Source organism: Dactylosporangium sp. NPDC049742, from assembly GCF_040674675.1.
GTDB classification, from domain to species: Bacteria; Actinomycetota; Actinomycetes; order Mycobacteriales; family Micromonosporaceae; genus Dactylosporangium; species Dactylosporangium maewongense.
On sequence record NZ_JBFANF010000024.1, the window covers coordinates 56,808 to 161,130 of the forward strand.

Below are 104,323 nucleotides of genomic sequence, written 5' to 3' on the forward strand. Positions count from 1 at the left end.
CCGGTACAGGCGCTGGAACGCCGCGGGCGGCAGGGTGCCGATGACCCACCACGATTGCAGGCTCGCCGCGTTGAAGATGACGTCGGGGCGCAGCGCGGCGATGGTCTCCGCGGTGGCGTCGACGTCGTCGAGGTCCACCCGGCGGCCGTCGACGACGGGCTGCCGGCCGACCTGCAGCGCGGCCAGCCGGGCGAGGTTGACCTTGCCGCGGACCTCGGCGTCACGACGGCCGCCGAGTGTGACGGCGACCGGCCGGAGGTCGCGGGCCAGCTGGTACAGGACCTGACCGGCGAGGTCGCCGGCACCGACGATCAGCAGGCGGGGCATCGGCTCCGTCACCGGGCACCTCCCGTCCCGGCGGGCGTGGAGACCAGTCGTGGCAGGTGCCGCATGTCGTCGAACGTCGGCACGCCTTCCGCGGCGAGCAGGTCCGCGTACGGCCCGTCCGCGTACCCGAGCGTGCGCATGCCGGCGGCGAGCCCGGCCCGCACACCGACGAGGCTGTCCTCGACCACCACGCACGCCGCGGGCGCCACCCCGAACGCCGCGGCCGTGTGCAGGAACAGGCCCGGGTCCGGTTTCCAGCTGCCCACCTCGTACGCGGAGAACGCCCGCCCGGCGAACCGCGCCCACAGCCCGGTGGCGCGCAGCCGCTGCTCGATGATCGCCGCCGGGCTGCTGGACGCGACGCACATCGGCAGGTCGATGCGTTCGAGCGCGTCGGCGACCCCGTCGACGGGGCGCATGCTCTCCCGGGTCAGCTCCTCGCAGCGCGCCCGCACCGCGGCCACGAACCCCTCCTCGACCGGGGCACCGATCAGGCCTTCGACGAAGGTGACGCAGTCGGCCATCTTCTTGCCCCGGAACTCGACCTCCGCCTCCTGGAGCGTCAGCGCCGCCCCGGCCCGGCACGCCAGCTCCCACAGCGCCTGCGACTCCGCGCCCTGGCTCTCCACGAGCACCCCGTCGAGGTCGAGGACGAGCAGCTCGGCGGCGGTCATGCCGCGTCCCGCAGGGTCGCGACGATCTCCCACCGGCGCAGCAGGTCCGCGTCGTGGTACGCCAGGAACTGCTCGAACATCCCGACGTAGTTGGCGCCGTCCTCGTCGCCCATCTCCGCGCGCAACGCCGCCTCCCGTTCGCGGAGCCGGCCGAGGTACGCCCGGAAGTACAGGCCGTCGATGTCGGTGCGGTCGGCGGTCGCGACGGTGAACCCGGCCTTCTCCAGGACGCCCTCCCAGTCGGCGTGGGGCAGGAACAGGCCCGGCTGGAGGTCCACCTCGCGGTCCCGGTCGGACCGGTCCGCGAGGATCCGGGTGAGCAGCAGCACGGCACTGCCGGAGTCGCGGAGGACCCGCCGCCACTGCGGCACCGCGGTCTCGGGGGCCGACCAGTACCCGGAGCCGAACGCCAGCACCGCGTCGAACTCGTCGCCGAACCCGCTCAGCTCGCCCAGGTCCCCGACGACGAACGTGGTCCGTGGGCCGCCCGGGTGCCCCGCGGCCCGTTCGGTGGCCACCTCGACCGCCGCCGGGCTCAGGTCGACGCCGACCACCTCGCAGCCGGTGGCCGCGGCCAGGGCGAGGCTGAGCCCGCCGGTGCCGCAGCCCGCGTCGAGCACGCGGGAGCCCGGCCCGAGCCCGAGGCGCTCCGCCAGGGCCCGCACGTAGTGCGGGGTGACGTTGCTGTGCTGCCCGACGAAGCCGGGCCCGAGCACGGCCGCCCGCGCCTCGTCCATGGCCCGCACGCGTTGCAGCCGGTCCCAGCCCGCGGCCACCTCCTCCAGCGTCTCGTCCCGCCCCGGGTCACGCAGCCGCACCTGCAGGTGGTCGCAGGCGGCGAGCAGGTTGGCCCGCAGCTCCTCGCGGTCGCCGGCCTGGGCGATGACGGTCGCGACCCGCTGGCTCATGAAGTCCTCGGGCGGGAGCTTCACCCGGTCGCCGGCGCCGAGCAGCACCGCGACCTGGACGACGCCGGGCACGGCGAGCGCGGCGCCGAAGCCGGTGACCTCGTCGATCTCACCCGCGGTCCGGGCGAAGGCGGACCGGACCCCGGCGACGATGCCGGTCGGGGTGCCGGCGGGGGCCATCGGAGTCCCCGTCGCGACGCGGACGATGTCGGCGCAGAAGTCCACGCCGGTGGCGAGCGGCACCAGGTGCGAGGCGATCATGCCGCCGCCGGCCCGCCCGGCGATCTCCACGAGGCGGGCGCGGCCCCGGCCGTCGACCTTGCACTCCAGGTGGAACGCGCAGTCGTCCATCCCGAACGCGGCCACGACCGCCCTGGTCAGCTCGCCGACCGCGGCCAGCGCGGCCGGGCCCAGCGCGCTGGGCTGCACGTGCTCGACCTCGATGTGGTGCGGCGCGGTCGTGACCTTGTCGGTGACCGCGACGAGGCGGACCTCCCCGTGCTGGACGAGGCCCTCGACGCTGTGCTCGGTGCCGTCGAGGCACTCCTCGTACAGCCAGCGGTGCTCGGTCCCGGCGAACATCGGGTCCCCCGACCCGGTGGTGTACCGCCGCAGGACGTCCCACGCCCGGCGGGCGCCGGCCTCGTCGGCGACCTCGAAGATGCCCTTGCTGCCGGATCCGGTCAGCGGTTTGAGCACCGCCGGGAAGCCGATGCGCGCGATGGCCCCGGCGAGACTCTCCTCACCGTCGACCAGCTCGAACGCGGGAATGAGGTCGGGCCGGTCCGCGAGGGCCTGCCGCCCGGCGTGCTTGTCCCGCACCAGGCGGGCCGCGCTGTCCCGCAACCCGGGCAGGCCGCGGTCCTCCGCGATCCGCGCGACCAGCCGCACGTCCCGGTCCGACCAGGTCACGACGCCGCGCACGGCCGCCCGCTGGACGAGCGCCGCGGCCGCCCGCCGGGCCGCCGGCACGTCGAACGTGTCCACCAGCTCGACGTCGTCGACCAGCGACAGCACCGTGCCCCGCGGGATCCGGTCGGCGAGCAGCGCCACTCGCAGCCCGGCCCGCCGGGCCGCGAGCAGCACCGCGTTCGCTTCGAGCTGGTACGGCCTGAGATTGACGAACATCACGCTGGATGTCACTGCGGGACCACCTTTGCATCGGATGGCGTCGGGGCGTCCGGGTAGCCGCCCAGGGAGGGGTTGTCCATCAGGAACCGCACGGCGGCCTCGGCCGGCGGGCGCAGGCCGGTGTACCGCTCCGGCCGCCAGCACGCCTCGCCGGCCGTGGTGTGGACGTCCGGGTCGCCGGCGAGCCCCAGCGCGGCCCAGAGCCGACCCGCCCAGCCCGGTGCCAGCGGCGCGGCGAGGACCGCGAGCGTCCACAGCTGCGCCCAGGCGGTGCCCGGGTCGTGCCGCCGCCCGTCGCCGCCGGCCGCCGCCAGCCGGTCGACCCAGTCGCCGAGCACGCCCACCGCCGCGGCCGGGTCGGTGACCGGCAGGCGCAGGCAACGGTCCTGGGCGGCGAGCGCCTCGACGGCACCCGGCGCCTCCGCGGGGGTCGCCGGAGGGCCCTCGACCAGCGCGGCCGAGCGGTCCGCCACGACCCGGTCGAGCCGCTCCGCCCACCCGGCGGCGAACCGGGCGAACGTGTCGCAGCGGAAGTCCTGGCTCTTCGTCAGCGGGCTGAGGCTCGCCAGGTACAGCCGGGCACAGTCGACGTCGAGCCCGGCCGCGACGTAGTCGCCGACCCAGATCGTGTGCCGCCGCGACGTGGAGAACTTCGCCCCGTGCAGGTCCAGGAACTGGTTGAACAGGAAGAAGTCGAACGGCCGGAAGTCCAGCCCGCGGGTCGTCAGGCCGAGCAGCACCAGCCACGGCATGACGGCGTCCAGCCCGCCGGCGGCCACCGTGATCACGTCGGAGCCCGCGGACATCGGATTCGCCACCCCGTGCCGACTGGCCGCGAAGTCACCGATCACCTTGCTCGCCGCGACGAGGCCGGTGCCGTAGCTGTAGTGCACGGACCCGTGATCCGGGCCGGCGAGGGGCCACGGCACGCCCCAGCCGATCGGGTACGTCAGCCGGATGCCGGCCGGGTTCCACCGCTGGTACTCCTCGACGATCGGCAGGTACGTGTCGACCTGGCCGATCCGCTCGGCGCACCGCTCCACCCGCATCCCGGCCGCCGGGGCGGCGAACGCGCTGGTGACGGTGACGGCCGAGAGCGTCCCGCCCGGCAGCGCGCCGGCCCCCTGGCCCGGCCTCAGGCCCGGCACCGCTCGCGGCGCCGGCTCGCGCAGGTCCGTCGGGCCGAACCAGGTCCCGCACTCCTCGCACGAGTTGCCGGTGGCCGGCGCCGCGCACTTCGGGCACTTCCCGCTCAGCCAGCAGCCGACGAGCGGGCGCCCGGCGGCGGCGTCGAACCACAGCCGCTCCGCCCGCAACCGCAGCCGTCCCTCGGCGTGCAGGGCATGGACCAGCGCGTCGCTGTAGCGTCGGTGCTCGGCACGGTGCGGCGCCGCGTGTACGTCGAGGTAGTCGTCCTGCACGACACCGAAGTCGGCCAGTGCCGCGGTGATGCGACCCTGGTAGTCGCCGGCCACGACCATCGGGTCGCGGCGTTCCTTCGCCGCGGTGAAGAGGATGTTCGACTCCCACGAGTCGGACGTGCCGATCGCGAGCGCCTCGTGGCCCCGCGAGCGCAGGTACCGCCGCAGCACGTCACCACGCAGGAACGGCCCCGCGATGTGCCCGAGGTGCAGCGGCCCGTTCGGCGTCGGATACCCGGCCAGCACCAGGTGCCGCGACCGGCTCGCGTACTGGCGGCGCAGCTCACCGAACATCCCGACCCCCCGCTCCGACGCCCGCCGCTTCGGTGCCCGCCGCTTCTGTGGCTGGCGGGGCGGGTGGCGGGATGGCGGTGGTCAGGGCGGCGACGACCCGGTCGGCGACGGCCGGGCCGAGGCGGATGCCCGAGCCGCCCATGCCGCGGGCGTCGACCACCCGGCCCGCCGCCGTGACCGTCACCATGGGTGCGCCGTCGTGCGGATAGGCGTCGTGGCCGACGTGGGCGCCGACGACCGCCGCGGCCAGCGCCGGGCTGCGCCTGGTGAGGGCGCGCCGGCCCTCGTCGAGGTCGGCGGCGGTGACTGTCGGGTCGAGCGGGGCGCCGGGGACCGCGAACGACTCCCGCCGGAAGCTCACCGTCAGCCCCGCGTCGCCGGGCAGGATGAACAGCTCGTCGTCGATGAAGTCGAGCATCGGCAGGCCGGCGCCGGGGTGGTCCACGGTGAGGGCGGCGATGCGCTTCACGGGCTGGGCCGGTGCCGCGCCGGGCCACACCGGGCACCAGCCACCCGCTGCCACGGCCACGGACCGGGCGTGCACGGCGTGCCCCGACGCCAGGACCACCCGCACCGCGCCCGGCTCCGGCGAGATGGCGACCACCTCGCACCCCTCCCACAGCGCCGAACCCGGCCCGCTCAGGTGGAGGTCGAGCAGCGCACGCGTCAGGCGGGCGGCGTCCACGGCGTAGCAGTCGCCGGAGGAGGCGAGCACCTCCTCGTCGGGGTCGACGCGCAGGTCGCCGGCGCGCTCGCGGACGGTGGCGACCCGCTCCGCGGCGACCGGCCGCAGCGGCCCGCCCTGCCACGCGTCGAGGAAGCCCGGCACGTTGTGGCGGCGCAGCACGAACCAGACCTCGAGCGGGCGCACGAGCCCCGCCTCCCGCCACCGGGCCGCGCCGGCGAAGTAGGCCTGGCCCGGGCCGACCAGCGGCGTCCTGCCCGGCACCCCGCCGAGCGGCACGCACACACCGGCCGACCGGCCGGTCGCCCCGGCCGCGGCCGTCGAACGGTCGAGGACCAGCACGGACGCGTCGGGGTGGATCCGCCGGTACCGCTCGAGCACCAGCGCTCCCGTCATGCCCGCACCGACGATCACCAGGTCCCGGTGGCCGCGCACCGCTCAGCCCCACCAGACGGAGTAGACGCTGAGCACCTCGGTGCCGTGGTTCTCGATGCGGTGTGCGGTGTCCGGCGGGATCCTCAGCACGTCTCCGCCGCGGACCTCGGCGGTCTCGCCGCCGCAGGTGAAGCGGCCCACGCCGGCGCTGACGAGCCAGATCTCGTGGGCGTCGTGCCGGTCCACCTGGGTCGCGCTGCCCGGGTTGACCGTCCACCAGGACGCCTGGAACGGCGCGGCGGGCAGGTCGGCGGCGGACGTCAGGTCGATGAGGTGCAGCTCGTCGCCCTCGTCGGTGCGCTCCGTCAGCTCCTTGGCCAGTGACACGATCAACGGTGCGTCCTTTCCGTCTGCGGATGAGCCCGCGGCACCGGCGGCCGGCCAGAGGGCGGACTCCGCGGCGCCGGTGCGGTAGACCTCGCGGCCCAGCAGGCTGTTGACGATGGTGGCGCTGCGCCACGGCCCCAGGCTGAGGTTGGGATCGGCGATGCCGTGCGTGTGCTCGGCCCCGTTCTGCAGGTAGATCGAGCCGAGCGCGGCGCCCTTCCAGCGCACGCTGTAGTCCAGGTTGGTCTTGACGTCGGCGAGGTCGTCGGCGCCGAGCAGCGGCCGCAGGAAGTCGGGCACCACGTGCCGGTAGCCCGTCGCCAGGACCACCAGGTCGGCGTCGAGGGTCTCGCGCTGCCGGGAGATCAGGTCGTCGAGCGTGACCCGCAGGCCCTGGCCCGTCCTGGTCAGCCCGACGAGCTCGGTCGAGGTGCGCAGGCGATACGCGACCCGTGCCGCGCTGAGGTAGTCGACCTCGTAGAGGCGGCGGTAGATGCGCTCCAGCAGCCCTTCGGAGATGCCGTTGCTGGCGGTGCGCTGCCGCTCCAGCAGCCGCCGGCGCACCTCGTCGGGCAGCTGGAAGTACTGGTGGACGAACTGGGGGTTGAACCACTCGTTGGCGAAGGCCGAGTCGTCCAGCGGCAGGAACCCGTGCTGGCGGGCGACCCACGTGATGTGTGCGGGCAGCTCGTCGCCGCGGCCCAGCAGGTGGTCGACGATCTCGGCGCCGCTCTGGCCACCGCCCACCACGACGACGCGCCGGCCCGCCGACGGCGGGTCGGCCGTGCCGAACTCGCTGGCGTGGATCACCTGCGGCCCGAGCCCGGTGGCGCACGCGGGCACGAACGGCTGGTGGCCGACGCCGACGACGAGGTTGCGGGCGCGGACCTGCCGCTGCTGGCCGACGCGCACGACGAAGCTGTCACCGTCGTGCTCGACCACGCCGACCCGCTGCCCGAACCGGACGAACGGCAGGCTCCGCGCCACCCAGGCGTAGTACTGCTGGAACTCCTCCCTGGTGACCGGTGCGTCGCGCCGGGCGATGAGGAAGCGGTACATGCGCTGGTGCTCGGCGAGGAAGTTCAGGAACGAGTAGCGACTGGTGGGGTCCACCGTCGTCACCAGATCCTTCAGGAACGACACCTGCAGCTGCGCACCGGGCAGCAGCATCCCGGGGTGCCAGGAGAATGACGGCCGGGCCTCGAGGAAAAGCTTTTCCACGTCGTCCAGCGGTGCGAGCAGCGCGGCCAGGCTCAGGTTCGAAGGACCGAGCCCGATGCCACAGAGATCTAATACATCACTATCGATAGACATCAATGCGTTATTGCCGAATCTTGGCATGCGGTCAGGCCCTTTCGCGCACGTGAATACACCGCGCCACCGCCCGCCATCAGGGCAGCAGTGAGCGGAACCTCGACACAGAGGGCAGGAGGTCGATCAAGAGATCACGGGACGCGGAAGCTCCACGGCGACGGCAGCGGCTTCTCGGCGCGCAACGTCAGCGCCGGCACAATGACCCGAAAAGTAGACACGCGATATCCCCCGATACTTTCGCTGGTGTCGAAGGCCATCCTCCTACCGTCACCGCCCGCCACCAACTGTCTCGGAGGGGTTTTCATATCTCGAACCACCAGCAGTGGGGCATTGACAGCTCCCACATGTGTGAGTAAGGCAGGTCAGCGGAAGGCGCGGCGGTACGCGGCCGGGGTGGTGTTCACGGCGCTGCGGAAACGGCGGCGGAGGTTGACCGCCGAGGACAGGCCGACGCGCTCGGCGATCGTCTCCACGGGCAGGTCGGTCTCCTCGAGCAGCGCGCGGGTGCTCGCGATGCGCCGGTCGAGCAGCCACCGGCCCGGTGAGATGCCGAGCTGCTCGTGGAAGTGCCGGTTGAGCGTACGGGCGGACATCCCCGACCTCGTGGCCATGTCGGCCAGGGTGAGCGGGCGGTCGAGGTTGGCGGCGATCCAGTCCAGCAGTGGCGCCAGGGAGTCGGGGACGGGGCCGGTCGTCGGCAGGGCCGGGAACTGCCGCTGGTGCCCCTCGCGCTGCGGGGCGGCGGCGAACTGGCGGCCGATGCGCATCGCCAGGGCCGCGCCGTGCTCGCGGCGGACCTGGTTGAGGCACAGGTCGAGCGTCGTGGCGGTGGCGCCGGCGGTCGCGACGTCGCCGTGGTCGACGTAGAGCACGGTGCCGTCGGCGCGGACCTTCGGGTAGTTGCGGGCGAGCCAGCCGGTGATCTCCCAGTGCGCCGCGGCGGTGCGGCCGTCGAGCAGGCCGAGGTGGGCCGGCAGCTTGATGCCGGAGCTCACCGCCACGATGCGGGCGCCTCGCGTATGGGCGGCCAGGACGGCGTCGCAGGTGGCGGGGGTGAGCGACGGGGATGGGCAGCCGGCGATGAGGATCGTCCCGGCGTCGTCCAGCGCCTCGAGGCCCCGCTCGACCACGATGTCGACGCCCATCGTGGTGCGGATCGGGCCGGGGTGCTCGGCGCACAGCTCGAACTCGTAGTGCCGCGGGATGTCGGGCCCGTGGTCGCCGAAGACGGCCGACGCGCAGGTCACCGGATACAGCTCCTGCCCCTGCCCGAGGAGGGCCACCACCCGCTGACGCATGGCACGAATGTACCCAATGATGTCGCGCCGGACGCCTGTGCACCCGTGGCGCCACGGCAAGAATGGGTGATCATGGAGTGCTACCGATGACCGCCGTCCTGGCGGAACCCGTTCTCGCGAAACCCCTTTGGAACAGGGACTTCACGTACTACTTCGGCGCGCGGGTGGTGTCGCTGCTGGGCGACGCGATGATGCCGGTCGCCGCCGCGCTCGCCGTCGGGGCGATCTACGGCGTGTCCGGTGTTGGGTACGTTCTTGCCGTCTGGACGGCGCCGTTCGTGCTCTTCGTGGTGTTCGGCGGCGTCTTCTCCGACCGGCTCGGCGCGCGGACGATGATGGTGGGCGCCGACGTGGTGCGCGTCGTCACGCAAGGTGTGGTCGCCATCGCGTTCTTCGCCGGTACGCCGCCCCTCTGGCTCCTGCTGGCGACCTCGGCCCTGGCCGGCCTGGCGGCCGCGATGTTCCAGCCCGGCGTCAACGGCATGGTCCCGCTCGTCGCGACGGACCCGCAGCGCGCCAACGGTACCCTCAAGATCGCCGACGCGGCGACGCAGCTCGGCGGCCCGGTCCTCGCGGGCGTGCTGATGACGCTGACCGGCCCCGGCGCGGTCTACGCGGTCGACGCCGCGACCTTCGTGATCAGCGGCGCGTGCCTGGCCCTGATCGGCCGGACGCCCACCGGCGCCGCCGGCGGGACCACCGGCTCGACCGTGCTGCACGACCTGCGCCGCGGCTGGACCGAGTTCCGCTCCCGCAGCTGGATGTGGTCGGTCATCGTGGTCTGGCTGTTCTTCGGCGTGTTCGTGTTCGGCCCGTACATCCCGCTCAGCTCCCGCCTGATCGGCGACCGCCTCGGCGACGCCGCCTACGGCTGGACGATGGCGGGCCTCGGCTGCGGCACCGTCCTCGGCGGCATCATCGCCATCCGCCTGCGCCCCGCCCGCCCGCTCGCCGCCGGCGCCGCCGGCCTGATCGGCTTCGCCTGCATCCCGCTGTCGGTCGCCCTGCAACCACCGCTGCCGCTCCTGATCGCGGGCCACCTCCTCGGCGGCGTCTCATGGGCCTTCTGGTCGGTGATGTGGTCCACCAGCGTGCAGACCCTCGTCGCCCCCGAGGTCCTCAACCGCGTCACCGCCTACGAGGTCGCCGGCTCCGTCTCCGGCGTGGCGGTCGGCCAGGCCCTGGTCGGCCCCGTCTCCACCGTCGTCCCCCCGCTGGACCTGCTGTACCTGTCGACCGCGGTGACCGTCTGCGTCTGCGCCGCCCTCCTCCTGATCCACCCGGTCCGCCGCCTCCACCGCGCCTGACCTCCCCCGGCCAACGAGAGCAGGCAGCCACACAGCTCCAGTCCGCGACGGCCCGGGCCGGATCGGGGATCCGACCCGGCCGCCGCTCAACACGGCCCTAGGCTCTGTTTCGCGGATCATGGCTGGCGGGGACGGCGCGTAGCCTTGTCACCGGTCACGGAGTCCGGGCGTTGGCGGGGGCGGCCACGACCGGCAGGTCGAGGGACCGACACCTGCTCCGCAGCGGTGCGAGCTGCCGGATGTCGGCTGCCTGGCCGGGCGTGATCCGGATGGCAAGCGAGCAGCCGCGTCCGTCGGACAGGGTATGGACCTGCGTGGTCAGCCCACCACGGGACCGCCCGACCCCTTGCCGTGCCCGTGACTCGTCACTGTCAAGCCCCCTGTACGGACACCGGCAGCGTGTTGGTGCACCCGCACAACCGTCGAGTCGATCTGCGCGCTCCAGTCGATGTCACCGTCCGCCTCGGCAAGGGCGACGACCCGCAGTTTCAGCATTGCCCGGGTGCCGTCGGCGACCCACCGCCGGAACCGCTGGTACGGCGTCTTCCACGACCCGTACCGTTCCGGCAGATCACGCCACGGCGAACCGGTCCGCGCCACACCGGGTACAACGAACCAACCCATGATCCGCGAGACAGGACCTAACTTGATCTTTAACCTGTGCGGCGTGGCCGGGGATTGGTCGACTTCTTCTTCCGGGTTTCGGTTTGCCGGGTTCGTTGCTGGTGACGGTGTGGACGTCGTGGCGGTGGGTGGGGTGGCGGTTCGGTTGGCCTGGTGGTCGTCCGGGTCCTGCCCGGGTGGGTTTTGGTGCGTTCGCGGGGCAGGTGCTTGTCGTGCGGAGGTGCCGAAAGTCGCGCCGGACGTGGGCTGGGGTGAGCCGTTCGGGTGGTGCGGGCTGTTCCCATGGGTGGCGCAGGTCCGCGGCGATGGGGCGGGCGAGTCGTAGCTGGGTGTGGGCGGCGATGATCAGCCAGGTCCACCGGTCGGCAGCTCGCGGGTCGCGGAGTTTCGGCACGGTCCAGCCGAGGGTCTGCTTGAACAGCCGGAACGTGTGCTCGATGTCGAACCGGCGCAGGAACGCCTGCCACAACAGATCGACCGTCGTGGCATCGGATGCCGCGTCCGGGGTTGCTGCCGGGTGGGGGCTGATGCTGGTGGAGCACCAGAGCCAGACCGGTTTCGCCGTAGCGCCGGAGGGCAGCCGGGTCACGTCGAGGCGGATCAGGGTGCCTTCCAGGATCGGCAGGTCGGGGCAGTCGGCCCAGGCGGCCCGGCGGGTCAGACGCGGGTGCAGCCGATGCCAGGCGCGGGCCGTGGCCGTGCCGTAGAGACGGGTCTCGGTCACCGTGGTCACGTCCGGTTCACCCCAGCTGGCCGGGTCACCGAAGATGAACTCTCCGCCGTGCCGGCGGGGCCGCCCCAGAACACCCGGCAGTTTGGGTGGGGTGGGCCGGCGCAGCACCCGGTCCGAGCGCAGCCGGGCCAGGACCCGCACCGGCAGATCCCGCAGCAGCCAGGCGAGGCGGGCCGCGTCGTAGCCAGCGTCCATCACGACCCAAGTCTGCGGGTCGCCGGGCCGCCAATGCCCCGCGGTGATCAGCCGGGCGAGCACGTCATGGATCTGCCCGGCGGTGACCGCGGCCAGGTCCGCGCCCGGCGCAAGGCGCACCGCGTCCAGCGGCGCGGTCCAGGAGCTGCGGCCGGTCTCCAACGCCACCACGAACGAGTACGGCCAACCCGGAACTCCGATGTGCTGATCCTTGGCCCGCCCGTACGTGTGACACAGGATCCGTTCCGGCACGGTGTTCGCCTCCGGGGCGAAGCCAGCAGGTGACGTCCACCGCGAGCACGATCCGGCCATCAGCCGCGCACGGCAACGGCACCGACGCCACCGCGGTCCGCAGCCGCTACACGTCCACCCGCCCGGCCGCGAGCGCGTCATACAGTGCGCCGTGACCACGCCGGTGCTCCGCGACCAGCGACAACGCCGGCAACGACCGCACCGGCCCGTCCGCACACAACACCGCGTCCGTCAACTCGAACAACGCATCAGCACGAGCCGTCAAACAGCGGTACAACTCCCCGCGGAACCAGCCCAGATCCCCACCCGCACCACCACGCCCACCATCAGGCACACTAATCCTCCGCAGCCTTTGATCGGATCTTCTTCCCTAGACAAGAGGAATGATCGATCAAAGGCTGCACCCATGATCAGCCGGGGTCGATGCCAACCGACCCAAGGTTAAAGATCAAGCTAAGCCGTGTTTGTAAAGTCGGGTCAGAGCCATTCGTTGATCGCGGCGATGGTGACGGTGGCCTGGTAGCGCACCGCCAACTTCTCGAAGCGGGTGGCCATGCCGCGGTTGCGCTTCAGCTGGTTGATGCCGCACTCCACCGCATGACGCTGCTTGTAGATCTCCGGATCGAAGGCCGGCAGACGGCCGCCCTTCGACCCGAGCTTGCGCCGGTTCGCGGCGTGGTCGGCCTTGATCGGGATCGTCGCCCGGATGCCGTTCCTGCGCAGACAGGCATGGTTGCCCTTGCCCGCGTACGCTTTGTCGGCCAGAACCCGATCGGGTCGCGTCCGTGGCCGGCCAGGGCCGAGGCGGGGCACCCGGACGCGTTGCAGGACCGGCACGAACTGCGGGCTGTCACCACGCTGGCCCGCGGTGAGCAGAGCGACAGCGCCTTGCGGTCCTGCTCACAGGCAAGGTGAACCTCGTGGTCCGTCCGCCGCGTGACCGGCCCAGCGCGTGATCGCCCGGCTCGGTGTCGACCCCACCCGGTGGCTCCTTCTGCACCCCACCATCACATGGCCAGGACCGCCCACTGCGCGTCGGTGAGATGGTGCCGCCTCATCACCGCTACGCCGGCCACGAGGTCTCCGGTATTCAGGTTTGCTTGGTCGCTGACCCACTTACCGGAGACCTCACTTCGTATCGATCACCACCACACCGACGATCGACCAGGACCCCACCACCTACCAACACGCCCTAAGCCGACCCTCCGGTGGTCGCAACGGGGCGCTGGAAGGAGAAGCCCTTCGGGGCGGTGGGGATGCGGATGGTGGTCGCCGGCGCCGGGGCCGGGTCCTCGGTGCGCAGCAGGGCGGACTCGGGGTAGCGGTCGGTGGCCTCGTGCCAGGCGATGATGCCGGACATCCAGTTCTGGAGCTGGACGACGTAGGTGTCGATGCCGGCGCGGGCGGTCTCGGGGAGGCGGAGGTGCTCGTAGAGGGCGGGCAGCTCGACCGCGACGATCCGCTCGAACTGCTGCATGCGGGCCGTCATCAGGTCGCGGACGACGAGCGCGGCCCGGTCGCGGGAGACGTCGAGGAAGTTCTCGACGACGAGGACCATGTTGTGCAGCTCGCCCTCGAACTCGATCTCCTTCTGGTACGAGAACAGGTCGTTGACGAAGCAGGCGTAGTCGCTGGCGGCGGCCTCGAGGTTCTGGATCGGGCGGGTGCCGTAGACGTCCGGCGGGACCTGGCGGCCCTGGCGGAAGCGGGCCAGGCTCATCGTCAGGTCGGAGCCGAACGTGCGCCGGCGCATCTCGATGTAGTCGACGGGGTCGGGGATGCGCCGCTCGTGCTGGTTCTGCAGCTCCCACACCCAGCTGTCCAGCATGACGTCCACGGCCGCGCGGAACTCCTCCCGGTGCGCGGCGCCCATCGGGCCTGCCGTCCGGGGCCACAGGTCGGCGAGGCCCCGTTCGAGCGGGCTCACCGGTACCGACGCCGAAACACAGTCCAGAGGCATGAGGGACTTCAGCCGGGCCACCATCGCGCGGGCCCCGGTCAGGTCGCCGGTGGGGCCGTAGATCTGCGGGAACCAGTCGTCGCCATACGTGCCCCAGCTGAGCCACTGGGTGCCCAGCTCCAGCTCCGCCGCGGTCCCGTCGGGGTTGAGCGCGCCGGCGCAGACCGCGAAGTCGTAGCCGGCCAGCTTCCGCTCCGTCCACACCGACGACGAGGAACCCGGCCGCGGCACCGCATCGAAGAAGCCCATCGCGCGGGACCAGTCGATGACGCTGCGACGGGCCGACTCCAGGTGACCGTTCTGCCGCGAGACGTACGGCATGTACAGCTCGGGCACCGGCAGCGGGCCGGTGGTGCGGGCCGGGCGGACGTCGTACTGGCGGGCCCGCGCGGACAGGCCCAGCCGCGCCGCGGACGTGCCGATCCCCATCGGCCCGCCCAGCGTGAACTGCCCCGCCGGCCGGACGTCGGCGTTCATGTACCGGCTGGAGCGCAGGTGCCACTCGTGCCCGCCCGCCTGCCAGTCCTGCAGCCCCTGGGCGTACTTGAGGACCCGCAGCCGCTCGACCGGGTCCAGCGCGTGCTCGGCGAAGAGCGGCTCCAGCTCGGTCAGCACCGTGTGCTCGAACTGCTGCAGGCGCGACGTCAGGATGCTGTTGACGGCGTCGGCGGCCTCCTGCGGCGCGTAGCCGAGGAAGCGCTCCAGGACCAGCACACAGTTGGCCAGCTCACCCTCCTGCTGCGTTTCGCGCTCGTACGAGAAGAGGTCGTTGCGCAGGTGCACCCCGTCGGCGAAGGTGTCCTTGAGGACCCGCAGCGGCCGGCTGTGCGCGACGCGCGCCGGGATCTCCGCGCCCGCGGCGAACTCGACGAGGTTCGCCGACCAGGGCGCGCCACCGACCTTGCGCCGCATCTCGATGTATTCGATGGGGTTGGAGACGCGGCCGGCGTTGATGTTCGCCAGCTCCCACAGCGACTCGTCGAGCAGGTTGCGGGTGCTGTGCACGAAACGCTCCCGCCAGTCGGCGGACATCGCCGGCACGGTGCGCTCCCACAGCTCCTTCAGCCCCTTCTCGACCGGGTTGGTGGGCGTTTCGACCACAGCGCCGTGCAGCGGCATGAAGGAGCGCAATCGCGAAAGGTAGGCCTCCGCACCGCGCATGTCCTGGGTGCGCTTGAAGACGTCGAGGAAGTGGTCGTCGAAGAAGAACACCCACACGTACCAGTCGGTGACCAGGTCGAGCGCGGCCGCGGACGCCTCCGGGTGCGTGTAGGCGCACAGCAGCGCGTAGTCGTGGTTGTCCAGGTCGCGCTCGGCCCAGATGCCGGAGCCCTCCACCATGCCCATCTCGCGCGCCCACGCCTTGGTGTGCGTGCGGGCGCCCTCCAGGTTCGGGTTCAGGCGGGCCGGGTACGGCTGGTAGAAGTCGGGAAGCGTAAACGGGCTCACTGTTGTCCTATCGTGCTGTGCCGTCGTCGACGACATCGGTGAACACGTCGACGGTGACGCTCTCGCCGCGCTGGAACGGGAACTCCAGCTCGTAGACCGCGAAGAGCATCAGCGCCGACATGGCGGCGAGCAGGGCGATGATCGTGAGGTACTCGCCGCTGCCCTTGACCCCGAACATCAGGGCGTTGGCGAGGGTGAGCACGTCGCCGACGATCAGGGCGAGCCACATGACCTTCGGCAGACCCGCGCCGGCGGCGGCGAGGCGGGCGTCCCGGTTGACGGTGAGGGCGCGCAGGTCGGCGCGGGCCTCGGACTGCCGGTTCGTGGCGGCTTCGGCGCCGTCGGGCAGCGGCGCGTCGACGCACTTCCAGAGCTTGGAGATCACGGCGCTGCCCGCCCTGCCGACCGGCTGCCCGCCCGCCATCGCCGGCCACTCCTGCTGCTCGACGACGCGGATGTACTCCCCGGTCAGCTCCCGCATCGCGGCGCCTTCGGCGGCCGGCAGCGTGTCGGCGTAGTGGTTGAGATCGACGACGGCGCGAGCCTCGGCGCGGCTGCTGTCCTGCGCGCCGTCGCCCGCCTCCCAGACGCTCACGATCACGAACGTCATGAGGATGGCGTACAGGACACCGATGATCGCGAATGCGATGCCGGCCACGTCGTTGTTCTCCTGCCGGTCCTCCACCGGCACGAACCGTTGCACCGCAAGGCCTGCGGCGAGCGCGACGGCCACCGCGACGACCGTGACGATCAGGCCGCCGATGAGGATCTCGGCGTTCACCGACCCCTCCCTCGGCTAGGGTGATTTTTGCGTTTCACGGCATTTGGGGAGAAGGTTGCGATGCGTCGTTTCCGCTGGTGTACAGCCGGCGCCGCGCTCCTGACGTGCTGGGCCGCACTGCCGGCGCCTCCGGCGGTCGGTGCGCCCGCGGCCGCGCTGCCCGAGGGGCTCGTGTGGGTGTCGCGGGGGCCCGGCGACGCCGGGTCGGCGCTGCACCGGGTCACCGCCGGCGGCACCGTGGCCCGCACGCCGCTCGGGTACGCGGTCAACGCCATCGGCTGCGCCGGCGACGGCACGCTCTTCGCCCTCGCCACGGCCCGCGCCGGGCGGAAGCTGCGGGCCGGCCCGCACGTGGTGCGCATCGGCGGCGACGGCCGCGTCACCGACCTGGGCGCGGTCCCCGGCACCCGGCGCGCGTCCGGATACCCGCTCGCCGACGCGTACGGCGGCACGGTCGTCGCCACCGGCGGTGGCGTCCGGCTGATGGTCGGGACGGCGTCCTCGGTGCGGACCGTGCAGGTCTCGCCGGGCGCGCCCCGGCTGCTGCCGTCGCGTCCGCTGCCGTCGCTGCCGTACACCGGGGACTGGGCGGTCGAGCCGTCCAGCGGTGACCTGCTCACGGTCGCGGCCCGCGGCGGCCGGGCGCAACTCGTGCGGGTGGGCTCGCGGGTGTCGTTCACGCCGCTGCCGGCGGTGCTGCCGGGCCGGTCCGCGTACGGCGGCGTGGCCCTGCACCCGGACGGCACGCTGACCGCGCTGTTCAACCAGGCGTCCGGCCCGGGCGCGGGGCCGGGGACGGGGCACGCGCCGGGTGGCAGCGCCCTGTTCCGGATCCCGCTGTCGGACCCGTCGCGGGCGGTGAAGCTGGCGGACCTCGGCTCGGTCGCGTCGTCGGACGCCACGGCGTGTCCGGTCGCGCCTCCCGTTGTCGCCGGCGAGCCGGATCCGGCGGTGCCGTCGCCCACGCCGACGCGCCGACCGGCGCCCTCGCCGTCCCCCGTGGTCGCGGAGGTGCCCGCCCCGGCGGTGACGACGGCGCCGCCGGCCGCGGTCGCGGAGGTGCCGGCGGTGACGACGCCGCCGGCTGCCCGGCCGCGGCCGCAGGTGCGCAAGGCGACGCCGGCTCCGCCCGCGTCCGTGCCCCCGCCGTCCAGCACGCCGGCCCACCGGTCCAACGTGCGCCCCGCCGAGCCCGTCGCCGTCCCGGCCTCGGCGTCGTCACCGGTCGGCAAGCGGTTCATCCCCGTCGCCGCCGGATTCATGATCGCCGCGGTGGCGATGACCCGACTGTTCCGCCGCCGCCGCTGACCCTGCCCCAGGTTCATGAGCGGACCGTCGACGGGAGGGAGAACTGCAGCCGCTCCACGGCGACGCGGCGCTCCTCGACGGTCAGCGGGCCGAGGGCGCGCAGGGCGGCGATGACCTCGTCGACCAGGTGCGGCGGGGCCGAGGCGCCCGCGGTCAGGCCGATGACGCGGGCCCCGGCCAGCCACGCCGGGTCGATCTCCGACGCGTCGTCGATGAGGTGGGCGGGCGGGCCGAGGCGGCGGGCCAGCTCGACCAGGCGCAGCGAGTTGGACGAGTTCGCAGAGCCGACGACCAGGACCAGGTCGGCGTCGCGGGCGACCGCCGCCACCGCCTCCTGCCGATTGGTCGTGGCGTAGCAGATGTCGTCGGATCCGGGCCCCCGCAAGGCCGGGAACCGTGCCCGCAGCGCGTCGACCACCTCGCCGACCTCGTCCGCGGCGAGCGTGGTCTGCGTCAGGTACGACACCCGCGACGGGTCCTCGACCCGCAGCCGCGCGACGTCGTCCGCGGACTCGACGAGGACCGTCCGCTCGGGGGCCTCGCCGAGGGTCCCGTCGACCTCCTCGTGGCCGGCGTGCCCGACGAGCACGACCGTGTCGCCCCGGGCGGCGAACCGGCGGGCCTCGGCGTGGACCTTCGTGACGAGCGGGCAGGTCGCGTCGACCACGCGCAGCGACCTGGCCTCGGCCTCGGCCCTGACCTGCGGGGCGACGCCGTGCGCGGAGAACACGACGGTCGCCCCGTCCGGCACCTCGTCGAGCTCCTCGACGAAGACGGCGCCCCGGGCTTCCAGATCGGCCACGACGTGACGGTTGTGGACGATCTGCTTCCGCACGTACACCGGACGATCGGCGGCGTCGAGGACCCGCTCCACAACCTCGATCGCCCGCTCGACGCCCGCGCAGAAGGACCTCGGGCCGGCCAGCAGGACCGTCCGTCGCATCGCCGCCACCGTCACCGGTCCCGCCGCGTCGCGAACCGGGCGAGCTCGCACAGCTCCGCCTCGACGAGCGGGTCGGCCTCGGCGGCGGCGAGGGCGTCGAGGGCACGGACGAGGAGCTGGTCGGCCTGCGCCTGGCTCCACATCCGCGCCCCGGCCGCCTCCACGAGGGTCGCGGCCCGGCCGACCTGGGGCTCCGGCAGCGCGCCGGCGCCGGTGTAGAACGCCGCGAGCTCCAGGCCGGCCGGGGTGCCGGAGGTCAGGGCAGCGACCACCGGCAGGGACTTCTTGCGGCTGCGGAGGTCCGAGTGGACCGGCTTCCCGGTCGTCGCCGGGTCGCCCCAGATGCCGAGCAGGTCGTCGGCGAACTGGAACGCCAGGCCCAGGTCCTCGCCGAACTGCGCCAGCCGCAGCACCTGCGCGGGCCGGCCGCCGCCGAGCAGGGCGCCGATCGCGCACGCCGAGCCCAGCAGCGCCCCGGTCTTCGCCTGCGCCATGGCCAGGCATGCCTCGACGTCGACGTCCGCGCGGCGCTCGAAGTCGAGGTCCGCGCTCTGGCCGTCGATGAGCCGCTGTACCGCGGCGCCGAGCATGCCGGTGGCCCTGGTCGCGGCCGGGTGCCCGCTCGCGACCAGCGTGTCCATCGCGAGGGTGAGCAGCGCGTCGCCGGCGAGGATCGCGGCGCTGGTGCCGAACACGCTCCACGCCGTCGGCCGGTGCCGGCGGGTGGCGTCGCCGTCCATGACGTCGTCGTGCAGGAGCGAGAAGTTGTGCACCAGCTCGACGGCGACGGCGCCCGGCACGGCCTGCCCGGCGCCGCCGACGGCGGCCGCGCCGAGCAGCACCAGCGCGGGCCGCAGCGCCTTGCCGGGGTCCGCGTCGACGGGCCGGCCGTGCTCGTCCCACCAGCCGAAGTGGTACCCCGCGACGTGCCGCATCGACGCCGGCAACGTGTCGACGGCGGCGCGCAACGCCGGTATGACGGCGTCCCGGCTCTGTGCGAGGACCGCGCCCGCGGATCTGGGCTGGATGGTGCTGGGACTGACGACGTGCGCGGCGACCATCTGGTCAGCCTCCGATCTCGACGTGTTCGAGGATGCCGAGCGCGTCCGGGACGAGCACGGCGGCGGAGTAGTACGTGCTGACGAGGTACGAGCTGACCGCGTGCTCGTCGATGCCCATGAACCGCACGTTGAGCCCCGGCTCGACCTCGTCCGGGATGCCGGTGCGGCGCAGCCCGATCACGCCCTGGTCGTCGGCGCCGGTCCGCAGGACCAGGATCGAGCTGGTCCCCCGGTCGCTGATCGGGATCTTGTCGCACGGCAGCAGCGGTACCCCGCGCCACGACTGGACCTGACGGTTCTCGAGGGCGATCGTCGGCGGGTACAGGCCGCGGCTGTTGCACTGCCGGCCGAACGCGGCGATCGCCTTCGGGTGGGCGAGCAGCAGCCGCGACTTGCGCCGCCTGGAGAGCAGCTCGTCGAGGTCGTCGGGGGTCGGCGGGCCGGTGCGGGTGGCGATGCGCTGCTTCAGGTCCGCGTTGTGGAGCAGCCCGAAGTCGCGGTTGTTGATCAGCTCGTGCTCCTGCCGTTCGCGCAGCGCCTCGATCGTCAGCCGCAGCTGCTGCTCGAACTGGTTCATCGGCTGGTTGTAGAGGTCCGCGACGCGCGTGTGCAGGCGCAGGATCGTCTGGGCGACACTGAGCTCGTACTCCCGCGGCGTGGTTTCGTAGTCGACGAAGGTGCCCGGCAGGACCGGCTCGCCCTCGTGCCCGGCCGCCATTTCGATCGCTGCTTCGCCGTGCTTGTTCTGCTTCTTGCCCGCTTTTTGCTGATATTTCGTGATGTGCGCGCCGATCGTGTCGGAGAACCGGTCGATCTCCTGCCGGCGCAGCGCGAGCAGCGTCGTCGGGGTGCTGGTGCGGATCGTGAAGCCCCAGCTGTGGTGCGTGCCCTCGAAGACGCCGTCGCCGAAGAAGTCGCCGTCGGTGAGCACGCCGAGGAGGGTCTCGTCGCCGTACTCGCCGGCGCCGAGCTGCCGGACCTTGCCCTTGACCAGCAGGTACACCCGGTCGGCGGGCTGCCCGGCGGTCACGACCGTCTCGTCGGGGCCGAGTTCCAGCTGCTCGAACCGCTCGGCCATCTGGTGCAGGACCGAGTCGTCCGGGAACTCCCGCAGCGCCGGCAGCTCGCGCAGTTCCTGCGGGATCACCTTCACGTCGGCGCCCTGGTTGGTGAACGTGACCCGGCCGTCGCCGACGGTGTAGGTGAGCCTGCGGTTGACGCGGTACGTGCCGCCCTCGGCCTCGACCCACGGGAGCATCCGCAGCAGCCAGCGGGGCGAGACGCCCTGCATCTGCGGGACGGATTTGGTCGTGGTCGCAATGGTGCGTGCGGCGCGGGTACTGAGACTCCTTGGTTGCTCCTGCGCGGTTTCAGTTCTCACGGCCGATTTCCACATTCTCGAGAATGCCGAGGGCGTCCGGCACCAACACCGCGGCGGAATAGTAGGCGCTCACCAGATACGAAATGATGGCCTGCTCGCTGATGCCCATGAAACGCACCGAAAGGCCGGGCTCGTACTCGTCGGGAATGCCGGTCTGGTGCAGGCCGACGACACCCTGCTGCTGCTCGCCGACGCGCATCAACATGATGGACGTGGTGCGGGTGTCGCTGACCTCGATCTTGTTGCTCGGGAAGATCGGCACGCCGCGCCACGCCGGGACCTGGTGCCCGCCGAAGTCGATGTTGCCTGGGTAGACGCCGCGGCGGCTGCACTCGCGGCCGAACGCGGCGATCGCGCGCGGGTGGGCGAGGAAGAACGTCGGCTCCTTCCACACCAGCGACAGCAGCTCGTCCATGTCGTCCGGGGTCGGCGGGCCGGTGCGGGTGTAGATGCGCTGGTCGTACGCCGCGTTGTGGAGCAGGCCGAAGTCGCGGTTGTTGACCAGCTCGTGCTCCTGCCGCTCGCGCAGCGCCTCGATCGTCAGCCGCAGCTGCTGCTCGACCTGGTCCATCGGCTTGTTGTAGAGGTCCGCCACGCGGGTGTGCACGCGCAGGACGGTCTGCGCGACGCTGAGCTCGTACTCCCTCGGCTTTGTTTCATAGTCGACGTACGTGCCCGGCAGGGCCGGCTCGCCCTCGTGCCCCGACGCCATCTCGATGGCGGCCTCGCCGTGCTTGTTCTGCGGCTTCTGCGGCTGGTCCCGCATCCGGCGGATGTGCTCGCGCAGCGCGTCGGCCTGCCCGTTGAGCTGCTGCATCGCCTGCCACGACAGCGCGAGCACGGTGCAGCTGGTCAGCGCCTTGGCGGTGAACTCCCAGTTCGTCGCGCCGCCGGTGAGGACCTCGGCGCCGAAGTAGTCGCCGTCGGCCATGACCCCGAGGACGGTCTCGTCGCCGTACTCCCCCGCGCCGATCTTGTTGATCTTCCCGTGTGCGATGAGGAACACCCGGTCCGCCGGCTGCCCCTTGGTGACGATCACGTCCCCGGGCGCGAACTCCTGCTGCACGAACCGGTCCGCGAGGCTCCGCAGCGCGTTGACGTCCTCGAACCCGCGAAGCGCCGGCAGCTCACCCAGCTCCTGCGGGATGACCTGCACCTGCGAGCCGGTGGAGACGAACGTGACCCGCCCGTCGCCGACCGCGTAGCTGAGCCGGCGGTTGACCCGGTACGCGCCGCCGCCCGCCTGCACCCAGGGCAGCATCTTCAGCAGCCACCGCGAGGTGATCTCCTGCATCTGCGGCACCGACTTGGTGGTCGTCGCGAGGTTCCGCGCCGCACCGGTGCTCAGGCTCAGCCTGCGCTGCTCCTGCTCGTCATTGCCTTGCGCATTCGATCCGATGGATTCCAGCAGCGTCATTTTGTTTGCTTCCAATCACGCATTCGGCGCCGATTGACACGGTTGAACCGCCACCCGACTGCATTCGGCGGCGGCGACGTTCAGAAAGGGGATTGATCGCAAGCGGGTCCGGCAACTCCGCCATCCTTGCGAACGGTTCAAGTATGCCGCCGCACCTGGCCGAACGGGAGATAAACCCAAAATGGTCAGCCAATTTTCGAGCAATACCGCTAGCGCCGTTCTTCTTTCCGTGCAGCGCTTTTCCCCACCAGCAACTGTCGGGTCCCCGACAGTTCACCGACCACTGACGAGCTCCACCTCAAACCCGTCCGCATCCTCGAGATACGCCGCGTAGTGTCCAGCCCCACCCGCGTACGGATGCCGCTCGGGAAACATCAACACCCACCCGTGCGCCCCCGCTTCGGCGACGATCGCCTCCACCCGCTCCCGCCCCTCCACCCACAACGCCAGATGGTTCACCCCAGGCCTGCACCGCTCATGCTTCTCCCCCGCCAACCCCGGCGACTGCTCGAAGACGATGTACGTCCGCTCGAACCGCCAACTCCGCCCAACCGCCCACTCCTGGTACACCTCCCACCCAAGCTCTTCCAGCAACCACCCCCAACTCCGCACCGCCCGCCCCAGATCCGGCACCCAAACCTCAACGTGATGCAACACCGCACACCCCTCCATTCCTTCGAACACCGCTCCCCCAACCAACAGCCCCTCACCCGCAGCACCCAAACCAGCCCCACAACCTCCCACCGACCGACCCCACTGCCAGGCCAACAACCTCTTACTCACAGCACCCACGAGCCAGGTCCACAACCCCTCCCCCACACCGCCTCATGCCAGACCCACAACTCATGCCAGACCCACAACCGCTAATCCAGCACCACCCGCAGCGCCGTGTCCTGCGCGAGGTCGCCGAGCGCGCGATCGCCCCTCAAACCCGCAGCACCCACGCCACGCCCCCAGCGCCAACCCGCGCACCCACGCCACGCTCGCAGCACCGACCCGCAGCACCCACGCAGCGCCAACCCGCAGCGCCCATCAGGCCCAGGCCCTCCCGGCCGCACCCACGCCACGTCCGCAGCACCCACGCCAGGGACGCAGGCCCCCACCCGGCCGCACCATGCCGAGCCCTCAACCCCCACCCGCAGAACCCCACGCCAGGGCCGCAACCCCAACCCCGCCGCACCATGCCGAGCCCGCACAGAGCCCCCATGCCAGGCCCGCAGCACCCGCTCGCTCGCCAGACAATCGCCCGGCCAGCCTCCAGTCGGCCGCCAACCACCGCGACCCACCCGCGACGGCCTGGATCGTCGGCGCCGACCCGCAGATCTCCGGCTCGACGCCCTCGCCCGCCGCGACCTACTCGAAGCGGCTTGGATCGCCGGCGCCCACTCGCAGGATCTCGGGCTCGTCGCCGGACAGGTCCACGACGGTCGTCGGCTCAACACCGCACTCGCCGTCGATGACCGCGTCGACCTGGTGGTCGAGCAGCTCCTTGATCTCCCATCCCTGCGTCATCGGCTCGTCCTGGTCCGGCAGCAGCAGCGTGCTGGACAGCAGCGGCTCGCCGAGCTCCGCCAGCAGCGCCTGCGTGACGGTGTGCTCCGGGATGCGCACCCCCACGGTCCGCTTCTTGGGGTGCAGCAACCGCCGCGGCACCTCGGGGCTCGCCGGCAGGATGAACGTGTAACTGCCCGGCGTCACCCCCTTCACCAGCCGGAACACCGAGTTGCTGATCTGCACGAACTGCCCCAGCTGCGCGAAGTCCCGGCACATCAGCGTGAAGTGGTGCCGGTCATCCAGCTTCCGGATGTCCCGGATCCGCTCCAACCCCGGCCGGCTGCCCAGCTGGCACCCCAGCGCAAAGCAGGAATCCGTCGGGTACGCGATCAACCCGTCATCCCGCAACACCGTGACAACCTGCTGCAGCAGCCGCGGCTGCGGATTGTCGGGATGCACGTCGAGGAATCTGGCCACGACCAGAGCGTACGCGGCCGAACCCCACCGCCACCTACAGCGCACCGGCACCGCGGACACCCGTAGACGGCTCGCCGCGACATCACCGCACCATCCCGGCATAACGCCCCAGCGGACCCCGACGAGCACAACGTCCCAGCGGACCTCGCCCGGGCACAAAGTCCCAGCGGACCTCGCCCGGGCACAACACTCCGGAGGACCTCGACCAGCGCTACGACCTACCGTCACCGCGACCCGACTCTCAGACCGCCGTCCCATCCCACACCGGACCCAACCGCAGGCCCTCGATCCCCTCCCCTTGCCCAGCCGACGCGGTGACTCGACCGCACCACCCCGCATCTCCCCCTCGACCTGGCACCCACCACGGGTGGACGCGGGTCGCGGCTCCGGCACAACAGTCACCTCGGACGCCTGACCAATGGACCTGTCCACCTCGGGCGCCTGGACAGTGGCCTTGTCTGCCTCGGAGCCTTGGGCGGCGGCCATGTCCAGCTCGGCGATCAGCCTGGCGTTGCGGAGCCGGGTGAGCTTGGTCGCGTGCCGGGCCGCCAGGCCGTGACGGCGGGCCTCCGCGAACTCCGCCCGGGCCCGGGCGCGCTCGTCCTGAGGCTGCCGCGGTTCAGCAAGAGCGAGAGCCGCAGCAGGCCGGGCGTGGCCCTTGGTGGGCCCGGCGACCACCGCGGCCGCCGATGACCGGTCGGCACTCGAAGTGGTTCGTGGAAAGGCGAAGCAGAGCTGTTGATGGCGCACACCCGACCCCGTCTCGGTGGCATGCCCCGCCCGAAAGCGGCTTGGACCCATCGTCGTGGGTGCACCGATCGACGTCCAGCCGCGAACGCCAGCATCTACGAAGAGGCATCGGGTCGCTACGCATCGTCGATTCCCGGTGATGAGCGGAGCGCGCCGCGCGGGGAAGGAGTAGGAAGATGGCATGACGGATCTGGAGGCTGTGACCGACTGGGTTTCGGGCTACGTCAGGGCCTGGAACAGCAACGATCCCGCTGAGATCGGCGGCCTGTTCGCCGAGGATGCCGCGTACTACCCGGCGCCGTTCGAGGAGCCGTGGCGGGGGCGGGAGACGATCGTGAAGCAGTGGCTGGCTCGCCGGGACCAGCCAGGCGAGACCACGTTCACGTGGCATCCGGTGACGGTCGGGCCCGAGTTGAGCGTTGTGCAGGGCGTGACCGTGTATCCAAAGCGGGTGTACAGCAACCTGTGGCTGATCCGGCTCGACACCGTGGGGCAGTGCCGGGAGTTCACCGAGTGGTGGATGCAGCAGCCAGCTCCCGCCTTATCGCGCCAACGAGGAAGACGATGAACGCGATTGGGGCGGCAGGAAGACCGACCAGCGCGGTGAGCACACCGGGGCGGGCCGGCCAGGCGGGTGCCGGGTGGCCGGGGCTGGTGTGCCCGGCAAGCAGGGCACGATCGGCGATGTCGATGGACAGGATCTGATCGGGCAGGACCATCAGCTCTTGAGCCTGCGTCGGGACGGCGGCCCGTGTCGAGGCCTGCGGCGACGCCGAAGCCGAAGCCTGACCCGGGAACTGCGACGGGATCGGAGGTGGGACCTGGGCCGCGGGCTGCGACAGAGGTAGAGCCTGCGACGAGGGTTGCGATGAGGCTGAGGCCTGGGGCGAGGCTTGGGCTGAAGGGTGCGGCGGGGACGTCGTCAAGGAGGGGGTGATGGCGAGGATCGACAGGCGTTGGACCAGGGCGTAGGCGGTTGGGGGGTAGTTGCGTTCGTCGTCCAGGGGGCCGAGGTCGGTCACGGGCTCAGGGCGGAAGGCGACGACGAGGGCGCGGTCGGCCCACCAGCCGATGAGGCGGAGGGTGGTCACGCCGTACAGGTGGATGGTGCCCGGAAGGGGGGAGCCGTTGGTTTCGGAGATGAAGGTGATGGTGGAGTCGCGGCCTGCGTCGGTGACGACGGCGAGGGAGTTGTTGGCGGGCGTGTAGGCGCCCTTGCCTGCGAGGCGCTGGCCGGCGGGGAGGGAGAAGCAGCCCCGCTTGACGCACACCGTGGTGTCGAGCTGGACGGCGAGATCGCCGTCGGAGGAGAAGGCGGCGGCGATCGGCGTCCGGGGCGTGACGACGAGGCCGGCGGGGAAGGGGAGGACGGTGAGGTACGTGCCGGTGTCGAGCGTGAGGACGCCGATGGAGGAGCCTTCGACGTACACGGCGAGGCGGTCCTGGTGCGGCGACCAGGCCAGCGGCGTGACGTGTCCGCCGGCCGGTGCGGGGACGGGGAGCCTGCGGATGTGGCCGTCGCCGAGTGTGCGCACCGCGATCGAGGAGTCCGGGGAGAAGGTCAGGGCGTCGTGGGGGTACGCGACCATGGTGCCGTCGGGGGACAGGAGCAGCGACTCGCCGGGGGTTGCGGCGCCCTCGGAGGCCACGTCGAGGATGCGCTGGCCGCCGCGGGCGTCGACGAACGACACGCTGCCCTCGGTGTCGGTCAGGATGTTGTGCAGGCCGGGCGTGCTGCCGCCGATCGCGACCGGCACCGCGGTGACGGGCGCCGAGTCGAGTGTCGGTGTCCACGGCCACGGTGCGTCGACCCGGGCGGGGAAGCCGTCCAGGGCGACCGCGGGCGGGTGGTGCCAGGTGGAGGCGACGCCCATGCCGTAGGTGAGGCCGAGCAGGCCCAGGTAGGCGGCGACGACGTACAGCAGCCAGCGAGCGACGGGAGTCACGAGGGGCTCGGGAAGAACGGGCGGAGGCGCCGGCGGACGACTGTGGTGTAGGCCAGCAGGAGGGCCGTCGTCAGGAGGTGGAAGGCGGCGAAGGCGAGCGCCGCGTGGGCGGCCGGCCAGGTGTGCGAGAGGTGGCCGTTCAGGATCGCGAGTGTCAGTGTCGGCACGAGCGCGACGCGCCATACGAGGATCGTCCAGTGGCGGAGGGCGGCGCGCCGGTCCAGGCCGAGACGGGTGGCGGTGGCGCCGGTGAGGAGGAGCCAGAGCAGGAAGCAGGCCAGGTACGCCCAGAGGCCGGTCCGCGCGAGCGACACGGCATCGGCGGCGGTACGGAAGGCGTCATCGAAGGGCGGGGTGGTTGCCGGGCCGTGGAGTGCCGCATCCGCGCGCCGGAGGGCCCGGATGGAGAATGCCTGTAGGGCGGCGTGCGCGAGACCGGCGGCGATGAATGCACCAGTGACGACCGGCCAGAGCGATCCGCCGCCAGCGACGGGCCGCCGCGAAGCACCGCCAGCGACCGGCGAAGCACCGCCGGCCAGCGGCCGAACGCCGACCGGAGAAGGAGAAGGCGAAGCGCCGCCAGCCAACGGCCCAGCCCCGCCAGGGACAGGCCCCAGCGAAGTGCCGGCGGCCTGACCCGGAGAAGGAGAAGGCCCGGAGGGAGAAGGTGGGGCGCCGCCGGCTACGGGGCGGGTGTCGCTGGAGGGGCGTGAAGCGCCGCCGAGGAAAGGGCTCAGTGAAGCGCCGCCGGGGAGAGGTTGGGTGCCGCCGGCGGTGACGAGGGACTCGACCGCTGCCGCGTCTGGGACGGCGCCGTGGGTGGCGCAGAGCAGCTCGGCGCCGGCGGGGTAGCCGGGCAGGTCGCAGCGCGCGCAGGGGGTCGGCACGGCGGTCACAAGTTCGGCAGCGTAGACGACGGGTGGGGGGTGTGCCGACCGCCGAACGTACCGGATGCGGAGTGCGACAGGCTGTCGTGATTGCGCCAATGCGCGCCCGCCGGGCGCCGGCTGTGCATACGGTTGATCAATGAACGACTCCCAGCAGCGCGCCGATCAGCTGGTCGACGTGCTCGTCACCGAGTTCGGTGAGCTGATGGCCCAGGACCCCGCCGCGTTCCGCCGGAAGTTCCGCAAGATGGCGGCGACGCCGTTCGCGTTCTACCGGGGCAGCGCCTGCGTCTACTACGCCGACCTCAACGGCGTCGCCGACCCGTTCCTCGACGAGCGGACCTCGTCGGTGTGGATCCACGGCGACCTGCACGCCGAGAACTTCGGCACGTACCTGAACTCCGAGGGCATCCTCGTGTTCAACGTCAACGACTTCGACGAGGCGTACGTCGGGCCGTTCATCTGGGACCTGAAGCGGTTCGCCGCCAGCATCGCGCTCATCGGCTACGCGAAGGCCCTGTCCGACGCGGTGATCAGCGACCTGGTCAAGCAGTACAGCCGCACGTACGTGTCGGAGCTGCGCGCGATCGCCGCCGGCGGCGAGGAGGCGATCGGCTCGCTGACCCTGGACACGACCGAGGGCGTGCTGCGCGACGTGCTGCAGCGGGCCCGGCTCAACACGCGGGTCGCGCTGCTCGACGAGCAGACGGTGATCGAGGACTACGACCGCCGGTTCGCGATGGGCGACGGCGTGTACGCGGTGGACGCCGACACCCGCGCGGAGGTCGAGGCGGCGTTCGCGGCGTACCTGCACACGCTGCCGTCGTGGGACGGGTCGCGGTCACCCAAGTACACGATCAAGGACGTCGTGATGCGCAAGGGCGTCGGGATCGGCTCGGCCGGCCTGCCGTCCTACAACGTGCTGCTCGAGGGCCACACCCAGGCGCTGGAGAACGACGTCATCATCTACATGAAGCAGGGCCAGACGCCGGCGGTGTCGCGGTGGATCACCGACCCGAAGGTCAAGGCGTACTTCAAGCACCAGGGCCACCGCACGAGCGAGTCGCAGCACGCCCTGCAGGCGCACGCGGACTCGTGGGCGGGCTACACGGAGCTGCGCGGCGTCGGGCAGGTCGTCGCGGAGGTGTCGCCGTACGCCGCGGACCTCGACTGGAGCGACGTCAACGAGCTCGCGGACCTCACCAGCGTGGTCGAGTACCTCGGCCGGGCGACGGCCAGGATGCACTCGGTCGCCGACGACGAGTCCAGCCACGATCTGGTGAACTTCTCCACCGAGGAGGCGATCGTCGCCGCGATCGACCGCGACGAGGAAGGGTTCGTCGCCTCGATCGCCGACTTCGCGCACGAGTACGGCGCCCGCGCCCGCGCCGACCACCAGATCTTCGTCGACCTCTTCCGCAACGGGAAGTTCCCGGGCCTGTAAAGATACGAGTATGGCCGCGCGAATCGAACGAATCGTCACCGAAGGCACGTTCTCGCTGGACGGCGAGACGTTCGACGTCGACAACAACGTGTGGATCGTCGGCGACGACGAGGAGGCGGTCGTCATCGACGCCGCCCACGACGCCGCCGCGATCCTGCACGCCGTCGGCTCCCGGCGGTTGCTGGCGATCGTCTGTACGCACGGCCACGACGACCACATCGACGCCGCCCCGGAGGTGGCGCTGCGCACCGGCGCGCCGATCCTGCTGCACCCCGAGGACCTGCCGCTGTGGCACATGCGCCACCCCGACCTCGAACCGTCCGCGACCCTGGCCGACGGTCAGGTCATCACGGTCGCCGGCACCGACCTGACGGTCCTGCACACGCCCGGCCACAGCCCCGGCGCCGTCTCCCTGTCGGCGCCGGAGCTCGGCGTCGTCTTCACCGGCGACACCCTCTTCCAGGGCGGCCCCGGCGCCACCGGCCGATCATTTTCGGACAAGCCGACGATCCTGGAGTCGATCCGGACCCGCCTGCTCACCCTCCCGGGCGACACGGTCGTCCACACCGGCCACGGTACGGACACCACCATCGCCGCCGAGTCCGGCATCTAGCAGCGAGAGCAAAGCTGATCAAAAACGCAACAGCGGGTGCAGGGTGATCCCCTCGCCCGCCAGCGCCTCGGTCCCGCCCTCCTGACGGTCGATGACGCACACGGCGTCGGAGACGATCGCCCCGGCCGATCGCAGCGCCGCGGCCGACAGGGCGATCTGGCCGCCCGAGGTGACGACGTCCTCGACCAGCAGGACCCGGCGGCCGGTGAGGTCGGCGCCCTCGGCGAGGCGGCCGGTGCCGTAGGGCTTCGCGGCCTTGCGGACGAACGCGCACGGCAGCCCCGCGTGCCGGGCGAGCGCGACGACGACCGCGATCCCGCCCATCTCCAGCCCGGCGAGGACCTCCGTGCCGGTGGGCACGAGCCGGGCGAGCCCGGCGCCGACGGCGTCGAGCAGGACCGGGTCGGCCTCGAACTGGTACTTGTCGAAGTAGTGCGTCGCGGTGCGCCCCGATCGCAGGACGAACGAGCCGGTCAGGCGGCAGCGCTCGGCGATGATCGCGGCGAGGTCAGCGGTTTCCACAAGGTTGAAGGATCCCATCGGCGGGGACAGACAACGGCGCCGGGGGCTGCCATGATGTCCGGCGTGATTCGCCTCTATGGACTGCTGTTCCTGATCGACCTGGTGATGCTGGTCGTCGCGCTCATCGACTGCCTGTCCTCCGACGAGGACCGGGTGCGCAACCTGCCGAAGGTCGCCTGGGTGTTCATCATCCTGCTGTTCTCCCCGGTCGGGTGGATCGCCTGGTACGCCGCCGGGCGCCCGCAGGCCGTCCGGGCGGGCGGCACGTGGCGGCCGGGCAGCGGCTTCCCGGAGCGCGAGCGCCCCCGGTCCGTCGCGCCCGACGACGACCCCGCGTTCCTGCGCGAGCTCGCCCGCTCGCGCCGCGACGACGAGGAGATGTTCAGCAAGTGGGAGGCCGACCTCCGCCGCCGCGAGGAGGAGCTGCGCCGCCGCGAGGAACGCCCCGAAAGCTAGACCAGAAAGCCGGCCCGGAAAGCAGGACCTGAAAGCCAGACCGGAAACTAGCGCAGCCCGGCGTCGAGCCGGGCCCGCAGCCAGGGCAGCATGACGTCGGCCTGGTCCTGCTGGAAGCGGCGCAGCGTCGGCAGCCCCGGCGGCGCGGGCTGCCGGGCCCCGTCGGTGAAGAACGCCGCCAGCCCCGCCACCACGGCGGTCACGTCACCGAGGTCGGGCGAGAAGCAGTCCAGCACATCGTCGGAGATCTCCCCGCCGTACAGGCGGACATTGAGCAGCAGCGAGAGGGTGTCGAACCAGGGGACACCCACCGCGGCGCCCGGCCAGTCGACGACCATGACCGAACCGTCCGGGCGGATCAGCAGGTTGTCGGCGCGGATGTCGACATGCACGAGCCGGTCCCCGGCCAGGGCCGCGGTCCCCCGGTCGGCGAGCTCGACGAGCAGGTCCAGGTTGGCCGCCGCCCACGGATCCAGCGACGGCGGCGGATCGGCCGCCAGCCGCCGCCACCCGGCGAAGTTGTCGGCGAGCAGCGAGGGCAGCGCCGGCAGCCCCGTCGCCGGCACCGCGAGCCGCCGCAGCGCGTCGAGGACGGCCTCGAGGTCCGGTTGCTGCCACGGTACGAGCGGCTGCCGGCCCTCCACGTCGGCGAACACGAGCGCCACCCAGGTGCCGTCGTCGTGGAACCCGAGCAGGCGGGGCGCCGGCACGTCCGCCGGCAGCGCCGCGGTGACCCGGGCCTCAGCGCGGTGCAGGGCGACGCTGTGCTCGTTCTGCGCGGCGCTGACCGCCTTGACGAACGCCCGCGAGCCGTCGGCCAGGCGCACCCTGTCCGCGGTGCCGGGCGAGAACCCGCCGACCTGCGACACGGCCTCCACGACCGGCCCGCCCAGGATCGCGGCGACCGCCGCGTGCACCGACGGCGGCAGGTCGTCCCAGCCGATGCGTACCCCGGAAGCCTGCACCATCGCACGATGGTCCCACCTCCCGCCGCGCCTGCGCGAGCACGCGATCGGGTGCTGCTAGCATTCCGGTCGTCGTACAGCTGATCGGGGAGAGCGGGCGGACGGTGGACCAGCGGCAGGGCTTGGGTCCGGTGCTCACGGTGCCGAACTTGATCAGCTTCGCCCGTCTGCTCGGCGTGCCGCTGTTCCTGTACCTGTTCCTCGCCACCGACGCGACCGGCTGGGCGATCGGCGTGCTCGTCGTCGGCGGGCTCAGCGACTGGGTCGACGGCTTCGCCGCCCGCCGTCTCAAGCAGGTCAGCCGCCTCGGTGAGCTCCTCGACCCCCTCGCCGACCGCCTGTACATCCTGGCGACGCTGTTCGCGCTGACGTTCAAGGACGTCGTGCCATGGTGGTTCACGATCGCGCTGCTGGCCCGCGAGGCCGTCATGATCCTGTGCCTCGTCGTCCTGCGCGTCCTCGGCCACGGCCCGCCGCCCGTGCACTATGTCGGCAAGACCGCCACCGCGGTGCTGCTGATGGGCTTCCCGATGATGCTGCTCGCCAAGTTCAGCGAGGCCGCGCGGCCGTGGGCGCTGCCCAGCGGCTGGGCGCTCCTGTGGTGGGGGATCGTCCTGTACTGGGTGGCCGCCGTCTTCTACTTCATCCAGGCCGCGATCCACGTGCGGGCCGGCCGGCTCGCGTCGTGACGTTCGCTCGCCGCGACGACCTGCTCGGCGACCTGTTCCGCACGCCGCTCGACCCGGGCTACGCGCAGGCCGCCGCCCGCCGCCGGGAGGGCACGCCGCCGCCCCGGTGGGGGCCGGCCGCCCGGGCCGTGACGCTCGCGGCCGTCGGGTTCCTGCTGGCCGTGGCGTACCACCAGGTGGTGGCCGAGGCGCCGTCGGCGAGCCGGGCGCGCGACGACCTGGTCACCGACGTCCGTTCGCGGCAGCGCACGGCGGAGGACCTGCAGCGCCAGGTCGACGTGCTCCGCACCCAGGTCGACCAGGCCCGCGACGACGCCCTCGCCGACGCCTCCGGCGCCGCCACGCTGCGCGGCCTCGCCGCCGGCGCCGGCACCGCGAAGGTCACCGGCGACGGGGTCGTCGTCCGCGTCGTCGACGCTCCCCCGCAGGTCGACCCGGTCACCGGCCACACCGCCGAGGAGAACCTCGGCATCGTGCTGGACCGCGACCTGCAGGACGTCGCCAACGGCCTCTGGCAGGCCGGGGCGGAGGCCATCGCCGTCAACGGCCAGCGCCTCACCGCCACCAGCACCATCCGCGCCGCCGGCGGCGTGATCCTCGTCGACTTCAAGCCCGTCACCAGCCCGTACGACGTCGCCGCCATCGGCTCCCCCGACATCGCCGACCGGTTCTCCTCGTCCACGACCGCCCGCCGGTTCCGCCGGTACGTCGACAACTACCGCATGCAGTTCACCGTCAAGGCCCGCAAGGGGCTCGTCCTCGCCGCCGCCCCCGAGCCCCCGCTGCGGTACGCCCACCCGCCGGCACCCTCGGTGTCGCCATCACCCACTGGAGGTCACCGGTGATCGCGGTGCTCGCACTCGCCATCGGCGTCGCGGCGGGAATCTTCCTCGAGCCGACCGTGCCGCTGGGTCTGCAGCCGTACCTGCCGATCGCCGTCGTCGCCGCCCTGGACGCCGTGTTCGGGGGCGTGCGGGCCAAGCTCGACGGCATCTTCGACGACAAGCAGTTCACCATCTCGTTCATCTCCAACGTGCTGGTCGCCGCCCTCATCGTCTACCTCGGCGACCAGCTCGGCGTCGGCGGCCAGCTCTCCACCGGTGTCGTCGTCGTCCTGGGCGTGCGCATCTTCAGCAACGCCGCCGCCATCCGCCGTCACCTCTTCCGCGCATGACTCCCACCGACGACACCCCGCCGACCGGCGGAGACCACCTCAACCCCACGAACGAGGACGGCACCCTGCCCTCCTCGACGGCCGAGGGTGACAACCCCGAGGGCGGTGCGCGGTCCTCCTCACCGGCCGAGGGTGAGCACCGCTCCCCCTCGGGCGAGGACGGTGCCGGGCGCTCCCCTTCGACGCCTTCCCGCCGGCGCCCTCCATCACCCCGCCAGCTCCCCCGTTCGGGCGACATTTCGGAAATGTCCGGAAGAGCGGACTCGGAGCCGGAGGGCGGGCAGGAACCCCCGGCGGAACGGGCCGGAAGCGAAGAACCGGAACAGGAACACGAGACGACCCCCGCGGAAGCGGTTCCGGGTGAGTCCGAGGGTGCTCCCCCGGCGGGTGAGGCGACGGACGCCGGCGGCAGGCGGCGGCGGGGTGGGACCGGGGTGGTCATCGCGCTGCTGCTGGGGCTGCTCGGGTTCGGGATCTCGGTGCAGTTCAAGGCGGGCAGCTCCGACGCCGAGCTGGCCGCCGCCAGGCCCGAGGACCTGGTGCGGATCCTGTCGGATCTCGACGCGCAGCAGGACCGGCTGCGGCGGGAGATCAGCGACCTGGAGGAGACCCGGCGGCAGCTGGACTCGGGGGCACAAGGGCGCGACGCGGCGCTCGCCGAGGCCCGGAAACGGGCCGATGAGCTGGGGATCCTGGCGGGGACGCTGCCGGCGGAGGGCCCCGGGCTGTCGATCGAGATCACCCCGGGCACGGAGAAGGTCAAGGCCGAGGTCATCCTCGACGCGATCGAGGAGCTGCGCGGCGCCGGGGCCGAGGCGATGCAGATCAGCGGGCGCGAGGGCGGCGCGGTCCGGGTCGTCGCCGCGACCTACTTCGTGGACGGGGACAACGACCGGCTGGTGGTCGCCGGGTCGAGTCTCACGGCGCCGTATACGATCATGGTCATCGGAGGGCCTGACACCATGCGCACTGCGCTGAACATCCCCGGAGGGGTGGTGGACAGCGTGCGGCAGCACGGCGGTACGGTTCTGGTGCGCGAAGCGGACCCGGTGCGCGTGACAGCGTTGCACGCCGCCGGTGAGTTGCGATACGCAAAGCCAGCTTGACCCGGCACCCGACGACGGACCGGCCAGCACGAGCGAAGGACCGACGTGATTCCCGAGGATCTGCGTTACACGGCGGAGCACGAGTGGCTCGCACCGGCGGACGCCGGCGCCTTCAAGGTCGGCATCACCGACTTCGCCCAGGAAGCGCTGGGCGACATCGTGTTCGTGCAGCTGCCGGAGGTCGGCGCGAAGGTGCAGGCCGGCGAGTCGTTCGGCGAGGTCGAGTCGACCAAGAGTGTGTCGGAGATCTACGCTCCGGTGTCGGGTGAGATCGTCGCGGTCAACGCCGCCCTGGACGCCACGCCCGAGGTGCTCAACTCCGACCCGTACGGCGCCGGCTGGCTGGTCGAGCTCAAGGCAGACGACCCGGCGGCCGTCGACGCGCTGCTCGACGCCGCGGCGTACGGGGAACTGACCGAGAACAGCTGAGCAGCACCGCGAACTGAAACAGCGCACCAGCAGACAACGTCCGAAGAGACTGACAGGAAATACGGCAATAGGCTGCCGCGCGTCTGGTTGACCCGTGATTTCGGGCGTGACTAGGCTCGCTCAGTCAACCGTATGCATCGGCCTGTCGCATCGGCGGACACCCGAACAGACGACCGTGAGGTGGTTCCATGACGCGCCCAGACGACGAGTTCCCCCCGCTCGACGTCACGTCCACGCTCAACCTTGGCGCCATTGAGGATGCCATCGCCGGGCAGGACGACGACGTGGTCCCCACCCGCGTGTCGGGCTCACTGCCACCCGGCACGGCCCTGTTGGCGGTCCGCCGCGGGCCCAACGCCGGTGCCCGCTTCCTGCTCGACCACGACGTGACGACCAGCGGTCGGCACCCCGACAGTGACATCTTCCTCGACGACGTCACGGTGTCGCGTCGCCACGCCGAGTTCCACCGCGAGGGTGGCACGTTCACGGTCCGCGACGTCGGCAGCCTCAACGGCACGTATGTGAACCGCGAGCGGGTCGAGGCCGCGACCCTCAGCAACGGCGACGAGGTCCAGATCGGCAAGTTCCGCCTCGTGTTCGTGGCAGGACCGCGCCCCGACGAGAGCTGAGGCGATGACGGCGTCGGCAGCCGCCTGGGACACCCCGCAGGACCGCGACGGGCACGACCGTGGCGGTCCTCAAGGTGCTGCCCGGGGTGAGCGCCTGATGAGCATCGGTGAGGTGCTCGCGCAGCTGCGCGCCGACTTCCCGGACGTGACGATCTCGAAGCTGCGGTTCCTGGAGACCGAGGGTCTCGTGGAGCCGCGGCGGACGCCGGCCGGCTACCGCAAGTACACCTGGACCGACATCTCCCGGCTGCGCTACGTGCTGACCGCCCAGCGTGACCAATATCTCCCGCTTCGGGTGATCCGTGAGCACCTCGCGACGATGGGCGACCCGCTCACCGACGTGTCGCAGTCCGCGCTGCCGGTCGAGGCCGCCCCCGAGGTGCGGCTCAACCGCGAGGAGCTGCTCGACAAGGCCGGCCTGAGCGACGACACGCTGCGCGCCCTGGAGGGGCACGGCCTGGTGAAACCCCGGCCGGGCGGCGGGTTCGACGCCGACGCGCTCGAGGTGGCGACGGCGGCGGCGCGGCTGGCCGAGTTCGGCATCGAGCCGCGCCACCTGCGGGCCTACCGGGCCGCCGCGGACCGCGAGATCGGCCTGTTCAGCCAGCTGGTGACGCCCATGACCCGGCAGAACGGGCCGGCCGCCCGGGCGCGAGCCGCGGACACCGTCCACGAGCTGGCCGCACTGACCCAGCGGGTGCATGCCGCCTTGGTGCGAGCGGGTCTGCGCGAGATCCTGGGTAAGTGAGACCCTCCTTCGCACCCTCGACCGGAGCGATCTTCGCCACTGAGCGCACTTGGCCGGTGGCGCGAGTGGCACGACCGCCCCTTGGTCCGTGTACCGTGCAGGGAGTGGCAAGTCGACACGGAGGCGGGCAGTGCGAGAGCTGAATGTGGTCGGTGTTCGCGTGGAGCTGCCTACCAATCAGCCCATCGTGTTGCTCAAGGAGGTCGACGGCGACCGCTACCTGCCGATCTGGATCGGTGCGGTGGAGGCGACCGCGATCGCCTATGAGCAGCAGGGGGTCAAGCCTGCGCGGCCGCTCACACACGACCTGATGCGCGACATGCTGGCGGCGCTCAAGGCACCGCTGAAGGCGGTCGAGATCGTCGAGATGCGCGACAACATCTTCTATGCCGAGCTGGTCATCGGCGACAACGTGCGGGTCTCCGCCCGGCCGAGTGACTCGATCGCTCTGGCGCTGCGGGTGGGTGCGCCGATCCGCTGCGCGGACCAGGTGCTGACCGAGGCCGCCATCGTCATCCCGGACGAGCAGGAGGACGAGGTGGAGAAGTTCCGCGAGTTCCTGGAGCAGGTCCGCCCAGAGGACTTCGCCGGGTAGTAGGTTCGGTTCCGAAGGGTCTCCTCGTACCACCGACATATCGGACAAATGGTTACGATGGCGACGCGCGGAAAATTTGACGCACCGGCACGCGGCGTGTCGCGGCGTTACCTCCCCGCTGACCCTCAAGGTGCGCTATAGGGTTGCGGGTGTTGACGCTGGAGGTGGGTCGCAATGCAACAGCCGCCCGATCCCGGGATATCCGGTCATGCTGCTGACACGGTTTCGGTGAGTACGATCGCCAAGTCCGACGACGTCGGCTACCGCGGTCCGACCGCCTGCCACGCCGCCGGGATCAGCTACCGGCAGCTCGACTACTGGGCCCGCACCGCGCTGGTCGTGCCGAGCGTGCGCGACGCGGCGGGCTCCGGCAGCCAGCGGCTCTACTCGTTCCGCGACATCGTGGTGCTCAAGGTCGTCAAGCGCCTCCTGGACGCGGGCGTCTCCCTGCAGAACATCCGCAAGGCGATCGAGACCCTGCGTTCCCGCGGCGTCGCCGACCTGGCCGGCATCACCCTGATCTCCGACGGCACCACCGTCTACGAGTGCCGCTCCCCCGAAGAGGTCGTCGACCTGCTGCAGGGCGGCCAGGGCGTGTTCGGCATCGCGATCTCCGGCGCGTTCAAGGAGATCGAGGGCACGCTGTCGCACCTGCCCGCCGAGGCGGCCACCCCCGCCGAGGAGGTCCCGGTCTCCGCCGACGACTTCGCCCAGGCCGGCGGTGACGAGCTGGCCATGCGCCGGGCCCGCCGCCGCGCGGGCTGAGCCCCGGCACCCTCCAGCACCACCCACGCCGGTCGACCGTCCCAGGTCGACCGGCGTTTCCGCATGCCCGCACGATCCGCGGGCCTGGTTAGGCATGGCATGAAAGGTGGGCTCGGCGTCGTTGCGGACATCCCCGCGGCGCCGCGAGGATCGGAGGCATGGCGGCTCGGCGGGTACTGGTGGTGCTGTTCGACGGGGTGCAGAGCCTCGACGTGACCGGACCGGTCGAGGTGTTCGCCGGCGCCGAGCAGGCCAGCAGCGGGTCGTACAGCGTCCGCACCGGCAGCGTCGGCGGCCTCGGCGTCCGGACGTCCAGCGGGCTCCGGATGCTGCCGGACGAGGACCTGGCCACAGCGGACCCGGCGGACGTGCTGGTCGTGCCCGGCGGCGTCGGCACGCGGACGAGCGACCCGCGGCTCGTCGACTGGCTCCGCGGCGCCGCGCCCCGGGCCGGGCGGGTGGCGTCGGTGTGCACGGGGGCGTTCCTGCTCGCCGAGGCCGGCCTGCTCGACGGGCGCCGCGCCACGACCCACTGGCGCCACGCCCCGGCGCTCGCCCGCCGCTTCCCCGGCGTCACCGTCGACACCGAGCCGATCTTCGTGCACGACCGGGGTGTCTGGACGTCTGCCGGGGTCACCGCCGGCATCGACCTGGCCCTCGCGGTCGTCGAGCAGGACCACGGCCGGGATCTCGCGCTCGAGATCGCCCGGCACCTCGTGATGTTCGTCCGCCGGCCCGGCGGGCAGCGGCAGTTCAGCGCGCAGCTGGAGGCGCAGGTCGCCGGCCGTGACCCGCTGCGGGAGGTGCAGCGCCACATCGCCGAGCACCCCGGCGGCGACCTCAGCGTCGAGGCCCTCGCGAGGCGGGCCAACCTGTCCCCGCGCCAGTTCAGCCGGGCGTTCACGGCGGAGGTCGGCACCCCGCCCGGCCGGTACGTCGACCGGGTCCGCCTGGAGACCGCCCGCCGGCACCTCGAGGAGGGCGCCTTCGTGGAGGACACGGCGCGTGCCTGTGGCTACGGCACCGGCGAGGCCATGCGCCGCGCGTTCATCCGGACGCTCGGTGTCACACCGACCGACTACAAGGAGCGGTTCTCATGCAGCTGATTTTCGTGGTGTACGACGGAATGACCGCCCTGGACGCCATCGGCCCCTACGAGATCCTGTCGCGGCTGCCCGGCGCGCGGGTCACGTTCGCCGGGGTGCAGGCCGGCCCCGTCCGCACCGACACCGGGGCGCTCTCGCTCGTCGCCGACCGGGCCCTCGCCGACTGCCGCGACCCCGATCTCGTCCTGGTCCCCGGCGGCCCGTCCGTGCGCGACCAGGTGACCGACACCGCCCTGCACGACTGGCTGCGCGCCGTGGACCCCGCCACGACCTGGACGACGTCGGTCTGCACCGGTTCGCTCATCCTCGCGGCCGCGGGCCTCCTGCGGGGCCGGACCGCGACGTCGCACTGGCTCGCGTTGGATCTGCTGCCGAGGTACGGCGTGACCCCCGTCGCCGAACGGGTCGTCCAGGACGGCAAGTACGTGACCGGCGCGGGCGTCTCCGCCGGCATCGACCTGGCGCTGACCCTGGCGGCCACGATCGCCGGGCCGCAGGTGGCCCAGTCGATCCAGCTCGCCTGCGAGTACGACCCCCGGCCGCCGTTCACCGCCGGCTCCCCGCGGACCGCTCCCCCGGCCCTCGTGTCGCGGCTGCGCGCGGACGCCCACCTCGTGCTGACGACATAGACTGCTGGTCGTGGCGTTCCGTGGCTGGCCCGCCGAGGCCCTCGACTTCTACGACGGCCTCGAGGCCGACAACTCCAAGACCTACTGGACCGCCCACAAGGCGGTGTACGAGGAGCAGGTCCGCGCCCCGATGCTCGCCCTGCTGGAGGAGCTCGCACCGGAGTTCGGCCCGGCGAAGATCTTCCGCCCGTACCGCGACGTCCGGTTCAGCGCCGACAAGTCGCCGTACAAGACCTCGTGCGCGGCCTCGTTCGAGCAGGGCGGCTACGTCCAGCTGACGGCGGCCGGCCTGGCGGCGGGAGCCGGCGCGTACATGATGGACTCCCCGCGGCTGGCGAAGTTCCGCCAGGCGGTCGCCGACGACTCCAGCGGCGCCCCGCTCACCGAGATCGTCGCCGCCCTGGAGGCGAAGGGCACCTCGGTCACCTCGCACGAGCAGCTGAAGACGATCCCGCGCGGCTTCCCGAAGGACCACCCGCGCGCGGACCTGCTGCGGCAGAAGGGCCTGATCGCGTGGCACCAGTTCGAGCTGCGCCCCTGGCTGGGCACCGCGAAGGCGAAGACGCACCTGGTGACGTTCTTCCGCTCGTGCGCCCCGCTCCAGGAGTGGCTCGCCACCCACACCTGACCCGCCGCGTAAACCATGATCCGGAAGACTTCGTGCCGTCAGCGGTGCACAAGGTCTACCGGATCACAAGGCGCCGACCGGAGTCAGCCGTAGCGCGGCGTACAACATGATCCGGAAGACTTCGTGCCGTCAGCGGTGCACAAGGTCTACCGGATCACGAGGCGCCGACCGGAGTCAGCCGTAGCGCGGCGTACAACATGATCCGGAAGACTTCGTGCGGCTACCGGGGCACAAGGTCTACCGGATCACGCGGCCTGGGTCTTGTCGGGGCGGACAACGGGGTGGGGTCAGCGGCGTTCGACGGCGGCCATGACGACGTCGAACGGGGCTGCGGCGGCACGGGCGGCCTCGGCGCGGTCCGCGGCTTCGCGCTCGGCGGCGTCGAGCCACAGGGCGCCCTCGGTGCGCATCGCCTCGCGGGCGGCCGACGCGCCCGCCTGCCAGGCGGCCTCCTCGGCGGCGGCGCGCAGCAGCGTGGCGGGCCGCTCGCCGACCGGGACCTCCGGCGGGTCGGCCAGCAGGTTGCCGGGCGGGACGAAGACGACGGGCAGCCCGGAGCCGACCACCGCCGCGTGCCTGCGGGCCTCGAAGTCCGGGGCGGAGGCCACCGCGTCGGCGTAGACGGCGGCCGTGCGGGCCGCGATCGCCTCCCACGAGTGCCGGTCCCGGACCATCTGCCGGGCCTTCGTCGCCAGGCCCTGCGCGAACAGCGGGTCCTGCAGCAACGCGTCGACTGCGTCGGCGAGGCCGTCGGGCTCACCGACGGGGAAGCGGACGCCGGTGACGCCGTGCTCCACGATCGAGGCGAGCCCACCCGTCGACGCGACGACGAGCGCCGCACCCGAGGCCGCCGCCTCGAGGGCGACGGTGCCGGTCGGCTCATACCGGCTCGGCACGACGAACGCGTCGGCGGCGGCGAGGACCGCGGCGAGGGTGCGCTGGTCGAGCTGGCCGGGGAAGCTGACGGCGCGGTGCAGCTTGCGCTTGCGCGCCTCCTCGATGAGGGCGGCCCGGTAGTCACCGTCGCCGACGACGACGGCGCGCGTGCCGGGGTGCCGGTCGCGGATCGCCGGGAGGGCCTCGAGCAGGTCCTGGAAGCCCTTCTCGGCGACGAGCCGGCCCGCGGAGACGAGCAGCGGTCCCTCGCCGGCAAAGCGGAGCCGGGCGGCGAGGACCTCGCGGGCGCTCGCCGTCCACCTGTCGGGGTCGATGCCGTTGGGCACGACGTCGACCCGCTCGTCGGGGACGTCGAAGAGGTGCTGGACCTCCCACCGCAGGTACTCGGTGGGCACGATCACCCGGCACGCCTCGGAGCCCAGCCACCACTCGACGGAGTGCACGGAGCGGCTGGTGTCGCCGGTGAGGTAGCCCTGGCGCCGGCCCGCCTCGGTCGCCTGCATCGAGGCGACGAACGGCACCCCGAGCGCCTCCTTGAGGGTGACCGCGGCGTGGGTGACGAACCAGTCGTGGGCGTGGATGATGTCATACCCCTCGGCGGGCACGGTGCGGACCGCGGCCTCGGCGAGCAGGTGGTTGACGGCCATCGTGTCGGCGAGCGCACCGGCCCCGCCCGCCCCGTCGGCCGAGGGCAGCGGCGCGGCGCGGACGACCCGCACGCCGTCGACGACGGACTCCGGAACAGGACCATGACGGGTCACCACGGTCACCGAGTGACCGGCGGCGGCCAGTGCTGCTGACAACGCTGCGATGCGCCCGCGGGGCGCACCATCTGTCGACGGACTCTGAAAATCCCAGGCGATCATCAAGACGCGCATTGCGGATACCTCTCGTCGCCGACTGTCACCGTAGCGCGTTCCGGCGCTTGCGCGGAGCAGCATCGCGGGCCAATTTCAACTTTTCGGTCTTGCCGGAAGATGCCGTTTGCAACTTGCGATTCGCCCTGATGGCGGCCCTCGCGTGCAGCACCGCGGCGACCGAGCGGGCCGAGAACGGGGCGCCGGTCGCGCGGTGCGGAGCGTCACCCTCCGCGATCTCGCTGACGGAGCCGAGACCGCACTCGCCGAGGTGCGCCTCGACGGCGGTGAGCACGGTGTCCACCGGCAGCCCGGCCGCGATCCGCGCCTCGACGTACGGCCCCAGCAGCCACAGCCACGCGGTCCCCTGGTGATACGCCGTGTCGCGGGCGACCACGCCGCCGCGGTGGGTGCCGTGGTAGCCGTACTCGGCCGGGGCGAGGCTGCGCAGCCCGAGCGGCGTGACGAGGGTCGCCCCGATCGCCTGCAGCACCTGCGTGCGCAGCCGCGGCTCGTCGGCGGCCGGCGCGTACGGCAGGCTGAACGCCAGCAGCTGGTTGGGGCGCAGCACGGCGTCGTCGTGGATGCTGCCGCCGCCCTTCGGGTAGGCGGCCGGCCGGGCGTCGACGAGGTCGAAGAGCCACCCGTCGGGGGCCCGGAACCGCTTGACGACCTGGGCCTTCACCGCCTCCCGGCGGGAGTGCACGACGGAGGCGTCGCGGCCGCAGCGCTCCCGCAGCGCGCCGACGGCGCCGAGGGCGTTGGCCCACAGGGCGTTGAGCTCGACGGGCTTGCCGTCGCGCGGGGTGACGGGGCCGCGGGGCAGCCGCGCGTTCATCCAGGTGAGGCCGGACTCGTCGGCCTCGACGGCGAGCAGCCCGTCGGAGGTGTCGGCGCGCACGCCGTCGCGGGTGCCTTTGGTGTACGCCGCGATCACGCCCTCCAGCACGGGCAGCAGCTCCGCGGCGAGGGCGTCGTCGCCGGTACGGGCGACGTGCCGCTCGGCGGCGTGCACGAACCACAGCGGCCCGTCGCAGTCGCCCAGCCGGGAGGCGCGCATCCGCTCGGGGAGGTCGGCGTGGGCCCGCAGCAGCCGGGCCCCCTCGTCGAACCGTCCGGTGGCGAGGAACAGGCCCTCGTAGGCGGTCATCGTGTCGCGCAGGTAGCTGCCGAACCACGGATACCCGGCGACGACGTCGGGCGTCCCGTCGGGCTTCGTGACGATGCACTGGTCGGCGGCGAGCACGAGCGCCTTGTCGACGGCGTCGCGGGCACCGGCGGTGGCGGCGGTCCGCAGCAGCTTCCGCGCCCGGCGCCGCGTGTCGGCCACGACAGTGGCCGCCGCGGGAGGCACGGCGTCGAGGTCGCCGGACCAGGCGGACACCGAGAGCGTCTCGTCGAGGGCCAGGGTGGCCTGGAACGTGCCGGCGGCCCACAGGTCCTCGACCGGGTTCAGGCCCCGGGCCGCCTCCTCGCGGGCGTACGCGTCGAGGTACCACTCGCCGACCGGTCGGAAGTCCGGCCCGTCGACGCGGTAGGCGCCGTCGACGGTGAACCCGCCGCCCCCGGCGAGCTCGACCGCCGGCGGCTCGGTCGTCCGGTCCCGTTCGCCGTCGGCGTCGCGCCACGTGCACAGCGCGGTCAGCGTCAGCTCGACCGTGACGCCGGCGGGCGCGTCGACGAGCCGGTGCACGACGGCGACGCTGTTGCGCCCGTGCATCATCGCGACCTCGCGCTCGATCACGACCTCGCCGATCCGCCAGCGCCAGCGCGGCACGCCGTCGGCGAGCTCGAAGTGCTCGAGGTGGTGGTGGCCGGCCGGGTCGATCGCGCCGGACGCCCACTCGTGCACGGCGAGGCGCACGGCGGCTCCGCCGGGCAGGGTGACGACGGGGTCGAGGGCGGCGAGCGCGAGGTGCCGGTCCGGGGTCACGAGCAGGCCGTGGTACCGCCGGGTGCGGAGCCCCGCGACCGTCCCGTTCGCGTAGCCACCGGTCCCGTCGGTGACGAGCCACTCGTGTTCGAACCCGGAAGCCGAGCCGCAGACATGGGGGCCGAAGGTCATGACCGATCCCGGGGGCATGTGCCCAACTATGATCCAATCCCCCTTGTTTGAAACGTGCGCCACACGAATTTCGGGTGTGATTCATCCCGGGCACCTGTCGGAAAGCCGACGCGCCCCGGCGCACGATTCATTATTGATGGCACTGGGCATATGGCAGCCAGCTTCGCGCGTACCCGCGCGTGAACTTTCGACGCACGTAACACTGTGGCAACGCCGCACCCGTTGAGCACTGGTGCCGGCTGATGGATCAGGAGTTGAGATGCAGGTTTGGCCGGGCAACCGGTACCCGTTGGGTGCTACGTACGACGGGCAGGGCACGAACTTCGCGATCTTCTCCGAGGTGGCAACGGCCGTCGAACTGTGCCTGTTCGACGACAACGACGTCGAGGAGCGCATCAAGCTCGTCGAGGTCGACGCCTTCGTGTGGCACGCCTACCTGCCTGGTGTCGACCCGGGACAGCGCTACGGCTTCCGCGTGCACGGTGACTACGACCCGGCGCGGGGACTACGCTGCAACCCGCACAAGCTGCTGCTGGACCCGTACGCCAAGGCGATCGACGGCGACATCACCTGGGACCCGGCCGTCTACGGGTACGACTTCAACGACCCCGAACAGATGTCCACCGCCGACTCCGCGCCGTTCATGCCGAAGGCCGTCGTGGTGAACCCGTGGTTCGACTGGGGCAACGACGCCGCGCCGCGCATCCCGTACCACCACACCGTGGTGTACGAGGCGCACGTGAAGGGCCTGACGATGCGCCACCCGGACGTGCCGGAGGAGCTGCGCGGCACGTACTCCGGCATCGCCCACCCGGCGATCATCGAGCACCTGCGCCGGCTCGGCGTCACCGCCCTGGAGCTGCTGCCGGTGCACCACTTCGTGCACGACCAGCGCCTGGTGGAGCTCGGCCTGTCCAACTACTGGGGCTACAACACGATCGGCTTCTTCGCCCCGTACCACGGCTACGCGCGGCGGCACCGCGGCCAGCAGGTCCAGGAGTTCCGCGGCATGGTCAAGGCCCTGCACGCGGCCGGCATCGAGGTCATCCTCGACGTCGTCTACAACCACACCGCCGAGGGCAACCACCTCGGCCCGACGCTCGGCTTCAAGGGCCTGGACAACGGGCACTACTACAAGCTCGAGGACGACGACAACCGCTACTACACCGACTACACGGGCACCGGCAACAGCCTCAACGTGCGCAACCCGCACACCCTGCAGCTCATCATGGACTCACTGCGCTACTGGGTGACGGAGATGCGCGTCGACGGGTTCCGCTTCGACCTCGCCTCGACCCTGGCCCGCGAGTTCTACGAGGTCGACCGCCTGTCGACGTTCTTCGAGGTCGTGCAGCAGGACCCGGTCGTCAACCAGGTGAAGCTGATCGCGGAGCCGTGGGACGTCGGCCCGGGCGGCTACCAGGTCGGCAACTTCCCGCCGCTGTGGACGGAGTGGAACGGCAAGTTCCGCGACACGGTCCGCGACTTCTGGCGCGGGGAGCCCGCGACGCTCAGCGAGTTCGCGTCGCGGATCTGCGGCTCGGCGGACCTGTACCAGGAAGACGGCCGGCTGCCGTTCGCCAGCATCAACTTCGTCACCTGCCACGACGGCTTCACGCTCAACGACCTGGTGTCGTACAACGAGAAGCACAACGAGGCGAACACCGAGGACAACCGCGACGGGGAGAGCCACAACCGGTCGTGGAACTGTGGCGTCGAGGGCCCCACCGACAACCCCGACATCAACGCGCTGCGGGCGAAGCAGCGGCGCAACTTCCTGACCACGCTGATGCTGTCGCAGGGCGTGCCGATGATCGCCGCCGGCGACGAGCTCGGCCGCACCCAGGGCGGCAACAACAACGCGTACTGCCAGGACAACGACATCAGCTGGATCGACTGGGACGACGTCGACGAGCAGCTGCTCGCCTTCACCCGGGGGCTCGCGGCGTTCCGGGAACGGCACCGGGTGTTCCGCCGCCGGCGGTTCTTCACCGGGCGGCCCGTGGCCCGGCAGGAGGGCACGCCCATCCCGGACGTGGCGTGGTTCGCCACCGACGGCCGGCAGATGACCGAGGAGGACTGGGACAACCAGTTCGGCAAGGCGCTCATGCTGTTCGTCAACGGCCAGTCGATCACCGAGCGGGGGTCGCACGGCGAGCGGCACGTCGACGACTCGTTCCTGCTGTGCTTCAACGCGCACTACGAGCCGGTCGACTTCGTCATCCCGCAGGCGGACTACGGCAAGGAGTGGGAGCTGGTGATCGCGACCGCGCCCGGGTCGGCCCGCGGCGGCGTGTCGTACACCGCCGGCGGGACCCTCGTGGTGCCGGACCGGTCCCTCGTCGTGCTCGACCGGACCGTGTGATCGGCGTGGCGGCGAACATCCCGTCCGGGACGTACCGCGTCCAGGTGCGCCCCGACTTCGACCTCGACGCGGCCGCCGGGCTCGCCGGCTACCTGCACGACCTCGGCGTGAGCCACCTGTACTCGGCGCCGCTGCTCGCCGCGACACCCGGCTCCCCGCACGGCTACGACGTGGTCGACCCGACCCGGGTCAACCCGGAGCTGGGCGGCCGGGAGGCGCTGCGGCGGCTGGTCGAGGCGCTGCGGCAGCAAGGGCTGGGCCTGGTCGTCGACATCGTGCCCAACCACATGGGCCTGTTCCAGCCGGCCGCGAACCCGGCCTGGTGGGACGTCCTGACGCACGGCCCGGCCTCCCGCTACGCGTCGTGGTTCGACATCGACTGGTCCGCGGGCCCCATCGTGGTGCCGGTGCTGGGCGCCGCCTCGGACATCGCTGAACTGTCGGTCTCCGGAGCCGAGCTGCGCTACTACGAGCACCGCTTCCCGATCGCCCCGGGCACCGGTGACGGCACCCCGCAGGAGGTGCACGACCGGCAGCACTACCGGCTCGTCGACTGGCGGCGCGGCAACGAGCTGCTCAACTACCGCCGGTTCTTCGCCGTGACGGAGTTGGCGGGTGTACGGGTGGAGGACCCGGCCGTGTTCGACGCCACCCACCGGGAGGTGCTGTCCTGGGTGGCCGACGGCGACGTCGACGGCATCCGGGTCGACCACCCCGACGGGCTGCGCGACCCCGGCGGGTACCTCGCCACGCTGCGCGAACGGGCCCCGGACACGTGGCTGCTCGTGGAGAAGATCCTGGAGCGCGGCGAGCCGCTCCCGCCGCACTGGCCCGTCGACGGCACCACCGGCTACGACGCCCTCGGCGACGTGTGCGGCCTGTTCATCGACCCGGCCGGCGCCCCGCCGGTCGACGGCGAGGACTGGCCCGAGGAGGCGCACGGGCAGAAGCTGGACGCGACCCGGCGGCTGTTCCCGGCGGAGCTGCGCCGCCTCGCCGCCCTCGCGCCCGGCCCCCTGACGGTCGACGTCCTGGCGGAGCTCGCCTCGAACTTCCACGTGTACCGCACGTACCTGCCGTACGGCCGGGACGACTTCGACGCCGCCGTCGCGGAGACGAAGCGCCGCCGGCCCGACCTCGCCGAGGCGCTGGACGGCCTCGTCCCCCGCCTCACCGACCCCGCCGACGAGCTGTGCGCCCGCTTCCAGCAGCTCACCGGCGCCGTCATGGCCAAGGGCGTCGAGGACACCGCCATGTACCGGTGGAACCGGTTCGTCGCCCTCAACGAGGTCGGCGGCGACCCGTCCCGCTTCGGCGTGCCGCCGCTGGAGTTCCACGCCGCCGCGGTCCGCCGCCTCGAGGAGTGGCCGGCCGGGATGACGACCCTGTCGACCCACGACACGAAGCGCGGCGAGGACGTCCGGGCCCGCCTCGCGGTCCTGTCCGAGGCGCCGGACCTGCTCGCGCCGCTGCTCGGCCGGGCCGGCATCCCGGACCCGTCGTTCGAGGCGCTGTTCTGGCAGACCGTGGTCGGCGCGTGGCCGCTGACCGCCGAGCGGCTGCAGGCGTACCTGACGAAGGCGGCCCGGGAGGCGAACCGCTCGACCTCGTGGGGCAACCCCGACCCGGCCTTCGAGGCGACGTTCGCCGCCGCCGTGCGGCTGCTGTCCGAGGACGCCGCCCTGCGCGCCGAGGTCGACACGATCGTGGCGGGGATCCGCCCCTTCGGCTGGTCCAACGCCCTCGGGCAGAAGCTGGTGCAGCTGACCATGCCCGGCGTCCCCGACGTCTACCAGGGCACGGAGCTGTGGGAGGACTCGCTCGTCGACCCCGACAACCGCCGCCCCGTCGACTTCGCCGAGCGGCGCGACCTCCTCGCCGCGCTGGATGCCGCCGCTGTACAGCCGCCCGTGGACTCCTCGGGTGTGGCGAAGCTCCTCGTCGTCAGCCGGGCGCTGCGGCTGCGCCGGGACCGGCCGGAGCTGTTCCGCGGCTACCAGCCGGTGCCCACCACCGGTGACAGTGCCGGCCACACGATCGCCTTCGACCGGGGCGGCGCCCTGACCGTCGCCACGCGGCTGCCGCTGCGCCTCGCCGCCGCCGGCGGCTGGGACAGCGAAACCCTGGTGCTGCCCGGCGGCGCCTGGACCGACGTCCTGACCGGCCGCGCGATCGCCTCCACGCGGGTCGGCGACATCCTCTCGACGTACCCCGTCGCGCTCTTGGTGAGGGAGTAGCCCGTGCACGAGTTCCGCGTCTGGGCCCCGTCCGCTTCCACCGTCTCGCTGTCCGTCGGCGACTCGTCCTCGGCTTCCTCGGCCTCCTTGCCTTCCTTGCCGATGGCCGCTGCCCATGACGGCTGGTGGACGCTGACCGTGCCGGACGCCGGCCACGGCACCGACTACGGATTCGTCCTCGACGGCGGCGAGGTCCTGCCCGACCCCCGCTCCAGGCGGCAGCCGTCAGGCGTGCACGGCCTGAGTCAGGTGTACGACCATGCCTCGTACACCTGGAACGACCGCGAATGGACGGGCCGCCAGCTACCCGGCAGCGTGATCTACGAACTGCACGTCGGCACGTTCACCCCCGGCGGCACGTTCGACACCGCGATCGAGAAGCTCCCCTACCTGCGGGACCTCGGCATCGACATGATCGAGCTGCTGCCCGTCAACACGTTCAACGGCACCTGGAACTGGGGCTACGACGGCGTCGGCTGGCACGCCGTCCAGGAGTCCTACGGCGGCCCCGATGGCCTCAAGCGCTTCATCGACGCCGCGCACACCCACGGCCTGGGCGTGATCATCGACGCGGTCTACAACCATTTCGGCCCGTCCGGCGCGTACACGCCGGCCTTCGGCCCCTACCTGTCCGCGGGCGCGAACACGTGGGGCCGCTCGCTGAACCTCGACGAGGCCCACTCCGGCGAGGTCCGCCGCTTCATCATCGACAGCGCCCTGCAGTGGCTGCGCGACTACCACGCCGACGGCCTGCGCCTCGACGCCGTCCACGCCCTCGTCGACCGCGGCGCCACCCACCTGCTGGAGGAGCTCGCCGTCGCCGTGGACGCGCTGTCCACCGCCGTCGGCCGCCCCCTGTCGCTCATCGCCGAGTCCGACCTCAACGACGCCAAGCTCGTGACGGCCCGCGAGGCCGGCGGCTACGGCCTGCACGCCCAGTGGGACGACGACGTGCACCACGCCCTGCACGCCCTGCTCACCGGCGAACGGCAGGGCTACTACGGCGACTTCGGCTCCCCCGCCTGCTTCGCCACCGTCTGGACGTCGGCCTTCTTCCACGCCGGCACCTGGTCCTCCTTCCGGGGCAGGGTGCACGGCCGCCCCGTCGACACGCTCCGGATTCCCGGCCACCGCTTCGTGGTCTGCCTGCAGAACCACGACCAGATCGGCAACCGCGCCACCGGCGACCGCCTGACCGCGAACCTCTCCGACGGCCTGCTCAAGGTGGGCGCGACGCTGCTGCTCACGTCCCCCTTCACCCCGATGCTCTTCATGGGCGAGGAGTTCGCCGCCCGCACCCCGTGGCAGTTCTTCACCAGCCACCCCGAGCCCTCACTGGCCACGGCCGTCCGCGAGGGCCGCCGCGAGGAGTTCGCCGCCCACGGCTGGCCACCCGGCGACGTCCCCGACCCTCAGGACCCGGCCACCTTCGACCACTCCCACCTGGACTGGTCCGCCCAGGACCCGTCGATGCTGGCGGTGTACCGGTCGCTGATCGCCCTCCGCAAACACCACCCCGCCCTGTCCGACCCGCGCCTCCCTCTGGTCGAGGTCACCCACGACGACGGCGTCCTGCTGATCCGCCGCGGCCCCCACACCGTCGCGGCAAACCTGACCTCAACCCCCCGCACCGTCCCCCTCTCCGCACCCTGCCTCCTCTTCACCACCGACGAATCGACCATCCTCCAGTCCGACTCCCTCACCCTCCCCCCAGAATCCGCCGCCATTCTGTAATTCCCCCCACCGCTGCCGCGGCGGGGCCCGGCGGGGATTCTCACCCGCAGCCCCAATGCGCCGCTCCGCGGCGCACAGCCCGCGCCTGCGCGCGTGGCTGGGATTGCGCGTGCGCGCCGCATCCCGTGGCCACCGCAGTCTGTGGCCACCGCAGTCTGTGGCCACCGCAGTCTGTGGCCACCGCAGTCTGTGGCCACCGCAGTCTGTGGCCACCGCAGTCTGTGGCCACCGCACCTCAGGGCCACCGCACCTCAGGGCCACCGTCCGCCCTGACCGCCGGCGGCGTCACCTACGTGTCGCACCCGGGGGTGGCCCGCCGCCGCAGGCTCGGCCACCCGGACCTCCCAACCCGCCCTGACCGCCCGCAGCGACACCCACGCGACGCACCCGGGGGTGGCCCGCCGCCGCAGGCTCGGCCACCCGGACCTCCCGACCCGCCCTGACCGCCCGCAGCGACACCCACGCGACGCACCCGGGGGTGGCCCGCCGCCGCAGGTTCGGCCACCCGGACCTCCCGGCCCGCCCTGGCCGAGTGCAGCGACACCTGCATGGGTCCACTTGGCGACCGACCGACGCCGACCTGCCATTTCCGTCGCCAACGACGCGGCACCGGGCGGGCCGGCGACGCAGCGTCAGACTCGACGGTCGTGGCTGTCCAACCGGCGTGGCCGTCCGCGGTGACGTTTGCACGCGCGTACAGGCGCCGAACGACAGGCCGCTCTGGCTGTCCGAACCGCTCTGGCCGCCGCAGCGGTCTGGCGAGCAGCGCGACGTTGAACTGCGAGTGCTGATCAGCTCCACCCGTCGGGTCCAGATCAGCGGCACGCGTCGCACGTCTGGCGATCGCGACTGGTCCTCTCGAATCCGCCACCCCCCTTTCTGGTCGTCTCCCCGAAAACGTCGCTGCAGCTGGCGGTACCGACACTCCATCACAGGGGTACGACAAAAACCCTGCCGGTGGATCGGTCAACCGGCGGCGCCTGGGTGTGGCGGGCGGCTGGGCTTGAGGTGGGCGACGGCTGCGGCGGCGAGGAGGGCCAAGCAGCCGACCTCAAGTCCAGCCGACGATGACGGCCGCCGCGTGGGACGGGAACGTCATCGGCACCCGGAGAAGCCTGGATCCCCCGGGCGCCCGCCCACAGCCGCGTCACCTCGTCGCCGGTGTGGGCGAGGATCACGGCGCAGCTGTGGGCGGGGTCGGCGGCGAGCAGCAGGTGCACCGCCGACCAACGAGAAGCCGACCATAGAGAAGCCGACCAAAACGAAGCCGACCACAACGAAGCCGACCAAAACGAAGAACGAAGCGTCAGGACCGCGGCGGGATCTCCTGCAGCAGCCAGGTGTTGCCGTCGGGGTCGGTGAGGGCGGCGTACAGGATGCCGCCCATGTCGTCGACGGCGGCGACCTCGACGCCGCGGGCGAGCAGCAGCTCCCGGGACTTGTGGATGTCGGCGACGACGAGGTGCAGGCCGCGCAGCGTGCCTGCGGGCAGGTCGAGGCCCGGCAGGTTCTTGTACAGCACGATCGAGCACGCCGAGCCGGGTGGGGTGAGCTGCGTGACGCGGACGTCGTCGTTGGGCTTGATGTCGTGGTCGAGGTGGAAGCCCAGCAGGTCGGCGTAGAACCCGATGGCGCGGTCGACGTCGGCGACGGGCACCGGCACCAGTTCGAGGCGCATGTCGGGCACCGGCGGGAGGGTGACGCCCTGCGCGTAGGACTCCAGGCTGGTGAAGCCGGCCTCGAGGCCTTCCTTCATCCCGGACTGCAGGGCGGCGTCGCGCGCCGACTGCGACGGGTAGCGCACGAGGGTCGTGACGGTGGTGTGGCTGCCGGCGGCCTCGAACGTCACGGTGTTGAGCGTCTCGGGGAACCCGGGGCCCCACGTCTCGGTCGCCACGAGCCGCAGCGGGCGCCGCACCTCGGTGAACGTGCCGGTGAGCGTCATCTCGGCGGCGCCCTCGCCGCGCAGCACGTACCGGAAGGTGCCGCCGGGGCGCAGGTCGATCTCGCAGACCGGCATGGTCCACCCGGGCGGGCCGGTCATCCAGTTGGGCAGGTGCTCGGGGTTGGTGTAGCAGTCGAAGACCAGGGCCCGCGGCGCCGCGAGGGTCCGCCGGATCTGGATCTCCACGTCGCTGGGCAGGTCGAACGCGGTGGCGTTGGCGTCAATCATCGGTGCCGTCCTTCTGCTGCAGGGTCTGCAGGTAGCTGTCGAGTCGGGCGTAGCTCTCGTCCCAGAACCGCCGGTATTCCTCGGCGAACTCCGTCACCTCGCGCATGGGGGCCGCCTCCAGCCGGCAGGGGCGCCACTGCGCCTCGCGGCCGCGGCTGATCAGGCCGGCGTGCTCCAGCACCCGCAGGTGCTTGGAGATCGCCGGGCCGCTCATGGCGAACGGCGCGGACAACTCCTTCACGGTCGCCTCGCCGCGGGTCAGCCGGGCCAGGATCGCCCGCCGGGTCGGGTCGGCGAGCGCCGCGAAGGTCAGGCTGAGCTGATCGGTGACCATGGGTTACCTCACCAGTTGGTTATCTAACCTCTCGGTTATTTAATGCCGCCGGTGTACCGAAGTCAAGCCGAACAATTTCCAACACGATCTTTCACAAGGCGTCGCAGATGCGCATAATCGGGCATCGACACACCGCCATGTGTCAGGTCAGGAGTTTGCGATGAAACGTGTCCTCGCCCTGGCGGCGCTGCTCGTGGGGCTGCTCGTGGCCCCCGTGCCGCCCGCCGTCGCCGCCACCTCGGGGAACCCGATCCTCCCCGGGGACCACCCGGACCCATCGATCGAGTTGTTCAACGGCGCTTACTACGTGTACACGACCGCGAGCGGCGGCACGACCGACGCGCCCGGCCGGTACTTCCACGCGTGGCGCTCCACAGACCTCACCAACTGGGTCGACGCCGGCGTCGTGCTGGACCGCGCCACGGTCAGCTGGGCCTCCACCGACACCCGCACGTGGGCGCCGGACATGGTGTACCGCAACGGGAAGTACTACTTCTACACGGCGATCGCCACGTCCGTCGCCGTCGCCGTCTGCGACTCCCCCGTCGGCCCGTGCCGCGACAAGGGCTCGCCCCTCCTCCAGGGGAAGATCTTCAACGGCATCGAGGCGATCGACCCGATGGTGTTCGTCGACGACGACGGCCAGGCGTACCTGTACTTCGGCGGCTCCGCCGGCGGCGGCAACATGGGCGTCTTCCGGCTCAACGCCGACATGACCTCGGTCAGCGGCGCGGTCACCGTCCAGCGGCCGCAGAACTTCACCGAGGCGCCGTTCGTGTTCAAGCGGGCCGGCCGCTACTACCTGCAGTACTCCAACGGCTCGTACGCCGACAACAGCTACAACGTGCAGTACTCCACCGGCCCGGGCCCGCTCGGCCCGTGGACCTACGGCGGGCAGATCCTGTCCGCGGCCGGCGCCTACAACGGTCCCGGCCACAACGGCATGCTGCAGTACCCGGGCACCGACGACTGGTACATGGTTTACCACCGCTACCAGAACGGCGACTACAGCAAGCGGTACGCGGCGCTGGACCGCATGTACTTCAACGGTGACGGCACGATCGCGCGGGTCACGATGACCGCGACGGGTGTCGAGGCCCGGCCCGCCCCGGCCGCCGGCGGGTTCCTCACCGGCCCGGGCGGCAAGTGCGTCGACGTGTCCGGCGACGACTCCGGCGGCAACGGCGCCGCGGTCCAGCTGTGGGACTGCCTGGCGTCGGCCGGCGACCAGCACTGGACGGCGTCCGGCGGCACCCTGCGCACCCTGGGCCGCTGCCTCGACGTCACGGGCGGCTCGACCGCCAACGGCGCCCTCGTCCAGTTGTGGGACTGCAACGGCGGCGGCGCGCAGCAGTGGGTGCCGCAGGCCAACGGCTCGCTGCGCAACCCGGCGTCGGGCCGCTGCCTGGACTCCCCCAACGGCGCCACCGCCAACGGCACCCGCCTGCGGATCTGGGACTGCAACGGCTCCGCCGCGCAGGTGTTCCGCCTGGCGACGGGCACGATCGCCGGGCCGGGCGGCAAGTGCGTCGACGTCAACGGCGACGACATCGGCGTCAACGGCGCCCGCGTCCAGCTGTGGGACTGTCTGGCGTCCGCCGCCGACCAGCACTGGACCCCGTCCGGCGGCACTCTGCGCACCCTGGGCCGCTGCCTGGACGTCGCCGGCAACGTGACCACCAACGGCGCCGCGGTCCAGCTGTGGGACTGCAACGGCGTCGGCGGCCAGCAGTGGACCCAGCAGGCGGACGGCTCGCTGCGCAACCCGCAGTCCGGCCGCTGCCTCGACTCCCCCAACGGCGCCACCGCCAACGGCACCGCCCTGCGCATCTGGGACTGCAACGGCTCAGCCGCCCAGCAGTTCCGCCTGAGCTAGAGCCGGACAGCAGTTCCGGCTCAACTCAAGCTGCCGGCGCCGTCGGGTACCGTCGACAACCATGGTCGACACGGCGGCGCCGGTACTGCGGTGCGGGTTCGGCGGGGCGCACAGCGCGACGACGGCACGGCTGGAGGTGTCGGTGCCGCGCCGGCAGGAGCTGATCGACGTGTGGGCCGAGCTGGCCGACGCCGAGGCGAGGTTCCGGCTCGGCTGGGGCGCCGACGGCCCGTGGGTCGACCAGGACGACACGGATCCGATGGTCATCGCCGACGAGGGCGCCGAGTTCGTCGGCCGGGACCCGCAGACGGGTGTCGCCGTCGTCAGCGCGGGGTTCGGCCGCGCCGACGACGGCTACATGGAGGTCAGCGGCCTCGTCCACCCGGCGTTCCGCCGGTTCGGCTTCGGCCGGGAGGCCCTGCAGGTCGTGTGCGCCTTCGCCCACCGGCACTTCGGCGTCACGGAGCTGCGGGCCAGGTGCGAGACCGACAACGAGGCGAGCCGCCGCTGGCTCGCCTCGGCCGGGTTCCTGCCGGTTGAAGGGGTGTTCATGCACACGCTGCCGGACGGGCGGAGCATGGCGACGATCCGGTGGCGGCACCTCGACCCGACGGCCCGCCGCCGGTGCAGGCGCCCGTTCATGCCCGTCGAGTAGCCGTCACGGCTTCTTCAGGGTCGCCTGGAGCGCGCCAACGACGCCGGCCAGCTCCGCGAGGAGACCGCCGACGGTGGACGTGTCGTTGCCGCCGATGGTGACGGTGCGCAGCTCGGCGGGCTTCGGCAGCTTCGCGACGATCTCGGGCAGGGAGCCGACGAGCTTCGCCTGGATCGCCTCCGCGGACTGCGAGTTGTCGATCTCGCCGCGCAGCCGGGCCCGGTCGAGCTCGAGCAGCCCCTGCTCGTGGACGGCCTGGGCGCGGATCGCCTCGACGGCCAGCTCGCCGTTGACGGTGAGGCGGCGCAGCTCGGTGTCGCGTTCGATCCGCAGCCGGCCGATCTCCGCCTCCTCCGCGGCCCGGGACCGCTCCAGGGCCATGGCGTGCCGGGCGGTGGCGTCCTGCAGGTCGGCGAGGGCGCGGCTGTCCTCCTCCTGCCGTTGCGAGCGGCGCAGCTGCTCCTGCGCCTCCTGGTCGAACTGCACGGCGGCGTTGCGGGCGCGCAGCTCGGCCAGCTCCCGGTCGCTCTCGATCTGCTGGGTCTGCCGCAGCCGGGACGCGGCGAGCTCGCGGGCGCCGATCGCCTCGTCGGCGGCGAGCTCGGCGAGCCGGGCGATGCGGCCCTGCTCGGAGCGGTACGGCTTCTGCAGGTTCTCCCACAGCCGCGACGAGCTGACCACGGCCTCCTTGATCTGCACGGTGACGATCCGCAGGCCGAGACCGGCGGAGGGGTCGGCGGCGGAGTTGCCGGAGGTGCCTTCGGCGACGGCCCGCAGCCGGGCGGTGAGCTCCTCGATGATGGGCTGCTTGTCGCTGAGGACGTCGCTGACGCCGAGGGTGGCGACCTTGTCCTTGATCGCGGCCTCGGCCTGCTCCTTGAGCTGCAGGTTGACGAGGCGCATCGGGTCCTCGGCGTCGCCGAAGTCGAGCTTGCGGTACGCGGTGGAGAAGTCCTCGATGATCCACTGCACGTACGCCTGGACGAGGACGCCCTGCAGCTCCCGGCAGATGCAGAAGGCGTTGATCAGGATCGTCTGCATGGCGCCGGGCACGACGAGGTAGGAGTCGGTCGCCGGGTTGTACCGGAACGACACGCCGAGCCCGACGTGCAGGGGTTCGCTGCGGCCGCGGCGGGTGTGCACGACGAACGCGTTCGGCGGGACGATGACGGTCTTCCACCGGCCGAACCCGGTGACGCGGACCTCGACGGCGTTCGGCGCCGGCTGGCTCACCTGCTGCCGGCCGCCGCCGCGGGTCGGGCCGCCCGGCGCGGCGGCGGCCGGTGCCGCGACGCTGCGCTTGGACCGCAGGTCACTCTCGAGGCGCTCCTGCTGCGCGACGACCTGCTGAAGGTAGCTGTTCCCGCTCGACATCCGCCCGCTCCCTGATCGTGGGATTCCGGGCACCCATCTTGGGCGACCCCGTCAAGGGCGCGCCACCGATATGTCGGCGGAGTACAGGTCCGCGATCTGCTTCATCCGCGCGTCGGTGGTCAGCTCCTCCAGCGGCAGCGGCAGCGGGATCCGCCAGTTCGGGTACTGCGTGGTGGTCCCCGGCAGGTTCGGCTGGCGGACCTCGCCGAGGACGTCGTACGGGGAGGCGAGCACGATCCGGCACGGGGTGCGCAGCAGCAGCTGGTGCATGGCGAGGACGATCTCCTCGTCGGTGCTGTCGGGGCCGGTGAGCCCCTCGGCGTCCAGCAGGTCCAGCAGCGCCGTGCGGTCGGCGGTGGCGGCGGCCCACTCGAGTTTCACGTCGCGGGTGAGGACGCCGGCCTCGGCGCGGGACAGGACGTGCTCGCCGGACAGGAACCCGGCGGCGGTCGGCAGGTCGTGGGTGGAGATGCTGGCGAGCGCGTTCTCGGGCCAGTCGCCGGGCGGCAGGAACCGGCCGTCGTCGTCGCGGGTGAACCACAGCACGGCCGAGCCGAGGACGTTGCGGTCCTGCAGGGTGGTGGTGACGACCTCCTCGACGGTGCCGAGGTCCTCGCCGACGACGACCGCGCCGGCCAGCTTCGCCTCCTCGACGAGGATGCCGAGCATCGCCTCGTCGTCGTAGTACACGTACGTGCCCTGCGCCGGGGTCTGGCCCGGCGGCACCCACCACAGCCGCCACAGGCCGGCGACGTGGTCGACGCGCAGCCCGCCGGCGTGCCGGAAGATGTCGCGCAGCAGGGTCCGCCAGGCGGCGTAGCCGGTGTCGGCGAGCCGGTCCGGGCTCCACGTGGCGAGCCCCCAGTCCTGGCCCTGCTGGTTGAACGCGTCCGGCGGCGCGCCGATCTTCGCCCCGGCGGCGACGACGTCCTGCATCGTCCACGCGTCGGCGCCGCCGGGGTCGATGCCGACGGCGAGGTCGTGGATGATCCCGACGGTCATCCCGGCGGCGGCGGCGTTCGCGGCCGCCAGCTGCTCGGCGCAGCGCCGCTGCAACCAGATGTGGAACGCGACCGCCGCGGGGTCGGCGACCGCGTACGCGGCCGGTCCCGGCTGCCGCAGCTCGGCGGGCCAGGTCCGCCAGTCGGGGCCGTGGTCGGCGACGAGCGCGCAGTACACGGCGAAGTCCGCCAGCTCGGAACGCTCCGGGCGCTCGGGAGGCTCGGGGGCGGCACCCCCGGGCGCCGGGCACAGCAGGGCCAGCGCCGCGCGTTTCGCCCGCCACACGCCGTCGTAGTCGATCAGCCCGTCGGCCGGTCCGGCGGGGCGCAGCGCGTCGACGGCGGCGCGGACGTCCGGCGCGGCGGAGCGGTACTCGGGCAGGTCGGTGATCCGCAGGTACAGCGGGTTCACGAACCGGCGCGACGACGGCGAGTACGGCGAGGACGGCAGCGGATCGACGGGCGCGACGGCGTGCAGCGGGTTGACGAGGATCGCCCCGGCGCCCGTCGACGCGGCCCAGCGGGTGAAGGTGGCGAGGTCGGCGAAGTCGCCGACGCCCCACGAGCCGGCCGAACGCACCCCGTACAGCTGCAGCATCCACCCCCAGGTGCGCGGCACCGCCGGCAGCGGCGCGGACGGCACCACCGGCGCCCCGCCCGCCGCCGGGCCCGGCACCGCGGCGGGCGGCCCGAGCAGCGCCAGCACCGTCTGCACGACCTCGGGCGCGATGTCGACGCGCTCGTGGCCGGAGGTCTCGTAGTAGGTCGCTACACCGCGGGGAAAGGCAGGCACGCGCACAGTCATACCCCGCCGGCCCGGCGGCGAAGCACCCGACCCGTCAGGCGCCGCCGACCCGGTCGCGGAGCACGAGGCTCGGCACCTCGTCGGCGCCGACGAGGTCGAGTGCCTGCCGGACGCCGCGGGGGCAGCGCACGACGGTGTGCCGGTTGGGCCGGGACGCGGCGAACCCGACGATCGCGCGGGCCCCCGCGGCGTCGAGGAAGTGCAGGTCGCTGGCGTCGAGCAGCACGGTGCTGTCGGCCTCGCCGACCATGCCGAGGATCGACGGCAGCGCGCCGGTGTTGGAGGCGTCGAGCTCACCCGACAGCCGCAGGTGCGCACCCCAGCCGCCGACGGTGAACCGCAGCAGCGGCCCGGCGTGCGCGGCCGCGACCGCGCCGATGGTCTCCTTGTCGAAGCTGCGGCGGTCGTACAGGCAGAGCCCGCCGATCCGGCCGTCGCCGAAGAACGCGTTGACCGCCGACTCGTAGGCGACGAGGTCGGCGGCGGCGAACCCGGCCCGCAGCGTCCACGTCATCTTCCCGGCGACGAACACCGTCTGGAACCCGTCGGCGAACGCCTCGTCGCGGACGGTGGTGAGCCCGTCGAGCATCTGCTGGACCCGGCCGTCGCCGGACGCGGTGAAGCCGCTGCCGTACAGCAGGACGAGCAGCTGCCCGGCGGCCGCGTCGGGCGCGGCCGCGACGAGCTGCCGCGCCAGGTCGGTGTCGTCCGCGTCGAGGAACACGACCACCCGCCGGCCTGGGCGGACCCCGGTCCGCACGAACCCGGTGAGCAGGTCGCGGCACTCGTCGGCGGCGGCGTAGGTGGCGCTGACGTGCTCACCCAGCCGCCACGACGGCACCGTCCGCCCCTCCGACACCGCACAAGCCTATGGACAATCCACCGCCCAGGCTAGAGCGCTACAGCCGAGGTGCGTCACCGGTCGACTCGTCGGCCAGCGCGGCCGGGCCGATGATCAGCGGGTCGGGGTTGCGGACCAGGTCGGCGTCCTTGCCGTCGTAGTCGAAGCGGCTCAGCACGTGCCGCATCGCCTCGATGCGGGCGCGTTTCTTGTCGTTGGACTTGACCACGGTCCAGGGGGCGTCGGCGGTGTCGGTGTAGAAGAACATCGCCTCCTTCGCGTCCGTGTAGTCGTCCCACTTGTCGAGGGACGCGAGGTCCATCGGCGACAGCTTCCACTGCCGGACCGGGTCGACCTGCCGGATCAGGAACCGGGTCTTCTGCTCGTTGCGCGACACGGAGAACCAGAACTTGACGAGGTTGATCCCGGACCGCACGAGCATCCGCTCCAGCTCCGGCGCCTCCCGCATGAACTCCAGGTACTCGGCGCGGGTGCAGAAGCCCATCACCCGCTCGACGCCGGCCCGGTTGTACCAGGACCGGTCGAACAGCACGAACTCGCCGGCGGCCGGCAGGTGGTGCACGTACCGCTGGAAGTACCACTGCGTCGACTCGCGCTCGCTGGGCTTCTCCAGGGCGACGACCCGGGCGCCGCGCGGGTTGAGGTGCTCCATGAACCGTTTGATGGTGCCGCCCTTGCCGGCGGCGTCGCGCCCCTCGAACAGGATGACGAGCCGGTCGCCGCGGGCCTTCAGCGTGTACTGCAGCTTCAGCAGCTCGATCTGCAGGAGGCGTTTGGTGCGGTCGTACTCGTCGCGGGTCATCCGCTCGTCGTACGGGTAGTCCTCCCGCCAGGTGTCGACCGGCTGCCCGTCCTTGCGCAGCAGCACCGGGTCGTCATCGTCGTCGTCCTCGACCAGGTAGTCGTCGAGAGAGAGGTCAGCCATCCCATGGATGTACCCTCTCCCCCGCCGTTTCACCACTGCGGCAGTTTGAACAGCACGTTACTGGTATCCGCGGATCTCCTTGAACGCGCCGGCGAGGGCGCCGGTCGCCCGGGCGTCGAAGGTGCGGCCGCCGGTGAGGTTGCTGACCTCGGTCATCTCGCCGGTGTTGCTCTCGCCGAACAGGACGGTGAACACCGGCACCCGCGGCAGCTGCGGCACCTTCGCCCGGAACGCGGCGAGGTCGGCGCCGGCGGTGCGGGCACCGTCGGTGAGCAGCACGATCGACGTGACCCGGTCGTCGCCGCCCGCGCCGACCATGCCGTACGCGGCGAGCAGCGCGTCGTAGATGGCGGTGTCGCCGTCGGCCTTGAGCTGCTGCACGTGGGTGCGGATCTGCGCGAGGGTCGGCTCGAACCCGGCCTCCGGCAGCTCGAACGTCGTCGGGGCGCCGGGGCGGGTGCTGAACGGCAGCAGGATCACCTGTTCGCGGCCGTTGAACCGGCTGAACTGCCCGGACAGGCTCGTGTCGGCGCCGGTCAGCCCGGTCAGCGCGGTCTTGAGCCCGGCCAGCCGCTCGCCCTTCATCGACCCGGACAGGTCCAGCACGTAGATGGTGCGGGCGGGGCGGCGCAGCGAGTCGCCGAACGCGCCGATGAGCGCGTCGGCGGCGTCGAGCTTGCCGGGGAACGGCAGCTCCGGCAGGTTGCCGCTCTTCGGCCCGAACGCGGCGTCCAGGGTGAGCGACGGGTCGGGCACGGCCGGGCGGCGCCACGTCCGCTGCATGATCTGCCGCTGGACCGACGGCCGGCGCAGGTAGTCCGTCACCGCCGCGTAGTTGGTGCGGGCCTGCTCCGACGCCCCGGACAGCAGCGTCAGCGGGTAGTCGGCGGTGACGACCCCGTCGGCCGGGTAGACGACGGTGAGCGGTTCGGTGAGCTTCCCGGACGCGTTGAGCGACAGGATCACCGACTCGTAGTTGACGAGACCGTCGACGGGCCGGCCCTCGGCGCCGGCGCGCAGGTAGGCGTCCATGAGCCAGCCGGACGAGCCGGCGGTGAGGCTCTGCCCGGCGAAGAACGCCCGCAGCCGCGGCGTGATCGGCCCGATCTGGTCGGCGGTGAGGGCGGCGCCGGTCCCGGCGATCGCGGCGGCGACCCCGACCAGCGCCGCGAACCCGGAGTTGGACGCGGCCGGGTTCGTCATGCCGTAGCTGAACTTCCGCTCGCCGGCGGCGACCGCGATCTCGCTCCAGGTGGGGCGGGTGCCGCCGTCCTGCACCGACCAGCCCAGCTTCTGCGCGACGGAGCGGCGCAGGCCGAGCACGACCGGCGAGGTCGCGATCTTCGTGGCGGTGCCGGTGCGGGATGCGGCGTCCGGGTGCAGCTGCAGGTACCGGTTGCTGGCGAACCAGGTGGCGTCGTACTGCTTCGCCGCCCCGCCCTGCACCACCGACTCGACGCCGTCGAGGGTGCCGGTGGGGGTCAGCTTGACGGTGACACCGGTCGCCGCGGCCGCCTCGTCGAGGATCGGCTGCAGGTCGGCGAGCTCGCTGCCGGCCAGGACCCGCAGCACGCCGTCACCCTTGACGAACGGCTGCTCCCCCTTCGCGGCCTGCGGCGGGTCCGTGCAGGCGGCCAGGGAACCAACGACGACCAGGGCCACGGAGGCCACCAGGAGCTTCCTCATGCCAGTCTCTCTTCCAGCGCGTCGAGCAGCGCGTGCAATGTGGTTTCGTCCGGGGACGGGATGACGTCGGGGCCGCCGAGGGCGACCGCGCCGGGCGCGCCGGCGGTGCGGAACCCGTGCGCGGCGGCGAGGCGCTGCAGCTGCGGATCCGTCTGCAGCAGCTTCGCCAGCTCGGCGCCGGCGGCGGTGAACGGCACCACCGTGTGCTCGCTGACGATCGTCGGCTGCGGGTAGAGCAGGACGTGGTTGCCGCCCTTGCCGCGGTCCAGGAACTGGGCCTCGTAGACGAGCACCAGCGGCGCGAAGTTGGTGGTGCGGCTCAGCCAGCTCTCGAAGGGCTCCTCGGTGGTGGTGTCGACCGCGCCCTGGTCGGCGAAGAGCTTCGTGACCGCGTCGAGGTTCCCGCCGGTGACGTGGTTGAGGATCGCGGCGTAGAGCGCGGCGGAGTTCGAGTCGGCGGGCCGGGTGGTGGCGACGAGGACGGCCTGCTTGACCTGGAACGTGGCGTTGCCGGGGATCTGGTCCCAGCGCAGCTGCCGCTGGTTCGCCTCGACGAGCGCCTTCACGTCCAGGGTCCAGTGCCCGCCGGCGGCGGCGCGGCGGGCGAGGCCGGCGCTCTGCAGCAGGTCGACGATCGGGCTGGTGCTGGCGACCGCGAGGGGTGAGCTGAACACCGTGACGGCGGGGCCGGCGGGCTGACGGTGCCGGGCGATCTCCACGGCCGCCGGGGCGCTGCCGGGGAACGCGAAGTCGTAGCCGTCCAGCGGCATCTCGGCCATCCGGCGGGAGCCGGCCGGGTCGAGCCGCAGCCGGACGCCGTGCTCGGCGAGGGCGGCCTTGACCTCGGGGTCGGCGAAGAAGCCGGCCTTCTCCGAGCCGATCACCCCGGTGAGCTCGCGGGGGTCGGCGTCGCGGCCGAGGAGGTGGCCGATCGAGGCGCCGGCGACGACGAGCAGCACCACGAGGACGATGAGCCATCCGGTCCGTCTCACGCCCGTGATTGTGCCCCGCCGCCGCAAGGCTCTTGCCGTATATCTGCTGTTCAGACCGTGTTCACTTAGTCCACAGTGGATGATCGTTCGGCAGCTGTTCACATCGCCGGTTCCGCCCGGACTCCATCGATGACTATCGTGCTCCGCATGCGCTGGAAGTCATTGACCGCTGTCACACTCACGGTCGTCGCCGCCGCCCTCGTCAGCCCGTCCACGGCCCACGCCGCCGGCCCGACCGACGCCCTCAAGCTCTCCCACACCACCGCCGTCGGCGTCCACAACACCTACGACAAGGCGAAGTACGCCTACCTCGCCGACGCCCTCGACACCGGCGTGTCCCTGCTCGAGTTCGACATCTGGGTCGACACCGCGAGCCGCCGCTGGCGCGTCAACCACGAGCTCTTCGGCACCAGCAACAACTGCACCGCCGCGACCACCGCCGCCCAGCTGCGCACCGGCGCCCGCGACCAGCAGTTCGGCGTCTGCCTCGACGACATCCGCATCTGGAGCGACGCCCACCCCGGCCACCAGCCCCTGCACCTCAAGATCGAGCTCAAGGCCGGGTTCGACAGCCGGTACGGCCTGGGCCCCGCCGACTTCGACACCCTCGTCGCGAGCAAGCTCGGCACCAAGGTGTTCAAGCCCGCCGACCTGAAGGGCTCCTACGCCACCCTCGACGCCGCCGCGAAGGCCGACAACTGGCCGACCCGCGCCGCCCTCGCCGGCAAGGTCATGCTCGAGATCATCCCCGGCACGTTCGAACGCGGCAACCCGTTCGACAACCTCGACACCGACGTCGAATACGGCCGCCACCTGCGCGACCTCGCCGCCGCCGGGAACCTCGCCCGGGCCCAGTCCTTCCCGTCCGTCCTCGACGCCGCCGCCGGCGACCCGCGCACCCGCTACAGCGAGACCAACATCCGGCCCTGGTTCGTGATCTTCGACGGCAGCGCCAGCACCTACCTCAACGGGTCCATCGACACCACCTGGTACAACACCAACCACTACCTGCTCGTCATGACCGACGCATCCGCGGTCCCGCCGCCGATCGACCCGACCGCGCCCACCAACGCCCAGGCCCTCGCCAGGATCAACCTCCTCGCCGGCCGCGGCGCCACCATCGTCTCCGCCGACTGGGCCCCGAGCACCGGCGTCCTCGGCACCGTCGTCCCGCGCGGCTGACCGCTGCTCACCTCCAGGTGGCGGACGGCCACGTGATCGACCGTCCGGACGGACACCCTGGCTGAACGGCTCAGGGTCACGGCCGGACGGTCGACCGGGACCGGAATCATCCTTGCTCAATGGCATACTTTCCGCGTTTCCACCCCCACTGACCTCGCGGATGGTTGCCACGATGGGCAAGCACATAGCCGGCACCCGCCTTGTCGGCACACTGCTGCGCGGGCTCGTGCTGCTCCTCGCCGTCGGGCTCGTCGCCGGCGCCGGCTGGTACGTGCTGCGCAACAACAGCGCCAACGGCGCCGAAGGTAGCTGCCCCACCACCCTGCACGTCGTGACCGCGTCGTCCTTCGCGACCGTGGTCTCCGCCGCCAGCCGCACCCTGCGCGGCGGCGACGACTGCGTCCTCGTCGACACCACCAGCACCGACGGCCGCCCCGCCGCCGGGCAGCTCACCCAGAGCCGCGCCGACCTGTGGATCCCCGACGACGCCGCCTGGGACGTGATCGCCCCACCGCAGTTCGTGGCGAAGAAGGACACCCTCAACGCCTACGCGACCCTCGCGTCCAGCCCCATCTACATGGTCACCGACCCCGCCACCGGCGACCGCATCAACGCCGGCGGCGGCGGCTGGCTCGCCCTGTCCGGCCTGCTCAACACCAAGAACTCCGGCGTCAAGCTGGTCGTGCGCAACCCCGCCATGTCCGGCGACGGCATGGTCGCCGCCGGCGCCGTCGGCGAGGCCGTCTGGCTGGAGAAGGGCATGGACGCGTCCTCGCTCGTGCTCACCAACGTCCTCAACGTCACCCGCACCGTCAACCACGACCTCGCCGCCATCCCCGAGGCTCCCGGCGAGGTCGGGCTCATCCCCGAGTACGCGCTGCTGGCCACGCTCCGGCTGGCGAAGACCGACCGCCGGTACATCGTCGGCACCGACCACACGGCGCTGCTGCGCTACACGTGGCTGCCGGCCGCGACCGCCGCCGCCAACCCGAAGAAGGCCGCCGCGCTGCGCCGCCTCTACGCCGCGTTCACCAGCCCCGAAGGCAGCCGCGCCATCGCCGAGGCCGGCCTGCGCGGCCCCGACAACCTCCGGCCCATCTTCGACGGCGCCAACGTCCTGCCCGAACCGACCGCCAAACCGTTCGAGGTCCTCCAGCCGCACCACGTGCAGCACATCTTCGCCACCTGGGACCCCGAGGACCGGCGCAGCAACCTGCTCATCGTCGTCGACCTCGCCAGCAACGGCACCAGCAGCGGCGCACCCACCTCACCGCCACCCGGCAAACAGGTCACCCAGCCGATCGAGGTCCTCCGCAACGGCTGCCTCGTCCTGTCCGGCCTCATGCCCGTCGGGTCCCGCCTCGGCCTCTGGGAGATCAACCCCGGCAACCCCGGCTACCGCAAGCTCATGCCGACCGACCGCCTCGACGACGCCACCCGCGCCTCCTTCGAGAAGCAGGTCGGCAAGCTCGCCGCCCACCGCACCGGACCCGGGCTCTTCGACACGATCGCCGCCGCCTACCAGTCGGTCCGCGACGACTACCACGACGACATGTTCAACCAGGTCCTCGTCTTCACCGACGACCAGAACAAGGACAGCGCCAACACCGCCGCCCTCGACGCCCTCGTGCAGAAGCTCACCGACCTGCAGGACCCGAACAAGCCCGTCACCGTCAGCATCGTCGTGCTCGGCAAGAAGGACTCCGCGGACCGGCTCAAGACCGCCCTCAAACCCATCGACGCGTACGTCGACAACGCCCTCAACTCCGACGACGTGCAGGCCGCGTTCATCCACGTCGTCGCCGGCGGCCTGCACGAATAGCGGCTACGCGGGGGTCGTCGGGGAGTCCAGCCAGGCGTCGATCAGCTTCGTGAAGTCGCGGCCCGTCTGCTTGTTCACGAAGCTGGTGAACGCCGCCCGGTCCTGCGCCGTCCCCGCGTGCTGCGACACCCACGCCCGGGCCAGGGCGAAGAACGCCGAGTCACCCAACGCCCGGTGCAGCTCGTGCAGCATCAGCGCCGGGCACACGTACACGTTGCTCTCCGCGAAACTGTCCGCCCGCGGGTTGCCGGGCGGCCCCAGCCGCTGCCGCGCGTCCGCGTCGCTCTTGCGCGCCCGCCGCGCCCAGTCCTCGATGTCGTAGCCGTCGCGCTCCGCCGTGTACAGCGCCTCCGCGTACGTCGCCCAACCCTCGTTGAGCCACACGTCCTTCCACGCCGCCGGGCCGACCGCGTCACCGAACCACTGGTGCGCGTACTCGTGCAGCATGATCCCGTCCAGCGCCGACACGTTCGTGCCCTCCGACAGCACGTCACCGCCGATCGTCACCATCTGCTGCGTCTCCATCGCCGACCGCGACGGCACGATCACCGCACCCGCGCTCGGGAACGGGTACTGCCCGAACCGCGCCTCCAGCCACTGCAGCTGCTGCGGCGCCTTGCGCAGCACCGGCAGGAACCGGTCGTCCTTCCCCGGCCGCGTCCACAGCGAGATCGGCAGGTCACGCGGGCCGGCCAGCCTCGCCACCTGGTAGTCCTGCCCGACCGCCAGAGTCGTCAGGTAGGTCGCCACCGGCTGCGTCGCCTTGTACGTGTACGTGCTGCCCGTCACCGGCCCCGGCGTGCCGCTCGCGACCGCCTCCCAGCCCTCCGGCACCGTGATCGAGATGTCGTACAGCGCCTTGTCCGACGGCTGGTCGTTCGACGGGTACCAGGTCGACGCGCCGAACGGCTCCTGCATCGTCCACAGCTCACCCGCGTCGGTCACGGTCAGCCCCAGCGGCTCGGCGTCACCGCGGTGCGACGGCATCGGCACCGGCGCCGGCGTCCCCTGGTACTCCACCACCAGCGTCACCGTGGTGCCCGCGGTCAGCGCCCGGTCCACGGTCAGCTTCCCGCCCGCGACCCGGCCCTGCGCCGCGACCCCGTCGACGCTGGTGGAGCTCAGCGTGTACGGGCTGCTCAGGTCGAGCTTCAGAGCCGGCTCGGCGCGCAGCACCCGCAGCTTCACCGTCGCCTTCCCGGTGAGCGTCTTCGTCTGCGGCGCCCACGCCAGCGCCAGCCCGTAGTGCAGCACGTCGACCGACGGGTTGCCGTACGCCGGATAGACCGGATCGGCGACCGGGGTGGACGTGCCGTCGACGTTGCCCTGCGCCAGCGGCTGCGGCGGCCGGTCCAGGTCGACGGCGCCGGTCGACGTGCAACCCGCGAGCAGGACGACGGTGGTCAGAAGGCTCAGGACGCGCACTGGGGGTCGACGCACCCGGCCAAGGATATGGCTCAGGTGCACCCGAGCGCCTCGCGCAGGGCTGCGAGGTTGCGCACCATGACCGACACGTAGTCGCTGCCCTCCTCGACGCCCTCGATCGGGTCGAGCACCGCCGCCTTCGCGCCGATCTCCTTCGCCACCGTCTCCGACAGCTTGGGGCTGACCAGCGCCTCGAAGAAGATCGTCGTCACGCCCTTCCCCTTCGCCAGGGCCGCGACCTCCGACACCCGCTGCGGGCTCGGCTCCCCCTCCGGGTCCAGGCCCGAGATCGGCACCTGCGTCAGGTGATACCGGGACGCAAGATACCCGAACGCCGCGTGGCTCGTCACGATGTCACGCCGCGCGCACGTCCGCAGCCCGGCGGTGTACTCCTCGTCGAGGCGGTGCAACTCGTCCTGCAGCTGGCCGGCCCGCGCCCGGATCGCGCCGGCGTTGGCCGGGTCGAGCGTGGCGAGCCGATCCGCGAGCTTCCCGGCGATCTCGGCGAACCGGACCGGGTCGAGCCAGACGTGCGGGTCGTCGCCGTGGTCGGGGGCGACGTCGAACGCCTTGTCCTTCGCCTGCAGCTTGACGGCCTCGTCGACGGACGGCTGGAACCCCGACAGGTACACCACCAGGGCCGCGTCCGTGATCTGCGCCAGCTGGCTCGGCTTGAGCTCCAGGTCGTGCGGCTCGGCGCCGGCCTGGGTGAGGTTGGTGACCTTGGCGTTCTCCTCGCCGAGGCGCTCCGACACGTACTGCAGCGGGTAGAACCCCGCCACGATCCGCAGCCGGCCGTCGCTCCCGCCCTGCGGGGCCTCCTCACCGCCGCAGCCGGCGGTGCTCAGCAACAGGGACCCGGCGGTGAGACCGGCGAGGACGGCGCGACGCAGCATGATCTCATCCTGTCGTCAGTTGACAATGATTGTCAAAAACGCATGGATGCCCCGACGCTCGTGGCGTGGCTCGTCCGCGTGGCCCACGTCACGGGGTGCTAGGCTTCCTAGGAACCTAGTTCTCATTGCTTTCCTCGGTGATGTCGATCCAGGTCGTCCTGTTTCGACCTGGTGACGACATCGTCTTCGAAGGGGATCCGCCATGCTGCGTGTGCACAACTTCTGCATCTCGGTCGACGGTTACGGCGCAGGGCCGGACCAGCGGCTCGAGGACCCGATCGGCACCGGCGGGGAGCGGCTGCACGACTGGCTCTTCGAGACCCGCACCGGCCGGCAGATGTCCGGCCGCGACGGCGGCAGCGAGGGCGTCGACGACGAGATGATCGCCGCCGGCCAGACCGGCCTCGGCGCGACCATCATGGGCCGCAACATGTTCGGCCCGCTCCGCGGGCCCTGGTCCCCCGGCGAGTCCTGGGCCGGCTGGTGGGGCGCCGACCCGCCCTACCACCACCCGGTCTTCGTCCTGACCCACCACGCCCGGCCCAGCATCACGATGGAGGGCGGCACCGTCTTCCACTTCGTCACCGACGGCATCGAGGCGGCCCTGGAACGGGCCACCGAGGCCGCCGGCGGGCTCGACGTGCGGCTCGGCGGCGGCGTCTCGACGGTCCAGCAGTACCTGCGCGCCGGCCTGGTCGACCAGCTGCACGTGGCGATCATCCCGATCGTGCTCGGGCGGGGCGAGCGGCTCTTCGCCGACGGCCTCACCGACGGCTACGTGTGCACGCGCATGGTCGCCTCCGACGCGGCGACCCACATGATCCTCAGCCGAGCATGATGGCGAACTGACGGGCGGTCAGGCCGAACCAGCGGTCGGTCAGCCCCTCGTCGGTCATGCCGAGCCGCTTCGCGACCGCCTGCGACGCGAGGTTGTCGTCGTCCGTGAGCGCCAGGACCCGGCCGCTCGTGCGGGACAGCAGCTCGCGGGCGGCGCGGGTGGCGAGCCCCTTGCCGTGGTGCGCCGGGTGCAGGTGCCAGCCGACCTCGACCTCGTCGGAGTCGGCGAGGGGCACCAGGAGGACTGTGCCCACCGGTACACCACCCTCCTCGATCGCCCAGAAACCCCTTGGGCCGTCCTCCCGCTCGCGCAGTCTGGCCAGCCTGGCGAGCGCCTCGTCGCGGTCCGCGACGACCCTGCGGGGGTGCGCGCCCAGGTGCCGCATCACCTCCCAGCGCGAGTAGATGTCGTAGAACGCCTCGACGTCGCCGTCCGTCCATCGCCGCAGCAGCATGTCCGCCATGATGGCATCATGCTCGGTTCCGCGGACGCCGTCGCCTTCCTGCCCTCCACCGACCTGGACCGGTCCCGGTCCTTCTTCACCGGCACCCTCGGGCTGCCGCTGCTGGAGCAGACCCCGTTCGCGTGCGTGGTGCGGGCCGGCACCACGATGCTGCGGATCACGCTGGTCGAGTCGCTGCGCCCGCAGCCGTTCACCGTGCTCGGCTGGGACGTGCCCGACCTCCGTGGCACCGTCGCCGCGCTGGCCGCCGCCGGCGTGCCGCCGCTGCGCTACGACGGCCTCGGCCAGGACAGCGACGGCGTCTGGACGACCCCGGGCGGCGACGAGATCGCCTGGTTCGCCGATCCCGACGGCAACACGCTGTCGCTGACCCGGTTCGCGCCTCCGGTTCGATAGCATCGCTTCGATTTCCGCCTTGATCGCCGGCGGGTGCCGACGGACCACGGAAGGTCGACGCTCATGACTGTCACCGACGCCGCCCCGGCGCCGACGCGCCCCATCCCGGTGGCGAAGGGCCGGCCTCTCGTCGGCAACGTGCTGGAGCTGGCGAAGGACCCCGCGCGGTTCTTCGCCCAGGCGTACCGGGAGAACGGCCCCGTCTTCAAGATCAGGGTGTTCAACAAGTCCTATACGGTCATCGCCGGCGCCGAGGCGGCCGACTTCATGGGCTCGAAGGAAGGCCGCGAATGTTTGCGGTCCAAGGAGTTCTGGCAGGGCTTCCTCGACGAGTACGGCGGCACCCGCACGATCCTCGGCGAGGACGGCGACAGCCACAAGGAGCTGCGGGAGATCATGCGCCGCGGCTACTCCCGCGACGCGATCAAGGGCCGCGGCAACGAGCTCGTCGAGATCACCGACCGGGTCCTCGCACGGGACTGGAAGGCCGGCACGTCCGTCCCGGTCGTGCACGCGCTGCAGTACATGGTGACCGACCAGCTCGGCACGATCCTGACCGGCAACGCGCCGCTGGAGTACGTGCCGGACATCCGCACCATGACGCTCTACGTGCTCAACGTCCTGGTCACGAAGCAGCGGCCGAAGATCCTGCTGCGCGACCCCCGGTACAAGAAGGCCCGCGCCCGCGTGTTCGAGCTCAGCGACCGGATGGTCGCGGGCCTGCGCGCCACCGCCGGCGGCAAGCCCCCGCAGGAGCGGAACCTGGTCGAGGACCTCATGGACGTGCACCTCAACCGCGAGGGCGTCCTGCCGGCCAACGACCTCGTGCTCGCGCTCACCGGCCCGTACGTCGCCGGGCTGGACACGGTCGCGAACACGACCGCGGCCTTCATCTACTCCGTCCTCAAGCACCCGTCGGTGCTCGAGCGGGTGCAGGCCGAGGCCGACGCGCTGTTCGCCGGCGGCCCGATCACCGACGACGACCTGCGCAAGATCCCGTCGATCCGGTACGCGCTGATGGAGACGATGCGGCTCTATCCGATCGCGGTCGCGCTGAACCGCACCGCGACGCGGGACTTCGAGTTCGCGGGGCACACCATCAAGGAAGGCGAGATGGTCTACGTCGGCACGACCGTGCCGCACTTCATGGAGGAGTACTACCCCTCGCCGGAGACGTTCGACATCGGGCGGTACGAGAAGCCGCGGTCGGAGCACCTGCGGCCGGGCGCGTACTCGCCGTACGGGCGCGGGCCGCACACGTGTCTCGGCAAGAGCTTCGCCGACGTGCAGATGGCGCTGTCGATGGCGCGGCTGTTCCACCGGCTGGACCTCGCGCTCGACCCGCCCGGCTACACCCTCGTGACGAAGACCGCACCGACGCCTGGGCCGGCGATGAACTTCAAGGTCAAGGTGCGCGGCTACCGCCACTGAGTTTCGTGCCGTCGTTTGGTGCCGTCGTTTGGTGCCGTCGTTTGGTGCCGTCGTTTGGTGCCGTCGTTTGGTGCCGTCGTTTGGTGCCGTCGTTTGGTGCCGTCGTTTTGTCGGACCCTCGGGCTAGGTTCTCTGCATGGCAACGCTGTCGTATGGCACCGCGTCCGGGCGCTGGGTCCTCACCGCGACGATCCTCGGCTCCGGCATCGCCGCGATCGACGCGACCGTCGTCGGCATCGCCCTGCCGGCGATCGGTCGCTCGTTCGACACCGACCTCGAGATGTTGCAGTGGGTCGTCACCTCCTACACGCTCGCCCTGGCCGGGCTGCTGCTCATCGCGGGCGCGCTCGGCGACCGGTACGGGCGTCGGAAGATCTTCCTCGTCGGCGTCGTCTGGTTCGCCGTCGCGTCCGTCCTGTGCGGCGCCGCACCCGACGCGCCGACCCTCATCGCCGCCCGCGCCCTGCAGGGCGTCGGCGCGGCCCTGCTCACCCCCGGCAGCCTCGCCATCCTGCAGGCGTCGTTCCGCCCCGAGGACCGCAGCCGCGCCATCGGCGCCTGGTCCGGCCTCGGCGGCGTCGCCACCGCGATCGGCCCGTTCCTCGGCGGCTGGCTCGTCGGCGCCGCCTCCTGGCGGCTCATCTTCGCGATCAACGTCCCGATCGCCGCCGCCGTCGTCCTGCTCACCTGGCGCCACGTCCCCGAGTCCCGCGACACCACCGCCACCGGCCGCGTCGACGTGCCCGGCGGCACCCTGGTCACGCTCGGCCTGATCGGCATCACCTATGGCCTGATCGAGGGCCACTCCCTCGGCTGGACCAGCCCTCTCGTGCTCACCGCCCTCGTCGGGGGCGGACTGATGCTCGGCGCGTTCGTCTGGTGGGAGCGCCGCACCGCCCACCCGATGCTGCCGCTGGACCTGTTCGCGTCCCCGCAGTTCAGCGCCACCAACGTCGTCACGTTCGTCGTCTACGGCGCCATCGGCGGCGCCCTGTTCCTGCTGCCGATCCAGCTCCAGCAGGTCGCCGGCTACACGGCCCTGCAGGCCGGCGTCTCCCTCCTGCCGGTCACCGTCATCATGCTGCTGCTGTCCGCCCGCTCCGGAGCGCTCGCCAGCCGCATCGGCCCGCGGCTGCAGATGAGCGCCGGCCCCGTCGTGGTCGGCCTCGGCATGGCGCTGTTCGCCCGGATCGACGCTTCCGGCTCGTACGTCACCTCGGTCCTGCCCGCCGTCGTCGTCCTCGGCCTGGGCCTCGCCACCACCGTCGCCCCGCTCACGTCCACCGCGCTGTCCTCCGCCCGCTCCAGCCACGCCGGCATGGCCTCCGCCGTGAACAACGACGTCGCGCGCGCCGCCGGCCTGATCGCCGTCGCCGTCCTCCCCGCCGCCGCCGGCATCACGGGCACCGCCTACCTGGACCCACCCCGCCTCTCCGCCGGCTTCCACACCGCCGTCCTCATCTGCGCCGCCCTCTGCCTCCTCGCCGCCGCCGTCGCCGCCACCACGATCCGCAACCCACCCCGCCCCACCCCAGCCGCCCCCGCCGTACTGGAGAAGCCACTGCGGCACTGCGCCGTCGACGCTCCCCCACCCCCTCCGGCCTCAACCCCCACCCCGACAACAACCACCCACCACTGACCCCGCCCCGCCAGCAAGCCCAAGCCCTCGCCCGGACCCGACTGCTGCCCTGGATCGGGTCATCCCCGACTCGCCACCGCGACCCGCTCCCGCCGCAGCCCTCGTTGACGCCGCAACGCCCGCCGCGCTGGAGAAGCCCGTTTGCGGCACTGCACCGTCGACGTTCCCGACCACCTCCGGCCTCGACACCCACCCCGACAACGGCCACCCACCACCACCGACCCCGCCCCGCCCCGCTGGCAAGCCCAATCCCTCGCCCGAACCCGACTGCTGCCCTGGGTCGGTCATCCCCGACTCGCCACCGCCATCTCCACCACCCGGCCCGGCCCGCTCCCACCCCTCCACCCAAACCCGCCTGCATCTCCAGGTCAGGTCAGCGCCGGCTCTCCGCCACCGCCACGATCCACAACCGACCCAACCCGCTCCCACGCCGCCCCAGCCTGGCCACCGCGCCCGAGAAGCCGTTGCAGCACTGCACCGACGACACAGCCCCACCACCTCCGGCCCAGGCCCCCGCGCCGACGAACAGGCACCACCGCCACTGGCCCCACCCCACCAGCAAGTCACACCGAAACCCGCCCGCCGCCCGGGATCAGATCGGCGCCGCCATCTCCATCACCCCGATCCACAACCCCTCCCCGTCGCACCCCTGCTGCCGCCACCGCGCTCGCAGCACTGCGCTGTCGACACCTCCTCACCACCGCCAGCGCACTCCCCGACAACGGCCACCCACCACCGCCACCGACCCCCACCCACCAGCAAGTCCTCACCCAAACCCGCCAGCCGCCTTGGACCGGATCAGCACCGGCTCGCCGCCCCGCTCCCACCGCCGCCGCGCCCACCGTGCCGGGGAAGCCATTGCGGCATTGCGCCAGCGACGCTCCCCACCACCACTGACCCCACCCCGCCAACGAGTCCCCCACCCACACAAACCCGCCAGCCACCCTGGATCGAGTCAGCCCGACTCGCCACCGCCATCGCCGCCGCACCGTCCCGCTCCCACCGCCGCCCCAACCGCTGCCACCGCGCCCGCTGCACCCGCCGCGTCAGAGAAGCCATTGCGGCTGTGCGCCGTCGACGTTCCCCACCACCTCCGGCCTTGACCCCACCACGACTACTGACCCCGCCCGGCCGGCAAGCCCTCACCCAAACTCGCCCGCTGTTCTGGGGCAGGTCAGCGCCGGGCCGTTCGCCTGCTGTGATGGGCCGTGGAGCCGCCTGTCCCTGGGGGCACAGCAAGCCGCGTCCGCCTCGGCCTGCGGCTCCGCGCAGACTTCACGCTGCCCGGGCCGTGGTTGTGGTGCTGTTCCCCGGGCAGGCCAGGCCACTTCTCGTGATCCGGTAGACCTTGTGCACCCCTGGCTGCCCAAGGTCTACCGGATCATGAGGAAGGGCCTGCGGGCAGGTCTCGTAATCAGGGGGTGAGGAGGCCTCGGAGGACGCTGCGGACGGTGCGTTCGAAGAGGTCGGAGGTTGCCGGCGGCTGGGCGGGGGTGGTGAACGCGGCCGTCAGGTGCGGGTGCGCCTCAGGATCCACCAGGGAGAACAGCTGCGCGGCGGCGGCGCGCTTCCGCGCCTCGGCGGCAGGGTCGCCGGGCGGCGGGTTGCCCGGCACCGGCTGGGCGAACAGCGAAACCACGCCGGTCAGGACACCCATCGTCTCCATCTTCGTGCCGGCGGCGGCGGGCAGCGGCGCCATGATGGCCATGCAGCGCTCGAAGTAGTTGACGGCGCGCGGTCCGAAGGTGCCGCGGCGGGCGGCTTCGGTGAGCCAGGGGTGGCGGCGGTACAGGGCGAGCTGCTCGCGGGCGACCTCCACCAGGTCGTCGAGCCAGTCGCCGGTGAGCGGCCGGTCCAGCGGGAGCTCGGTGAGGACGGCGTCGGACATGAGGTCGAGCAGGTCGTCGCGGGACGACAGGTAGCGGTACAGCGAGCCGGCACCCGTGGACAGGGCCGAGGCGACGGCGCGCATCGACACCGCGGACAGGCCGCCGGCGTCTGCCAGTACAACGGCCGCGGCGACGATCTCGGCCCGGCTGTGCTGCGGGACAGGTCCCCGGGACCCGCGGTCGGGGCGGGTCCAGATCGTGTCCATGGCGACCAGCTTAAATCGCGAACGATGTTCCCGGTTCGCGCAGCGCCCAGCGGCGGGCGAGCAGGACGGCGCCGATGTGGGCGGCGACGACGAGGGCGCACTCGGTGAGCACGGCCCACGGGCTGGTGCTGTAGCCGGTCAGCCGCGCGAACCCCACCGTCAGCGGTGCCGCGACGAGCGCGGCGGCCGGGATGAGGACGGCCATCGCGTTGGCGGTCCTCCCGGTGTACGGGAGATGGCGCAGCCGAATCCGGACGGCCGCTACGGAGCCGGCGACCGCGAACGCCACCGCGGCGCCGTAGAAGACGCCGGCGGCCAGCAGGATCGGCACCTTCACGGACCTCGGCAGGTCGAACAGGGACACCAGCAGCGGGTGCACCACCATGGTGATCAGCGCGAAGCCGGCGGCGCCGCCGAGCAGCGCGCCGGCGACCGAGGTCCGCAGGTAGCGCAGGTACTCCCGCGGGGCGCGCCGGACACCCGCCTCGTCGGCGAGCCGGCGGGCGAAGCCGGGCACGTCGGGGCCGAGGAGCTCGGCGGGCCCGATCCCGTCCTCCGCGGCGGCGGCGAGATCCGCCCTGAGGTCGGCGGCGAGGCTGGCACGGTCGGTGCCGCTCACACCCTGCGCGCGCCAGGTTCGGTCGGCGGTCGCGATGGCGTCGTCGATGGTGTCCACGGCGTCAGCTCCTCGGCGGGTCGGTGCCGGCGTCCCCGGACGCCCGGCTGGTGTCCTGGTCGGTCAGGGTGGCGTCGACGATGTCCGCGAACCGCCTCCACTGCCGGCGCCACGCGTCCAGGCGCGCGGTGCCGGCGTCGGTCAGGGCGTACACCTTGCGGGGTGGCCCACTCGGGCTCGGCTGCAGCTCGTCGGCGACCAGCCCGAGGCGGCGCATCCGGGTGAGCAGCGGGTAGACCGTGCCGTAGCCGACCGCCTCGAACCCGGCGGCCTCGACCCGGCGGACCAGGTCGTAGCCGTGCGCAGGCTCCTTCGCCAGCAGCGCGAGCAGGCACATGTCGAGCGCGCCGCGGAGCAGCTGGGTCTGCCGGTCACCGTCCTCGGCCACTATCATGCGTCACATAATAGCTCCGGTACTAGGTGTCGCCAAGTAGCGTTCACTTGGAGTTGCGGGTGTACCGCGGCGGCGGGTCGAAAATTGTGTCGGACCCAACCGGTAACATCCTGAGCGTCCAGAAAATCTAGGCAAAGGTGCGCGGCAGACATGCTCGACATCGAGTTGATTCGCAAGGACCGGGCCTCCGTCGAGGCCGCACTGTCCAAGAGGCTCGATCCGTCTGAGGTGTCCCGCTCGCTGAGTGCCATCGCCGAGCTGGACAAGCAGCGCCGCGAGCTCATCGGCGACATCGACGCCGAGCGGGCCCGCCGCAAGGAGGAGGCCCGCGCCTTCGGCGCCGCGAAGGCGGCCGGCCAGGCGGTCGAGCCGACCACCCGCGACGCGAAGGCCGCGCTGCAGGAGCTCGAGGAGCGCCTCGCCGCGGTGCAGGAGCAGCTCACCACCGCGATGAGCGAGCTGCCCAACCTGCCGGCCGAGGACGTCGTGGCCGGCGGCAAGGAGGCGAATGTCGTCGTCAAGGTCTTCGGCGAGGCGCCGAAGATCGACAACGTCCGCGATCACGTCACGCTCGCCAACGAGCTGGGCCTCGTCGACTTCGAGCGCGGCGTGAAGCTCGGCGGCTCCGGCTTCTGGATCTACACGGGCTGGGGCGCCCGCCTCGAGTGGGCCCTGGTCAACTGGTTCATCGACCGCCACTTCAGCGCGGGCTACCAGTTCATGCTGCCGCCGCACCTGCTGCTGGACTCGGCGGGCTATGCCGCGGGGCAGTTCCCGAAGTTCTACGACGACGTGTTCCACATCTCCACCGACGACGACGAGCGCGGCCGCTTCCTGCTGCCGACGTCGGAGACCGCGATCCTCGGCGCTTACCAGAACGAGATCTTCGATACCGCCGACCTGCCGCACAAGGCGTATGCGTACACGCCCTGCTACCGCAGCGAGAAGGCCGGCTCGCACTCCGACGAGCGCGGCACGGTCCGCGGCCACCAGTTCAACAAGGTCGAGATCTTCCAGTTCACCACTCCCGAGGACGGCGAGAAGACCCTCGAGGAGATGGTCGACTACGCGGAGGACCTGGTCAGCTCCCTCGGCCTGCACTTCCGGCGCTCGCTGCTCGCCGCCGGCGACTCCAGCGCCTCGATGCGCAAGACCATCGACATCGAGGTCTGGATGCCGAGCACCGGCAAGTACAAGGAGGTCTCCTCGGTCTCCTGGGCCGGCGACTACCAGGCCCGCCGCGCCGGCATCCGCTACCGCGTCCCGGGCTCGAAGAACAACCGCTTCGTCCACACCCTGAACGGCTCCGCCCTGGCCACCAGCCGCATCTTCCCGGCGATCCTCGAGCAGTTCCAGCAGCCTGACGGCTCGGTCCTCGTCCCCGAGGTCCTCCGCGACAAGGTCGGCACCGACCGCATCGTCAAGCCGACCAAGCGCCGCTGACGCTCCGGAGGCCTTCCGCTTCCCGGGCAGGTCCGGCCGGCACCGACCCGCCGGACCTGCCCGACTACACCCCGCCGCCCGGCGCCTTGCCCATCAACGACCTCCGGGCCAAGGCTCCTGGCCGGGCCGGCGCTCCTGACCCGGCCGAAGTTTCTGGGGGTTGACCCGGAGTTCTGACCCCGCCGGGTTACTGGCCTGCGGGCGCTCCTGGCCGCCTGTCGGCGCGCGTCGCAGAATCGTCCAAGCTGGTCCAGATGCTGAACGGGCCTCGCGCCGGGCTACTTGTCCCCGCGCCGCAGCGCCACACTTCTCCACACCGCCGAGTCGCACTCCCGCGGCGCCGGGCGTCCATCCTGCCGACACCCCGCCAGTCTTCCCTCGTCGCCAGGTTCCTCATCCCGCGCTGCCGCGCCGCTCACCCACGCCGCCGGGTCACCCTTCCCCCGGGCGACGAGACCTCCTCCCTGCGACGCCGCACCCTTCTTCCGTCATCTCTTCGCTCATCGCCAGGCCGCTCAGCCCGCGCCGCCGCGCCACTCGGACCCACCACCGCCGAGTCACCTTCCTCGGCGACGAGCTTCGATCCTGCAACGCCGCGCCGCTCGAAGTCACAGCAGTGGACAAGCAGCCCGCCCGCGTGCGCCTGACGACCCAGCTTGGCTAGGCGCACCACTCACCGGCCACCATCCCTACGGCCTCGCCATCGGCACCTGGTCAGGTCCCTGGCGCGCCCTCCCTCGCACTGCGCAGCTCACCCGGCCCGCAAACGTCTCCCCAGGCCGTCGACGACCCTTCCTGAGCTGTCGGGCCGCATCCCCACGCGGGCGAGTCGCCCGCCTGCGGCAGCGGGCCGGCCTTCCTGCAGCGCCGCGACGCTCGGCATCGCGGCAGTGGACAAGCGACCCGCCCGACGCCGACGACCCCGGCTCGGCAAGGCGCACGGCTCCCTGCTCACCATCCACACGACCGCCTCGTCAGGACGCGGCCGCAGCGCACTGGGCGGCGGAGCGCCTCCCGCCCCAGTACAGGAGCGCTCCCCTCGGCGGGGTGCTGGGCGTACCGGGGCGGAAGTGGCGTCCGCGGTTACAGGAGTTCGCGGAGGGCTTCGATGAGCAGCCAGACGCCGAAGAGGACGAACAGGGCGGCGGCGCCGTACTTGATGGTGCGTTCCGGGAGGTGCTTGCCGAGGAGGCGGCCGGCGAGGATGGCGAGGGCGTCGGCGGCGACCATGCCGACGGTGGAGCCCAGCCAGGTGCCGAACCAGCCGTGCTGGGTGGCCAGGGTGATGGTGGCGAGCATGGTCTTGTCGCCGAGCTCGGCCAGGAAGAACGCGACGCCGACGGTGAAGATGGCGGAGCGGGTGGTGGGCTGGTTGACCTTGTCGCGCTCGTCGTCGGTGAGGGAGTCGCCGCGCAGCGTCCAGGCGCCGAACGCGAAGAAGGCGAGCGCCGCCACCAGGGAGATCCAGGCGGTCGGGAGGGCAGCGCCCAGGCCGTACCCGACGGCGACGGAAACCAGGTGGACCAGGGCCGTGGCGACGGTGATGCCGATCAGGACCGGAACGGTCTTGAACCTGGTGGCGAACGTCAGCGCCATCAGCTGCGACTTGTCGCCCAGCTCGGCGACGAAGATGACGCCGAAGCTGATGGCCAGGGCAGCGAGGAAACCGCTCATGTGGTTGCAGATACCTTCCCGGAGATGGCCGGGAGGAGGGCACGGACGACCTCGACCCGGCTTGTTCAGCCTGAGTCGAAGGTCTCGTCCGCCCTGTGCGGCACCGGACGGGTCCGGACGCCATGAGCACTGGGCCGCGTGGCCGGGGACGCGAGCGCCCCAGTATGTCGACCACGCAGTTGGAGGACTACTCCCCTTCGCGCCTCACCAGGGTAACCGACGGAGACGTCAGCGCGCGCAGCGTCCGCACGTGCCGAAGATCTCAAGCGTGTGGCTCACGTCGGTGAAGCCGTGCTCCTCGCCGATGCGGTCCGCCCAGCGCTCGACGGCGGGTCCGAGGACCTCGACGGTACGCCCACAGCCGCGGCACACGAGGTGATGGTGGTGGCGGTCGCTGCAGCGCCGGTACCGAGTGTCGCTGCCCGGGACCTGCATGACGTCGATCTCGTTGGTCTCGGCGAGCAGCTGCAGGGTCCGGTAGACGGTGGTGAGGCCGACGTTGGCGCCGCGTTCACGGAGCATGACGTGCAGCTCCTGGGCGCTGTGGAACCCGTCGACGTTGCTGAGCAGCGTCATCACGGCGTCACGCTGGCGGGTGTTGCGCCGGGCAGGGTGCTGCTCCACGTCGTTCACCCGAAAAAGCTTAGCGTGACCTCACCAAAGCGCTGCAACGGAGCCGAGAGCGAGCTGGAGCGGCGGCGAAAATTGTCGTACCTGCGCGGTACCGTGCCGTCGTGGAGATTCGCCTTGAGGTCGACGACGAGGAGTCGTTGCGTCAGCTGTACCAGTGGCTGCGCGACGACGAGATCATTCGCACGGTCCGGGTGAGCCTGACGCCGACGGCGCCCCGGCCCGGGGAGATGGGCGGCGCGTTCGAGGTCGTCAACGCCCTGGTGAGCAACGGGATCGCGCTCGGCGGGCTGCTGATGGCGGTGGTGGCGTGGCGCGGGACCCGGCCCCGGCCGCCACGGGTGCGGATCCGGCACGGCGACGTGGTCGTCGAGCTGGACGGCTCCTCCTCCCCCGAGGACATCCGGCGGATCGTCGAGACGCTCGACCCGCCGGCCGCGCCCGGGCAGGACCCGGCGTAGGCGATGCGCGCGTCGCGGCTCATCTCGCTCGTGCTGCTGCTCCAGGCCGGCGGCACGGTGACGGCGGCTGAGCTGGCCGAGGCCCTGGAGGTCTCCGAGCGCACCATCTACCGCGACATGCTCGCCCTGTCCGCGGCCGGCGTTCCCGTGTATTCGGAACAGGGCCGCACCGGCGGCTACCGGCTCCTCGACGGGTATCGCACGAAGCTCACCGGTCTCAGCCGCGCCGAGGCGGAAGCGCTGTTCCTGTCGGGGCTGCCCGGCCCGGCCCGCGACATGGGGCTCGGCGACGTGCTCGCCGTGGCCGAGCTGAAGGTGGCCGCGGCGCTGCCCGCCCCGATCCGCGACGCGTCGAGCCGCGCCCGGCAGCGGTTCCACCTGGACGTGCCCGGTTGGTTCGAGGACCCGGCCCAGCCACCGCCCTGGCTGGCCGACCTGGCCCGCGCCGTCTGGGACGACCGGGTCGTCCAGCTGCGGTATGAGCGCCGCGCCGGCCGACCCGACCCGGGCGGCCGACCCGACGCCGGCGGGCGCACCGACGCGGGCGGGCGCACAAACGCGGGCGGGCGCGCCGACGACCGCACGGTGGCCGGGCGGCGGGAGGTGGTCGCGCGGACCGTGGAGCCGTATGGGCTCGTGCTCAAGAACGGAGGGTGGTATCTCGTCGGGCGCGTGGCCGGCGACCTGCGGGTGTACCGGGTGGACAAGATCGCCGACCTGACCGTCGACGAGGCCGGGTTCACGCGGGACGTGGAGTTCGACCTGGGCGCGTTCTGGGCGGAGCGCGCCGACGAGTTCGTGCGGCGGGTCCTCGCCGAGCGGGTCACGATCAGGCTCACGCCGCCCGGGCTGCGGACGCTGCGGCACGCGGTGGAGGCCCTCGCGGTGCGGGAGGCCCACCACCACCCGCCCGACGAGCAGGGCCGGGTGGTGGTGGACCTGCCCGTGGAGTCGATCGCCGTGGCGTACACACAGTTACTGCGGCTCGGGCCCGACGTCGAGGTGCTCGAGCCCGAGCCGTTACGCGCCCTCATGCGAGGCGCCGCGGACAGGATGGCGGCCCTCTACCGGTCGCCGGAGCAGCCGAGCGCCGTCGCGCCTGGCGAGCCCGCTGGTGACGTCGCGGGTGCAGGCGACGGGGCGTAGGGCACCCACGTCTCCGGCGTGCGATGGAGGTCGGACCCGTCGCGCAAGGCCGCGCGCCCGATGCAGGCGAGACAGCCTCTCCGGCAGCGAGCGTGAGGGCAGGCCGGACCTGTCACGCACGGCCGCGCGGAACCCTGCAACGCACCGCCGCGCGGAACCTGCAACGCACGGCCGCGCGGAACAGGCGAGACAGCAGCCCCGCCAGCAGCGAGCGTGCGGGCAGGTCGGAGCCGATACGGACCGCCGTGGCCGCGACGGACGAGATGGCAGCCCTGCACCGGCAGCCGGTCCCGGCAGATCCCGGGCAGCGCCCCGCGGGCAGTCGACCGACGGCGATTCGGCGCGGACCGCATCGGGCGGCGCCGGCCACACGACGGGATCCTGGGCGGCGCTCCACGGCAGCGGCCGGCCACCGCAAACTGCGGACAGTTCCGCGTCGGCGGTTGTCGCGCACCGAGCCCTGGCCAGCAGCCGGTCACCACCGCAAACCGCGGACAGTTCGCCACCGGCGGTTGTCGCGCACCGAGCCCTGGCCAGCAGCCGGTCACCGCCGCAAACCACGGGCAGTTCGCCACCCTCAGTCGTCGCCCACCGAGCGCTGGCCAGCGGCCGGTCACCGCCGCAAACCGCGGACAGTTCGCCACCCGCGGTCGTCGCGCACCGAGCGCTGGCCAGCGGCCGGTCACCGCAGACCCAAGGGAATCAGGCTGCCGTCGCCGGTCGGCGCAAACCCGGGAAGCGGGCCACCACCGCCGGTCACCACGAACCCGGAAGCCGGCCACCGCCGCCCTGCCACCGCGACCTCCAGGACAGCGGGCGGCTGGCTGGTGTTGTGGGGCGGGGTGCTACCGGTAGCCGGTGGCGTCGGCGGGTTTGCCTGGTTCGTGGACCTCGCGGAAGTAGCGCCACCAGTCGGGGCGGCTGCCGTCGAGGTCGGTGAAGCCGTACACCTGCGACAGCTGGCCGCTGGACAGGGACTGGCCGGTCCAGCGGGCGACGTCAGGGTCGGCGGCGAGGGCGGCGACGGCGCGGCCGACGTACGCCGGGGACTCCGAGATGACGAAGTGCGGTTCCTTGGCCGTCGCGTCGAGCCAGTTGGACTCGGTGACGCCGAAGTGGTCGAGCATCTGCTCCGAGCGCAGCCAGCCGGGGGTGAGGGAGACCGCGGTCGCGCCGTGTGGGCGTAGTTCGTGGGCCTGGGCGAACGCGAGCCGCAGGACGGACATCTTCGCCAGGTCGTAGAAGAACGAGACGCGGTAGTTGTCCAGGTTGTACGCGAGGGTGCCGTCCGTCATCTCGACGACCAGGCCGCCGGGGTTGCGGATGAGGAGGGGCAGGGCGTGGTAGCTGGTGATGATGTGCGTGTCGATCGCGAGGCGCAGGATGTGCAGGCCGGTGTCGAGCGAGTCCTCCCACAGCGGCTTGTCCCAGGTGAACAGCTTCTCGGCGCCCCAGATGTCGTTGACGAGCACGTCGAGCCGGCCCTGCTCGGCGTCGATGCGGGCGACCAGCGCGCGCACCTGGTCCGGCACCAGGTGGTCGACCTGCACGGCGATCCCGGTGCCGCCGGCGGCGGTCACCAGCTCGGCGGTCTCCTCGATGGTCTCGGGCCGGTCGATCTCGGAGGGTTGCTGCCGGGTGGTGCGTCCCGTCGCGTACACCGTGGCGCCCGCCGCGCCGAGCTGCACCGCGATCTGCCTGCCCGCGCCCCTCGTCGCGCCGGCGACCAGGGCGACCTTGCCTTTCAGTGGTTGTTCCATGCAGTCGACGGTGCCAGAAAAACCTGACAACCCGTGTCCGACTTCCGAGAAGGCCGATTCAGAGAAGGCTGACCTCAGGGAAGGCTCTTGCCGGCGGTACGCGGGCGGGGGACGCCCTCGACGGAGACGCAGATGCCGTACACCTTGGCGTGGCCGGTCCAGCCGTTGACCCGGCCGCGGTTGTTGCTGATCTGCACCCGGCCGCCGGCGGCGTCGACGGCGGACACGAGGTGCAGGTACACCGTGCCGGCCACCTTCGCCAGGACGATGTCGCCGACCTCGACCAGCGCCGGATCGACCGGGCTGACCGTCACCAGCTGGCGGCTGCGCACCAGCGGCACCATCGACGACCCGCTGGGCCGGAACTGCACCGTCGCGCCGCCGGCGACCCGGGCGGCGACCATGTCGAGAGCACCCATCGTGCCCACGAGCATGCTCCCGCACGCGCGGCGGTGTCGAGCGAGAATGGCGGCTGTGAGCGTTGAGATCTCCGGTCCCGCTGTTCCTGCTGTACTGGCGGCGCCCCTGGCCGTCGCCGGATGCGCGACCGCGGCCGTGACGATGTGCCTGGAGGCGGCCGCGGACCTCGCCGAGGCGCGCACCGGCCGCCGCCCCGCCGTCTCCCTCGACACCGGGCACGTCGCCGCGGCCGTCCGCGCCGAGGCGCTGCTGCGGGACCCGGCGGGGCGCGGCATCGACGGGTTCGCGCCGCTGTCGCGCCTGTGGCCCGCCGCCGACGGCTGGGTCCGCACCCACGCCAACTACCCGTGGCACCGCGCCGCGCTCCTCGCCGCCCTCGAAGCGGAAAGCGCGGATGTGGAGAGCGTGGATGTGGAGAGCGTGGCCGCGACGATCGCCGGAATGCCCGCCTTGATGGTGGAGCGTCTGGTGTACGAGGCGGGCGGCCTCGCCGTCGCCGCCCGGAAACCCGGCGACCTGCCAGCACCGGACGGCCCGCTGGTGCGTGCCACACCCCTCGGCACCGCGACCGGGCGGGCAGAGGGCACCGGTGCGCGGGCGCCGCTGCCGGCCGCCGGGATCCGGGTCCTCGACCTGACCCGGGTCATCGCCGGTCCGGTCGGCACGCGGATGCTCGCCGCGCTCGGCGCCGACGTCCTGCGGGTCGACCACCCCGCACGGCCCGAGCTGCCCGGGCTCGCGGTCGACGGGGTCCTCGGCAAGGCCAGCGCGCTGCTGGACGCCGGCGAGGACCCGGCGGCGCTGCACAGGCTGCTGGACGGCGCCGACGTGCTCGTCACCGGGTACCGGCCGGGCGCCCTCCGCCGGCTCGGTCTGGACGCCGACCAGATCGCCGAGCGGCACCCCGGCACGGTCGTGGTGACGCTGTCCGCGTGGGGCACCGGCGGGCCGTGGGGCGCGCGGCGCGGCTTCGACAGCCTGGTCCAGGTCGCGACCGGGATCGGCTGGCTGACCAGGGACGCGTCCGGCCGGCCCGGGGCGCTGCCGTGCCAGCTGCTCGACCACGCGACCGGGTACCTCGTCGCCGCCGGAGCCCTGGCCGCCCTCGCCGAGCGGGCGCGCACCGGGGTCGCCGCGCACGTCGAGGTGTCCCTGGCCCGGACCGCCGCCTGGCTGATCGGTGCGCCGCTCGACGGGACGCCGCCGGTGGAGACGCCGGTCGCGCCGTACCTGGTGCCGCTCGGCAACGGCTGGACCGGCGTCGCCCCGCCCGGCGCGCTGGACGGCGTGCCGCTCAGCTGGCCCCGCCTGCCCCCGTCGTACGGCACCGCACCCGCCGCCTGGCACTGACCGCCCGCCACCCGGGAAAGCCCCACCCGGCGGAAAACACTTGTCGCCACGAGAGCACGCAACGACCGCCACGGGAGGCGCCTGCCGCCACGGAAAGCGCCGAGCCGCACGAGAGCGCCGCAGCGGCCGTCACGGAAAGCACCGACCCGCCACCAGGGACCCGCGAGCCCCCGGCGGGCGTTCCTACAGCGCCGCGGGGTGGAGTGCGGCGGCCTTCGACGCGAGCTCGTCCATCGCCTGCAGCACCGCGGCCGCGGACGAAGGGGTGACGTGGGCCGTGTCCAGGTATGCGGTGAGCCGCAACGCCTCGGCGCCGTCGCTGGTGGCGTCGTCGACGTGCACGAACAGCGGCTCGAACGTCGGCGCCTCCTGCGCGGCCACCCACCGGAACGCCGCCGGCGCGTCGGGGGCGGGGCCGGCGCCGCGGCGGTCGTTGAAGTAGCAGCCGAGCTCGATCGGCGCGCCGCGCTCGCGGCCGACGCGGTCGACCAGGTCGGCCATCTCCGCCTGGTGGAAGTACGCGTACTTGTACGCCGACATCGCCGCCCGGCCCGCGCGGGGCAGCAGGTCCTCGAACGAGCCGCCGCCGACGTCGATGCGGAACAGGCCGGCCTGCGCGAGGGTGCAGACCACGTCGGCGAGGCCGGGCCTGAACCGGTTGCTGGTGATCGGCCGGATCACGACCGGGTCGACGCCGAGGACGCTGTGCAGGGCGGCCGCGTACAGGGTGAGCAGGACCGTCGCGGACTCGACGCCGCTGCGGTCGCTGATCGCCCGCACCGCCGCCGCCAGTGCCGGTGAGGTGAGCTCGCCCTGCCGGTACCGCGGCGAAACCACCTCGGCGGGCGGCGGGAACCTGACCGGGTCGACGTCGCGGACGATCCGCTCCCAGTGGCGCTGGGCGTGCTCGTTGTGCCGGCGGCCGGCCGGTGACGTCTGCCATCCGGCCTGTGCGAGGGGCTGCATCCCGGCGACCGGCGTGGCGGTGCGGGCGGCGACCTCGGTCATCATCGTGACGGCCCCGGCGGCGTCGGTGACGAAGTGGCTCACCAGCAGCACCACGTGGGTGAGCCGGCCGCCCTGCCGGACGACGGCGTACCGCACCGGCCACTCGGCGGCGAAGTCCATCGGCGTGTCCCTGAGCCGCTCGTGCACGGCCGCGGCGACCAGATCCGCGCTGTCCGGTCCCGCGCCGGTCCCACCCGTGTCATTGCCGGCGTCGGTACCGACGTCGTGGACCTCGACCGTGAGCTCGCCCGACGCGTGCACGACCTGCTCGGGCCGGCCGCCGGCGCCGGTGTGCACCCGGGTCCGCATCGGCTGGTAGCGACCCATCAGGTACCGGACCTCGTCGACGACCTCGTCGAGCGTCGTCCCCTCGGGCAGCGGCCGGACCCCGCCGAGCGGCAGCCAGGTGCCCTGCTTGACGATCGCCGACCAGTTCTCCAGTTGGCCCCATGACAGCGGCCCGGTGCCGGCGCCGTCGCCCTCGAACCGCACGACCACCCGTTCCGGCGCAACAACCATCGCCGGCCCTCCTCAGTTTTCAACTTTCGGCGGCAAAGTTTCCACATAGTGCCGCAAGAAGTCCTCATCCACCATTACCCATCGAGTCGATTGACCCCGAGGGGCACTATCAGGGAGAACCCCGGATGTGTCGCCCGAATCCGGAGAGAATCATCAACATCGATTCATAACCGGCGCCGTCCACGGGGAGGCAACGATGAAGAGGCTGGTCGCGCTCGCGGCGGTGGTCCTGCTCACGGCGTGTGGCGGGCCGAAGGACCCGGTGTCGGCACCGTCGGCCGCGGCGCCGGCGAGCGGGGCGCACAGCGGGCACCTCTCCGCGCCGCCCGCCGAGCCGCTCCGGGCCGGGGAACGCTTCCAGAGCCTGTCGATGCCGGCGTCGTACACGCCGAAGGCACCGAACGGCGGCACCGACGAGTACCGGTGCTTCCTGGTCGACCCGAAGCTGACGAGCGAGGCGTACCTGACGGGCAGCCAGTTCCTGCCGCAGAACGCCGACATCGTGCACCACGCGATCTTCTTCCGCATCGCGCCCGGCTCCGCCGACGAGGCCCGCAGGCTCGACGCCGGCACGCCCGGCGACGGCTGGACGTGCTTCGGCGACTCGGGCGTCGAGGGCGGCACGTGGGTCGCGTCCTGGGCACCGGGCGCCAACGAGACGCTCCTCGCGCCCGACCTCGGCTACCAGATGCCGCCCGGCAGCCTCGTCGTCATGCAGATCCACTACAACCTGCTCGCCACCGGCGGCCGGGCCGGCGGCGCGGACCGGTCCAGCATCCGCCTGCGGCTCAACGACACCACCTCGGCGATGACACCGCTGCAGACGTCGCTGCTGCCGGCGCCGATCGAGCTGCCGTGCACGTCGGCCGAGTCGGGCCCGCTGTGCGACCGCGCCGCGGCCGTCGCCGACGTCGGCAAGCGCTTCGGCGAGGAGATCGGCGGCCAGGCCGACCGGCTGCTGCGGCTGTGCGCGAAGGGCGCCCCGCCGGCCGCGGGCCCGACCCAGCACTGCGACCGTCCCGTGCCCAGCAGGTCCACGGTGTACGCGGTGGCGGGCCACATGCACCTGCTGGGCCGCTCCATCAAGATCGAGCTCAACCCCGGCCGGTCCGGCGCGCAGACGCTGCTCGACGTCCCCCGGTACAACTTCGACGACCAGGCGATCCACCCGCTCGCCAAGCCCGTCGTCGTGCAGCCGGGCGACACGCTGCGGGTCACCTGCACCCACGACGCGGCCCTGCGCGGCCAGCTGCCACAGCTGAAGGGCACCGCGCCCCGTTACGTGGTCTGGGGCGACGGCACCAGCGACGAGATGTGCCTCGGCCTCGTCATCATGACTCCCAGCGCCTGACGTCCGGCCACCCCGGTGGGGGTACGGTCACACGCTGCGGGTGACGAGGACGGGGCTCGCGGCGTGGTGGACGATGAGCTGGGTGCGGGGGTTGGGGCGGGGGTTCTCGAACCAGCTGTCCCGGTGCGCGCCCAGGACCAGCAGCAGGGCGGCGTCGGCGGCGCCGGTGAGGGCCTCCACGACCGGCTCGTCGGAGCCGGCGAAGCTGGCGTCGACGTCGCCGTGCAGGCGCAGCCACGGGGTCAGCTCGGCGTGGACGGCGGCGTGCGACCGGGCCCGCCCGGCGTGCAGGGCGACCATCGGGACGTGCCGGGACAGGGCCTCGTCGTAGGCGAACTCGAGCGCGCGCCAGGCCGACGGTGAGCCGTCGACGCCGACCACGACCGGCGCGGTGCCCGGCAGGGCCGTCATCGGGTCGGCGCCGGGGCCGGCCAGGTCCGGGCCGGGCCGGCCACCGACGTGCCGCACGCCGCCGCGGCGCGGGACCGGGCTGACCGGGCTGGGCCCGTACCTCGTCTGGCCGCTCCCGGCCGCGGCGTGACCGGCACCGCTGCCGAAGTGCGGTGACAGCTCCGGCATGCTCAGGAACTGGCTGGGTTCGGGCAGCTCGGGGGTCGGGGGTCCGGCGGCGGACTCGGGGATCCAGCGTTCGCCGCGGTTGACGACGAGGACGGGGCAGTGGGCATACGCGGCGAGCTGGGCGCAGACCGACGAGTTCAGCTGGCCGCCGTCGTGCGTCCTGCCGCCGATCGCCACCAGGCTCGCGGACCGGGACTGCTCCTGCAGGACCCGGCCCGGGCGGCCGCCCACCGTGACCGTCTCCACCGAGATGCCCGGCTGCCAGGCCCGGGCGTCGTCGGCCGCGTCGAGGACGATCCCCTGCCCGTCGGCGTGGCCTTCCCAGCTCATCGCGTGCACGATCCGCAGCGTCCGGCCGTGGCGGGCGGCCTCGTCGGCGGCCCACCGCACCGCGCCGAGACTCGCCATGGACCCGTCGACGCCGGCGACCACTGGTCTGTCCATGCATCCAACGTCCCTCGCCGGACAGGCATCGACCACCCCTCGGGATGAGGAAACCGGCCCGGACGACGGACGGGCACAGGCCGCGCGGGGCTGCCTAGTCCTCGGCCTTCTTGCGGCGGCGCGGGCGGCTGGCGCGCTTGCGGGGCTTCGGGTTGCCGGAGGCGAGCCTGGTGTAGGTCAGCATGTTGGCCAGCCCGATGCCGATCGTCGCGAACAGCACCTGGATGCCCAGCTCCCACCAGCTCCACTCGATCTTCCAGAGCTTCACGAGGGCCTTGTCGTCGACGTTGACGAGCTCGGCGACCAGCGTGCCGAGCAGGGCCGCGCCCACACCGATGAGGAACGTGATGAACAGGCCGATCGACTGGCGGCCCGGCAGGACCAGCCGGCCGAGGACACCGATGAGCAGACCGATCGGGATGGCGCTCAAAAAGTCGTTGATGTGCATGGCACCCGCGCTCTCCTCGCGTTGAAGCAATCGACCGGCACCGTACACGTCCGCGGCAAGATCCGCAGGATTGGGAGCCGCTACCGGCGGCCGCCCATCTGCCACGGGTGGATCTCGACCTCCTCGTAGCCGCCCGGCAGGAAGGACTCGTCGGCCCGCGACGCCTCGACCAGCAGGGCGGTGCCGAGCCAGCCGCCGTCCTCGTGCGAGAACAGCTCGCCGCGGGCCAGGGTGCCGGGCCTCGGCGGCGCGGCGGCGGAGGGGGACGCGCCGCGGGTGGCGTGGCCGATGAGCAGGAAACCGGAGCCCTCGCCGGAGGCGTGCTGCCACATGGTGCCGCCGAGGGTGTCCTCGTACCGCAGCAGCAGGACGGGATCGTAGACGCCGGCCCGGTAGTTGGGCTCGTCGAACGCGAACGCCCGGGCGGCGGCCAGGTCCGGCAGGTCGACGATGTGGATGCTGCCGGTCGCCTCGTTGCGGTCCTCGCTCAGCGTCGGGCCGCGGGCGGTGAGCTCCTTGACGTAGCCGTCCATGTACGCCCAGTGCTTCTCGACGAGCTCCTCGCGCAGGGGCCCGGTGCCGGGGACATCGATGCCCCATACGAAGTGCAGCATGGTGCCGCAGTCTTCCATGCCTGTTAACCAGGCAGATGCGCGGCCAGCACCGTGGCGCCTTCCGGGTCTGTATCGGTGGTCAGCCGGCCGCCGTGCCGGGCGACGATGGCGCGGCACAGCATCAGCGCGGTCGAGTCGTGCCGGACGCCGTCGCCGGTCAGCGGGGACGACGTGAAGAGCCGGTCGCCGCCGCGGCCGCCGATGGGCACGGTGACCCGCCAGCCGCCGCCGGTGGCCGTGACGCCGACGGTGAGCAGCGCGCCCGGCTCGGCCGCGGCGAGCCCGATCCCGATCATGGCGTCGACCAGCCGGCGCAGCAGCACCCGCTCGCCCTGCACGGTGGCGTCGGGGTCGGCGTGGGCGGTCAGGTGCACGGCGGCGGCCTTCGCGGCACCGGTCCAGCCGGGCAGCGCCTCGGCGACGACCCCCTCCAGCTGCACTTTTTCGCCGGTACCGGTGGGCGCGGCGTTCTCGATGCGGGCCAGCTCCGTCACGTTGTCGATGAGGCCCAGCAGCCGCTGCGCGTTGCGGGCGACCGCCGCGACCGGCGCGGCGAGCGGGTCCGGCTCGGTCACCTCCTCGCCCAGCAGCTCCGACATCGCGGCGATCGACGTGACGGGGGTGCGCAGCTCGTGCGACACGGCCGCGGTGAACTCGGCCTTCATCGCGACCAGCTCGGCGAGGGCCCGGTTCTGCCGGCGGAGCCTGGCCCGGTCGGCTATGCGGTGCGACACGTCCCGCAGCACCAGGCAGCGCCCCTCGTGCGGGGTGCCGGGCAGCAGCGGGCCGCTCCAGCTCCACTCGACGACCAGCCCGGGCCGCGGCGACCAGCGGCCGCTGTCCTCGGCCGCCATCGCCGCGACGGTGTCGCCGACCTTCTTCCCGGTCGCCTGCTCGCCGAGGAGGTCGCGGGTCGCCTGATTGGCCGCCACGACGGTGCCGTCGGCGCTGGTGACGAGCAGCCCGGTGCCGAGCTGGTCCAGCGCCGCCGCCAGCAGCTCCGGATCGACCGTCATCCTCTTGACCCGCTTTTCGTCGCTTTGCCCCCGTTAGCGAGTTTAAGTGACAGCCACCCGACCGCGCGTGGCGATTGACACCCGCCGACGGGCGCCCATACGGTTCGAGCCACCATGACGCACCTCGGCGGATCGTCCAAGCTGCTCAGAGCCATGAACGACGCGGCGGCCCTGAGTCACGTCCTCGAACGCGGCCCGCTCACGCGCGGAGACCTGCGTGAGCTCACCGGCCTGTCCAAGCCCACGATCTCCGAGGCGCTGCGCCGGCTCACCGAGGCGAAGCTCGTCACGGTCGTCGGCTACGTCAGCGCCGGCCCCGGCCCCAACGCCGAGGTGTACGCGGTGAACCCCGACGCGGCGTACTCCGTCGCGCTGTCCGTGCGCGACCGGACCTTCGGCGAGTCGTCCGACTCGTCGCTGCCGGCCGTCACGGCCGCGGTCACCGACCTCGCGGGCGCCGTCCGTGGCCGGCTCGACCTGGCCGTGGACTTCACCCGTACCGACCCCGTCTCCGCCGTCGTGGACGCCGTCCAGGACGTGTGCAAGGAGGCCCGGATCGCGCCGGACCCCGTCGCGCAGGTGCAGATCGCGGTCGCCGGGTCGTTCGACCCGCGCACCGACGTCCTGCACCACGTGGAGGTCCCCGGCTGGAGTCGCCCCGGGCTCATCGACGACCTGCGCCGCCGCCTCGGCGTCCCCGTCGGCGTCGACAACGACGTCAACCTGGCCGCCGTCGCCGAACGCGCCCACGGCGCCGGCCGCGACGCGGAGAGCTTCGCCCTGCTGTGGCTCGGCGAGGCGGGCCTCGGCCTCGCCATCGACCTCGGCGGCACCCTGCTGCGCGGCGCCCGCGGCGGCGCCGGCGAGATCGGCTACATGCCGATGATGCTGCCCGGCGTCACCGGCGGCCGCGGCTTCACCGGCCGCGTCGACTTCCAGGACCTCGTCGGCGGCGGCGCCGTGCTCGACCTGGCCGCCGAGTACGGCATCCGGGAGCGCACCGCCGCCGGCACCATGGCCACCGCCGTCGCCCGCGCCGCCAACCGCGACGACGCCGCCCGCAGCTTCGTCACCACCCTCGCCGGCCGGATCGCGATCGGCCTGTCGGCCGTCGTCGCCGTCCTCGACCCGCCGCTCGTCGTCATCGGCGGCGAGGTCGGCCAGGCGGGCGGCCCCGTCCTGAGCACCGCGGTCGCGACCGCCCTGGCCGAGGCCGCGCCGCTGGAGACGTCGATCGCCACCAGCACCCTCACCGACGACGCCGCCCTCCTCGGCGCCCAGGAAGCCGGCCGCTCCGCCGTCCGCGACTCGATCCTCGCCACCCTCCGCCGCCCCTAAGTCGGATTCGCCAGCGCCCAATTCCATGATCCGGAAGACTTTTTGCTGCCAGAGCGACACAAAGTCTTCCGGATCATGAGAAACCACCGCGACCTAGCGCCGCTCGCTTCCAATGCCGGACATTCCGGGTTTGAGATGAAGAACGTGCAGCACTGAGCTGCCATACCCGCCCGCCCCATGATCCGGTAAAGGTTGCGCACCCCTGGGTGCACAAGGTCTTCCGGATCATGGAGCAGCCCGGCCAGCGCGGTGGGGGGAGTTACGGCGTCAGCTGGCGCTGGTTTCGCGGGCGGACTGGAAGACGTCGGCGGCGGCCAGGTCGGTGATGGCGGCGTTCAGCTCGTCGATCTGGGCGTCGGTGTTGGCGGCCGTCACCTGCACGCGGAAGCCCACCTGGTCGCGGGGCACCCCGGGGTACGGGGCGAGGGTCACGAACAGCCCGCGGTCCCACAGCTGCTCCGACACCTCGACCAGGTCGCGGTCCAGGGCGATCGGCAGCTCGATGATGGGCGTGTCGTCGACGTTCGGGGTGAAGACGCCCAGGCCGCGGACGTGCTGCAGGACCCTGGTGGACATGCGGTGCAGGTCGGCGCGGAGCTTGTCGCCGCGGTCGGCGTTGACGTCGAAGCCCGCCAGGACGGTGGCGAGGGACGCGGTCGGGGACGGGCCGGAGTACAGGTACGGGGCGGCCGACGCCTTCAGGCGGTTCTTCAGGACCGTCGGCACCGCGAGGAACGCCAGCAGCGACGAGTACGCCTTGGAGAAGCCGCCGACGAGCACCAGGTCGTCGTAGGACTCGCCGAAGTAGCGCACGATGCTGTTGCCGCCGGCGCCGTAGGGCGACGTCTCGTCGTCGGTGCGGGAGCCGATGACGCCGAAGCCGTGCGCGTCGTCGACGTACAGCACGGCACCGTGGGCGCGGCACAGCGACAGGTACTCGGCGATGCGCGGGATGTTGCCGGTCATGCTGTTGACGCCGTCCATGCAGACCAGGACCGGCCCGGGCAGGTCGGAGGCGAGCAGCGAGGCGAGCTCGTCGATCGTCTTGAACCGTTTCAAGGTTGCGCCGAGACCACGGGCGTGGACGCAGCCGTCCCAGATGGTCTTGTGGGCACGGGCGTCGACGAGCATCGTGCCCTGCTGGACCAGGACCGGGATGACCGACAGGTGGATCTGGGTGATGGTGGGCAGGACCAGGGTGTCCGGGGCGCCCAGCAGGTCCGCGAGGCGCTCCTCGATCTGCGGGTACAGCGCCGGGTTCCCCAGCATCCGGGACCAGCTCGGGTGGGTGCCCCAGCGGCGCAGCTGCGCCTCCACGGCGTCGATGATCTGCGGCTCGAGGTCGAAGCCCAGGTAGTTGCACGACGCCCAGTCGGTGAGCCAGTGGTCCCCGACGCGGATGCGGCGGCCGTCGATCTCGTCGATGACGGCGTCGTAGTAGCGACTGCTGGCGCGCAGGTGGGCGATACCGCTGAACCGGGGGTCGTCGTCGACAGCGGCGGCGAGGTGTTCGAGCACAAATCCTCCGAGGGCCGTGGTGCTTAGGCCGCCGTCTGACTTCCCCGTTGAAGCCCCGACGCTTCCTCCAACAACCATTGACTCGCGTCACCGTAGCTCAACGGCCGCGAGAACAAGTACCCCTGCCCGAGATGGCAACCCATCGTCATGAGGAGATCACGTTCGGCCGACGTCTCGATACCTTCAGCTACAATCTGCAACTGCAGAATCGCTGCGAGCTGCACAATCATGTCGACGACGGCGTGCTGCTCGGCCGAGGACGCGATGGTGTCGATGAAGCTCTTGTCGAGCTTCAGCACGTCCACCGGGAGGCGGCGCAGGTAGGACAGCGACGAGAAGCCGGTGCCGAAGTCGTCGATGGCGATCCGTACGCCGGCCTCGCGCAGCGCGGCGAGCTCGGCGGTGACGTCACCGTCGTCGTGCAGCAGGAGGCTCTCGGTCATCTCCAGCAGCAGGCTCGCCGGCGGCAGACCCATCCGGTCGATCTCGTCCAGCACCCAGCGGGCGAAGCCCTGCTCGCGGCCGCGGAACTGGCGGGCGGAGACGTTGACCGACACGTACACCTCCTCGCCGGGGTGCAGCAGGCGCCACTGCGCGGCGGCCTCGACGGCGTTGCGCAGCACCCACGCGCCGAGGGGCACGATGAGGCCGCTCTCCTCCGCGACGGAGATGAACTCGGCCGGCGACACCATGCCGCGGGTCGGGTGGTTCCAGCGGACGAGCGCCTCGAAGCCGTGCGTACGGCCGTCGCTGATCGCCACGATCGGCTGGAAGTGCAGCAGGAACGCGCCGTCGGCGATCGCCCGGTCCAGGTCGGCGCGCAGCTTGTGCCGCTCCACGACGGCGCTGTGCAGCGACGACTCGTAGCGCCGCCAGCGGTCCTTGCCGGCGTCCTTCGCGACGTAGACGGCGAGGTCGGCGTGGCGCAGCAGGTCCTGCGCGTCGGCCGCCTCCGCGGTCGTGGACACGCCGATGCTGGCGGACGCGGTGACCTCGCCGTGCGGCAGCTCGAACGGCGCGGCGAAGCTGGCGAGGACCTTCTCCGCGACGCGTTCGACGTCGGCGGCGCTGCCGGCCCGGCGGACCAGGGCCGCGAACTCGTCGCCGCCGAGCCGGGCTACGGTGCCGGCCGCGCCGTAGGAGCCGTCGACGGCCCGCAGCGCCTCGGTGAGCCGGTTGCCGACCGCGACGAGCAGCGCGTCGCCGGCGCCGTGGCCGAGGGTGTCGTTGACCACCTTGAAGTCGTCGAGCTCCATGATGAGCACGCCGACGGTCGCGCCGCTCTCCGCGCCGGAGCTGACCGCCTCCTGCACGCGGGCGAGGAACACCTCCCGGTTCGGCAGGCCGGTCAGCGCGTCGAAGGTGGCTCGCTGGTACAGCTCCGCCTGCAGCCGGCTGCGTTCGGTGACGTCGCGGAGGGTGACGACGACGCCGCCGACGGTCGGCTCGCCGCGCAGGTCCCGGAACGTCGCCTCGACCAGCGCGGGCCGCCCGTCGGCGCCGACGACCCGCAGGTCGTCGCCGGGCCGGTCGACGCCCCGCGTGCGCAGCTCGTGCAGCCGCCGGTCGACCTCGACGACGCTCTCCTTCGCGAACGCCATCGGCAGCGGCGTGCCGTCGAGCTCGTCGCTGCCGAACAGGGCGAGGGCGGACGGGCTCGCGTACCGGATCTGGTCGTGGTCGCCGACGATGAGGATGACGTCGGCGGTGTTGAGCACGAGGGTGCGGAAGTACGCCTCGCTGTTGCGCCGGCCGATCTCCTCGCCGAGCGCGATCCGCTCCAGGGCGAGGGCAGCCTGGGTGGCGAGGATCTGCGCGGCCTCCTGCACGCCGACGAGCGTGACCTCGTCGGCGGCGACGTACAGCGCCCGCCCGGACTCGCGGCCCTCCACCGGCGCCAGGGGGCAGCACAGCGTGACCTCGAAGTCGCCGAGCTCCTCGGCGAGCGACGGGGCCAGCTTCCGCGTGTACGGCATCGACACGGCACCGTCGGCCGCGCCGGTCGTGTCGCCCATGGGCGCGAGCACGACCCGGTGCGGCCGGCCGAGCGGCAGCAGCTCGGCGATCGCGGTCCGCACCGTCGCGGTGACGCCCGGCTCGTCGGTCGCCATGAGCAGCGCCGCACCGGCCCGCCGCAGCCGCCGCTCCCGCTGCGCGGCCCGCCGCTGGACGTTGATCGCGCGGCCGAGGCGCAGCAGGACCATCCCGGACAGCAGCGCCGACGAGCCGGCGATGACCGTGGCGTCGCGGACCTCGCCGCCGCGCATCTCGAAGTACAGGACACACGGCGCGATGAACAGGGACAGGCCGAGCATGAGCAGGCGGCCGAAGTGCTCCTCACCGGCGCGGTGGACCTTCGGCTCGGTGAGGTCCCGCATCGACGGGTGCAGCGCCGCGAAGCCCCACAGGACGTAGAACGTGGCCCAGCCGAGGTCCACCGGGCCGCCGGTCTCCCAGACGCCGTTGAGCTGTTTCAGCCCGTACCCGACGTCGGCGCTGAGCAGGCCGATCCCGCCGGCGGCCAGCAGCAGCAACGCGGAGCCGCGCCGCACCGCGGTGATCAGCCGCGCACCGACGGCGAGCACGAGGATGTCGGCGAGCGGGTAGGCGATGGAGATGCTCTTCTCCAGCACCGACAGCGCGGGATCCTCGACGTATGGCCGGATCAGGAAGATGTACGACAGCAGCCCGAGCCCGGCGGTGACGGTGACGGCGTCGTAGAGCCCGTTCGGGTCACGGCTGGCCACACCCATGCGGATCAGCCCCACCATGGCGGCGGCGATCAGCAGGTAGACGGCGAGGTAGAAGCCGTCGGCAACGGACGGGAACCCGCGCTTGTCCAGCACGACCGTGAGGACGTCGGCGATGAGGTCGCCGGTGATGAACGACGCGACGGCGCCCGCGAGCAGGAACCACGGGGCGCGCCGGCGGGGCTTGTGCAGGTGGACGCCGGTCAGGATGGCCGCGACGCTGGTGAGGCCGATCGCCGACCACAGAATCAGGTGCAGCGCGGGCAGCGCGAAGTTGGCCGCCACGAGGACAGCCATGATCCCGCAGTAGCCGGCCAGCACCCTACGCGGCGACACGCATCCCTCCCGACCGTCACGGTGGCGGCCCCGACGCTACCCAGTGACACCCGTAAACGCCCCATCGGCGTGGGGCAGGTCCTATTTAGGCTTTTTGGCGAGGGGAGCCATCGGCCTGCCCTCACCGTAGATTGTTTGCTGCCTAATGAGGAATACCTTGCAAGGACATGCCACCACGTCCTGACCAGCCGCTTTGCGTCAATCGAGCGCTTTGCGAAGTTCGTCGCACACGCACCCGTACACGGTGCGATCACCCCCTCTACGGTCCGCATCCGTTCACGAGTTCATTCACTTCATTCGGCAAAAGGTAACTTTCACGCCATATTCCCCACCGCCCAGCCGCCCCACCGCCACCTCCCAGCACCCCTGCAGCAACTCCCTGCGCTTCCCTGCGCTTCCCGACGCTTCCTGGCACCTCGCGGCGACATGCGGCACGACGGCAAGCAGCACGGTCAAGGCGGGACGAGCGGCACGACGGCACGCAGCACGGTCAGGGCGAGACGAGCGGCACTCCCCCGGCCACCCACGCTCCGAGCAGCGCCGGCGCCGCCAGCCTCGCCGCCAGGGACGCCAGCGACATGACCGTGGCCCATGCCCGCCGCCGATCACACTCAGGCGAGGCAGCGGCATCCATGGACGGCAGGCGCGGCGCGACGGCTGCCGCGCATCGGCAGACGGCGACGCCCTCCCGGCCGACCAGGGGCGTAGCCACCGACCAGGAACGGCAACACGGCAGCGCCAGCCGCGGGCACCCACGCGACCGGTCCAGCCGCGGACACCCCCGCACGACCGGCCCGGCCGCGTCGACGCGCGCTCAGCGGCACCGCGTCCCTCAGTAGCGACCGCAGCCCGACCCGCCCGACGAACCGACGGGCCGGGTCGTGTCCGTGCCGCATCAACCGAACGGCGCGCGGCGCGCTCCTCAGGCGCTCCGTGCCTTCAAGACAGCCTCGGCGACCGGATCGACGCCGTCGACGTAGAGGCAGCACGCGACGCCACCGCGCACCGGCAGACGCGACATTCGCCCTGCAGACCAGGGCGTAGCCGCCGACCGCGAAACAGCACGGCGGCACCGACCGCGGGCACCCACGCGACCAGTCCGGCCACGTCGACTCGTGTGCAGCGGACACAACGGCACCCCGTCCACCAGCAGCGCCCGCAGCCCGACCCGACCCGGCCGAACAGGGCGAAGCCGCCGACCGGAACGACAGCACGGCGACGCCCGCCGAGGCACCCGCGCGACCGGGCCGGCGGCATCGACGCGCGCACAGCAGACACAACGGCACCGCATCCGCCAGTAGCGACCGCAACTCGACCAGCCGACCAGGGCAAAGCCTCTTACCGGGAACGGCAGCACAGACAGCGCCACCACGGGCACCCGCGCGACCGGGTCCGGCCGCGTCGGCACACGCACAGCGGACACAACGGCACCACGTCCGCTAGCAGCGACCGCAGCCCGACCCGCCCGACGAACCGACGGGCCGGGTCGTGTCCGTGCCGCATCAACCGAACGGCGCGCGGCGCGCTCCTCAGGCGCTCCGTGCCTTCAAGACAGCCTCGGCGACCGGATCGACGCCGTCGACGTAGAGGCAGCACGCGACGCCACCGCGCACCGGCAGACGCGACATTCGCCCTGCAGACCAGGGCGTAGCCGCCGACCGCAAAACAGCACGGCGGCACCGACCGCGGGCACCCACGCGACCAGTCCGGCCACGTCGACTCGTGTGCAGCGGACACAGCGGCACCGCGTCCACCAGCAGCGCCCGCAGCCCGACCCGCCCCGGCCGACCAGGGCGCAGCCACCGACCAGCAGCACGGCGACGCCAGCCGCGGGCACCCTCGCGCGACCGGCCCGACTGCAAGCACACGCGACCAGTCCGGCCACGTCGACTCGTGTGCAGCGGACACAGCGGCACCGCGTCCACCAGCAGCGCCCGCAGCCCGACCCGCCCCGGCCGACCGGGGCGTAGCCGCCGACCGGAACGACAGCACGGCGACGCCCGCCGGGGTCCCGCGCGACCGGGCCGGCCGCGTCGACGCGCGTCCAGCAGACACAACGGCACCGCGTCCGTCAGCAGCGGCCGCAACCCGACCCGCCGACCAAGGCTCAACCGCCGACCGGGAACAGCAGCACCGCAGCGCTGGACGCAGGCACCCGCGCAACCGGGCCGGCCGCCTCAACGCGGGTCCGGCGGGCACAGCGGGACCGCGTCGGCCGGCAGTGCTCGCGGCACCACCCGCCCAGGCGAACCGGTGGGGCGTGTCGTGCCCCGGCCGTGTCAACCGAGCGGCGTGGGTCTCAGGTGGTTAAGGATTTCAGGAAGGCGTCGGCGATCGGGGCGGTGACGTCCTGGCCGGCGCCTTCGACGTAGACGCAGTACGCGACGCCGCCGCGGACGCCGACGGACATGGTCGGGACGGTCAGTGTGCCTGTGACCGGTGGGCCGTCGGTGGCGGGTGGGCCGGGGGAAGGTTCGGTGAGCAGGACCGGCTGGCGCCACTGGCCCCGGGAGGCTGCGGCGGCGGCGCCCGCGTAGACGAGGGGTGAGCCGACGACGCCGGCCGCGGTGGTCTTGCCGGTGTACATGTCGGCGCCGAGCTTCCACGAAGCGCCGAAACCGGCCGCGGCGGCGTCGATGCCGAGCGGTGGGCTGGGCAGCTCGGCCTGGAAGGCGAGGTTGTAGCCGGCGGCGTCGGGGCCGTTGGCGGCGGCGAGCACGGCGCCGTCGGCGATCCGGATCGCGACCAGCGCGGAACGCTTCGTGGTCGCCGCCAGGGCTGCCTCCGCTGCCTGCTGCGTCTTCACCTCGATCGTCGTGCGCACCCGGGCCCCGTCGACGGCGGACGCGGTGTACAGGACCTTGTCGGCCGCCTTCGCCCCCTGTGGGTCGGCGGCCACGATCTCGACCCGGGGTGTGCCGCGCAGGGCGGTGTCGTAGCGGCGCTGCAGCCCCGTGAGCCCGGTGATGTCGCCGGCCTTCAGCACGCCGCCGCCGGCGTCGATCAGCTCCTTCGTCGCCGGGCCGGAGGTGCCCAGCAGCGCCCGCCCGAACGTGCGGGTCAGCGGCAGGGACAGGGTGCCGGTCCGGGTGGCGATCCCGTCGGTGGCGGCGAGGTCCCGCTCGATCTCGGCGTAGTCGGTCTGGCGCAGCGTGACGAGGTCGACGAACGCGTCGGGCTTCGCGGCCGCGAGCCGCCCCGGCAGCGCCGAGGTGTCGACGTCGACCCGCACGGACCGGAACACCAGGTCGAGCCGCTGGACGAGGGCGTTGACGTCGCGGACCAGCCGCGGCTCGACCCCGATGTGCACGACGGGGATCTCCGACACGATCGGCGTGCCGTCGGCGGCGAGGACGACCCCGCGGTTCGCCGGGGTGGAGCGCAGCGTCAGCCGCCGGCCGTCGGGCAGGTCGGGGTGCACGACGGCCGGGCCGAGGTAGACCGCCCACCGGTTGTCGATCCTGCGGGCGTCGACGGTCGTCTCGTACGCCCAGTGCCGGCCGTCGGGCAGCGTCCAGTCGACGCCGAGCTTGGTGCTGGCGTCGTTCTTGCGCACAGTCGCCGCGCCGCTCCTCGTCAGCGCGGGCCGGCGGGCCGCCAGGTCGCCCTCGGTGCCCGCCAGCAGCTGCTTGGCGGCGTCGGCGGCCAGGGGCTGCCCGGCGGGCGTGCGCAGCTCGACGCCCGTGAGGTCGGCCCGCTGCCACCCGGCGACGAACGCGGCGAACGGATCCTCGGCCGGCTTGTCACCCGTACAACCGGCCGAGGCAGCCAGGAGCACCGCCACCAGCACCAGCCTCACGTGTCGCAGCATGCGCGCCTTCCCCCGTGTCGTCGTCCGCCTCCCTGTAACTTCATCGGCCGGGCCCGAGGTTGGAGTTCTGCGGTGTGGTACCCGTCACACCATCACGCCGTCAGGCGCGACACCGAGCGCATCTTGTTCATCGCGTCGAGGGCGGCCACCTTGTACGACTCGGCGAGCGTCGGGTAGTTGAAGACGGCGTCGACGAGGTAGTCGACGGTGCCGCCGCAGCCCATGACGGTCTGGCCGATGTGGACGAGCTCGGTGGCCCCGGTGCCGAAGACGTGCACGCCGAGGATGCTGCGGTCCTCTGGCGAGACGATGAGCTTCAGCATGCCGTACGAGTCGCCGATGATCTGCCCGCGCGCCAGCTCGCGGTAGCGGGAGATGCCGACCTCGAACGGGATGTTGTTGTCGGTGAGGTCGTCCTCGGTACGCCCGACGAAACTGATCTCGGGAATCGTGTAGATGCCGATCGGCTGGAGCAGCTGCATGCCGCGCACCGGCTCGTCGCACGCGTGGTGGGCGGCGAGACGGCCCTGCTCCATCGAGGTCGAGGCGAGCGCCGGGAAGCCGATGATGTCGCCGACGGCGTAGATGTGCGGCACCTCGGTGCGGAAGTGCTCGTCGACGGTGATCCGGCCGCGCTTGTCGGCCTCCAGGCCAGCCTTCTCCAGGCCGATCTGGTCGGCGGCGCCCTGCCGGCCCGCGGAGTACATGACGGCGTCGGCGGCGATCCGCTTGCCGCTGGCGAGGACCGCGACGGCGGTGCGGCCGTGCCGCTCGACGGCGGCGACGGACTCGCGGAAGCGGAACGACACCGACAGGTCCCGCAGGTGGTACTTGAGCGCCTCGATGATCTCCAGGTCGCAGAAGTCGAGCATGCGGTCGCGCCGCTCGACCACGGTGACCTTGGTGCCGAGGGCGGCGAACATGGACGCGTACTCGATGCCGATGACTCCGGCGCCGACCACGACCATCGACGCGGGGATCTTGTCGATGTTGAGGATGCCGTCGGAGTCGATGATCGTCGTGTCGTCGAACTCGACGCTGTCCGGGCGGGCCGGCCGGGTGCCCGCGGCGAGAATGATCTTCTCGGCGGACACCAGCGACGAGTGCCCGTGTTCGTCGGAGATCGACAGCGTGTGCGGGTCGACGAAGACGCCGGTGCCCTGCAGCAGCTTCACCCGGTTGCGGGCCAGCTGGCTGCGGATGACCTCGATCTCCCGGCCGATCACGTGCTGCGTGCGCGCGCCCAGGTCGCCGACGGTGATGTCGTCCTTGACGCGGTAGCTCTGCCCGTACATCTCCCGCTGGCTCAGGCCGGTCAGGTAGAGCACCGCCTCGCGCAGGGTCTTGCTCGGGATGGTGCCCGTGTTGATGCAGACACCACCGATCATGTGGCGCCGCTCGACGACGGCGACCCGCCGGTCGAGCTTCGCGGCCGCGATGGCCGCCTTCTGCCCGCCGGGGCCGGAACCGAGCACGAGGACATCGAAGTCGTACATGAACGACAGTGTCCAGTGCGCTGGCAAGCGCCGTCCAGACGATCGGGACTATGGTCGTCCGCGTGAAACGACTTCTTCGCAACCTGGCTACCCGGCTCGGCGCCCGCCCGTCCGCCCCCGCGCCCACGCAGCCGGTGCCCACGCCACCCCGCTCGGCGCCGGCCGGCAGGGCGACGCTGCACAAGCCGGGACCGCCGCCGAAGCACGTCAGCGACAAGCTGCTGCAGTACGCCCCGCAGCTCGACGGCGCCGCCGACCCGGGCGAGGTCGTGTGGACGTGGGTGGAGTACGAGGACGACCCCAACCAGGGCAAGGACCGGCCGGTCCTCGTCGTCGGGCGCAAGGGCACGGAGCTCGTCGGGCTGATGCTGTCCAGCCAGAGCGAGCGCGACGGCCAGCGCAACTGGTTCGCCCTCGGGCCCGGCTCGTGGGACCGCGACCAGCGGCCCAGCTGGGTCCGCCTCGACCGGGTCCTGACCGTCGAGGAGCACGGCATCCGTCGTGAGGGCGCCATCCTCGACCGGGGGCGCTTCGACCAGATCGCCGAGCGGCTGCGCTCCTCGTACGGCTGGGACTGACGCCGCCGCCCGTCAAGGCTGGGGGCGTCGCCCGTCAGGTCTGGGGCTGGGGCTGGAACACCGGCAGCATCTTGGCCAGCTCGTCGCGCATGAGGGCGGCGGCCTCGTCGAAGCTGTCCACCACGGTGGCGGCCTCGTCGGTGCCGTCGCTGCCGACGAAGCGCCACGTGCCGTCGGTCGCCGACGCGAGGGTCGCCCGGGCGGGGGCAATGCCACGGGCGACGTCCTGCACGGTCGAGGTGTTGAACGTGGCGACGGCGGGCCGGTGCCGGTGCAGGAACCGGTCCGCGATCCCCAGCAGCGGCTCGCGCACGTCGACGTCGGCGCCGATCGGGGTGATGTCGTAGCAGCGGTACGCGCGGGCGGCGACCAGGAACCGGGTCATCTCCGCCTCGAACAGCAGCGCCCCGTCGGCGTGGTCCTCCGCGGTCAGGCCGACCTGCACGAACGCGCGCGGCCGGTGCAGCCCGGCGGCAACCGCGGCGACCGCCGGCGCCATCTCCAGCTTCTGCCCGCCGACGGGCGCGGCCAGGTGGCGCAGCAGCAGCGACCCGAGCCCGGCGCTGAGGACCGCGTCGGCCCGGTCGGCGTCGGTCAGGCCCAGCAGCCGGGGCGCCTCGCCCGGCTGGCCACCGCTGGCCAGCAGGAACGACAGTTCGGCGGCGGTCATGCTCAGCTGTTCCGTGGTCCCGTCCATGGCGTCCACTCCCGTCGCGATCGTCCGTCGTCGTGGTGCTCAACGCCGGTCGCGCGATCACGTCACGCGTTCTTGGACGAGCGGTTGTTTTTCGACTTGGTACCGGTCGGCGCCGGCGACAGGCCGCAGAACGCCTCGATCCGGTCCGCACCTCCCGCGGCGGCGGTCAGCGCGTTGAGGTCCTCGGGGTCCATCGGCTTGCGGTGCGGGTCGTCGCGGACCTTCTGCCAGTCGCTGCAGAGCTTCCGCATGTCCTTGCCGGCCGTGGCGGTCGGGGCCGCCGGGCTCGGGGTCACCGCCGGCTCGCTGGACCGCTGCGCGGCGGGCGTGCTCGGTGACACCGTCCGCACGGTCCGGGTCGGCACCGCGGGCGCGGGCGCCGGGTCGTGGTCGGGGACCTGGTCGATCCAGTCGTGCGCGGCACTTTGCAGCGGCCCGGGCAGCCTGCCGGCACCGGCGGCGACCCCGGCCCCGGCGAGCACGCCGACCGTCAGCGCCGCCGCGAGCACCGCGACCCGCCGCCTGGGCGGCCTGGCCCGCCGGTGCGCCACCGGCGCACCGGCG

General features: G+C 72.3%; 87 protein-coding genes and 3 pseudogenes (1 of these 90 running past the window's edge). 36 read left to right on the top strand and 54 right to left on the bottom strand.

Going from position 1 to position 104,323, the window contains the following annotated elements; all coding sequences use genetic code 11:
• The 8 genes from AB0J72_RS27460 to AB0J72_RS27495 all read right to left on the bottom strand — a co-directional run.
• Positions 1-339: the 5' end (the start) of a hypothetical protein gene (locus tag AB0J72_RS27460; RefSeq protein WP_363403431.1), read on the bottom strand. The gene continues 828 nt to the left of window position 1, outside the view; the window shows 339 of its 1,167 coding nt (coding positions 1-339); it begins with the start codon at positions 337-339; its stop codon lies beyond the left edge, outside the window.
• Positions 336-1,001 carry an HAD-IA family hydrolase gene (locus tag AB0J72_RS27465; RefSeq protein WP_363403433.1) on the bottom strand — a complete coding sequence of 222 codons (666 nt, stop codon included), beginning with the start codon at positions 999-1,001 and terminating at the stop codon, positions 336-338. The genes AB0J72_RS27460 and AB0J72_RS27465 overlap by 4 nt, the downstream gene beginning before the upstream one ends.
• Positions 998-3,052: an ATP-grasp domain-containing protein gene (locus AB0J72_RS27470; protein ID WP_363403435.1), complete on the bottom strand. Its 2,055-nt coding sequence runs from the start codon at positions 3,050-3,052 to the stop codon at positions 998-1,000. The genes AB0J72_RS27465 and AB0J72_RS27470 overlap by 4 nt, the downstream gene beginning before the upstream one ends.
• Positions 3,049-4,755, bottom strand: a complete 1,707-nt coding sequence (locus AB0J72_RS27475; protein WP_363403437.1) for a class I tRNA ligase family protein — start codon at positions 4,753-4,755, stop codon at positions 3,049-3,051. Before AB0J72_RS27475 ends, AB0J72_RS27470 begins: the two co-directional genes overlap by 4 nt.
• The gene (locus AB0J72_RS27480; protein ID WP_363403439.1) at positions 4,745-5,836 is read right to left on the bottom strand and encodes an FAD-dependent oxidoreductase; all 1,092 of its coding nucleotides are present in this window, start codon (positions 5,834-5,836) and stop codon (positions 4,745-4,747) included. The genes AB0J72_RS27475 and AB0J72_RS27480 overlap by 11 nt, the downstream gene beginning before the upstream one ends.
• Before the next feature lie 42 nt (positions 5,837-5,878).
• Positions 5,879-7,516 carry a SidA/IucD/PvdA family monooxygenase gene (locus AB0J72_RS27485; protein ID WP_363403441.1) on the bottom strand — a complete coding sequence of 546 codons (1,638 nt, stop codon included), beginning with the start codon at positions 7,514-7,516 and terminating at the stop codon, positions 5,879-5,881.
• A 131-nt stretch (positions 7,517-7,647) separates the two neighbouring features.
• The gene (locus AB0J72_RS27490) at positions 7,648-7,773 is read right to left on the bottom strand and encodes a hypothetical protein (RefSeq protein ID WP_363403443.1); all 126 of its coding nucleotides are present in this window, start codon (positions 7,771-7,773) and stop codon (positions 7,648-7,650) included.
• A 105-nt stretch (positions 7,774-7,878) separates the two neighbouring features.
• Complete coding sequence (locus AB0J72_RS27495) at positions 7,879-8,814, bottom strand: helix-turn-helix domain-containing protein (protein ID WP_363403445.1); 936 nt, start codon at positions 8,812-8,814, stop codon at positions 7,879-7,881.
• Positions 8,815-8,900: 86 nt separating this feature from the next.
• Between AB0J72_RS27495 and AB0J72_RS27500 the strand changes: the two genes are divergently transcribed.
• Positions 8,901-10,121, top strand: coding sequence for an MFS transporter (locus AB0J72_RS27500; protein ID WP_363403447.1), 1,221 nt, complete (start codon positions 8,901-8,903; stop codon positions 10,119-10,121).
• 318 nt (positions 10,122-10,439) lie between these two features.
• Here AB0J72_RS27500 and AB0J72_RS27505 read toward each other — a convergent pair whose 3' ends face one another.
• From AB0J72_RS27505 to AB0J72_RS27525, 5 genes and pseudogenes are all read right to left on the bottom strand, one after another.
• A complete protein-coding gene (locus AB0J72_RS27505) occupies positions 10,440-10,745 on the bottom strand; it encodes a transposase (protein ID WP_363403449.1) in 306 nt (101 codons plus the stop codon).
• Between the two features lie 29 nt (positions 10,746-10,774).
• A pseudogene (locus AB0J72_RS27510) lies at positions 10,775-12,223 on the bottom strand (NF041680 family putative transposase).
• A 179-nt stretch (positions 12,224-12,402) separates the two neighbouring features.
• Positions 12,403-12,934: pseudogene (locus AB0J72_RS27515) on the bottom strand (IS5 family transposase); the annotation flags it as partial.
• 183 nt (positions 12,935-13,117) lie between these two features.
• Positions 13,118-15,334 (bottom strand): germacradienol/geosmin synthase, encoded by a 2,217-nt coding sequence (locus AB0J72_RS27520; protein WP_363403451.1) that lies wholly within the window; start codon positions 15,332-15,334, stop codon positions 13,118-13,120.
• A 7-nt stretch (positions 15,335-15,341) separates the two neighbouring features.
• Positions 15,342-16,115: a hypothetical protein gene (locus AB0J72_RS27525; RefSeq protein WP_363403453.1), complete on the bottom strand. Its 774-nt coding sequence runs from the start codon at positions 16,113-16,115 to the stop codon at positions 15,342-15,344.
• A 60-nt stretch (positions 16,116-16,175) separates the two neighbouring features.
• On the opposite strand from AB0J72_RS27525, the gene AB0J72_RS27530 reads away from it, so the two are divergent.
• Positions 16,176-17,423, top strand: a complete 1,248-nt coding sequence (locus tag AB0J72_RS27530) for a hypothetical protein (RefSeq protein ID WP_363403455.1) — start codon at positions 16,176-16,178, stop codon at positions 17,421-17,423.
• A gap of 13 nt (positions 17,424-17,436) precedes the next feature.
• Here the strand turns inward: AB0J72_RS27530 and AB0J72_RS27535 are convergent, their stop codons facing one another.
• The 6 genes from AB0J72_RS27535 to AB0J72_RS27560 form a co-directional block, all read right to left on the bottom strand.
• Positions 17,437-18,366, bottom strand: a complete 930-nt coding sequence (locus AB0J72_RS27535; RefSeq protein WP_363403457.1) for a 4-hydroxy-3-methylbut-2-enyl diphosphate reductase — start codon at positions 18,364-18,366, stop codon at positions 17,437-17,439.
• Between the two features lie 11 nt (positions 18,367-18,377).
• Positions 18,378-19,427, bottom strand: coding sequence for a family 2 encapsulin nanocompartment cargo protein polyprenyl transferase (locus AB0J72_RS27540; RefSeq protein WP_363403459.1), 1,050 nt, complete (start codon positions 19,425-19,427; stop codon positions 18,378-18,380).
• Positions 19,428-19,431: 4 nt separating this feature from the next.
• Positions 19,432-20,823 carry a family 2B encapsulin nanocompartment shell protein gene (locus AB0J72_RS27545; protein ID WP_363403461.1) on the bottom strand — a complete coding sequence of 464 codons (1,392 nt, stop codon included), beginning with the start codon at positions 20,821-20,823 and terminating at the stop codon, positions 19,432-19,434.
• Positions 20,798-22,225, bottom strand: coding sequence for a family 2B encapsulin nanocompartment shell protein (locus tag AB0J72_RS27550; RefSeq protein WP_363403463.1), 1,428 nt, complete (start codon positions 22,223-22,225; stop codon positions 20,798-20,800). The genes AB0J72_RS27545 and AB0J72_RS27550 overlap by 26 nt, the downstream gene beginning before the upstream one ends.
• Positions 22,226-22,498: 273 nt before the next feature.
• The gene (locus tag AB0J72_RS27555) at positions 22,499-22,897 is read right to left on the bottom strand and encodes a VOC family protein (RefSeq protein ID WP_363403585.1); all 399 of its coding nucleotides are present in this window, start codon (positions 22,895-22,897) and stop codon (positions 22,499-22,501) included.
• A gap of 681 nt (positions 22,898-23,578) precedes the next feature.
• Entirely contained in the window at positions 23,579-24,196 is a 618-nt protein-coding gene (locus tag AB0J72_RS27560; RefSeq protein ID WP_344498200.1) for an L-threonylcarbamoyladenylate synthase, read from the bottom strand.
• A 931-nt stretch (positions 24,197-25,127) separates the two neighbouring features.
• Between AB0J72_RS27560 and AB0J72_RS27565 the strand changes: the two genes are divergently transcribed.
• On the top strand, positions 25,128-25,514 hold the full coding sequence (locus tag AB0J72_RS27565; RefSeq protein WP_363403466.1) for a nuclear transport factor 2 family protein: 387 nt from the start codon (positions 25,128-25,130) through the stop codon (positions 25,512-25,514).
• Here AB0J72_RS27565 and AB0J72_RS27570 read toward each other — a convergent pair.
• Both AB0J72_RS27570 and AB0J72_RS27575 read right to left on the bottom strand, forming a co-directional pair.
• Positions 25,453-26,892: a hypothetical protein gene (locus tag AB0J72_RS27570; protein WP_363403468.1), complete on the bottom strand. Its 1,440-nt coding sequence runs from the start codon at positions 26,890-26,892 to the stop codon at positions 25,453-25,455. The two genes, AB0J72_RS27565 and AB0J72_RS27570, sit on opposite strands and share 62 nt — an antisense overlap.
• A complete protein-coding gene (locus AB0J72_RS27575; RefSeq protein WP_363403470.1) occupies positions 26,889-27,206 on the bottom strand; it encodes a hypothetical protein in 318 nt (105 codons plus the stop codon). Before AB0J72_RS27575 ends, AB0J72_RS27570 begins: the two co-directional genes overlap by 4 nt.
• A 712-nt stretch (positions 27,207-27,918) precedes the next feature.
• Here AB0J72_RS27575 and AB0J72_RS27580 point away from each other — a divergent pair.
• Both AB0J72_RS27580 and AB0J72_RS27585 read left to right on the top strand, forming a co-directional pair.
• Positions 27,919-29,223, top strand: coding sequence for a DUF2252 domain-containing protein (locus AB0J72_RS27580; protein WP_344498192.1), 1,305 nt, complete (start codon positions 27,919-27,921; stop codon positions 29,221-29,223).
• Between the two features lie 10 nt (positions 29,224-29,233).
• Complete coding sequence (locus AB0J72_RS27585; RefSeq protein ID WP_363403472.1) at positions 29,234-29,836, top strand: MBL fold metallo-hydrolase; 603 nt, start codon at positions 29,234-29,236, stop codon at positions 29,834-29,836.
• Between the two features lie 18 nt (positions 29,837-29,854).
• On the opposite strand, the gene pyrE is transcribed toward AB0J72_RS27585, so the two are convergent.
• A complete protein-coding gene (pyrE, locus tag AB0J72_RS27590; RefSeq protein WP_363403474.1) occupies positions 29,855-30,358 on the bottom strand; it encodes an orotate phosphoribosyltransferase in 504 nt (167 codons plus the stop codon).
• A gap of 63 nt (positions 30,359-30,421) precedes the next feature.
• Between pyrE and AB0J72_RS27595 the strand changes: the two genes are divergently transcribed.
• Entirely contained in the window at positions 30,422-30,814 is a 393-nt protein-coding gene (locus AB0J72_RS27595; RefSeq protein ID WP_344498186.1) for a PLD nuclease N-terminal domain-containing protein, read from the top strand.
• Positions 30,815-30,861: 47 nt separating this feature from the next.
• Here AB0J72_RS27595 and AB0J72_RS27600 read toward each other — a convergent pair whose 3' ends face one another.
• A complete protein-coding gene (locus AB0J72_RS27600; RefSeq protein ID WP_363403476.1) occupies positions 30,862-31,782 on the bottom strand; it encodes an aminoglycoside phosphotransferase family protein in 921 nt (306 codons plus the stop codon).
• A 119-nt stretch (positions 31,783-31,901) separates the two neighbouring features.
• On the opposite strand from AB0J72_RS27600, the gene AB0J72_RS27605 reads away from it, so the two are divergent.
• The 12 genes from AB0J72_RS27605 to AB0J72_RS27660 all read left to right on the top strand — a co-directional run bounded on the left by AB0J72_RS27605 (position 31,902) and on the right by AB0J72_RS27660 (position 40,277).
• Positions 31,902-32,468 carry a CDP-alcohol phosphatidyltransferase family protein gene (locus tag AB0J72_RS27605; protein WP_360561561.1) on the top strand — a complete coding sequence of 189 codons (567 nt, stop codon included), beginning with the start codon at positions 31,902-31,904 and terminating at the stop codon, positions 32,466-32,468.
• Entirely contained in the window at positions 32,465-33,313 is an 849-nt protein-coding gene (locus AB0J72_RS27610) for a DUF881 domain-containing protein (RefSeq protein ID WP_363403478.1), read from the top strand. Before AB0J72_RS27605 ends, AB0J72_RS27610 begins: the two co-directional genes overlap by 4 nt.
• Positions 33,310-33,642 carry a small basic family protein gene (locus AB0J72_RS27615; RefSeq protein WP_344498180.1) on the top strand — a complete coding sequence of 111 codons (333 nt, stop codon included), beginning with the start codon at positions 33,310-33,312 and terminating at the stop codon, positions 33,640-33,642. The genes AB0J72_RS27610 and AB0J72_RS27615 overlap by 4 nt, the downstream gene beginning before the upstream one ends.
• A 434-nt stretch (positions 33,643-34,076) precedes the next feature.
• The gene (locus AB0J72_RS27620; RefSeq protein WP_363403481.1) at positions 34,077-34,748 is read left to right on the top strand and encodes a DUF881 domain-containing protein; all 672 of its coding nucleotides are present in this window, start codon (positions 34,077-34,079) and stop codon (positions 34,746-34,748) included.
• A gap of 45 nt (positions 34,749-34,793) precedes the next feature.
• Positions 34,794-35,177: a glycine cleavage system protein GcvH gene (gcvH, locus tag AB0J72_RS27625; protein WP_344498176.1), complete on the top strand. Its 384-nt coding sequence runs from the start codon at positions 34,794-34,796 to the stop codon at positions 35,175-35,177.
• Positions 35,178-35,365: 188 nt separating this feature from the next.
• Entirely contained in the window at positions 35,366-35,806 is a 441-nt protein-coding gene (locus AB0J72_RS27630) for an FHA domain-containing protein (protein WP_344498174.1), read from the top strand.
• Between the two features lie 97 nt (positions 35,807-35,903).
• The gene (locus tag AB0J72_RS27635) at positions 35,904-36,554 is read left to right on the top strand and encodes a MerR family transcriptional regulator (RefSeq protein WP_363403587.1); all 651 of its coding nucleotides are present in this window, start codon (positions 35,904-35,906) and stop codon (positions 36,552-36,554) included.
• A gap of 130 nt (positions 36,555-36,684) precedes the next feature.
• On the top strand, positions 36,685-37,149 hold the full coding sequence (locus AB0J72_RS27640; RefSeq protein ID WP_033358824.1) for a bifunctional nuclease family protein: 465 nt from the start codon (positions 36,685-36,687) through the stop codon (positions 37,147-37,149).
• Between the two features lie 174 nt (positions 37,150-37,323).
• Positions 37,324-37,914 carry a MerR family transcriptional regulator gene (locus tag AB0J72_RS27645; protein ID WP_344498169.1) on the top strand — a complete coding sequence of 197 codons (591 nt, stop codon included), beginning with the start codon at positions 37,324-37,326 and terminating at the stop codon, positions 37,912-37,914.
• Between the two features lie 158 nt (positions 37,915-38,072).
• The gene (locus tag AB0J72_RS27650; protein ID WP_363403484.1) at positions 38,073-39,020 is read left to right on the top strand and encodes a GlxA family transcriptional regulator; all 948 of its coding nucleotides are present in this window, start codon (positions 38,073-38,075) and stop codon (positions 39,018-39,020) included.
• Positions 39,011-39,649 carry a DJ-1/PfpI family protein gene (locus AB0J72_RS27655; protein ID WP_363403486.1) on the top strand — a complete coding sequence of 213 codons (639 nt, stop codon included), beginning with the start codon at positions 39,011-39,013 and terminating at the stop codon, positions 39,647-39,649. Before AB0J72_RS27650 ends, AB0J72_RS27655 begins: the two co-directional genes overlap by 10 nt.
• 10 nt (positions 39,650-39,659) lie before the next feature.
• Positions 39,660-40,277, top strand: a complete 618-nt coding sequence (locus AB0J72_RS27660) for a DUF2461 domain-containing protein (protein ID WP_363403488.1) — start codon at positions 39,660-39,662, stop codon at positions 40,275-40,277.
• Positions 40,278-40,564: 287 nt separating this feature from the next.
• Here the strand turns inward: AB0J72_RS27660 and AB0J72_RS27665 are convergent, their stop codons facing one another.
• Together AB0J72_RS27665 and AB0J72_RS27670 are read right to left on the bottom strand one after the other, a co-directional pair.
• Complete coding sequence (locus AB0J72_RS27665) at positions 40,565-41,977, bottom strand: glycosyltransferase family 4 protein (protein ID WP_363403490.1); 1,413 nt, start codon at positions 41,975-41,977, stop codon at positions 40,565-40,567.
• Between the two features lie 100 nt (positions 41,978-42,077).
• Positions 42,078-44,114: an amylo-alpha-1,6-glucosidase gene (locus AB0J72_RS27670; protein ID WP_363403492.1), complete on the bottom strand. Its 2,037-nt coding sequence runs from the start codon at positions 44,112-44,114 to the stop codon at positions 42,078-42,080.
• A 241-nt stretch (positions 44,115-44,355) separates the two neighbouring features.
• Between AB0J72_RS27670 and glgX the strand changes: the two genes are divergently transcribed.
• Genes glgX through treZ form a run of 3 tightly spaced genes read left to right on the top strand, consistent with a single transcriptional unit; the run spans position 44,356 to position 50,432 of the window.
• Complete coding sequence (glgX, locus tag AB0J72_RS27675; RefSeq protein ID WP_363403494.1) at positions 44,356-46,461, top strand: glycogen debranching protein GlgX; 2,106 nt, start codon at positions 44,356-44,358, stop codon at positions 46,459-46,461.
• Between the two features lie 5 nt (positions 46,462-46,466).
• Positions 46,467-48,698 carry a malto-oligosyltrehalose synthase gene (gene treY, locus AB0J72_RS27680; protein WP_363403496.1) on the top strand — a complete coding sequence of 744 codons (2,232 nt, stop codon included), beginning with the start codon at positions 46,467-46,469 and terminating at the stop codon, positions 48,696-48,698.
• A gap of 3 nt (positions 48,699-48,701) precedes the next feature.
• Positions 48,702-50,432, top strand: coding sequence for a malto-oligosyltrehalose trehalohydrolase (gene treZ / locus AB0J72_RS27685; RefSeq protein WP_363403498.1), 1,731 nt, complete (start codon positions 48,702-48,704; stop codon positions 50,430-50,432).
• 1,306 nt (positions 50,433-51,738) lie between these two features.
• Here the strand turns inward: treZ and AB0J72_RS27690 are convergent.
• Together AB0J72_RS27690 and AB0J72_RS27695 are read right to left on the bottom strand one after the other, a co-directional pair.
• Complete coding sequence (locus tag AB0J72_RS27690; RefSeq protein ID WP_363403500.1) at positions 51,739-52,605, bottom strand: SRPBCC domain-containing protein; 867 nt, start codon at positions 52,603-52,605, stop codon at positions 51,739-51,741.
• Complete coding sequence (locus AB0J72_RS27695) at positions 52,598-52,939, bottom strand: metalloregulator ArsR/SmtB family transcription factor (protein ID WP_363403502.1); 342 nt, start codon at positions 52,937-52,939, stop codon at positions 52,598-52,600. The genes AB0J72_RS27690 and AB0J72_RS27695 overlap by 8 nt, the downstream gene beginning before the upstream one ends.
• Positions 52,940-53,099: 160 nt before the next feature.
• On the opposite strand from AB0J72_RS27695, the gene AB0J72_RS27700 reads away from it, so the two are divergent.
• Together AB0J72_RS27700 and AB0J72_RS27705 are read left to right on the top strand one after the other, a co-directional pair.
• Entirely contained in the window at positions 53,100-54,815 is a 1,716-nt protein-coding gene (locus AB0J72_RS27700) for a family 43 glycosylhydrolase (RefSeq protein WP_363403504.1), read from the top strand.
• A gap of 61 nt (positions 54,816-54,876) precedes the next feature.
• On the top strand, positions 54,877-55,470 hold the full coding sequence (locus tag AB0J72_RS27705) for a GNAT family N-acetyltransferase (RefSeq protein ID WP_363403507.1): 594 nt from the start codon (positions 54,877-54,879) through the stop codon (positions 55,468-55,470).
• A 3-nt stretch (positions 55,471-55,473) separates the two neighbouring features.
• Here the strand turns inward: AB0J72_RS27705 and AB0J72_RS27710 are convergent, their stop codons facing one another.
• The 6 genes from AB0J72_RS27710 to AB0J72_RS27735 are packed head-to-tail and all read right to left on the bottom strand — an operon-like array spanning position 55,474 to position 63,115.
• Positions 55,474-56,844 carry an SPFH domain-containing protein gene (locus AB0J72_RS27710; protein ID WP_363403509.1) on the bottom strand — a complete coding sequence of 457 codons (1,371 nt, stop codon included), beginning with the start codon at positions 56,842-56,844 and terminating at the stop codon, positions 55,474-55,476.
• Between the two features lie 51 nt (positions 56,845-56,895).
• Positions 56,896-58,638 carry a 4-alpha-glucanotransferase gene (locus AB0J72_RS27715; RefSeq protein WP_363403511.1) on the bottom strand — a complete coding sequence of 581 codons (1,743 nt, stop codon included), beginning with the start codon at positions 58,636-58,638 and terminating at the stop codon, positions 56,896-56,898.
• A gap of 46 nt (positions 58,639-58,684) precedes the next feature.
• On the bottom strand, positions 58,685-59,509 hold the full coding sequence (locus tag AB0J72_RS27720) for an MEDS domain-containing protein (protein WP_363403513.1): 825 nt from the start codon (positions 59,507-59,509) through the stop codon (positions 58,685-58,687).
• Positions 59,510-59,549: 40 nt separating this feature from the next.
• Positions 59,550-60,437: a polyphosphate kinase 2 gene (gene ppk2 / locus AB0J72_RS27725; RefSeq protein WP_363403515.1), complete on the bottom strand. Its 888-nt coding sequence runs from the start codon at positions 60,435-60,437 to the stop codon at positions 59,550-59,552.
• A gap of 57 nt (positions 60,438-60,494) precedes the next feature.
• Entirely contained in the window at positions 60,495-62,123 is a 1,629-nt protein-coding gene (locus AB0J72_RS27730; protein ID WP_363403517.1) for a VWA domain-containing protein, read from the bottom strand.
• Entirely contained in the window at positions 62,120-63,115 is a 996-nt protein-coding gene (locus tag AB0J72_RS27735) for a hypothetical protein (RefSeq protein WP_363403519.1), read from the bottom strand. The genes AB0J72_RS27730 and AB0J72_RS27735 overlap by 4 nt, the downstream gene beginning before the upstream one ends.
• Positions 63,116-63,262: 147 nt before the next feature.
• Between AB0J72_RS27735 and AB0J72_RS27740 the strand changes: the two genes are divergently transcribed.
• Positions 63,263-64,297: a phosphatidylinositol-specific phospholipase C domain-containing protein gene (locus AB0J72_RS27740; RefSeq protein ID WP_363403521.1), complete on the top strand. Its 1,035-nt coding sequence runs from the start codon at positions 63,263-63,265 to the stop codon at positions 64,295-64,297.
• Positions 64,298-64,469: 172 nt separating this feature from the next.
• Entirely contained in the window at positions 64,470-66,119 is a 1,650-nt protein-coding gene (locus tag AB0J72_RS27745; protein WP_363403523.1) for a substrate-binding domain-containing protein, read from the top strand.
• 3 nt (positions 66,120-66,122) lie between these two features.
• On the opposite strand, the gene AB0J72_RS27750 is transcribed toward AB0J72_RS27745, so the two are convergent.
• Positions 66,123-67,559, bottom strand: a complete 1,437-nt coding sequence (locus tag AB0J72_RS27750) for a M1 family metallopeptidase (protein ID WP_363403525.1) — start codon at positions 67,557-67,559, stop codon at positions 66,123-66,125.
• 17 nt (positions 67,560-67,576) lie between these two features.
• Complete coding sequence (locus AB0J72_RS27755; protein ID WP_363403527.1) at positions 67,577-68,440, bottom strand: metal ABC transporter substrate-binding protein; 864 nt, start codon at positions 68,438-68,440, stop codon at positions 67,577-67,579.
• A 202-nt stretch (positions 68,441-68,642) separates the two neighbouring features.
• On the opposite strand from AB0J72_RS27755, the gene AB0J72_RS27760 reads away from it, so the two are divergent.
• Positions 68,643-69,278 (top strand): dihydrofolate reductase family protein, encoded by a 636-nt coding sequence (locus AB0J72_RS27760; RefSeq protein ID WP_363403529.1) that lies wholly within the window; start codon positions 68,643-68,645, stop codon positions 69,276-69,278.
• On the opposite strand, the gene AB0J72_RS27765 is transcribed toward AB0J72_RS27760, so the two are convergent.
• Positions 69,265-69,741, bottom strand: coding sequence for a GNAT family N-acetyltransferase (locus AB0J72_RS27765; RefSeq protein WP_363403531.1), 477 nt, complete (start codon positions 69,739-69,741; stop codon positions 69,265-69,267). The two genes, AB0J72_RS27760 and AB0J72_RS27765, sit on opposite strands and share 14 nt — an antisense overlap.
• 9 nt (positions 69,742-69,750) lie before the next feature.
• On the opposite strand from AB0J72_RS27765, the gene AB0J72_RS27770 reads away from it, so the two are divergent.
• The 3 genes from AB0J72_RS27770 to AB0J72_RS27780 all read left to right on the top strand — a co-directional run bounded on the left by AB0J72_RS27770 (position 69,751) and on the right by AB0J72_RS27780 (position 73,207).
• Positions 69,751-70,137 (top strand): VOC family protein, encoded by a 387-nt coding sequence (locus tag AB0J72_RS27770; RefSeq protein WP_363403533.1) that lies wholly within the window; start codon positions 69,751-69,753, stop codon positions 70,135-70,137.
• A 63-nt stretch (positions 70,138-70,200) separates the two neighbouring features.
• Positions 70,201-71,568: a cytochrome P450 gene (locus tag AB0J72_RS27775; protein ID WP_363403535.1), complete on the top strand. Its 1,368-nt coding sequence runs from the start codon at positions 70,201-70,203 to the stop codon at positions 71,566-71,568.
• A gap of 136 nt (positions 71,569-71,704) precedes the next feature.
• The gene (locus AB0J72_RS27780; protein WP_363403537.1) at positions 71,705-73,207 is read left to right on the top strand and encodes a DHA2 family efflux MFS transporter permease subunit; all 1,503 of its coding nucleotides are present in this window, start codon (positions 71,705-71,707) and stop codon (positions 73,205-73,207) included.
• 1,414 nt (positions 73,208-74,621) lie between these two features.
• Here the strand turns inward: AB0J72_RS27780 and AB0J72_RS27785 are convergent.
• The 3 genes from AB0J72_RS27785 to AB0J72_RS27795 are packed head-to-tail and all read right to left on the bottom strand — an operon-like array spanning position 74,622 to position 76,372.
• Positions 74,622-75,302, bottom strand: coding sequence for a helix-turn-helix domain-containing protein (locus AB0J72_RS27785; protein WP_363403539.1), 681 nt, complete (start codon positions 75,300-75,302; stop codon positions 74,622-74,624).
• Positions 75,303-75,312: 10 nt separating this feature from the next.
• Positions 75,313-75,978 (bottom strand): hypothetical protein, encoded by a 666-nt coding sequence (locus AB0J72_RS27790; RefSeq protein WP_363403541.1) that lies wholly within the window; start codon positions 75,976-75,978, stop codon positions 75,313-75,315.
• Between the two features lie 4 nt (positions 75,979-75,982).
• Positions 75,983-76,372 (bottom strand): PadR family transcriptional regulator, encoded by a 390-nt coding sequence (locus tag AB0J72_RS27795; protein ID WP_363403543.1) that lies wholly within the window; start codon positions 76,370-76,372, stop codon positions 75,983-75,985.
• A 150-nt stretch (positions 76,373-76,522) separates the two neighbouring features.
• Here AB0J72_RS27795 and serS point away from each other — a divergent pair, with 150 nt between their 5' ends.
• Positions 76,523-77,815, top strand: coding sequence for a serine--tRNA ligase (serS, locus tag AB0J72_RS27800; RefSeq protein WP_363403545.1), 1,293 nt, complete (start codon positions 76,523-76,525; stop codon positions 77,813-77,815).
• A gap of 1,083 nt (positions 77,816-78,898) precedes the next feature.
• On the opposite strand, the gene AB0J72_RS27805 is transcribed toward serS, so the two are convergent.
• Complete coding sequence (locus AB0J72_RS27805) at positions 78,899-79,489, bottom strand: TMEM165/GDT1 family protein (protein WP_363403547.1); 591 nt, start codon at positions 79,487-79,489, stop codon at positions 78,899-78,901.
• 228 nt (positions 79,490-79,717) lie between these two features.
• Complete coding sequence (locus AB0J72_RS27810) at positions 79,718-80,122, bottom strand: transcriptional repressor (protein WP_033358852.1); 405 nt, start codon at positions 80,120-80,122, stop codon at positions 79,718-79,720.
• 101 nt (positions 80,123-80,223) lie between these two features.
• Here AB0J72_RS27810 and AB0J72_RS27815 point away from each other — a divergent pair, with 101 nt between their 5' ends.
• On the top strand, positions 80,224-80,580 hold the full coding sequence (locus AB0J72_RS27815; RefSeq protein WP_363403550.1) for a hypothetical protein: 357 nt from the start codon (positions 80,224-80,226) through the stop codon (positions 80,578-80,580).
• Between the two features lie 3 nt (positions 80,581-80,583).
• Positions 80,584-81,726, top strand: a complete 1,143-nt coding sequence (locus tag AB0J72_RS27820; RefSeq protein ID WP_363403552.1) for a YafY family protein — start codon at positions 80,584-80,586, stop codon at positions 81,724-81,726.
• Positions 81,727-82,571: 845 nt separating this feature from the next.
• Here AB0J72_RS27820 and AB0J72_RS27825 read toward each other — a convergent pair.
• Both AB0J72_RS27825 and AB0J72_RS27830 read right to left on the bottom strand, forming a co-directional pair.
• Entirely contained in the window at positions 82,572-83,486 is a 915-nt protein-coding gene (locus AB0J72_RS27825; protein WP_363403554.1) for an SDR family oxidoreductase, read from the bottom strand.
• Positions 83,487-83,560: 74 nt separating this feature from the next.
• The gene (locus tag AB0J72_RS27830; RefSeq protein ID WP_363403556.1) at positions 83,561-83,905 is read right to left on the bottom strand and encodes a hypothetical protein; all 345 of its coding nucleotides are present in this window, start codon (positions 83,903-83,905) and stop codon (positions 83,561-83,563) included.
• A gap of 55 nt (positions 83,906-83,960) precedes the next feature.
• On the opposite strand from AB0J72_RS27830, the gene AB0J72_RS27835 reads away from it, so the two are divergent.
• Positions 83,961-85,256, top strand: coding sequence for a CoA transferase (locus tag AB0J72_RS27835; RefSeq protein ID WP_363403558.1), 1,296 nt, complete (start codon positions 83,961-83,963; stop codon positions 85,254-85,256).
• 183 nt (positions 85,257-85,439) lie between these two features.
• Here the strand turns inward: AB0J72_RS27835 and AB0J72_RS27840 are convergent, their stop codons facing one another.
• Positions 85,440-86,783 (bottom strand): condensation domain-containing protein, encoded by a 1,344-nt coding sequence (locus AB0J72_RS27840; protein WP_363403560.1) that lies wholly within the window; start codon positions 86,781-86,783, stop codon positions 85,440-85,442.
• A gap of 196 nt (positions 86,784-86,979) precedes the next feature.
• Here AB0J72_RS27840 and AB0J72_RS27845 point away from each other — a divergent pair, with 196 nt between their 5' ends.
• Complete coding sequence (locus tag AB0J72_RS27845; protein WP_363403562.1) at positions 86,980-88,134, top strand: monooxygenase; 1,155 nt, start codon at positions 86,980-86,982, stop codon at positions 88,132-88,134.
• Positions 88,135-88,161: 27 nt separating this feature from the next.
• Here the strand turns inward: AB0J72_RS27845 and AB0J72_RS27850 are convergent, their stop codons facing one another.
• The 4 genes from AB0J72_RS27850 to AB0J72_RS27865 form a co-directional block, all read right to left on the bottom strand.
• Positions 88,162-89,157: a universal stress protein gene (locus AB0J72_RS27850; RefSeq protein ID WP_363403563.1), complete on the bottom strand. Its 996-nt coding sequence runs from the start codon at positions 89,155-89,157 to the stop codon at positions 88,162-88,164.
• Between the two features lie 94 nt (positions 89,158-89,251).
• The gene (locus AB0J72_RS27855) at positions 89,252-89,605 is read right to left on the bottom strand and encodes a GlsB/YeaQ/YmgE family stress response membrane protein (protein ID WP_344498082.1); all 354 of its coding nucleotides are present in this window, start codon (positions 89,603-89,605) and stop codon (positions 89,252-89,254) included.
• 80 nt (positions 89,606-89,685) lie between these two features.
• Positions 89,686-90,219: a YciI family protein gene (locus AB0J72_RS27860; protein WP_363403565.1), complete on the bottom strand. Its 534-nt coding sequence runs from the start codon at positions 90,217-90,219 to the stop codon at positions 89,686-89,688.
• Between the two features lie 23 nt (positions 90,220-90,242).
• Positions 90,243-91,235: a PAS domain-containing sensor histidine kinase gene (locus AB0J72_RS27865; RefSeq protein WP_363403567.1), complete on the bottom strand. Its 993-nt coding sequence runs from the start codon at positions 91,233-91,235 to the stop codon at positions 90,243-90,245.
• A gap of 114 nt (positions 91,236-91,349) precedes the next feature.
• On the opposite strand from AB0J72_RS27865, the gene AB0J72_RS27870 reads away from it, so the two are divergent.
• Complete coding sequence (locus AB0J72_RS27870) at positions 91,350-92,573, top strand: ROK family transcriptional regulator (protein WP_363403569.1); 1,224 nt, start codon at positions 91,350-91,352, stop codon at positions 92,571-92,573.
• A gap of 267 nt (positions 92,574-92,840) precedes the next feature.
• On the opposite strand, the gene AB0J72_RS27875 is transcribed toward AB0J72_RS27870, so the two are convergent.
• From AB0J72_RS27875 to sthA, 4 genes are all read right to left on the bottom strand, one after another.
• Positions 92,841-94,091 carry a pyridoxal phosphate-dependent aminotransferase family protein gene (locus AB0J72_RS27875; protein WP_363403571.1) on the bottom strand — a complete coding sequence of 417 codons (1,251 nt, stop codon included), beginning with the start codon at positions 94,089-94,091 and terminating at the stop codon, positions 92,841-92,843.
• A gap of 23 nt (positions 94,092-94,114) precedes the next feature.
• Positions 94,115-97,138 carry an EAL domain-containing protein gene (locus AB0J72_RS27880; RefSeq protein ID WP_363403573.1) on the bottom strand — a complete coding sequence of 1,008 codons (3,024 nt, stop codon included), beginning with the start codon at positions 97,136-97,138 and terminating at the stop codon, positions 94,115-94,117.
• A gap of 2,338 nt (positions 97,139-99,476) precedes the next feature.
• On the bottom strand, positions 99,477-100,976 hold the full coding sequence (locus AB0J72_RS27885; protein WP_363403575.1) for an NTF2-like N-terminal transpeptidase domain-containing protein: 1,500 nt from the start codon (positions 100,974-100,976) through the stop codon (positions 99,477-99,479).
• Positions 100,977-101,080: 104 nt separating this feature from the next.
• A complete protein-coding gene (gene sthA, locus AB0J72_RS27890) occupies positions 101,081-102,484 on the bottom strand; it encodes a Si-specific NAD(P)(+) transhydrogenase (protein ID WP_363403577.1) in 1,404 nt (467 codons plus the stop codon).
• Between the two features lie 62 nt (positions 102,485-102,546).
• Between sthA and AB0J72_RS27895 the strand changes: the two genes are divergently transcribed.
• Entirely contained in the window at positions 102,547-103,062 is a 516-nt protein-coding gene (locus tag AB0J72_RS27895) for a type II toxin-antitoxin system PemK/MazF family toxin (protein WP_363403579.1), read from the top strand.
• Between the two features lie 34 nt (positions 103,063-103,096).
• On the opposite strand, the gene AB0J72_RS27900 is transcribed toward AB0J72_RS27895, so the two are convergent.
• Together AB0J72_RS27900 and AB0J72_RS27905 are read right to left on the bottom strand one after the other, a co-directional pair.
• On the bottom strand, positions 103,097-103,759 hold the full coding sequence (locus AB0J72_RS27900; RefSeq protein ID WP_363403580.1) for a hypothetical protein: 663 nt from the start codon (positions 103,757-103,759) through the stop codon (positions 103,097-103,099).
• 62 nt (positions 103,760-103,821) lie between these two features.
• Positions 103,822-104,323, bottom strand: a pseudogene (locus AB0J72_RS27905) (hypothetical protein); the annotation flags it as partial.

What these genes read in the sequence shown, in the direction of transcription:
- AB0J72_RS27535 (WP_363403457.1), bottom strand. Translation starts at nt 18,366, where the DNA reads ATGCGACGGACGGTCCTGCTGGCCGGCCCGAGGTCCTTCTGCGCGGGC.
- AB0J72_RS27655 (WP_363403486.1), top strand. Translation starts at nt 39,011, where the DNA reads ATGCAGCTGATTTTCGTGGTGTACGACGGAATGACCGCCCTGGACGCC.
- serS (WP_363403545.1), top strand. Translation starts at nt 76,523, where the DNA reads ATGCTCGACATCGAGTTGATTCGCAAGGACCGGGCCTCCGTCGAGGCC.
- AB0J72_RS27555 (WP_363403585.1), bottom strand. Translation starts at nt 22,897, where the DNA reads ATGGAGGGGTGTGCGGTGTTGCATCACGTTGAGGTTTGGGTGCCGGAT.
- AB0J72_RS27840 (WP_363403560.1), bottom strand. Translation starts at nt 86,783, where the DNA reads ATGGTTGTTGCGCCGGAACGGGTGGTCGTGCGGTTCGAGGGCGACGGC.
- AB0J72_RS27745 (WP_363403523.1), top strand. Translation starts at nt 64,470, where the DNA reads ATGGGCAAGCACATAGCCGGCACCCGCCTTGTCGGCACACTGCTGCGC.
- sthA (WP_363403577.1), bottom strand. Translation starts at nt 102,484, where the DNA reads ATGTACGACTTCGATGTCCTCGTGCTCGGTTCCGGCCCCGGCGGGCAG.
- AB0J72_RS27765 (WP_363403531.1), bottom strand. Translation starts at nt 69,741, where the DNA reads ATGGCGGACATGCTGCTGCGGCGATGGACGGACGGCGACGTCGAGGCG.
- AB0J72_RS27630 (WP_344498174.1), top strand. Translation starts at nt 35,366, where the DNA reads ATGACGCGCCCAGACGACGAGTTCCCCCCGCTCGACGTCACGTCCACG.
- AB0J72_RS27645 (WP_344498169.1), top strand. Translation starts at nt 37,324, where the DNA reads ATGCAACAGCCGCCCGATCCCGGGATATCCGGTCATGCTGCTGACACG.
- AB0J72_RS27820 (WP_363403552.1), top strand. Translation starts at nt 80,584, where the DNA reads ATGCGCGCGTCGCGGCTCATCTCGCTCGTGCTGCTGCTCCAGGCCGGC.
- AB0J72_RS27530 (WP_363403455.1), top strand. Translation starts at nt 16,176, where the DNA reads ATGCGTCGTTTCCGCTGGTGTACAGCCGGCGCCGCGCTCCTGACGTGC.
- AB0J72_RS27600 (WP_363403476.1), bottom strand. Translation starts at nt 31,782, where the DNA reads ATGGTGCAGGCTTCCGGGGTACGCATCGGCTGGGACGACCTGCCGCCG.
- AB0J72_RS27880 (WP_363403573.1), bottom strand. Translation starts at nt 97,138, where the DNA reads ATGGCTGTCCTCGTGGCGGCCAACTTCGCGCTGCCCGCGCTGCACCTG.
- AB0J72_RS27760 (WP_363403529.1), top strand. Translation starts at nt 68,643, where the DNA reads ATGCTGCGTGTGCACAACTTCTGCATCTCGGTCGACGGTTACGGCGCA.
- AB0J72_RS27585 (WP_363403472.1), top strand. Translation starts at nt 29,234, where the DNA reads ATGGCCGCGCGAATCGAACGAATCGTCACCGAAGGCACGTTCTCGCTG.
- AB0J72_RS27545 (WP_363403461.1), bottom strand. Translation starts at nt 20,823, where the DNA reads ATGTGGAAATCGGCCGTGAGAACTGAAACCGCGCAGGAGCAACCAAGG.
- AB0J72_RS27565 (WP_363403466.1), top strand. Translation starts at nt 25,128, where the DNA reads ATGACGGATCTGGAGGCTGTGACCGACTGGGTTTCGGGCTACGTCAGG.
- AB0J72_RS27860 (WP_363403565.1), bottom strand. Translation starts at nt 90,219, where the DNA reads ATGCTGCACTTCGTATGGGGCATCGATGTCCCCGGCACCGGGCCCCTG.
- AB0J72_RS27900 (WP_363403580.1), bottom strand. Translation starts at nt 103,759, where the DNA reads ATGGACGGGACCACGGAACAGCTGAGCATGACCGCCGCCGAACTGTCG.
- AB0J72_RS27550 (WP_363403463.1), bottom strand. Translation starts at nt 22,225, where the DNA reads ATGACGCTGCTGGAATCCATCGGATCGAATGCGCAAGGCAATGACGAG.
- AB0J72_RS27855 (WP_344498082.1), bottom strand. Translation starts at nt 89,605, where the DNA reads ATGCACATCAACGACTTTTTGAGCGCCATCCCGATCGGTCTGCTCATC.
- AB0J72_RS27730 (WP_363403517.1), bottom strand. Translation starts at nt 62,123, where the DNA reads ATGAGGAAGCTCCTGGTGGCCTCCGTGGCCCTGGTCGTCGTTGGTTCC.
- AB0J72_RS27465 (WP_363403433.1), bottom strand. Translation starts at nt 1,001, where the DNA reads ATGACCGCCGCCGAGCTGCTCGTCCTCGACCTCGACGGGGTGCTCGTG.
- AB0J72_RS27795 (WP_363403543.1), bottom strand. Translation starts at nt 76,372, where the DNA reads ATGATAGTGGCCGAGGACGGTGACCGGCAGACCCAGCTGCTCCGCGGC.
- AB0J72_RS27870 (WP_363403569.1), top strand. Translation starts at nt 91,350, where the DNA reads ATGACGCACCTCGGCGGATCGTCCAAGCTGCTCAGAGCCATGAACGAC.
- AB0J72_RS27740 (WP_363403521.1), top strand. Translation starts at nt 63,263, where the DNA reads ATGCGCTGGAAGTCATTGACCGCTGTCACACTCACGGTCGTCGCCGCC.
- AB0J72_RS27495 (WP_363403445.1), bottom strand. Translation starts at nt 8,814, where the DNA reads ATGCGTCAGCGGGTGGTGGCCCTCCTCGGGCAGGGGCAGGAGCTGTAT.
- AB0J72_RS27700 (WP_363403504.1), top strand. Translation starts at nt 53,100, where the DNA reads ATGAAACGTGTCCTCGCCCTGGCGGCGCTGCTCGTGGGGCTGCTCGTG.
- AB0J72_RS27775 (WP_363403535.1), top strand. Translation starts at nt 70,201, where the DNA reads ATGACTGTCACCGACGCCGCCCCGGCGCCGACGCGCCCCATCCCGGTG.
- glgX (WP_363403494.1), top strand. Translation starts at nt 44,356, where the DNA reads ATGCAGGTTTGGCCGGGCAACCGGTACCCGTTGGGTGCTACGTACGAC.
- AB0J72_RS27505 (WP_363403449.1), bottom strand. Translation starts at nt 10,745, where the DNA reads ATGGGTTGGTTCGTTGTACCCGGTGTGGCGCGGACCGGTTCGCCGTGG.
- AB0J72_RS27540 (WP_363403459.1), bottom strand. Translation starts at nt 19,427, where the DNA reads ATGGTCGCCGCGCACGTCGTCAGTCCCAGCACCATCCAGCCCAGATCC.
- AB0J72_RS27865 (WP_363403567.1), bottom strand. Translation starts at nt 91,235, where the DNA reads ATGACGGTCGATCCGGAGCTGCTGGCGGCGGCGCTGGACCAGCTCGGC.
- AB0J72_RS27710 (WP_363403509.1), bottom strand. Translation starts at nt 56,844, where the DNA reads ATGTCGAGCGGGAACAGCTACCTTCAGCAGGTCGTCGCGCAGCAGGAG.
- AB0J72_RS27580 (WP_344498192.1), top strand. Translation starts at nt 27,919, where the DNA reads ATGAACGACTCCCAGCAGCGCGCCGATCAGCTGGTCGACGTGCTCGTC.
- AB0J72_RS27755 (WP_363403527.1), bottom strand. Translation starts at nt 68,440, where the DNA reads ATGCTGCGTCGCGCCGTCCTCGCCGGTCTCACCGCCGGGTCCCTGTTG.
- AB0J72_RS27695 (WP_363403502.1), bottom strand. Translation starts at nt 52,939, where the DNA reads ATGGTCACCGATCAGCTCAGCCTGACCTTCGCGGCGCTCGCCGACCCG.
- AB0J72_RS27805 (WP_363403547.1), bottom strand. Translation starts at nt 79,489, where the DNA reads ATGAGCGGTTTCCTCGCTGCCCTGGCCATCAGCTTCGGCGTCATCTTC.
- AB0J72_RS27480 (WP_363403439.1), bottom strand. Translation starts at nt 5,836, where the DNA reads ATGACGGGAGCGCTGGTGCTCGAGCGGTACCGGCGGATCCACCCCGAC.
- ppk2 (WP_363403515.1), bottom strand. Translation starts at nt 60,437, where the DNA reads ATGGCTGACCTCTCTCTCGACGACTACCTGGTCGAGGACGACGACGAT.
- AB0J72_RS27485 (WP_363403441.1), bottom strand. Translation starts at nt 7,516, where the DNA reads ATGTCTATCGATAGTGATGTATTAGATCTCTGTGGCATCGGGCTCGGT.
- AB0J72_RS27670 (WP_363403492.1), bottom strand. Translation starts at nt 44,114, where the DNA reads ATGCCCCCGGGATCGGTCATGACCTTCGGCCCCCATGTCTGCGGCTCG.
- AB0J72_RS27780 (WP_363403537.1), top strand. Translation starts at nt 71,705, where the DNA reads ATGGCAACGCTGTCGTATGGCACCGCGTCCGGGCGCTGGGTCCTCACC.
- AB0J72_RS27785 (WP_363403539.1), bottom strand. Translation starts at nt 75,302, where the DNA reads ATGGACACGATCTGGACCCGCCCCGACCGCGGGTCCCGGGGACCTGTC.
- AB0J72_RS27635 (WP_363403587.1), top strand. Translation starts at nt 35,904, where the DNA reads ATGAGCATCGGTGAGGTGCTCGCGCAGCTGCGCGCCGACTTCCCGGAC.
- AB0J72_RS27825 (WP_363403554.1), bottom strand. Translation starts at nt 83,486, where the DNA reads ATGGAACAACCACTGAAAGGCAAGGTCGCCCTGGTCGCCGGCGCGACG.
- AB0J72_RS27705 (WP_363403507.1), top strand. Translation starts at nt 54,877, where the DNA reads ATGGTCGACACGGCGGCGCCGGTACTGCGGTGCGGGTTCGGCGGGGCG.
- AB0J72_RS27690 (WP_363403500.1), bottom strand. Translation starts at nt 52,605, where the DNA reads ATGATTGACGCCAACGCCACCGCGTTCGACCTGCCCAGCGACGTGGAG.
- AB0J72_RS27500 (WP_363403447.1), top strand. Translation starts at nt 8,901, where the DNA reads ATGACCGCCGTCCTGGCGGAACCCGTTCTCGCGAAACCCCTTTGGAAC.
- AB0J72_RS27850 (WP_363403563.1), bottom strand. Translation starts at nt 89,157, where the DNA reads ATGGACAGACCAGTGGTCGCCGGCGTCGACGGGTCCATGGCGAGTCTC.
- AB0J72_RS27770 (WP_363403533.1), top strand. Translation starts at nt 69,751, where the DNA reads ATGCTCGGTTCCGCGGACGCCGTCGCCTTCCTGCCCTCCACCGACCTG.
- AB0J72_RS27475 (WP_363403437.1), bottom strand. Translation starts at nt 4,755, where the DNA reads ATGTTCGGTGAGCTGCGCCGCCAGTACGCGAGCCGGTCGCGGCACCTG.
- AB0J72_RS27650 (WP_363403484.1), top strand. Translation starts at nt 38,073, where the DNA reads ATGGCGGCTCGGCGGGTACTGGTGGTGCTGTTCGACGGGGTGCAGAGC.
- AB0J72_RS27845 (WP_363403562.1), top strand. Translation starts at nt 86,980, where the DNA reads ATGAAGAGGCTGGTCGCGCTCGCGGCGGTGGTCCTGCTCACGGCGTGT.
- AB0J72_RS27830 (WP_363403556.1), bottom strand. Translation starts at nt 83,905, where the DNA reads ATGGGTGCTCTCGACATGGTCGCCGCCCGGGTCGCCGGCGGCGCGACG.
- AB0J72_RS27490 (WP_363403443.1), bottom strand. Translation starts at nt 7,773, where the DNA reads ATGGCCTTCGACACCAGCGAAAGTATCGGGGGATATCGCGTGTCTACT.